The organism is Companilactobacillus metriopterae, from assembly GCF_004117915.1.
In the GTDB taxonomy this organism is placed as follows: Bacteria; Bacillota; Bacilli; order Lactobacillales; family Lactobacillaceae; genus Companilactobacillus; species Companilactobacillus metriopterae.
On sequence record NZ_RSTD01000001.1, the window covers coordinates 459768 to 575110 of the forward strand.

General features: G+C 33.0%; 115 protein-coding genes and 1 riboswitch (2 of these 116 cut by a window edge). Of the genes, 97 read left to right on the plus strand and 18 right to left on the minus strand.

All coding sequences use genetic code 11. The features are described 5' to 3' along the window. The 3 genes from EKN01_RS02335 to EKN01_RS02345 all read left to right on the plus strand — a co-directional run. On the plus strand, positions 1 to 1113 hold the 3' portion of the coding sequence (locus EKN01_RS02335) for an FtsW/RodA/SpoVE family cell cycle protein (protein WP_099974615.1). The gene continues 90 nt to the left of window position 1, outside the view; the window shows 1113 of its 1203 coding nt (coding positions 91-1203); the start codon falls outside the window, past its left edge; its stop codon occupies positions 1111 to 1113. A gap of 9 nt (positions 1114 to 1122) precedes the next feature. Then, positions 1123 to 1413 carry a glycine cleavage system protein H gene (locus EKN01_RS02340; protein WP_129044809.1) on the plus strand — a complete coding sequence of 97 codons (291 nt, stop codon included), beginning with the start codon at positions 1123 to 1125 and terminating at the stop codon, positions 1411 to 1413. A gap of 97 nt (positions 1414 to 1510) precedes the next feature. After that, on the plus strand, positions 1511 to 2371 hold the full coding sequence (locus EKN01_RS02345; protein WP_099974617.1) for a helix-turn-helix domain-containing protein: 861 nt from the start codon (positions 1511 to 1513) through the stop codon (positions 2369 to 2371). A 30-nt stretch (positions 2372 to 2401) separates the two neighbouring features. Here EKN01_RS02345 and EKN01_RS02350 read toward each other — a convergent pair whose 3' ends face one another. From EKN01_RS02350 to rpsD, 4 genes are all read right to left on the minus strand, one after another. Further along, entirely contained in the window at positions 2402 to 2872 is a 471-nt protein-coding gene (locus EKN01_RS02350; RefSeq protein WP_099974618.1) for a universal stress protein, read from the minus strand. 66 nt (positions 2873 to 2938) lie between these two features. Continuing rightward, on the minus strand, positions 2939 to 3220 hold the full coding sequence (locus EKN01_RS07865) for a hypothetical protein (RefSeq protein ID WP_129044810.1): 282 nt from the start codon (positions 3218 to 3220) through the stop codon (positions 2939 to 2941). After that, a complete protein-coding gene (locus EKN01_RS02360; RefSeq protein ID WP_129044811.1) occupies positions 3210 to 4496 on the minus strand; it encodes a replication-associated recombination protein A in 1287 nt (428 codons plus the stop codon). Before EKN01_RS02360 ends, EKN01_RS07865 begins: the two co-directional genes overlap by 11 nt. A gap of 97 nt (positions 4497 to 4593) precedes the next feature. After that, positions 4594 to 5202: a 30S ribosomal protein S4 gene (gene rpsD, locus EKN01_RS02365; protein ID WP_099974621.1), complete on the minus strand. Its 609-nt coding sequence runs from the start codon at positions 5200 to 5202 to the stop codon at positions 4594 to 4596. 315 nt (positions 5203 to 5517) lie between these two features. Here rpsD and EKN01_RS02370 point away from each other — a divergent pair, with 315 nt between their 5' ends. The 12 genes from EKN01_RS02370 (at position 5518) to thiT (ending at position 19269) form a co-directional block, all read left to right on the plus strand. Beyond that, entirely contained in the window at positions 5518 to 7206 is a 1689-nt protein-coding gene (locus tag EKN01_RS02370; RefSeq protein ID WP_129044812.1) for a septation ring formation regulator EzrA, read from the plus strand. A 70-nt stretch (positions 7207 to 7276) separates the two neighbouring features. Further along, a complete protein-coding gene (locus tag EKN01_RS02375) occupies positions 7277 to 8422 on the plus strand; it encodes a cysteine desulfurase family protein (RefSeq protein ID WP_129044813.1) in 1146 nt (381 codons plus the stop codon). Between the two features lie 9 nt (positions 8423 to 8431). Continuing rightward, the gene (gene thiI / locus EKN01_RS02380; protein ID WP_129044814.1) at positions 8432 to 9649 is read left to right on the plus strand and encodes a tRNA uracil 4-sulfurtransferase ThiI; all 1218 of its coding nucleotides are present in this window, start codon (positions 8432 to 8434) and stop codon (positions 9647 to 9649) included. 271 nt (positions 9650 to 9920) lie between these two features. Then, positions 9921 to 12575 carry a valine--tRNA ligase gene (locus tag EKN01_RS02385; protein WP_129044815.1) on the plus strand — a complete coding sequence of 885 codons (2655 nt, stop codon included), beginning with the start codon at positions 9921 to 9923 and terminating at the stop codon, positions 12573 to 12575. A 53-nt stretch (positions 12576 to 12628) separates the two neighbouring features. Continuing rightward, on the plus strand, positions 12629 to 13879 hold the full coding sequence (locus EKN01_RS02390; protein ID WP_129044816.1) for a bifunctional folylpolyglutamate synthase/dihydrofolate synthase: 1251 nt from the start codon (positions 12629 to 12631) through the stop codon (positions 13877 to 13879). A 3-nt stretch (positions 13880 to 13882) separates the two neighbouring features. After that, the gene (gene radC / locus EKN01_RS02395; RefSeq protein WP_129044817.1) at positions 13883 to 14506 is read left to right on the plus strand and encodes a RadC family protein; all 624 of its coding nucleotides are present in this window, start codon (positions 13883 to 13885) and stop codon (positions 14504 to 14506) included. Positions 14507 to 14618: 112 nt separating this feature from the next. Further along, complete coding sequence (locus EKN01_RS02400; RefSeq protein ID WP_099974628.1) at positions 14619 to 15620, plus strand: rod shape-determining protein; 1002 nt, start codon at positions 14619 to 14621, stop codon at positions 15618 to 15620. Between the two features lie 44 nt (positions 15621 to 15664). Continuing rightward, a complete protein-coding gene (gene mreC / locus EKN01_RS02405; protein WP_129044818.1) occupies positions 15665 to 16519 on the plus strand; it encodes a rod shape-determining protein MreC in 855 nt (284 codons plus the stop codon). 2 nt (positions 16520 to 16521) lie between these two features. Beyond that, the gene (gene mreD / locus EKN01_RS02410) at positions 16522 to 17064 is read left to right on the plus strand and encodes a rod shape-determining protein MreD (protein WP_129044819.1); all 543 of its coding nucleotides are present in this window, start codon (positions 16522 to 16524) and stop codon (positions 17062 to 17064) included. Beyond that, positions 17061 to 17690: a septum site-determining protein MinC gene (locus tag EKN01_RS02415; RefSeq protein WP_099974631.1), complete on the plus strand. Its 630-nt coding sequence runs from the start codon at positions 17061 to 17063 to the stop codon at positions 17688 to 17690. Before mreD ends, EKN01_RS02415 begins: the two co-directional genes overlap by 4 nt. Positions 17691 to 17712: 22 nt before the next feature. Then, on the plus strand, positions 17713 to 18513 hold the full coding sequence (gene minD, locus EKN01_RS02420; protein ID WP_129044820.1) for a septum site-determining protein MinD: 801 nt from the start codon (positions 17713 to 17715) through the stop codon (positions 18511 to 18513). 30 nt (positions 18514 to 18543) lie between these two features. Then, a riboswitch (TPP riboswitch) is annotated at positions 18544 to 18644 on the plus strand. Positions 18645 to 18702: 58 nt separating this feature from the next. Next, on the plus strand, positions 18703 to 19269 hold the full coding sequence (gene thiT, locus EKN01_RS02425; protein ID WP_129044821.1) for an energy-coupled thiamine transporter ThiT: 567 nt from the start codon (positions 18703 to 18705) through the stop codon (positions 19267 to 19269). 43 nt (positions 19270 to 19312) lie between these two features. Here the strand turns inward: thiT and EKN01_RS02430 are convergent, their stop codons facing one another. Next, positions 19313 to 19435: a DUF4044 domain-containing protein gene (locus EKN01_RS02430; RefSeq protein WP_099974634.1), complete on the minus strand. Its 123-nt coding sequence runs from the start codon at positions 19433 to 19435 to the stop codon at positions 19313 to 19315. Positions 19436 to 19632: 197 nt separating this feature from the next. Between EKN01_RS02430 and mraZ the strand changes: the two genes are divergently transcribed. From mraZ to recD2, 25 genes are all read left to right on the plus strand, one after another. After that, positions 19633 to 20064: a division/cell wall cluster transcriptional repressor MraZ gene (gene mraZ, locus EKN01_RS02435; protein WP_099974635.1), complete on the plus strand. Its 432-nt coding sequence runs from the start codon at positions 19633 to 19635 to the stop codon at positions 20062 to 20064. Next, on the plus strand, positions 20054 to 21004 hold the full coding sequence (gene rsmH / locus EKN01_RS02440; protein WP_129044822.1) for a 16S rRNA (cytosine(1402)-N(4))-methyltransferase RsmH: 951 nt from the start codon (positions 20054 to 20056) through the stop codon (positions 21002 to 21004). Before mraZ ends, rsmH begins: the two co-directional genes overlap by 11 nt. A gap of 21 nt (positions 21005 to 21025) precedes the next feature. Then, positions 21026 to 21397, plus strand: coding sequence for a cell division protein FtsL (ftsL, locus tag EKN01_RS02445; protein WP_129044823.1), 372 nt, complete (start codon positions 21026 to 21028; stop codon positions 21395 to 21397). Then, entirely contained in the window at positions 21394 to 23580 is a 2187-nt protein-coding gene (locus tag EKN01_RS02450; RefSeq protein WP_129044824.1) for a penicillin-binding transpeptidase domain-containing protein, read from the plus strand. The genes ftsL and EKN01_RS02450 overlap by 4 nt, the downstream gene beginning before the upstream one ends. A 17-nt stretch (positions 23581 to 23597) precedes the next feature. After that, positions 23598 to 24563, plus strand: a complete 966-nt coding sequence (gene mraY, locus EKN01_RS02455; RefSeq protein WP_129044825.1) for a phospho-N-acetylmuramoyl-pentapeptide-transferase — start codon at positions 23598 to 23600, stop codon at positions 24561 to 24563. A gap of 16 nt (positions 24564 to 24579) precedes the next feature. Then, positions 24580 to 25944, plus strand: coding sequence for a UDP-N-acetylmuramoyl-L-alanine--D-glutamate ligase (gene murD / locus EKN01_RS02460; RefSeq protein ID WP_129044826.1), 1365 nt, complete (start codon positions 24580 to 24582; stop codon positions 25942 to 25944). 10 nt (positions 25945 to 25954) lie between these two features. Beyond that, on the plus strand, positions 25955 to 27052 hold the full coding sequence (murG, locus tag EKN01_RS02465; RefSeq protein WP_129045246.1) for an undecaprenyldiphospho-muramoylpentapeptide beta-N-acetylglucosaminyltransferase: 1098 nt from the start codon (positions 25955 to 25957) through the stop codon (positions 27050 to 27052). 18 nt (positions 27053 to 27070) lie between these two features. Further along, positions 27071 to 27769, plus strand: coding sequence for a cell division protein FtsQ/DivIB (locus EKN01_RS02470; RefSeq protein WP_129044827.1), 699 nt, complete (start codon positions 27071 to 27073; stop codon positions 27767 to 27769). A gap of 81 nt (positions 27770 to 27850) precedes the next feature. Continuing rightward, positions 27851 to 29203: a cell division protein FtsA gene (gene ftsA / locus EKN01_RS02475; RefSeq protein ID WP_129044828.1), complete on the plus strand. Its 1353-nt coding sequence runs from the start codon at positions 27851 to 27853 to the stop codon at positions 29201 to 29203. Positions 29204 to 29248: 45 nt separating this feature from the next. After that, the gene (gene ftsZ / locus EKN01_RS02480; protein WP_129045247.1) at positions 29249 to 30487 is read left to right on the plus strand and encodes a cell division protein FtsZ; all 1239 of its coding nucleotides are present in this window, start codon (positions 29249 to 29251) and stop codon (positions 30485 to 30487) included. 18 nt (positions 30488 to 30505) lie between these two features. After that, positions 30506 to 30895, plus strand: coding sequence for a cell division protein SepF (locus EKN01_RS02485; protein WP_099974643.1), 390 nt, complete (start codon positions 30506 to 30508; stop codon positions 30893 to 30895). A gap of 17 nt (positions 30896 to 30912) precedes the next feature. Then, positions 30913 to 31179 carry a YggT family protein gene (locus EKN01_RS02490; protein ID WP_099974644.1) on the plus strand — a complete coding sequence of 89 codons (267 nt, stop codon included), beginning with the start codon at positions 30913 to 30915 and terminating at the stop codon, positions 31177 to 31179. Then, positions 31179 to 31967 (plus strand): YlmH family RNA-binding protein, encoded by a 789-nt coding sequence (locus EKN01_RS02495; protein WP_129044829.1) that lies wholly within the window; start codon positions 31179 to 31181, stop codon positions 31965 to 31967. The genes EKN01_RS02490 and EKN01_RS02495 overlap by 1 nt, the downstream gene beginning before the upstream one ends. 10 nt (positions 31968 to 31977) lie before the next feature. Continuing rightward, on the plus strand, positions 31978 to 32757 hold the full coding sequence (locus EKN01_RS02500; protein ID WP_129044830.1) for a DivIVA domain-containing protein: 780 nt from the start codon (positions 31978 to 31980) through the stop codon (positions 32755 to 32757). Between the two features lie 178 nt (positions 32758 to 32935). Further along, positions 32936 to 35716 carry an isoleucine--tRNA ligase gene (ileS, locus tag EKN01_RS02505; protein WP_129044831.1) on the plus strand — a complete coding sequence of 927 codons (2781 nt, stop codon included), beginning with the start codon at positions 32936 to 32938 and terminating at the stop codon, positions 35714 to 35716. Continuing rightward, a complete protein-coding gene (locus EKN01_RS02510) occupies positions 35716 to 35955 on the plus strand; it encodes a cold-shock protein (protein ID WP_099974648.1) in 240 nt (79 codons plus the stop codon). Before ileS ends, EKN01_RS02510 begins: the two co-directional genes overlap by 1 nt. 97 nt (positions 35956 to 36052) lie before the next feature. Then, complete coding sequence (locus tag EKN01_RS02515) at positions 36053 to 36619, plus strand: NUDIX hydrolase (protein WP_129044832.1); 567 nt, start codon at positions 36053 to 36055, stop codon at positions 36617 to 36619. Then, positions 36609 to 36908 (plus strand): hypothetical protein, encoded by a 300-nt coding sequence (locus tag EKN01_RS02520; protein WP_129044833.1) that lies wholly within the window; start codon positions 36609 to 36611, stop codon positions 36906 to 36908. The genes EKN01_RS02515 and EKN01_RS02520 overlap by 11 nt, the downstream gene beginning before the upstream one ends. A gap of 20 nt (positions 36909 to 36928) precedes the next feature. Beyond that, the gene (locus tag EKN01_RS02525) at positions 36929 to 37618 is read left to right on the plus strand and encodes a 5'-methylthioadenosine/adenosylhomocysteine nucleosidase (protein WP_099974651.1); all 690 of its coding nucleotides are present in this window, start codon (positions 36929 to 36931) and stop codon (positions 37616 to 37618) included. A 22-nt stretch (positions 37619 to 37640) separates the two neighbouring features. Further along, positions 37641 to 38795 carry a cysteine desulfurase family protein gene (locus tag EKN01_RS02530; protein WP_129044834.1) on the plus strand — a complete coding sequence of 385 codons (1155 nt, stop codon included), beginning with the start codon at positions 37641 to 37643 and terminating at the stop codon, positions 38793 to 38795. A gap of 27 nt (positions 38796 to 38822) precedes the next feature. Beyond that, positions 38823 to 39161 (plus strand): hypothetical protein, encoded by a 339-nt coding sequence (locus tag EKN01_RS02535; RefSeq protein ID WP_129044835.1) that lies wholly within the window; start codon positions 38823 to 38825, stop codon positions 39159 to 39161. An 11-nt stretch (positions 39162 to 39172) separates the two neighbouring features. Continuing rightward, positions 39173 to 40294 (plus strand): tRNA 2-thiouridine(34) synthase MnmA, encoded by a 1122-nt coding sequence (gene mnmA, locus EKN01_RS02540; RefSeq protein WP_129044836.1) that lies wholly within the window; start codon positions 39173 to 39175, stop codon positions 40292 to 40294. A 91-nt stretch (positions 40295 to 40385) separates the two neighbouring features. Next, positions 40386 to 41042: a histidine phosphatase family protein gene (locus EKN01_RS02545; protein WP_129044837.1), complete on the plus strand. Its 657-nt coding sequence runs from the start codon at positions 40386 to 40388 to the stop codon at positions 41040 to 41042. 7 nt (positions 41043 to 41049) lie between these two features. Beyond that, complete coding sequence (locus EKN01_RS02550; protein WP_241685230.1) at positions 41050 to 41715, plus strand: tetratricopeptide repeat protein; 666 nt, start codon at positions 41050 to 41052, stop codon at positions 41713 to 41715. Continuing rightward, entirely contained in the window at positions 41708 to 44080 is a 2373-nt protein-coding gene (gene recD2 / locus EKN01_RS02555; RefSeq protein WP_129044838.1) for an SF1B family DNA helicase RecD2, read from the plus strand. The genes EKN01_RS02550 and recD2 overlap by 8 nt, the downstream gene beginning before the upstream one ends. Before the next feature lie 4 nt (positions 44081 to 44084). On the opposite strand, the gene EKN01_RS02560 is transcribed toward recD2, so the two are convergent. The 4 genes from EKN01_RS02560 to def all read right to left on the minus strand — a co-directional run bounded on the left by EKN01_RS02560 (position 44085) and on the right by def (position 47722). After that, the gene (locus tag EKN01_RS02560) at positions 44085 to 45044 is read right to left on the minus strand and encodes a diacylglycerol/lipid kinase family protein (protein ID WP_129044839.1); all 960 of its coding nucleotides are present in this window, start codon (positions 45042 to 45044) and stop codon (positions 44085 to 44087) included. A gap of 66 nt (positions 45045 to 45110) precedes the next feature. Beyond that, entirely contained in the window at positions 45111 to 46802 is a 1692-nt protein-coding gene (gene rnjA, locus EKN01_RS02565; RefSeq protein WP_129044840.1) for a ribonuclease J1, read from the minus strand. 3 nt (positions 46803 to 46805) lie between these two features. Further along, entirely contained in the window at positions 46806 to 47018 is a 213-nt protein-coding gene (locus tag EKN01_RS02570; protein ID WP_099974660.1) for a DNA-directed RNA polymerase subunit epsilon, read from the minus strand. Positions 47019 to 47155: 137 nt separating this feature from the next. After that, entirely contained in the window at positions 47156 to 47722 is a 567-nt protein-coding gene (def, locus tag EKN01_RS02575; protein WP_129044841.1) for a peptide deformylase, read from the minus strand. A 169-nt stretch (positions 47723 to 47891) separates the two neighbouring features. Between def and EKN01_RS02580 the strand changes: the two genes are divergently transcribed. From EKN01_RS02580 to holA, 18 genes are all read left to right on the plus strand, one after another. Next, entirely contained in the window at positions 47892 to 48332 is a 441-nt protein-coding gene (locus tag EKN01_RS02580) for a CidA/LrgA family protein (protein ID WP_164966350.1), read from the plus strand. Then, complete coding sequence (locus tag EKN01_RS02585; protein ID WP_129044843.1) at positions 48316 to 49062, plus strand: LrgB family protein; 747 nt, start codon at positions 48316 to 48318, stop codon at positions 49060 to 49062. Before EKN01_RS02580 ends, EKN01_RS02585 begins: the two co-directional genes overlap by 17 nt. Before the next feature lie 18 nt (positions 49063 to 49080). Then, a complete protein-coding gene (locus EKN01_RS02590; protein WP_129044844.1) occupies positions 49081 to 50073 on the plus strand; it encodes a D-2-hydroxyacid dehydrogenase in 993 nt (330 codons plus the stop codon). Positions 50074 to 50227: 154 nt separating this feature from the next. Then, the gene (gene pdhA / locus EKN01_RS02595; RefSeq protein ID WP_129044845.1) at positions 50228 to 51328 is read left to right on the plus strand and encodes a pyruvate dehydrogenase (acetyl-transferring) E1 component subunit alpha; all 1101 of its coding nucleotides are present in this window, start codon (positions 50228 to 50230) and stop codon (positions 51326 to 51328) included. Between the two features lie 2 nt (positions 51329 to 51330). Then, positions 51331 to 52308, plus strand: a complete 978-nt coding sequence (locus EKN01_RS02600; RefSeq protein ID WP_129044846.1) for an alpha-ketoacid dehydrogenase subunit beta — start codon at positions 51331 to 51333, stop codon at positions 52306 to 52308. Positions 52309 to 52340: 32 nt separating this feature from the next. Then, positions 52341 to 53642 (plus strand): 2-oxo acid dehydrogenase subunit E2, encoded by a 1302-nt coding sequence (locus EKN01_RS02605; RefSeq protein WP_129044847.1) that lies wholly within the window; start codon positions 52341 to 52343, stop codon positions 53640 to 53642. A gap of 7 nt (positions 53643 to 53649) precedes the next feature. Beyond that, positions 53650 to 55077, plus strand: coding sequence for a dihydrolipoyl dehydrogenase (gene lpdA, locus EKN01_RS02610; protein ID WP_129044848.1), 1428 nt, complete (start codon positions 53650 to 53652; stop codon positions 55075 to 55077). 70 nt (positions 55078 to 55147) lie between these two features. Then, complete coding sequence (locus tag EKN01_RS02615; RefSeq protein WP_129044849.1) at positions 55148 to 55426, plus strand: UPF0223 family protein; 279 nt, start codon at positions 55148 to 55150, stop codon at positions 55424 to 55426. Then, the gene (locus EKN01_RS02620) at positions 55426 to 56208 is read left to right on the plus strand and encodes an inositol monophosphatase family protein (RefSeq protein WP_129044850.1); all 783 of its coding nucleotides are present in this window, start codon (positions 55426 to 55428) and stop codon (positions 56206 to 56208) included. Before EKN01_RS02615 ends, EKN01_RS02620 begins: the two co-directional genes overlap by 1 nt. Positions 56209 to 56272: 64 nt before the next feature. Continuing rightward, complete coding sequence (gene typA, locus EKN01_RS02625; RefSeq protein ID WP_099974671.1) at positions 56273 to 58114, plus strand: translational GTPase TypA; 1842 nt, start codon at positions 56273 to 56275, stop codon at positions 58112 to 58114. 102 nt (positions 58115 to 58216) lie between these two features. Next, on the plus strand, positions 58217 to 59383 hold the full coding sequence (locus tag EKN01_RS02630; RefSeq protein ID WP_129044851.1) for an FtsW/RodA/SpoVE family cell cycle protein: 1167 nt from the start codon (positions 58217 to 58219) through the stop codon (positions 59381 to 59383). Between the two features lie 8 nt (positions 59384 to 59391). Further along, the gene (locus tag EKN01_RS02635) at positions 59392 to 59661 is read left to right on the plus strand and encodes a DUF2129 domain-containing protein (RefSeq protein ID WP_129044852.1); all 270 of its coding nucleotides are present in this window, start codon (positions 59392 to 59394) and stop codon (positions 59659 to 59661) included. Positions 59662 to 59663: 2 nt separating this feature from the next. Then, complete coding sequence (gene rsmD / locus EKN01_RS02640; protein ID WP_129044853.1) at positions 59664 to 60215, plus strand: 16S rRNA (guanine(966)-N(2))-methyltransferase RsmD; 552 nt, start codon at positions 59664 to 59666, stop codon at positions 60213 to 60215. 6 nt (positions 60216 to 60221) lie between these two features. Continuing rightward, on the plus strand, positions 60222 to 60725 hold the full coding sequence (gene coaD, locus EKN01_RS02645) for a pantetheine-phosphate adenylyltransferase (RefSeq protein ID WP_129044854.1): 504 nt from the start codon (positions 60222 to 60224) through the stop codon (positions 60723 to 60725). Further along, complete coding sequence (locus tag EKN01_RS02650; RefSeq protein WP_129044855.1) at positions 60715 to 61761, plus strand: SepM family pheromone-processing serine protease; 1047 nt, start codon at positions 60715 to 60717, stop codon at positions 61759 to 61761. Before coaD ends, EKN01_RS02650 begins: the two co-directional genes overlap by 11 nt. Positions 61762 to 61809: 48 nt before the next feature. Then, positions 61810 to 62424, plus strand: coding sequence for a helix-hairpin-helix domain-containing protein (locus tag EKN01_RS02655; protein ID WP_129044856.1), 615 nt, complete (start codon positions 61810 to 61812; stop codon positions 62422 to 62424). Next, a complete protein-coding gene (locus EKN01_RS02660; protein ID WP_129044857.1) occupies positions 62424 to 64652 on the plus strand; it encodes a DNA internalization-related competence protein ComEC/Rec2 in 2229 nt (742 codons plus the stop codon). The genes EKN01_RS02655 and EKN01_RS02660 overlap by 1 nt, the downstream gene beginning before the upstream one ends. 4 nt (positions 64653 to 64656) lie before the next feature. Beyond that, entirely contained in the window at positions 64657 to 65670 is a 1014-nt protein-coding gene (holA, locus tag EKN01_RS02665) for a DNA polymerase III subunit delta (RefSeq protein WP_129044858.1), read from the plus strand. Between the two features lie 69 nt (positions 65671 to 65739). On the opposite strand, the gene rpsT is transcribed toward holA, so the two are convergent. After that, positions 65740 to 65988, minus strand: a complete 249-nt coding sequence (gene rpsT / locus EKN01_RS02670; RefSeq protein WP_099974681.1) for a 30S ribosomal protein S20 — start codon at positions 65986 to 65988, stop codon at positions 65740 to 65742. Between the two features lie 215 nt (positions 65989 to 66203). Between rpsT and rpsO the strand changes: the two genes are divergently transcribed. The 18 genes from rpsO to EKN01_RS02760 all read left to right on the plus strand — a co-directional run bounded on the left by rpsO (position 66204) and on the right by EKN01_RS02760 (position 86724). Continuing rightward, a complete protein-coding gene (gene rpsO, locus EKN01_RS02675) occupies positions 66204 to 66473 on the plus strand; it encodes a 30S ribosomal protein S15 (RefSeq protein ID WP_099974682.1) in 270 nt (89 codons plus the stop codon). Between the two features lie 181 nt (positions 66474 to 66654). After that, entirely contained in the window at positions 66655 to 68352 is a 1698-nt protein-coding gene (locus EKN01_RS02680) for a ribonuclease J (protein WP_129044859.1), read from the plus strand. Positions 68353 to 68374: 22 nt separating this feature from the next. Then, on the plus strand, positions 68375 to 69322 hold the full coding sequence (locus EKN01_RS02685; RefSeq protein WP_129044860.1) for a tetratricopeptide repeat protein: 948 nt from the start codon (positions 68375 to 68377) through the stop codon (positions 69320 to 69322). Between the two features lie 199 nt (positions 69323 to 69521). Further along, positions 69522 to 70712, plus strand: a complete 1191-nt coding sequence (gene tuf / locus EKN01_RS02690; protein ID WP_099974685.1) for an elongation factor Tu — start codon at positions 69522 to 69524, stop codon at positions 70710 to 70712. A gap of 151 nt (positions 70713 to 70863) precedes the next feature. Beyond that, positions 70864 to 72150, plus strand: a complete 1287-nt coding sequence (gene tig, locus EKN01_RS02695; protein ID WP_129044861.1) for a trigger factor — start codon at positions 70864 to 70866, stop codon at positions 72148 to 72150. Positions 72151 to 72259: 109 nt separating this feature from the next. After that, positions 72260 to 73504: an ATP-dependent Clp protease ATP-binding subunit ClpX gene (clpX, locus tag EKN01_RS02700; RefSeq protein WP_129044862.1), complete on the plus strand. Its 1245-nt coding sequence runs from the start codon at positions 72260 to 72262 to the stop codon at positions 73502 to 73504. Between the two features lie 287 nt (positions 73505 to 73791). Next, the gene (locus EKN01_RS02705) at positions 73792 to 74733 is read left to right on the plus strand and encodes an aspartate carbamoyltransferase catalytic subunit (protein ID WP_129044863.1); all 942 of its coding nucleotides are present in this window, start codon (positions 73792 to 73794) and stop codon (positions 74731 to 74733) included. Continuing rightward, positions 74693 to 75910, plus strand: coding sequence for a dihydroorotase (locus tag EKN01_RS02710; RefSeq protein ID WP_129044864.1), 1218 nt, complete (start codon positions 74693 to 74695; stop codon positions 75908 to 75910). Before EKN01_RS02705 ends, EKN01_RS02710 begins: the two co-directional genes overlap by 41 nt. Further along, positions 75903 to 76607: an orotidine-5'-phosphate decarboxylase gene (pyrF, locus tag EKN01_RS02715; protein WP_129044865.1), complete on the plus strand. Its 705-nt coding sequence runs from the start codon at positions 75903 to 75905 to the stop codon at positions 76605 to 76607. The genes EKN01_RS02710 and pyrF overlap by 8 nt, the downstream gene beginning before the upstream one ends. After that, the gene (gene pyrE, locus EKN01_RS02720) at positions 76600 to 77241 is read left to right on the plus strand and encodes an orotate phosphoribosyltransferase (protein WP_129044866.1); all 642 of its coding nucleotides are present in this window, start codon (positions 76600 to 76602) and stop codon (positions 77239 to 77241) included. Before pyrF ends, pyrE begins: the two co-directional genes overlap by 8 nt. After that, complete coding sequence (locus EKN01_RS02725) at positions 77238 to 78236, plus strand: quinone-dependent dihydroorotate dehydrogenase (protein ID WP_129044867.1); 999 nt, start codon at positions 77238 to 77240, stop codon at positions 78234 to 78236. Before pyrE ends, EKN01_RS02725 begins: the two co-directional genes overlap by 4 nt. Positions 78237 to 78293: 57 nt before the next feature. Further along, positions 78294 to 78878: a ribosome biogenesis GTP-binding protein YihA/YsxC gene (gene yihA / locus EKN01_RS02730; RefSeq protein WP_099974693.1), complete on the plus strand. Its 585-nt coding sequence runs from the start codon at positions 78294 to 78296 to the stop codon at positions 78876 to 78878. 292 nt (positions 78879 to 79170) lie between these two features. Beyond that, positions 79171 to 80415 carry a tyrosine--tRNA ligase gene (gene tyrS, locus EKN01_RS02735; RefSeq protein WP_129044868.1) on the plus strand — a complete coding sequence of 415 codons (1245 nt, stop codon included), beginning with the start codon at positions 79171 to 79173 and terminating at the stop codon, positions 80413 to 80415. Between the two features lie 19 nt (positions 80416 to 80434). Next, positions 80435 to 81820 (plus strand): Na+/H+ antiporter NhaC, encoded by a 1386-nt coding sequence (gene nhaC, locus EKN01_RS02740; protein ID WP_129044869.1) that lies wholly within the window; start codon positions 80435 to 80437, stop codon positions 81818 to 81820. Continuing rightward, positions 81813 to 82307 carry an acyl-CoA thioesterase gene (locus EKN01_RS02745; RefSeq protein ID WP_129044870.1) on the plus strand — a complete coding sequence of 165 codons (495 nt, stop codon included), beginning with the start codon at positions 81813 to 81815 and terminating at the stop codon, positions 82305 to 82307. Before nhaC ends, EKN01_RS02745 begins: the two co-directional genes overlap by 8 nt. A gap of 63 nt (positions 82308 to 82370) precedes the next feature. Further along, a complete protein-coding gene (locus EKN01_RS02750; RefSeq protein ID WP_129044871.1) occupies positions 82371 to 83879 on the plus strand; it encodes a YfcC family protein in 1509 nt (502 codons plus the stop codon). 108 nt (positions 83880 to 83987) lie between these two features. Beyond that, on the plus strand, positions 83988 to 85286 hold the full coding sequence (locus tag EKN01_RS02755; protein WP_164966351.1) for a 3-phosphoshikimate 1-carboxyvinyltransferase: 1299 nt from the start codon (positions 83988 to 83990) through the stop codon (positions 85284 to 85286). A 235-nt stretch (positions 85287 to 85521) separates the two neighbouring features. Then, on the plus strand, positions 85522 to 86724 hold the full coding sequence (locus tag EKN01_RS02760) for a NupC/NupG family nucleoside CNT transporter (protein WP_129044873.1): 1203 nt from the start codon (positions 85522 to 85524) through the stop codon (positions 86722 to 86724). 37 nt (positions 86725 to 86761) lie between these two features. On the opposite strand, the gene EKN01_RS02765 is transcribed toward EKN01_RS02760, so the two are convergent. The 3 genes from EKN01_RS02765 to EKN01_RS02775 all read right to left on the minus strand — a co-directional run bounded on the left by EKN01_RS02765 (position 86762) and on the right by EKN01_RS02775 (position 90172). Further along, positions 86762 to 87490, minus strand: a complete 729-nt coding sequence (locus EKN01_RS02765) for an alpha/beta hydrolase (RefSeq protein WP_129044874.1) — start codon at positions 87488 to 87490, stop codon at positions 86762 to 86764. A gap of 75 nt (positions 87491 to 87565) precedes the next feature. Further along, positions 87566 to 88528, minus strand: a complete 963-nt coding sequence (locus EKN01_RS02770; RefSeq protein WP_129044875.1) for an AEC family transporter — start codon at positions 88526 to 88528, stop codon at positions 87566 to 87568. A 21-nt stretch (positions 88529 to 88549) separates the two neighbouring features. Continuing rightward, positions 88550 to 90172, minus strand: a complete 1623-nt coding sequence (locus EKN01_RS02775) for a malolactic enzyme (RefSeq protein WP_129044876.1) — start codon at positions 90170 to 90172, stop codon at positions 88550 to 88552. Positions 90173 to 90270: 98 nt separating this feature from the next. Between EKN01_RS02775 and EKN01_RS02780 the strand changes: the two genes are divergently transcribed. The 3 genes from EKN01_RS02780 (at position 90271) to EKN01_RS02790 (ending at position 91992) form a co-directional block, all read left to right on the plus strand. Continuing rightward, positions 90271 to 91143: a LysR family transcriptional regulator gene (locus EKN01_RS02780; protein WP_099974703.1), complete on the plus strand. Its 873-nt coding sequence runs from the start codon at positions 90271 to 90273 to the stop codon at positions 91141 to 91143. An 89-nt stretch (positions 91144 to 91232) separates the two neighbouring features. Then, on the plus strand, positions 91233 to 91541 hold the full coding sequence (locus EKN01_RS02785; RefSeq protein WP_129044877.1) for a helix-turn-helix domain-containing protein: 309 nt from the start codon (positions 91233 to 91235) through the stop codon (positions 91539 to 91541). A 1-nt stretch (position 91542) separates the two neighbouring features. Further along, entirely contained in the window at positions 91543 to 91992 is a 450-nt protein-coding gene (locus EKN01_RS02790) for a low molecular weight protein-tyrosine-phosphatase (RefSeq protein ID WP_129044878.1), read from the plus strand. Between the two features lie 53 nt (positions 91993 to 92045). Here EKN01_RS02790 and EKN01_RS07795 read toward each other — a convergent pair whose 3' ends face one another. Then, positions 92046 to 92198: an SPJ_0845 family protein gene (locus tag EKN01_RS07795; RefSeq protein ID WP_164966352.1), complete on the minus strand. Its 153-nt coding sequence runs from the start codon at positions 92196 to 92198 to the stop codon at positions 92046 to 92048. Positions 92199 to 92336: 138 nt separating this feature from the next. On the opposite strand from EKN01_RS07795, the gene uvrC reads away from it, so the two are divergent. Both uvrC and EKN01_RS02800 read left to right on the plus strand, forming a co-directional pair. Beyond that, the gene (uvrC, locus tag EKN01_RS02795) at positions 92337 to 94154 is read left to right on the plus strand and encodes an excinuclease ABC subunit UvrC (protein ID WP_099974706.1); all 1818 of its coding nucleotides are present in this window, start codon (positions 92337 to 92339) and stop codon (positions 94152 to 94154) included. 69 nt (positions 94155 to 94223) lie between these two features. After that, complete coding sequence (locus EKN01_RS02800) at positions 94224 to 94697, plus strand: TMEM175 family protein (RefSeq protein WP_277750445.1); 474 nt, start codon at positions 94224 to 94226, stop codon at positions 94695 to 94697. Between the two features lie 29 nt (positions 94698 to 94726). On the opposite strand, the gene EKN01_RS02805 is transcribed toward EKN01_RS02800, so the two are convergent. From EKN01_RS02805 to EKN01_RS02815, 3 genes are read right to left on the minus strand one after another with little or no spacing between them, the layout of a single operon-like run. After that, positions 94727 to 96652 carry a PTS fructose transporter subunit IIABC gene (locus tag EKN01_RS02805; RefSeq protein ID WP_129044880.1) on the minus strand — a complete coding sequence of 642 codons (1926 nt, stop codon included), beginning with the start codon at positions 96650 to 96652 and terminating at the stop codon, positions 94727 to 94729. Between the two features lie 11 nt (positions 96653 to 96663). Then, positions 96664 to 97587 carry a 1-phosphofructokinase gene (pfkB, locus tag EKN01_RS02810; protein WP_129044881.1) on the minus strand — a complete coding sequence of 308 codons (924 nt, stop codon included), beginning with the start codon at positions 97585 to 97587 and terminating at the stop codon, positions 96664 to 96666. 1 nt (position 97588) lies between these two features. After that, positions 97589 to 98341 (minus strand): DeoR/GlpR family DNA-binding transcription regulator, encoded by a 753-nt coding sequence (locus EKN01_RS02815; RefSeq protein WP_129044882.1) that lies wholly within the window; start codon positions 98339 to 98341, stop codon positions 97589 to 97591. Between the two features lie 179 nt (positions 98342 to 98520). Between EKN01_RS02815 and obgE the strand changes: the two genes are divergently transcribed. From obgE to EKN01_RS02850, 7 genes are all read left to right on the plus strand, one after another. Continuing rightward, the gene (gene obgE / locus EKN01_RS02820) at positions 98521 to 99798 is read left to right on the plus strand and encodes a GTPase ObgE (protein WP_129044883.1); all 1278 of its coding nucleotides are present in this window, start codon (positions 98521 to 98523) and stop codon (positions 99796 to 99798) included. Between the two features lie 13 nt (positions 99799 to 99811). Then, positions 99812 to 101725: an acyltransferase family protein gene (locus EKN01_RS02825; protein ID WP_129044884.1), complete on the plus strand. Its 1914-nt coding sequence runs from the start codon at positions 99812 to 99814 to the stop codon at positions 101723 to 101725. A 12-nt stretch (positions 101726 to 101737) separates the two neighbouring features. Beyond that, entirely contained in the window at positions 101738 to 102664 is a 927-nt protein-coding gene (gene rnz / locus EKN01_RS02830) for a ribonuclease Z (RefSeq protein ID WP_129044885.1), read from the plus strand. Positions 102665 to 102673: 9 nt separating this feature from the next. Then, positions 102674 to 103471 (plus strand): SDR family NAD(P)-dependent oxidoreductase, encoded by a 798-nt coding sequence (locus EKN01_RS02835; RefSeq protein WP_129044886.1) that lies wholly within the window; start codon positions 102674 to 102676, stop codon positions 103469 to 103471. Positions 103472 to 103483: 12 nt separating this feature from the next. Next, entirely contained in the window at positions 103484 to 103822 is a 339-nt protein-coding gene (locus tag EKN01_RS02840; RefSeq protein ID WP_129044887.1) for a LapA family protein, read from the plus strand. Positions 103823 to 103926: 104 nt separating this feature from the next. Further along, entirely contained in the window at positions 103927 to 104109 is a 183-nt protein-coding gene (rpmF, locus tag EKN01_RS02845) for a 50S ribosomal protein L32 (protein ID WP_099974716.1), read from the plus strand. Between the two features lie 57 nt (positions 104110 to 104166). Further along, entirely contained in the window at positions 104167 to 104892 is a 726-nt protein-coding gene (locus EKN01_RS02850; protein ID WP_129044888.1) for a hypothetical protein, read from the plus strand. A gap of 27 nt (positions 104893 to 104919) precedes the next feature. Here the strand turns inward: EKN01_RS02850 and EKN01_RS02855 are convergent, their stop codons facing one another. Next, on the minus strand, positions 104920 to 105099 hold the full coding sequence (locus EKN01_RS02855) for a YjzD family protein (protein ID WP_099974718.1): 180 nt from the start codon (positions 105097 to 105099) through the stop codon (positions 104920 to 104922). Positions 105100 to 105207: 108 nt separating this feature from the next. On the opposite strand from EKN01_RS02855, the gene dnaE reads away from it, so the two are divergent. From dnaE to EKN01_RS02900, 9 genes are all read left to right on the plus strand, one after another. Beyond that, a complete protein-coding gene (gene dnaE, locus EKN01_RS02860) occupies positions 105208 to 108537 on the plus strand; it encodes a DNA polymerase III subunit alpha (protein ID WP_129044889.1) in 3330 nt (1109 codons plus the stop codon). A gap of 98 nt (positions 108538 to 108635) precedes the next feature. After that, a complete protein-coding gene (gene pfkA / locus EKN01_RS02865; protein ID WP_099974720.1) occupies positions 108636 to 109595 on the plus strand; it encodes a 6-phosphofructokinase in 960 nt (319 codons plus the stop codon). Positions 109596 to 109625: 30 nt separating this feature from the next. Beyond that, on the plus strand, positions 109626 to 111395 hold the full coding sequence (gene pyk, locus EKN01_RS02870) for a pyruvate kinase (RefSeq protein ID WP_099974721.1): 1770 nt from the start codon (positions 109626 to 109628) through the stop codon (positions 111393 to 111395). Positions 111396 to 111534: 139 nt separating this feature from the next. Further along, on the plus strand, positions 111535 to 112395 hold the full coding sequence (locus EKN01_RS02875) for a CvfB family protein (protein ID WP_129044890.1): 861 nt from the start codon (positions 111535 to 111537) through the stop codon (positions 112393 to 112395). 45 nt (positions 112396 to 112440) lie between these two features. Further along, the gene (gene xerD / locus EKN01_RS02880; RefSeq protein WP_129045249.1) at positions 112441 to 113328 is read left to right on the plus strand and encodes a site-specific tyrosine recombinase XerD; all 888 of its coding nucleotides are present in this window, start codon (positions 112441 to 112443) and stop codon (positions 113326 to 113328) included. Positions 113329 to 113340: 12 nt separating this feature from the next. Beyond that, complete coding sequence (locus EKN01_RS02885; RefSeq protein ID WP_129044891.1) at positions 113341 to 113727, plus strand: RibT protein; 387 nt, start codon at positions 113341 to 113343, stop codon at positions 113725 to 113727. Beyond that, positions 113727 to 114449, plus strand: a complete 723-nt coding sequence (locus EKN01_RS02890; RefSeq protein ID WP_129044892.1) for a segregation and condensation protein A — start codon at positions 113727 to 113729, stop codon at positions 114447 to 114449. Before EKN01_RS02885 ends, EKN01_RS02890 begins: the two co-directional genes overlap by 1 nt. A gap of 2 nt (positions 114450 to 114451) precedes the next feature. Next, entirely contained in the window at positions 114452 to 115009 is a 558-nt protein-coding gene (gene scpB, locus EKN01_RS02895; RefSeq protein WP_129044893.1) for an SMC-Scp complex subunit ScpB, read from the plus strand. After that, a protein-coding gene (locus tag EKN01_RS02900) for a pseudouridine synthase (protein ID WP_129044894.1) crosses the window boundary here: on the plus strand, positions 114996 to 115343 show its start. Its footprint extends 378 nt past the window's final position; 348 of the gene's 726 nt are visible here — the first part of the coding sequence; the start codon lies at positions 114996 to 114998; the stop codon falls past the right edge of the window. Before scpB ends, EKN01_RS02900 begins: the two co-directional genes overlap by 14 nt.

A 115343-nucleotide genomic window follows, 5' to 3' on the forward strand; every position in this document is an offset into this window, starting at 1 on the left:
GGTCTACTATCAATTTATGTTGCTTCTGTACAAGATTCTATTAATCCACTGAGAAATGTAGTTTCTCAACTGGTGTGGTATGTAATAGGTGCTGTTATTATTGTAGTGATAATGCAGTTTGATGCAGAACAATTATGGATGGTTACCGATTATGTATACTACGCTGGACTGGCGCTATTATTTCTCGTTTTGATCTTCTATAGTAGAGAATATGCTGTTCAAACTGGTGCTCGTAGTTGGTTTGCTGTAGGATCGTTTACTTTCCAGCCGTCGGAAATTATGAAACCTGCTTATATTTTGATGATAAGTAAAGTTATAACTACGCATAATACCGAATATAGAAATCATAATGTTCGTAACGATTTATTACTACTAGGTAAATTGTTATTGTGGACACTTCCAGTTGTCGTATTATTGACACTTCAAAATGATTTAGGTACTACTCTAGTATTCTTGGCAATACTTGGTGGTAGTATTCTTGTTTCAGGTATTGACTGGAAAATAATTGGAACATTAGTTCTTATTATAGCTGTAATAGGTGGTTTGGGCATTGCCCTTACTACTACCGATTGGGGACGAAGTATTTTAGCTAATTTTGGTTTCAAGACATACCAATTTTCTCGTATTGACAGTTGGTTGAATCCTTCTCAAGATACTTCGGGTGACGGATACCAAGTTTGGCAAAATATGAAAGCCATCGGTTCGGGACAGCTACTAGGTAAGGGATTCAATGTTTCTAATGTTTACGTTCCGGTACGAGAATCAGATATGATTTTCTCAGTAATCGGAGAGAACTTTGGATTTATAGGTGCATGTGTACTTATTCTTTTGTACTTCTTACTTATCTATCAAATGATACAAGTAACATTTGATACAAAGAATGAGTTTTACGCATATGTATCTACTGGTGTTATCATGATGATACTTTTCCACGTTTTTGAAAATATTGGTATGAGTGTTGGATTATTACCTATGACAGGTATTCCATTACCATTTATATCTCAAGGTGGATCAGCCCTCTTGGGTAATATGATTGGTGTCGGCTTGATAATGTCCATGAGATTCCACAATAGAAGTTATATGTTTGAAAATGGATCATTTACAAGGAGATGATAGACTTTTATGAATGAAAATGAAGATTTGTGGGTTGAGAAAACCGACAATGGATTTTTAGTAGGTTTAAAAGAAGATAATCAAGATACACTGGGTGAAGTAAAGTATGTTGATCTACCTTCCGTTGGACAAAAACTTCAAAAAGGTGACACTGCTGTTGAAGTTGAAGCCCAAAAAGCTGTTATAGAGCTAGAATCTCCAGTAGATGGAGAAGTAATCAGAATAAATGAAGCACTTGCTGATGAACCTCAATTAGTTGTCAACAAGGACAGTTCATGGATGTATGAAGTAAGAATATAAAAAAATTGATTATTTTCAATTAGCATATTTCTTGCAAGTTTTTCATAAAACTGGTTAAATTTAGTCTGAAATTAATAATGAATGGGGATAATTCATAATGAAGATTTTAGGAGACAAGATTCGCTACTACAGAAAATTAAGAGGAATTTCTCAATCGGAATTAGCCGAAGGGATTTGTACTCAAGCTACTGTTTCATTAATTGAAAAGAAAGACAAGATTCCAAGTATGGAAATATTGGTTCGTTTATGTGAGAGACTGGGTATCACAATGAACCTTGTAATCGTCAATGACGATAGTCAAATCTACTCAATAATTAGTGAAATTAAAACATTGTTTTATCATGCTGATTATAAAGCAATTGCTGAAAAGTTAAATAAATTAAGCAATGTTAATGTAAATAATAAGCAAGAAATTAAATTAATTCATTTCTTTAATGGTTTAGTTGAATACGAAGTAAATCACAATTACGATAAAGCCATCTTTGACTTTAATAGGGCCATGAATGTTGATTTAACTAACATTGATATGTACGATATCCTAATTGATATCTATACAGCAAAATCATATGTTAATAAGAAATCAAATGATGAAGCTCAGGTTTACTATGATCAAACAAAATCATTAATTAATTCCAGTGTTGAAAAAATAAATGATGAAAATTATCATGATAGTATTTTAATATATGCTAACATGTCAGAATTATCACTTAACCTAGGTGATAATGATCAAGCATTGAAATTTGCCAAATCAGGTATCTTCATTGCTAAGAAAGAACAATCATTGTTCAAGTTGGATGTCATGTTCTACATTTTGGCACAAGCTAAGATCTTAGTTGATGAAACACCAGATAAGGCTCTTGTTCAAGCTTACGTTATCTCAGATATCAATGATAATCCTAAATTACATGAGCGTGTATTAGTAGAATTAAAGCAAAAGAATTTGAGTTTATTTCAATAAAAAAAAACCGACATTTTATGTCGGCTTTTTTTATTTTGGTGCTTTAATTTCTTTGTTGTCCAAATCTGTTCTTACAACTAATACATCACACTTAGCAGTACGTGTTACGTATTCTGTAACAGATCCAATAAGCAATCTTTCCATTGCATTCAATCCAGTAGCACCAATCATAATCAAATCAATATTGTGTTTTTCTGGAAATTCTGCGGAAATAATTGTTTTAGGTGCACCATATTCAATGCTGTAATCTACGTCTTCTAGACCAGCACTTTTGGCAGTTTCTACATAACCCTTAACAGTTTCTTTTGCTTTTTCAGTAATTTCTTCGACCATTGTAGTGTCGAAACTAGAAACGTTTTGGAAAGCACGAGTATCAATGATATGTAGAATATGAACTGTAGCATTGTTTCTTTTAGCAACTTCTACAGCTTTTTTGAAAGCTAATTCAGCTTCAAATGAACCATCAATTGGTACTAGAATATTTTTATATTGTTGTAGCATGATAATCACCTCAAGTAATTTTTTGTATCTGATTATATTGTAATGTATTCGGAAACATAAATACAGTTATCTACGTATATTCGATAGATAAATTGAGAAAAATCCTGCGATAAAAGCACCTGCTACTAAAATAATTAAGTTAGACTTCACATTTCCCAAAAATAATATTATGATCCCTGCAATCGAATCAAGGCAAAGGAGTCCTGCAGTTATTCTCATAGTTGGTTTCAGTGATGCTATATCTTTTGGATCATAAATTAAAAACTTTTTGTCGCTGTAGTACCAAAGATTATAGGAAAGACCAAGTAAAAATATTATAAAGATAATCATTAAGATATTAACTATCAATGTTTTGCTCCTTTTTCCATTGTTCAATTTGTTGAATTCTAAGTTTTAAAGCTTGTTCATATTTACCAGTTTCGTTAGGTTCATAATATGTTTTATTTGCTAAATTATCTGGAAGATATTGTTGGTTTATAAAAGCATTAGGATAATTATGAGGATATTTGTAGCCAACACCGTGTCCTAATTCTTTTGCACCTGAGTAATGTGCATCTTTCAAATCATCAGGAATTGATGAGGCTTTACCAGAACGAACATCAGAAAGTGCGGAATCAATTGCTTCCATAGCTGAATTTGATTTAGGACATAGACACAATTCTATAACTGCATTTGCTAATGGAATTCTTGCTTCCGGCATTCCCACCATTTGAGCTACTTGAGCAGCTTGTACAGCTCTTGAGCAAGCTTGTGGATTAGCTAAGCCAACATCTTCATAGGCACAAATTAACAATCTTCTTATAGCAATTGTTATTTCACCTGCCTCTAGTAATCTAGCAAGATAGAGTAGGGCAGCATTGACGTCACTACCACGTATGGATTTCTGAAATGCAGAAATGACATCGTAGTGACTGTCGCCGTCTTTATCAGCAGAAATAGCTTTCTTTTGAACTGATTCTTCGATGGTTTTAAGGTCAATATGTATCTTTCCGTCGATCTCATCAGTTGAAAGGACAGATAACTCTAAACCATTAAGAATACTTCTTAGATCGCCATTAGTGGAGCTTACAAGTAAATTGAGAGCATTATCATCTAAATCTACTGGATAATTACCTAAGCCCTTATCTTTATCATCTAATGCTCTTTGGACAGCTATTTTCATATCATCTATGCTCAAAGGCTTAAGTTCGAATATTTGAACACGAGATCTAATAGCAGGACTGATATTTATGTATGGATTTTCAGTTGTAGCACCAATTAATATAATTGAGCCACTTTCTAATAATGGTAGGAGAAAATCTTGTTTGGTCTTATCGAGTCTATGAATTTCATCTAATAATAGAACAACAGTGCCGCTCATTTTTGCTTCTTCTGCTACAATTTGTAAATCTTTTTTGGTATCGGTGGCAGCATTTAACATACGAAATGCGTACTTAGTACTTCCGGCAATAGCACTTGCAATGCTGGTTTTACCAATTCCAGGAGGACCATATAAAATCATCGATGATAGCATTTTTGCTTGTACCATACGACGAATGATTTTATGTTCACCCACAAGGTGTTGTTGCCCAACTATTTCATCAATGTTTGTAGGTCTCATTCGATAGGCTAGTGGTGTCTGCATAATTCCTCCTAATTAGAATTTTGACATAATACTAATTATAACAGTTTAGAATATAAATAAAAAAAACATCCACACAGTGGATGTTTTTTTGTAGATATTAAAGAATTTGGTTGTAGTATTCAACAACTAGTGATTCATCAACATTTGGTTCTAGTTCATCACGTTCTGGCATTCTTACAAGAGAACCAGTAAGTGTGTTTTCATCAAAGTTTACGAAACCAGGACGACCAACAACACTTTCAAGGTTAGCTTTAACAATTGCTAGATCTTTTGATTTTGGTCTTAGTGTGATTTCTTGTCCAATCTTAACTTCGTAAGAAGGAATATCAACACGTTTGCCATCAACAAGGATGTGACCGTGGTTTACAAGTTGACGTGCTTGTGGACGAGTATTAGCTAATCCAAGTCTGTAAACAACATTGTCAAGTCTTGTTTCAAGAAGAAGCATCAAGTTGAAACCATGAATTCCTTCCATCTTACCAGCACGTTTAAACAAGTTACGGAATTGACGTTCGTTAACTTCGTACATGAAACGTAGCTTTTGCTTTTCTGTTAATTGTGTACCATATTCAGAAATCTTACGACGACTGTTTGGTCCATGTTGACCTGGAGCATAGTTACGACGAGCAATTTCTTTACCTGTACCTGATAGGGAAATACCTAAACGACGAGATAATTTCCAACGAGGTCCTGTATATCTAGACATTAATTTGTCCTCCAATAATTTTTTTGGAGTAAAATATTTAACTAAGAGTTCAACATTCGTGCAGGCATCTTTGGAACTTTCACCACATGCAGCCGGGTTACTCGTTTACTTATCTGTTGATGACTGTTGACGTTCTTGTCGCTCTTTGCTGCATACTTTACATAAAGAATAGTTTATCATTATTGATTGCACTCTGTCAAAGTTATTTATTAATCATAAAAGTTAAAAGTTTATTATGAATGCTTGTATATTGATATTTTCATTTTTTGGTCTGATATACTTTTATTCAATAAAGACCATAACAGGGGTGTGCACGTGTTTATATCTATTATAGTAATTATTCTGTTGGTTGTCGCTGTTTTTCTATATATGTGGTTTTTACAACAAAGAAACAGTAGAACAATTGATGAATATAGAAAAAAAATCGCTAATATTAAAGAAGATAAGCTGATTGAAAAAATAGAAGATCTTGAAGAGATGAAGATGACTGGTACTAGTCTGGAGATCTTTGGACAATCAAAATCTGATTTTGAAATGCAATTAGAAGATCGACTACCAAAGGCAGAAAATAGATTGAATCGTATTGCAAACAGTAATACGGAGTTTCGAGTATTTCAAACTTATCGTAGTTTAAGAAACATAAATGAAGAATTAAATTCAATTCAAATCACAATTTCTCAAATCTACGATAGATTGATGAATATCTCAAAGAGTAATGAATCAAATGCTTCACAGAGTCAGGCTCTTAGAAAAGAATTCGAAGTTCTTCGTAAAGAGATTCTTACACAATCATTTAACTTTGGCTCGGCATCGGATAAGCTTTCTGAAGAATTGGCAGAGATATCTAATCTTCTTGATACTGAGGAACAATTGACAAGACAAGGGGACTATATCGAAGCAAGTCAATATATTGACGAAGCAAGTACAAAAATTAAACTTATCAATAATCAACTTGATATCATTGAACCTCTACATAAAGAACTTGATGATGTTTTTCCAGAACAATTAGAAGAAATTCGTTTTGTATATGACAAATTGGAAAAACAACAATTTAAATTCAAAGAGGATATTGAGCAGTTAATTGATTCTGTTGAAACTAATATTGCTAAATCAAATGTCGATTTAGCTGAACTTCAATTTAATGATTCAACATTAAAAAATGATGTTATTCATCAACAAATAGAGGACCTTTACGAGATACTGTCACGTGAAAATGACGCAAAGAGAACTGTTCTTAAACAGCAAAAGCCAGTCATTGACTACTTTAATCACGCAAAGTTTCAACATAACAGACTCGAAGAACGTGTTCAGAATTTAAAAGAAAGCTATGTTATCGACGGAGATATCCTATTATCTGTTAAGAAGCACAATGAAGAATTAAATCGTATCAGAGAAAAATTTGATTATGATATTCAAAAGATAGCTGATAAAGAAGTTGTTTATAGTGAAGTATCTGAAAACTTTAAAGAAACAATTGATAAGTTAGATAAAATTGAACGTGACGAAAAAGTTATAAATGATCAACTTAACGAAATGATTTCAACCGAAGAAGTTGCAATTCAAAGTGTATCAAGATTTTCAAAAAATTTAGATATACAAAAGAGATCACTAGAACAATTTAGAATTAATGGACTTCCTGACGATTATTTAGATTATTTCTATATGGTTTATGATGAAATCAAAAAAATGAATGATGAGCTAAATTCAGAACGTGTTAATGTTGAAGATGTAAGCAAACAATCTATTGTTACTCAAGAAGATTTAGAGAATTTAGTAGAAATGACTAATAAACTAAAATTCGATATTGAGTTATCAGAAAGATTGATGCAATACTCTACAAGATACGCAGATCAAGATGCTACATTAAATGATAGACTTACAACTGCAAGAGAATTATTTGATAATGAGTTTGAGTTTGAAAAATCAGTAAATGTAATTTCTTCTGCCTTAGAAAAGGTTGAACCGGGATCAGTTGAAAGAATAAAAGATTCAATTAGTGCATGATTTTAGAAAATGATGTACATTATAATAATAAAAATTTGGCCGTTAGGCCTTTTTATTTTGGGTGAAAATAATGATATATTTTGATAATAGTGCAACAACAAAGATAGATGATTCAGTTTTAAGTACCTATGAAACGGCAACAAGAAATTTTTGGGGGAATCCATCTAGTTTACATAATCTGGGATTAAACGCTTATGAACTAGTTGAGAGTTCACGTAAACAAATTGCTGACTTGCTAAATTTTAACCCTAGTGAAGTTTATTTCACTAGTGGGGGTACAGAAGGTAATAATTGGATTATTAAGGGAACTGCTTACAAGAAAAGAGAATTTGGTAAACATATAATTACTAGTTCTATTGAGCATCCTTCAGTTACTAATACTATGAAGCAGCTCGAATCATTAGGATTTGAGGTTACTTATTTACCTGTGGACGATACCGGTCATATTAAGATAGCAGATTTAAAGAAGGCAATTCGCAAAGATACTATTTTAGTGTCAATAATGGCTGTAAACAATGAAATAGGGGCTATTCAACCTATCAATGAAATAGCAGATGTGCTAAATGATTATCCAAGTATTTCATTACATGTTGATGCAGTTCAGGCAATAGGTAAAAATCTTGAAGGTAAGTTTATGAACGACAGAGTTGACTTTTATACATTCTCAGGTCATAAATTTCATGCACCTAGAGGAATTGGTTTCATATATATGAAAGATGGTAAGCAACTTGAACCATTACTTGCTGGTGGTGGACAAGAACACAATTTCCGTAGTGGTACAGAAAATACACCTGCTATTGCTGCAATGGCTAAAGCTATTCGTCTTTTAAAAGATGATGAAGAAAAGAAAACCAATAATATTCTAGAATTGAAAACTAAATTACTAGAACACTTAGGAAAACTTGAGAATGTGCATGTTTTTTCTAAATTAGAAGATACTTTTGCGCCACATATTATTTGTTTTACAATAGATGGAGTTCGTGGAGAAACAATTGTCCACACTTTTGAAAAGAAAGAGATTTATATCTCGACAACTAGCGCTTGTTCTTCTAAAAAGGGTCTAGAGTCAAGTACTCTTAAAGCAATGAAAGTACCTGAAAAAATTGCTACCAGCGCAGTTAGAGTGAGCTTAGATGAAAACAATACAGTTTCAGAGATGAATGAATTCATTCAAAATCTGGACGAAATTTATAATCATTTTCAAATTCTAAACTAGGAGAAATTAATGAAATATACTGAAATTATGGTTCGCTATGGTGAACTATCAACAAAGGGAAAAAATCGCAATAGTTTTATTGGGCGTCTGCATGGTAATGTCACTAAAGTTTTAAAAGATTATCCTGAGTTAACTATTCAACCTCATCGTGACCGTTTGCATATCCAATTGAATGGTTTAGATGCAAAACCCATTATGGAAAAATTGAAAAATATCTTTGGTATTCAAACATTCTCTTTGAGTATCAGGGTATCCAAAGATTTTGAAGAAGTTAAAAAGACAGCGATTGATATGATGCACGAAGCATATGAACCTGGTATGACTTTCAAAGTTGGTACAAAACGATCTGATCATGATTATCCACTGGATACTAATCAAATTAATCTTCAATTAGGAGATGCAATTTGTGTAGAATTTCCTGAAATTAAGGTCGATCTTCGTAAACCTGATATTAAAATATCCGTTGAAGTACGTCACGATGGGATATATTTGTCATATTTAACTGTTAAAGGTGCTGGAGGTCTTCCTGTTGGTACTGCAGGTAAAGGGATGTTGATGTTGTCAGGAGGAATTGATTCTCCTGTTGCAGGATATTTTGCATTAAAACGTGGTGTTGAAATAGAGATGGTTCATTTCTTCAGCCCTCCATATACTTCTGAGCAAGCATTGAATAAAGCAAAAGAATTAACAAGTAAATTGACATCATTTGGTGGAAGTATTAAATTTATCGAAGTTCCATTTGCTGAGATTCAAGAAACTATTAAAGCTAATGTTCCTGAAGGATATTTGATGACAATTCAACGTCGTTTTATGTTGAGATTAACAGATATGATTCGTGAACAGCGTGGAGGATTGGCGATTTTCAATGGTGAGGCTGTTGGACAAGTTGCCTCGCAGACTCTTGAAAGTATGGCAGCTATCAATGAGGTGACAACAACCCCAATACTTAGACCTGTTGCTACGATGGATAAAACAGATATTATTCGAGTTGCAGAAAATATTGATACATTTAATTTATCAATTATGCCTTTTGAAGATTGTTGTACAGTATTTGCTCCACCAAGTCCAAAGACTAAACCTAATATGGAAAAGACTATTAAGTTTGAAAGTTCATTGGATATTGATGGCTTAATTCAACGTTCATTAGATAATATTAAGATAACTACTGTTGAACCTGGGGATACATTTATGGATTCAAAACAAGATGAAATTAGCAGTTTGCTTTAATAAATATATTGACGATATTGATGTAATAATTTATCATCAAGTTATCAGCAATGATTAGGAGTATTGATATTAGATATCTTAAGAGAATGGTATGTCAGCTGAGAATTACCTAGATATCGATATTAATTGTTACCTATGAGCTATCTTTTAAAGATCGGGACACCGTTAATTGTAGAGTGAAGAGTTTTTTAAAAACTCTTAATTTAGGTGGCACCGCGAGCATTCGTCCTATTCCATAGGATGGGTGTTTTTTTATTTTAAGGAGAAAAATATGGTTAGAGAAATTGATATGGATACTAAGTATAGTCCCAATGAAGTAGAAGAAGGTCGCTATGATAAATGGCTAGAACAAGGGGTATTTAAGCCTTCAGGAAACGCTGAAGCAAAACCCTATTCGATAGTAATCCCACCTCCAAATGTAACTGGAAAACTACATTTAGGTCATGCTTGGGATACAACAATTCAAGATACATTAATTAGATTCAAGAGAATGCAAGGTTATGATACCTTGTATCTTCCAGGAATGGATCACGCGGGTATAGCTACCCAAGCTAAAGTTGAAGCTAAACTTAGAGAAGAAAAAGGTGTAACTAGATATGAGTTAGGCCGTGAAAAATTTGTTCAAGAGGTTTGGAACTGGAAAGATGAATTTGGTTCAATCATTAAATCTCAATGGGGCAAGTTAGGTCTTTCATTAGATTATGATCGAGAAAGATTTACCCTAGACGAAGGATTATCCAAAGCTGTTCGTAAAGTCTTTGTTGAACTATACAATCAAGGGTTAATTTATCGTGGTGAATATATAATCAACTGGGATCCTGTTCTTCAAACAGCACTTTCTGATATTGAAGTTATTCATAAAGATGATAATGGTGCTTTTTACCATGTTAAGTATCCATACGCTGATGGTTCTGGTTTTATTGAAATTGCAACAACTCGACCAGAAACCATGTTTGGTGATGTAGCTATTGCTGTCAGTCCAGACGATGATAGATATAAAGATATCGTTGGTAAAGAAGTCATTGTTCCTTTAGTAGATAGAAAAATTCCAATTATTGAAGATCATTATGTAGATAAAGAGTTTGGTACAGGTATGGTTAAAATAACACCTGCTCACGATCCTAACGATTTTGCAGTGGGTAATCGCCATAATCTTGAACGTATTAACACAATGAATGCTGATGGAACAATGAACGAACGTGCTGGTAAGTATAATGGCATGGATCGCTTTGATGCTCGTAAGGCAATTCAAAAAGATCTTGAAGACGCTGGATTTATGATTAGAGTTGAAGATTATACTCATAGTATTGGACATTCAGAAAGATCAGATGCGGTAGTTGAACCAAGACTATCAACACAATGGTTTGTTAAAATGCAACCATTAGCTGAAATGGCTTTGAAGAACCAAGAAACAGATAACAAGGTAGATTTTGTTCCAGAACGTTTTGAAAATACCTTTACTCAATGGATGGAAAATGTTCACGATTGGGTTATTTCTAGACAATTATGGTGGGGACATCAAATTCCTGCTTGGTATCATAAAGAAACAGGAGAAATCTATGTAGGTGAAACAGAACCTGCAGATATTGAAAATTGGACTCAAGAAGAAGATGTTCTGGATACTTGGTTCTCTAGTGCATTATGGCCATTTTCAACTATGGGTTGGCCTGATGTTGATAGTGAAGATTATAAGAAATATTTCCCAACAAATACTCTTGTAACTGGTTACGATATCATTTTCTTCTGGGTATCAAGAATGATTTTCCAAAGTTTGAAATTTACTGGAGAACGTCCATTTGAAAATGTTGTTATTCATGGTCTAATTCGTGATGAACAAGGTCGCAAGATGAGTAAATCATTGGGTAATGGTATTGATCCAATGGAAGTTATTGAGAAGTATGGTGCTGATTCATTAAGATGGTTCTTGATGATGGGTTCTACTCCTGGTCAGGATACAAGATTCAGTTACGACAAGATGGATGCAGCATGGAATTTTATAAATAAAATTTGGAATGCTAGTCGTTTTGTTATCATGAATTTGGATGAATCTGCTCAACCAGTAGATAATATAACAATTGATAACTCATTTGATCTTTCTGATAAGTGGATTCTTGCTAAACTAAATCAAACTGTTTCTGATGTTACACGTCTATTTGACAAGTTTGAATTTGGTGAAGCAGGTCGAGCAATGTACAATTTCATCTGGAATGACTTTTGTGATTGGTATATTGAAATGAGTAAAGCAACACTTACTGGTGAAGATGGTGCTTCAAAAGATCATAAACGCATGATACTTACTTATGTTTTAGATCAGATTTTGAAATTAATGCACCCAATTATGCCATTTGTTACCGAAAAAATTTGGTTATCAATGCCTCATACAGGTGAATCAATCTCTACATCAGAATATCCAACTACTCATGCTGAATTTGAAGATTCAGAATCAGTTGAACAAATGGAAATACTAATTGATTTGATCAAAGCAGTAAGAAAAATTCGTGTAGATGCAAATGCACCAATGTCAAAAGAAGTTGATATTCTAATCAAACCTGAAAATGATTCTATAAAAGAAATTTTCTTAGACAACAAAGATTATATAGATCGTTTTGTTCATCCTAAGGATTTACAAGTTTCTGTTGATTTAGAAGCTCCTGATCTTGCTATGACTGCGATTATTAGTGGCACAGAAATTTATGTTCCATTAGCAGAGCTTATCAATATTGATGAAGAAATTACACGTCAAGAAGAGGAAGTTGCAAAGCTAGACAAGGAAATTTCAAGAATTGACAAGAAACTTTCTAATGAAGGATTTGTTAAGAAAGCTCCTGAAAGTGTTGTTGCAGAAGAAAAAGCAAAACTTGCAGATTATCAAGATAAGCAAGATAAAGTAAAACAACGTATCGAACAACTTAAAAATAGTAAATAATAAAAAAGCCATCTATAATGAGAATAGATGGTTTTTTTATTGGGAGAGATTATATGTTTAAAACATCAGATGAAGCAGTAGAGTATATTCATTCATTACCCAAATTTCATGAATCTGATAGTTTGGATTTTATTAAACTAGCGATGCAAAAATTAGGGAATCCTCAAGATAGCTATAAGATAGTGCACATCACTGGAACAAATGGGAAGGGCACTACGACAAATTATTTGGCTAATTTATTGGAAGCATCCAACTTACGTGTAGGGATGTTTATTTCTCCATTTATAAAAATATTTAATGAACGCATTCAAATCAATCATGAATATATTAGTAATGATGATTTGTGCAATTTGAGTAATTATATTGTTGCCCAAACTAAGGGGATTGAATTAACTGAATTTGAATTTGTTACTGCACTGGGATTACTTTACTTTAAGGATAGAGTAGATATTGCGGTTGTTGAGGTAGGTATCGGCGGAAAAAGAGATAAGACAAATATTGTGAAGCCAGTTCTGTCCATTATAACTTCAGTAGGAATGGATCATGAGAATATTATTGGTCCTACGTTGTTAGATATAGCAAGAGAAAAGTCAGGAATAATAAAACAGAATACACCTGTTATATTGGGATTATTAGATGATGATGTCAGTCATCTTATTGAAAAAGTAGCGGATCAAAAAGATAGTTCTGTGTATCAATTCGAAAGGGAATTTAATATAGAAAATTTCCGAGTGAAAGATATTAAAATCAATTTTGATTTTAAAAATGGAGAAACCTATCCTGTTAGTATCTTAGGAATTGAAAAAACTACTGCGATCAATGCAGCAATGGCAATTGAAGCATTCTATCTTCTTAACAAAGAGCATGACTTAACGGATGAGATATCTGAAATTGAAAGTCATCCGATACCTGGAAGAATGCAAGTAGTGAGGAGAGATCCACTAGTTATTTTTGATGGTGCACATAATTTTGCGGCAATTGATAATTTAACAAATTCTTTAACAAAAACATGGCCCAATAAAGATATAATAGTATTGTATTCGGGCATGAAAGATAAAAAGAGAGATGTTATTCTATCAAATTTGTCTAAATATAGTAAAAAAGTCTACATAACTCAGTTAAAAAAATTGCGATCTGCTGGAAAAGAAGATTACGATTTATCCAGTTATTCGAACGTTGAATTTGTGGATGATTATAGAGACTTTTATTCAAGTTTTATTGATGAACAAACGAGTGATCAAATATTTTTAGTTACAGGATCTTTTTACTTAGTGTCTGATTTATTGAATACTTTCGTAATTTAAAGAATGATAAAATTAAGAGAGAAAATTCAGACAAATGGTGTAACATCGTTGTCTAACTTAGAATTATTGGTAGTTTTATTGGGCAATGGCAATAAACATATTAATGTTGCAGAGATAGCTCATTCGATAGTTACTAAGTATCCAAATTTAGATTTTTCATTACAAAATTTATTGGATCAACAGGGTATCGGCTTAGCGCAGGGATGTAAAATAATGGCAGCTACTGAACTGGGTTCCAGAAAACTTGAAAGTGACGTAATGCCTCAAAAATTTAATTCATTATCTGAGATTGCAAAACACGCTAGCAATAAGATAGGTTTTTCTAAACAAGAAAAGCTACTGGCGTTGTTTCTAGATAGTGATAATAATATAATTTTTGAAAAAATAATGTTTATCGGAACTATGGATTCAGCCACAGTTCACCCGCGTGATATTATCCGAGAAGCTCTGTCAATTTCAGCCACTCAAGTTCTTATAGTTCATAATCATTATTCTGGAAGATTAATTCCTTCAGAAAATGATAAAAAACTTACACAAAGAATTGAAGAATGCTGTACAATAATGGGTATTAAATTTATTGATCATCTAATTGTTTCAAAGAATGATTTTATAAAAGTAAATTTATAATGTTTCAATTAAGTTAAGTTTTTTCATTGTATAAAAATTACATTTATATATGATATAATTTTCTTTAGCTTAAAATGTCCGATTTTCAGTCGTTATTAAAGGAGATATAATATTGTTTGGAATTAGTTCAAAAAAAATAGGTATCGATTTAGGTACTGCTAATACTCTAGTTTATGTTGAAGGTAAAGGAATTGTCCTTAACGAACCTTCAGTTGTAGCTAAAAATAATAATACAGGTGAAGTTGTTGCTGTAGGTTCTGATGCCCGTGAAATGATTGGACGTACACCAGGTAGTATTTCAGCAATTCGTCCTATGAAGGATGGAGTTATTGCTGATTACGATACAACAGCTGCCATGATGAAATATTTCATTTCAAAAGCTGCTGGTAACTCAAAACCATCAGTGATGGTTTGTGTACCAAGTGGTGTTACAGAAGTTGAAAAGAGAGCTGTTATCGAAGCTACTCAACATGCTGGTGCTAAAGAAGCTTATGTCATTGAAGAACCATTTGCTGCTGCTATTGGTGCAGGTCTACCTGTTATGGATCCAACTGGTAACATGGTTGTTGATATTGGTGGTGGTACTACTGATGTTGCTACAATTTCATTAGGTGGAATTGTTTCTTCACGTTCAATTAGAGTGGCTGGAGATAAGTTTGATGAATCAATCACTACTTATATCAAGGCACATTTCAATTTACAAATTGGTGAAAGAACTGCTGAAGAAGTTAAAATTCAAGTTGGTTCAGCTTCAGTTGAAAAAGCTACTGAATTAGAAGCAATGCAAATTAGAGGTCGAGATCTTGTTACTGGATTACCTAAAACAATCCAACTAACTGGTGAAGACATTGCTAAAGCAATTCACGAAGATGTTGAAGAAATTATTATTGCTATTAAGGAAACACTAGAAGAAACATCACCAGAAATTGCTGCTGATGTTATCGATCATGGTATCGTTCTTACTGGTGGTGGAGCATTACTACATCACTTACCAGAAGTTATATCAGAAGCAACTGGTGTTCCTGTATTTATTGCGCAAGATCCTTTGGATTGTGTTGCCGCAGGTACTGGTGAATCACTTAAAAATATCGATGTGATCCGTCGTCAAAAGTAAACGGGGTAACCCGTTTTTTTTATTGATTATTGTGGGAGAAAATTATGCAGAAATTTTTTTCAAATAAAAAGTTCATAATTTTTATGATTATTATTATTGTTACATTTGGACTTTTAGCAGTTTCAGTTAACGTTAGGGATAACGATGAAACACCATCATTTGTCCAACAGATAGGGAATGACACATACAGTTTAGTAGGTGGCGTTTTTGCGTATCCCGTAAATGCAGCAAAAAATGTGAACTCACAGTTTGCTAGTTTTTATAATACTTATACTGAAAATCAACGTTTAAAATCTAGAATAGATGAATTAGATAAAAATAAAGCTGATTTAAAAACTGTTCAAGATGAAAACTCCAAATTAAAAAAAGAATTGAAGCTAGATGCTACGTTAACCGACTATGATATCCAGACTGCTTCAGTAGTAACTAGATCACCTAATAATTGGCAAAATTATCTTACAATTAATCGCGGTTCTACCAGCGGTCTTAAGAAAAACATGCCAGTAATGTCTGGAAATGGTCTGATAGGTAGAATTGTTGAAGTTAACAAGATTAGTTCAAAAGTAGAATTGATCTCAACAAATAATGAAGTTAGCGATAAATTTGCTGTTGAAATTCAAGGAACAGATGCAATTGATGGAGTTATTAGTAAATATGATTCATCAACTGGAAAACTAGTTATGGAAAATGTTCAATCTACAGATGGAATCAAAAAAGGTCAAAGAGTTGTAACCTCAGGATTGGGTGGTAGAACTCCTAAGGGTCTTTATGTAGGTAAGGTTTATGGAATTAAAAAGGACAATTACGGAATGACAAATTCTGTTTACATAACTCCGTCTGCAGATTTAAGAGACTTTACTGTTGTTACAGTTATTAAGTCAAAGGTTAGTGGTGATTAAAAATGGAAATTAGAAGACGTAAGATTTCTTTTCAAGTAATTTTTCTTTTTATCACATTCTTCCTTGATGGAATAATCAAATGGTCTTTTTTTGACAACATAAATAAAGGAACATTTTTTGTCGTTCCACAGTTAATGCTGATGGCACTAACTATGCTTTGTTTAAGAATGGATGATACCAGATTGATCATAATATACGGCGTGATTTTTGGTTTGTCATACGATTTTTATTATTCAGGATTAATAGGAATCTATACAGTTTTGATACCAGTTATCCTTTATGGAATTGACCATTACAAATATTTATTTGCAAGCTCAGATTTCATTTATGAAATTTCAGTTTATTTTATTGTACTAGTTGTATTACAAACTTTTGTATATCTGTTAGAAAGATTATTTCAACAGACAACAACAGATTTTTTGGATTATGTAACTTTTACATTAGGACCAACTTTATTATTTAATATTGTAATGTTTTTTATTTTATATGTAATTATGGCAAGGATATGTGATTGGTTAGTGAAATATCGGAGGGAATCACGATGAACAACGTTGTTTTTAAGGGGAATAAAGAAGGTATCGTTGTAACCTTCAATGATGAAGCTAATTTAGAAGATTCGATTAAAGATTTTAAAGAATTAATTTTGCAACAAAATTTGGGTGCAGAAGATAAATCAATAAAATTCTTTGTTAAAACTGGAAGCAGACAGCTCTCTTCTGAAAGATTGCTGGAAATAAAAACTATTCTGTCAAAGTACCCACAAATTGATCTTCAAAGTTTGGAATCAGATGTACTATCAAAAGATGATGTCGAAGAGAAAATTGAAGAGAGTAATATCAATATTGAGACAGGGATTATCAGAAGTGGGCAAAAAAGAGAGTATCAAGGTGATTTAATATTCTTAGGCACTTTACATCCTTCTGCACAAATTTCAGCTACAGGATCTGTGTATATTTTGGGAGAAGTCAGTGGTATTGTCCAAGCAGGTTATCCCGATAATACTTCAGCCAATATTCTTGGAAATTTGGCTAAGGTAGCTCAAGTTAGAATTGCGGATACTTTTGAAATAGTTGCTGACGGAAATTCAGAAAAATATACAGATAATCAATATGCTTATCTAGATGATATACATTCAATTAGTGTAGACGATATTAAAAATTTCAAAAATTAATTTGAGAGGACTTTTTTAGATAATGGGAATTTCAATTGTAGTAACGTCTGGTAAGGGTGGTGTAGGTAAAACTACAACTACTGCAAATATAAGTACAGCTCTAGCAAGTATGAATCAAAAAGTTTGTATGATTGATCTTGATATTGGGTTAAGAAATCTTGACTCCGTATTAGGTTTAACCAATAGGATTGTTTATGATGTTTTGGATGTTGCTAGTCAAAGAGTCGCTATTTCTCAAGCACTAGTTAGAGATCCAAGATTTGACGATAATTTATATTTATTAGCTGCTTCTCAATTTGAAGACAAATATGCTTTAGACAAAGAATCTATTAGTGGCATTGTCGAATATCTAAAATCTAGATTTGATTTTGTTATTATCGATTGTCCTGCTGGTATAGAAGAAGGATTCCAAAATGCTGTCTCAGTTGCAGATGGAGCACTTATTGTAACTAACCCTGAAGTATCATCGATAAGTGACTCAGATCGTGTGGTTGGAATTCTAGAAGAATTAAACATGCCAGTGACACCTCACTTAATTATTAATAGAATTCGCAAAAATATGATTAACAATGGAACTTCAATGAATATAACTGATATTGTGGACCACTTAGGAATTCCTCTTATTGGTGTAGTTATTGATGAAGATGATGTTATCTATGCTTCTAACTCGGGACAAACAATTGTTAACGATCCAAACAGTGAAGCTGGTCGAGGATACAAAAATATAGCTAAACGTATGTTGGGCGAGACAATTCCTTTAGATTTATTTGATGCCGAGGAAAAGAAACAAGGATTTATCGGCAGATTGTTTGGTAGAAGTTAAATTCTGTGATATGGTAACAATAGTTAAATATGTCAACACAGGGGGAGCCGAATGGCTGAGAGTGACAAATATGTCAGACCCTTTAAACCTGTTATGTTAGTACATGCGTAGGAATGTGTTATTAGATGTCTATTTGTTAGACTATTCTAACTCTCTTGTGATGACAAAAAATCATAAGGGAGTTTTTTTATGGAAAAAAAAGATGGGTTAATTATCCTAATAGAAGGAGCAATAATAACAGCTTTAGCTCAGGCATTGAATTATATACCACATTCAGTTGGTGCATCATCTATTGAAGTAGTATATGGGTTGGTTCCTATGGTTATATTTGCCCTGAGAAGGGGTCTCAAACCAGGATTGACGGCTGGATTAGTGTGGGGGATTCTTGATTTAATTTTAAGAGGATTTAGTAGTGGAGGATTTTTAAATCCTTTACAGGGATTTATAGAGTATCCAATCGCCTTTGCAGCAATTGGATTAGCTGGAATAGGAAGTACAAGAGTTAAAGAAAAAATACAAGAAGGAAAAAGTACATTCTTTGTAATCTTGATTTATTCCACAATAGGATTTTTTGCAAAGTATTTCTTACATTTTATTGCTGGTGGAATATATTGGGGATTGTATGCACCAAAAAATATGAATCCATGGATCTATTCTCTAGTCATCAATGGAGGAAGTTTTCTAGCCAACTTAATTATGCTGACGATAATTCTCGTATTTTTAAATAGATTTATAAATAGAATAATTAAAGTCTAAATAAAATAAAAAGAGGTTCTCACTTTTGTGAGAACCTCTTTTTTTAATTTATAAAACTAAAGACGGCTCCTAAAATAACTCCACCTAATGTAACAATGATCATCAACCAAATAATGACTTGTGTAATTCGAGTAATTGCACTTTTTTTCGGTTTTTGATTATTCATTAATCTTCACCACCTGATAATTGATAATTGAATGTTACTTCAAATTAAGAATATTTGCAATAAGTGGGATAATCCCCCACCTAGTTAAAATATTAATTTATCAGGCTTAATAAATAAAAATGATAAAAACTGAATAAAAAGTGGAGGATAGTGGTAGATTGTGGTAAATTTATATATGTGAGAAAGAGGTGATTTGGATGTTCATGGGAGAGTACCATCATACGATTGATGCAAAAGGACGTATTATCGTTCCAGCTAAGTTTCGTAAAGAAATGGAAGATGGATTTGTATTGACTCGTGGAATGGATGGTTGCTTATTCGGATATCCAATGAGCGAGTGGGAGAAGCTGGAACATCAGCTTGATAAACTTCCACTAACTAAGAAAGATGCACGTGCATTTACTAGATTCTTCTATTCAGCTGCTATGGAAGCAGAATTTGATAAGCAAGGAAGAATTAACATTTCAAACCCACTCACAGATTTTGCTAAATTAGAAAAAAATTGTGTCATTGTTGGAGTTTCAGATCGTATTGAAATTTGGGATGAAGACAAATGGACAGAGTTTAGCCAACAAGCAGAAGAAAATTTTGAAGATATATCGGAGAAGATGACTGATTTTGACTTCTAAAAATTTTGATCATACAACAGTTCTACTAAAAGAAACCATCGATGAAGTTAATCCGCGAGATAACTCAGTATTTGTGGATGCAACTTTTGGAAGAGGTGGACATACAACAGAATTGTTAAAAAGAATAAATAACAGTACTGTCTACGCTTTTGATCGTGATGAAGAAGCCATAAAAGTCGGTGAAGATATTCAAAATAATTCTGAAATCGTTGGTACAAATAAATTGATAATGATTCGTGATAACTTTGAAAATATCAAATCGCGATTAAATGAATTAGGTGTTGAGTCAGTTGATGGTGTTGTCTATGACCTTGGTGTTTCATCACCACAATTTGACGATGCAACAAGAGGTTTTAGTTACAAGAAGGAAGCAAGATTAGACATGAGAATGGATCAGCGCCAATCTTTGGACGCTGAAGAGATTGTCAATACATGGTCATTCAATGAATTAGTAAGTATATTTTTCAAATATAGTGATGAGAAATTTGCTAAACAAATAGCCAGATCTATTGAAAGAACTCGAGAAGATCACAGAATTACATCTACATTGGAATTGGCTGATATCGTTAAAAATTCCATTCCTGCAGCAAAAAGAAGAACAGGTGGTCATCCTGCCAAAAGAGTTTTTCAAGCTATTAGAATTGCTGTAAATGATGAATTGGGATCAATTGAAAGATCGCTAGAAGTATCTATAGAGTTATTAGCACCTAAGGGACGTATAAGTGTTATTACATTCCAGTCCAAAGAAGACAGAATTGTAAAAAATATCTTTAAAGTCAATGCTCAAGTTGATGTACCTAGAGGCTTACCAGTTATACCAGATGATTTACAACCTGAGTTGAAATTGATTACAAGAAAGCCGATTCTACCTTCAGAATCAGAGTTAGATCAAAACAACCGCTCGCATAGCGCCAAATTAAGAGTTGTAGAAAAAATTTAATTATTATTATGGAGAATAATTATGAGAGAAAGTACAGCATTTAGAAATCAAGAACAATATCAAACATTAGAACAACCACAACCTTCAGTAGTAAAAGCAACTGAAGTTATTACTAGAAAAGTTCCTATTTCTCCTATGGAAGTTATTTCCATAATAGGTGTTGCTATTGTTACCATGATTCTTACGGTTTCATTGGTTACTTTGCGAGCATCAATGACTACTTCTCAAAATAAATTAAATAAAATTAATACAGAAGCATCACAAACTACAACAAATAATGTAAACTTACAACAAGAGATCTCAGAATTAACAAGTTATGATAAATTATCAGCATTTGCAGCTGAACATAATTTGAAAATGAGTAATGAAAATGTAAGGAATGTTTCAAAATGAATTTTTCAAACTTCAGAAGAATAATAAAAAATAATTTATCAGACAAGAAAAGACGCAATGCTACAATTGTTGGACTAATAATTGGGGCAGTCACTATCTTGTCTTTTTCTGTATTCATAGGACAATTTTCTAGCGTTGCCATTACGAAAAGTAAAGATGGTATAAATCTTTCTGATAGAACAAAATTGAAATATCAAAAGGTTCAAAAGGTTAATGCCAAGCGTGGGGATATTTTTGATAGTACAGGTAATGTAATAGCTGGTGAATCAACTATCTACAACGTTTATGCAGTTTTATCAAAAAAGGCAACTGATGAAAATGGCAAACCTGCTTATGTAAATAACAAAGAAAAGGTCGCTGAAGTCTTAAGTGATAATTTGGCCATCTCAAAAGAACAGGCTTTGAAATTTTTAAATCCATCAGATAAAGGTGCTTACCAAGTTGAATTTGGTTCAGCTGGTCGCGGTATCTCTATTGAAGCTAAGAAAAAAATTGCCTCAAAAAATTTGCAAGGAATTCAGTTTACAGAATTGCCATCACGTTCATATCCAAATGGGGTTTTTGCAACCAATTTAGTGGGAATTACTAAATCCAAGAGTTCAGACACTGGTAGCAATATTTCTGGTGTCATGGGAATTGAAAAGTACTTTAACAAAGTATTATCTGGTAAGGACGGCGAAACCGTATCAAAAGTAGATTCAAATAATAATATTTTGCCAGGTTCACAAACTGTTGGTAAACAATCAGAAAATGGTTCAAATGTGTACTTAACTCTAAATAGTAAAGTCCAACAGTATGTCGAAGTTCTGAGCCAAAATGTTGAAGAAAAGTATGATCCTAAAAATTTACAAGTAATTGTTATGAATGCCAAAACAGGTGCTATTGAGGCAGCTACACAACGTCCTACATTCAATCCGTCAACTGGTAAGGGTCTTGAGAATAGTTGGAGAGATACTTTGGTTGAAGATCAATATGAACCTGGTTCAGTAATGAAAATTTTGACTCTATCAGCTTCAATTGATTCTGGACACTACAATCCAAATGAGTATTTCAATTCTGGATCAGTGGAAATAGGAAGTCGTAAAATTAGTGATTGGGATAAAGCAGGTTGGGGTTCTATACCTTTGTCACAAGCCTTTCCAAGATCATCTAACGTAGGTATGGTTACTCTTGAACAAGAAATGGGTGCCAAAACATGGCTAAAATATATGAAAGATTTTCATATGGGTCAAAAAACTGGCATTGAACTTCCAGGAGAAGTTCCGGGTATGATTTCTTTTGATCACGCCAGTGATCAAGCAATGACATCCTTTGGACAAAGTGTCAACGTCAATGCTATTCAAATGCTTCAGGCAATATCAGCTATAGCTAATAATGGTGTGATGGTTCAACCACAAATAGTAAAAAAGGTTGTTGATCCAACTACAGGAAAAACAACACAGAAATTTAAAACAAACGAAGTTGGGAAACCTATTAAGGCTTCAACTGCAAAACAAGTTAGAAATGCTATGCGTGAAGTTGTAACAGCGGATTATGGTACTGGACGTGTTTATGATGTTCCAGATGTTGAAGTGGGGGTTAAAACTGGTACTGCTCAAATTGCCTCACCTACTGGTGGTTACCTAACTGGATCAAGTAATTATATATTCTCAGTTGCCGGAATGGTTCCTTATAAAGATCCAAAATATATTGTTTATATAACAATGAAACAACCACAGTTAATGACTGAAGGTGCAGAACAAATAATTTCTGAGATATTTAATCCACTTGTAACTAGATTGGTTAATCAAGGTGACACACCTATAGAATCAACTAATGCATCAAGTCAGTACATAACTGTTCCTAATTTACTTAATAAATCAGTAGATGATGCTTCAAAAGAAGTAGAGAAGCTGGGACTTCAAACTGGTATCATAGGTACTGGTAATAAAATTGTTCAACAAATTCCAACTAGTGGCGACAAGGTTATGAGTGGCCAAAGAATTGTATTGTTGACAAATGGAGCAATGACTATGCCTGATTTAACAGGATGGTCCAAGAATGATGTACTTAAATTTGCCGAAATTACAGGTAAAACTGTTCAAACAAAGGGCGATGGATATGTTACAAAACAATCAATTAAAAGTGGTAAAGTTTTAGAAGATAAAACTAAAATAGTAATCACACTAAAAGACGCAAACTAATATTTTGGGGAAAAGATATGATTTTAAGTAAAATAATTATAGATATAGTTAGTACATTTGCTATAGTAGCCATTGCAATGCCTTATTTTATAGGATATTTGATTTCTAGAAATGAAGGTCAGGCCATTCGTGAAGAAGGACCAAAATGGCACGAGAAAAAATCAGGAACACCTACGATGGGAGGCTTAATTATTGTAATTGCGATGACAATTACTAACCTCTGGGTAGGATTATGGATGCATCAACTTACACATGCGTTGTTAATCACAACATTTGTGATTATTTTATATGCTGGTATTGGTTATATTGATGATTCAATTAAAGTATTCAAAAAGAGAAATATGGGATTAACCGCTCTTCAAAAATTATCATTGCAGATTATAGTTGGTCTTATTTTTCTTTCAGTTTACTTCTATGACAAATTGCCCGTTAATTTTACTATTCCTGGCTTATTTTCTATTGATTCATCAATCATCTTTTCAATATTTGTAGTATTCTGGCTTGTTGGATTTTCTAATGCTACTAATCTAACAGATGGTTTAGATGGACTTTTAGGTGGACTGGGTACTATCTCATATGCTACCTATGCATATATTGCTCTAAAGCAGGATAGAATTGATATAACTATTGTTTGTTTATCTGTGGTAGGTGGGTTATTAGCATTTTTAGTTTATAATCATAAGCCGGCCAAAATATTTATGGGTGATGTAGGATCACTAGCATTAGGGGCAGGATTGGCAGTTATCTCAATTTTGCTAGGTAGATATTGGTCTTTACTATTAATAGGATTAGTTTATGTTGTAGAAACTTTGAGTGTAATGATTCAAGTATTTTCTTTCAAAGTATTTAAAAGAAGAGTTTTCAAAATGACACCAATTCACCATCACTTTGAGATGTTAGGTTGGAGTGAATTGCAGGTTGATATTGTATTCTGGATTTGTGGTCTAGTGTGCTCATTGTTATATATCGTGTTCTTTATTTAAAAAAAGGGGTATTTAAATGAATTTAGATAGTATTTATTCCGGTAAAAAGATAATGGTATTGGGATTGGCCAAAAGTGGTTACGCTGTAAGTAATCTATTGGACAAATTGGATGCTAAATTAGTTATTATTGATTCTAATGATTTGGAAGGCAATATTGAGGCCAATAAGCTTATTGAAAGAGGATTTGAGGTGCATACAGGTACCAATAATCCTGATTTAATTGATTCTAGCTTTGACTATTTAGTGAAAAATCCTGGGATAAAATATACTAATTCTATCGTTGAACGTGCCCTCAGCTTAGATATTCCAGTAATAACAGAACCTGAAGTAGCTTATTCCTGTTCAGATGCAACGATGGTAGGAGTTACTGGTTCAAATGGTAAAACAACAGTTACTACCTTAATTAGAGATATGCTAGCTAAATCATCTAAATTTAAGAAGTCTTATTATGCTGGAAATATAGGTATCCCAATATCTGATGTTGTAGAGAAAGCAACTCAAGATGATGTTATTGTGACCGAGTTGTCTAGTTTTCAATTAGAAGGAACAATTAATCTACACCCACACGTTGCAGTACTAAATAACATTTATTCAGCTCATTTAGATTTCCATGGTAATCGTGATAACTATGTAAAAGCAAAGATGAATATCACAAAGAATCAGACAGAAGAAGATTATTTTATTGTAAATTGGAATGATTCAGAGTGGCAAAATTTATCAAAAATATCCAAAGCTAAAGTTATTCCTTTCTCTAATAATAGTGTCTTGGAAAATGGCGCCTACGATAAGGACAGCTCAATTTATTGGAAAAGCGAAAAGGTTTTAGATGAAAATTCTATAAAAGTTCCTGGTGAACATAATGTTCAAAATATATTAGCTGCAGTGACCGTAGCAAAATTATTTAATGTTCAAAATGATGATATTGTGCGAGTTGTAGAAGAATTTAAGGGTGTAAAGCATCGAATACAGTTTGTCGATGAGATAGACAATGTTCGTTATTATAATGATTCTAAAGCAACAAATATTGAAGCAACTACAGTGGCTTTGCAATCGTTCAAGCAACCAATAAATTTGATTGCAGGTGGTCTTGATCGTGGGAATGGTTTTGATGAACTAGTTCCACAATTAAATAATGTAGTAAGTATATATTTGTATGGAGAAACAAAATCAAAAATGAAGGTTGCTGCTGAACAAGCAGGAATAAAAAATATTTTTGTACTGGACACACTTCCTGAAGCAGTAAAATTAGCAAAAGATAATAGTGAGAAGGGTTCAGTAGTTTTATTATCACCTGCGGCAGCTAGTTGGGATCAATTTGATACATTTGAGCAACGTGGGGATTTATTCATTAAAGAAGTTGAAAAACTTAGAGGAGAATAGCATGTCAAAAATGCGAGTAGTTGTTTCTGGTGGAGGAACCGGCGGACACATTTATCCAGCTTTAGCATTAATAAATCGTTTAAAAGAACGTGATTTAATTGATGAGATATTATATGTTGGAACTGAGACAGGACTAGAAGAAAAGATTGTTAAAGAAAATGGAATACCATTCAAGACAATTAAAATTCAAGGTTTTAAAAGAAAGCTATCACTAGAAAATATAAAAACGGTCAATTTATTTATATCTAGTATTAGTAAGTCCAAAAAAATCCTCAAAGAATTTAAACCAGATATTGTCATTGGAACTGGAGGATACGTTTCTAGTGCCATTGTTTACGCTGCTCATTTAATGCATATCCCTACAATAATTCACGAGCAAAATACAATTGCTGGTGTTACAAATAAATTTTTGGGACATTTTGTTAATAATATTGCGATTGCTTTTGAAGAAGCTAGATCTCAATTTTCTGAGAAAAAGAAAATTGTTTTTACTGGAAATCCTCGTGCTCAAGAAGTTGTAAGTATTAAAAAAAATGACCGATTGGAGGATTTTAATCTTAATCCTCAAAAACCAACAGTTTTAGTATTTGGAGGCTCTAGAGGAGCAACTCCAATCAACAATTCATTTGTTCAAGCTTTTGACAAATTTGCTGATGCTAACTATCAAGTATTGTTTGTTACTGGTAATGCTCATTTTGCCAATGTTTCAGAAATATTGGGAGATAAAATAGATAGGTATCCTAATATTTCGGTTGTTCCATATATAGAAAATATGCCTGAAATTTTACCAGATATTCAGCTTATAGTTGGACGCAGTGGTGCCACTAGTATTGCAGAAATTACTGCTCTGGGAATACCTGCAATTTTTATACCTAGTCCATATGTAACACATGATCATCAGACAGTTAATGCTCAATCAGTTGCAAAAAATGGTGCAGCAGTTGTATTGAAAGAACCAGATTTGAATGCTCAAAGCTTGTTTGATTATGTGAACAGAATTATGACTGATGAATCAAAACAAAAAGAAATGTCTGAAAAATCAAAAGAAATCGGTGTACCAGATGCATCAGATAGATTGATTGACTTGATGAAGAAACTTACTGACTAGTCTTTATGGGGAAAATAAATGTCTAATAAAAGAAAGAAACTAATTAGAAATATTTTTGTTCTTGTTGTTGCAATAATCATTGTTTTCTTTGCTTACTTAGGTTCACCATTAAGTAGACTAAAAGAAATAGATGTTAAAGGTGTCAATGACTTAGGTGAACAACAAGTTATTGATGCAACAAAAATTAAAGATAACAGCAATATTTTAGGTATCATTTTTCATGAAAAATCTATAAAGAATGAAACAATAAAAGAATTACCTTCAATAAAGGAACTATCATTTAATTTTTCTCACTTCAATAAACTGACTATCACTGTAAAAGAATCTGAAACATTAGGATTCATTGTAAAAAATGGATATTATTATCGGATAATAACTGATGGGAAAATTGTTGATAAAAAGATGAAGTCACCAATTGGAAATTATCCTTTATACAGTGGATTTCCTAAAGGTGAGTTAAAGGATATTTCTAATAAATATGGAAAATTACCAAAAAGTGTAAAAACAAACATTTCAGAAATACATAAATCAGCCACTAAACTGAACCCTTACCGAATAAAAATTGACATGAATGACGGCAATCGAGTTGTTGCAGATAGTCGAACATTTCAAAAGAAAATGCAATATTATCCGGGTATAGCTTCACAAATGAAAGAAAAAGGTACAGTTGATTTACAAATTGGTGCTTATTCGTATCCATTTGAAGAAAAGAAATAACTTTTATCTATACTTTTTTATGTTAAAATTTTAGGTAAGTGAAATATTTTGTAAACTAGGTAGGAGGAAACGAATAAACTTATGGATGATTCTAAGTTTTTTGTTGGCTTAGATATTGGAACTAACGCTATTAAAGTAGTAGTTGGTGAAGCTATCGGTGATAAGCTAAATGTTGTTGGTGTCGGCAGTGAAAGATCTGAAGGCGTAAGTAAGGGCGTTATTGTTGATATCGATAAGGCCTCAGGTGCAATACAAAAAGCAGTAAAAAAAGCTGAAACTCAAGCCAATATAACTATTAAGGATGTTGTTTTAGGAATTTCGCCTAATATGATTCAAATCGAACAATGTCAGGGAATGTTAGCAATTGACTCTGAATCAAGAGAAATCAATGAGAATGATGTTAGACAAGTTATGTCTTCTGCAATGACTCAAAACTTACCTAGTGAGCGAGAAGTTGTATCATTGGTTCCTTCTAGCTTTTCAGTAGATGGATTCAAGGATATTAAAGATCCACGTGGGATGATTGGTGTTCGCTTAGAGATGGATGGTATTACATATACAGCTCCTAAGACTATTATCCACAATGCCAAGAAAGCAGTAGAACAGGCTGGATTAAATATCAAGCATAAAGTCATTGCTCCAATGGCCTTAAGTAAAGTAGTACTTAACTCAGGAGAATCTGATTTTGGTGCAATAATAGTGGATATGGGTGCAGGTCAGACAAGTGCATCTGTGATTCATGATCGTAAATTAAAACTTTCAACTACAGATTTTGAAGGTGGAGACTTAATCACACATGATATATCAGTGGTTCTCAATACGACAATTGAAAATGCTAGCCAGTTGAAACTATATTACGGAAATGCTGATTCACTGGAAGCATCACTAGATCCTAATATTAGTGTTGATGTGGTAGGTGAAACTACACCACAAAATATTTCTGAAAAAGATTTAGCAGAAATAATCGAAGCAAGAATAGCACAAATTTTTGATCGAATTAAAGCACCTTTAGAAACATCAGGTGCTTTGTCATTACCTGGTGGAATTGTTCTAACAGGAGGAGTTGCTGCTACACCTAATATAGAAAAATTAGCTTCAGAAATTTTTGGTGTTAAAGTAAGAAGTTATGTTCCTGCACAAATGGGTATGAGGTACCCTTCGTACTCATTAGGTCTTGGACTGGTAACTTATGCAGCAGCTTTAAGTGAAGTAGGATTCATCGCTGACAATGTTGTCAATGGTGCGGTAGTTTCCAATATTGATGTCAGAGTTCGTCAAAATGAACCTGAACAACAACCTAAGAAGATGGAAACACCTAAGAAGCAACCTACTAAAAAATCTGCCACTAAAGAGAAAAAATCAAGTGAGAAGAAATCAGATTCTCGTGACCGATTGTCAGGCTTGAAAGACTTTTGGAGTAAATTTTTCGATTAATTAACTAAAACAGATATAAAGATCTTGGAGGATCCTTTAATGACAATGGAATATTCATTAGACTCAAATGCTTCATCTGGAGCAATAATAAAAGTAATTGGTGTTGGTGGAGCCGGTGGAAACGCCGTAAATCGCATGGTGGATGCTGGAATTCAAGGTGTTGAATTTATTGCAGCAAATACTGATTTACAAGCTTTGGACCACTCAAAAGCTCAAACAAAAATTCAATTAGGACCTAAACTTACAAAAGGTCTTGGTGCAGGTTCTACACCAGAAGTAGGCCAAAAAGCTGCACAAGAAAGTGAAGAAACAATTCGTGAAGCACTTGCTGGTGCGGATATGATCTTTATTACTGCTGGAATGGGTGGTGGTACAGGTACAGGTGCTGCACCTGTAATCGCATCTATTGCAAAAGAAAGTGGTTCACTTACAGTTGGTGTTGTAACAAGACCTTTTGTATTTGAAGGACCTAAACGCTCAAAATTTGCTGCAGAAGGAATCGCTAACTTGAAGCAAAATGTTGATACATTGGTATCAATTTCAAACAGTAAGATTCTTGAAATTGTTGACAAGAGCACACCAATGAACGAAGCATTTAGTGTTGCTGATGATGTTCTAAAACAAGGTGTTCAGGGTATTTCTGACCTAATTACTTCAAATGGATTTGTTAATCTTGATTTTGCTGATGTTAAGACAGTTATGTCTGATCAAGGTTCAGCACTTATGGGTGTTGGTTTGGCTAATGGTGAAAACAGAATTTCTGAAGCCACAAATAAAGCAATTTCATCACCACTTCTAGAAGTTTCAATTGATGGTGCAAAGAACGTTCTTCTAAATATCACTGGTGGTTCAGATCTATCACTATTTGAAGCACAAGATGCTGCTCAAATTGTTACAGATCAAGCTACATCAGATGTTAATATCATATTTGGTACTTCTATTGATGAATCACTTGGTGATCAAGTTAAAGTTACAGTTATTGCTACAGGTGTTGATCAAGAACGTCCTTCTAGAAGAAACGCTTCAAGACCTCAACCACAACCACCCGTTTTTGGCGGAACTGGTACTGATTCAATAACTATTGATAGAGGCGATAATCAACCACAATCTAAGTCTAATAATGTTGACCCATTGGCAGACTGGGATATTAATACAGAATCTTCTAATACATCTACATCTGGTGAAAAGAGTGATTTTGAAATTTTCCAAAAACCAGAAACATTTGATACAAACGATGATTCAGATGATTCTACACCACCAATTTTTAGACGTAGAAATAAATAACCAAAGGAGTTTTACATTATGGCATTTGAGAAATTAAATAGCTTTTTTGGAATAAACGACGAAGAAACAACTTCTGAACAATATGAACAAACAGAAACTTTGCCTGAAAATGATAAAGTTGTATCAATGAATACTGAAGTTAGAAATACAGGAGCATCAAAAATCTCTATATTCCAACCTCGTGTTTATTCTGATGCTAAAACTGTAGCTAAACAGTTATTATCAAATAAGGCAGTAGTTGTAAATTTCAATAACATAAATGAAGATCAAGCAAAACGTGTTGTAGATTTCTTAACTGGAACAGTATTTGCAATTGATGGAGAGATAAAACGTGTCGGAGAAAAGATTTTCTTGTGCACACCTCCAAAATTTGAAATTGACGGAAGTATTCCTGATTTAACAGAATAAAATAATGAGGTAATTTTATGGACAGACTAGTTAATGGATTACCTATTTTCTTAGCCAATATTATAAATATATATAGTTTTATAATTCTTATATATTGTGTTCTTTCATTTTTCCCTGCTTTGTACAATTCAGCATTTGGGGTATTTATTAGATCTATGGTACAACCATTTTTGAATTTGATTTCAAGAATAATCCCTACTAGAGTAGGCTTTTTAGATATTTCTCCAGTTATTGCTTTCATTATACTGGAAATAATATCAGGTTTAATTTTAAGATTTCTATAATGGATAATAATGTTGGTGGAGGCTTTTTCCGTTCTGAGGAAAAGCCTTTTATAAACCGCATGAGTGAATTGCTTTTAAATGCTGAAACTACATACTCTCCTCAGATAACAGATTTTTTAAATCAAAGAGAAGTAACAATATTGGACAGTTTGTCTGGACAATATGAAGGAATATATGTTCATTATTTTGGTGGATACAATAATTCAGAACGTGTTAGAGCCATAATAGCACCAGACTACTATCAACCAGAAGATGATGATTTTAAGATTGCACTTTATGAAATTAGATATCCTGAGCGTTTTGCTAATTTGAGCCATGGACAAATATTGGGTTCATTGACGGGAACTGGAATTAAACGTGATAAGATTGGCGATATAATTACCAATGGTAAAAAGTGGCAATTCTTTGTAATTGATAAAATGGGTGAATACCTTAAAGAACAATTAACAAAAGTTGGATCCTTTAAAGTTCACATTCGAGAAAAAAAGTTTGTCGAAATGATTCTTCCAATTAATGAATCTCATGATAAAGTAATCAATGTTCAATCATTAAGAATAGATACAATCATAGCGACTGTATATGATATGTCTCGTCAAAATGCAAAATCTCTTGTGGAACACAATAGAGTCCAGTTAAATTGGACTAGTAATACAAATCCAAGTACATTTGTTGGAATAGGTGATACACTTAGTATTAGAGGTTTTGGAAGAATTAAAATTAATGATTTAATGGGTAAATCGAAAAATAACAAGTTTATTTTATTCGTTAATATTATTCATAATAGTTAGGAGTAATACTATGGTATTATCACCAATTGAAATTCATAATAAATCATTTGACCAAAAATTTAGAGGCTATGACCGTGACCAAGTTGATTCTTTTTTAGATCAAATTGTTAACGATTATGACCTTATTTTGCAACAGAACAATCAACTACAAGGTCAACTAAAAGAAATGAATGACCAATTGCAATACTTCAATGAAGTAAAAGATGCAATGAATCAGTCACTATTAGTTGCCCAAGAAGCGGCTGAAAATGTAAAATTAGGTGCTGAGAATGAAGCACAAATCATGTCTGATGAAGCACAGAAAAAGGCACGTCAGATACTTGATGAATCAACAGTACAGTCAAATCAAATACTTCAAGAAGCATCTGAAAAAGCACAAACTGTTTCTGCAGAAAGTGATCTTTTGAAATCTAATACTGACCGTTTGAGAGCAAATCTACAAGAATTACTTCAACAACAGTTAGATATGATTCAAAGCCCACAGTGGGAAAATCTTACTTCAGAGATTGCTTCGAGCAATTTAAAACAAATGATTAGTCCTTCAGTGCCAGAAATGCTTGCACAAGATGATGGAACATATTATGATAATGATATGTCAGAAAACGACATTAATTATCAAGAAGATAATCAATATTATCAGGAACCAAATACAGACAATGCAGAATATATTGAAGACAATTATTCTGATTCAGAGTATGAAGAACCTGCTAATAACCAAGATTCACAGTATGTTGATAATGAGAATCAAGAATCAACTGATGATCAATCACAAGATACTGAGAATAATTAAAAAAGACGCATTTATAGGTGTGAAATTTAAAGCGAGCTAATGTTGGTGTGAGATTAGTAAATGGATACCTGTAGATATCACTTTTTTTCATAGTTTAATTAATTTTACCAATAGGTGGTACAGCGAGAACTCGTCCTATAATGGGCGGGTTCTTTTTATTTTATAATGGGGTGAAGAGATGAAAGTAAAAGATACATTAAATCTAGGAAAAACTGAATTTCCAATGCGTGGTGGTTTGCCTACCAAAGAAGTAGAGTGGCAAAAAGAATGGGACGATGCTGATTTATATAATCAACGTCAAAAATTAAACGAAGGAAAACCTTCTTTTAATTTTTTGGATGGTCCTCCATTTGCTAATGGTGACATTCACATGGGGCATGCACTAAATAAAATTTCAAAAGATATTATTATTCGGTACAAATCTATGAGTGGATTTAGAGCACCATTTGTACCAGGATGGGATACACATGGTCTACCTATTGAACAACAACTAGCCAAAAAAGGTATCAAACGTAAAGAAATGGGTATGATTGAATACCGTCAATTATGTAAAGATTATGCTGAAGGTGAAATTAAGAAACAACTAGAAGGTTTTAAACGTCTAGGTATTTCAGCTGATTTTGACAATCCTTATATTACTTATCAACCTGAATTTGAAGAACAAGAAGTTAAAATTTTTGGTGAGATGGTAGAAAATGGCTACATTTATCGTGGTAAAAAACCAGTTTATTGGTCACCATCTTCTGAGTCAACATTAGCTGAAGCTGAAATTGAATATAAAGATATTAAGTCACCGTCAATCTTTGTTGCATTTAAGGTAAGAGATGGCAAAGATCTTTTAGAAGACGATACTTCATTTATTATTTGGACAACAACACCTTGGACAATACCTGCCAATTTGGCTATTTGTGTTAATCCTGCATATAACTATGCTCTAATTAATGCAGATGGTAAGAAATATGTCGTTGCTGAAGAACGTATCAACTTCATGACTGAAAAACTTGATTGGAAGCAAGTCGAAACAATCAAGACATTTAAAGGCGCAGAATTAGAAGGGTTAACAGCTACTCATCCACTATATGATAGAGAATCATTATTGATCCTTGGAAATCATGTTACTTTAGATGATGGTACAGGATTGGTTCATACAGCTCCCGGATTTGGTGCAGATGATTACAATGCTGGTATGAAGTATAAATTACCAGTATTCTCACCAATTGATTCACGTGGACGCTTTACAGATGAAGTACCTGAATATGAAGGTGTTTTCTATGATGATGCAAATAAAATGGTTGCTGATCGAATGAAAGAAAATGGTTCACTTTTGAGCTTGTCATTCTTCGAACATAGCTATCCACACGACTGGAGAACTAAAAAACCTGTTATTTTCAGAGCTACACCTCAATGGTTTGCTTCAATTGATAAATTTAGAGATCAAATTCTTGCTGAAATTGAAAAAGTAGAATTCTCTCCTGAATGGGGTAAGACAAGACTTTACAATATGATTAGAGATCGTGGCGACTGGGTTATTTCACGCCAACGTGCCTGGGGTGTACCACTACCAATTTTCTATGCAGAAAATGGTGATCCAATTATGACCAAAGAAACAATTGATCACGTTGCTGAATTATTTGGTAAGTATGGTTCAAATGTTTGGTTTGAAAAAGATGCAAAGGATCTTCTACCAGAAGGCTTTACACATCCAAGTAGTCCAAATGGTGAATTTACCAAAGAAACAGATATCATGGATGTTTGGTTTGATTCAGGTACTGCACATGCAGGTGTTTCACAAGCAAGACCTAATTTAGGATTCCCAGCAGATCTAATTTTGGAAGGATCTGACCAATATCGTGGTTGGTTCAACTCTACATTAGTAACTTCTGTTGCTGCTAATGGAGTGGCGCCTTACAAGAAGATCATCTCTCAAGGATTTACGCTTGATAAAAATGGTGTAAAAATGAGTAAATCTCTAGGTAATGTTATTGCTCCTAGTGATATAGAACGTCAATTTGGTGCAGAAATTATTAGATTATGGGTGGCTTCAATTGATGCCAGTTCAGATGTAGCTGTAACAGTTGATTCATTTAAACAGGTTTCTGAAGCATACCGTAAAATCCGTAATACAATGAGATTTATGCTTGCTAATACAGATGACTTTGATCCATCAAAAGATCGTGTTGAATTTAATGATTTAAGACCAGTTGATCAATATCTAGTAGTTAAATTAAATGAATTAGTAGAAAAAATCACTGCTGATTATGAAAACTATGACTTTGCTGATGTTAATAAATCAGCTTCACTATTTATTGTGAATGAATTGTCATCATTCTATTTAGATTTTGCTAAGGATGTTGTATACATCGACGCTGAAAATTCTCATGCCAGAAGATCAATGCAAACAGTTATTTATGATACCGTGGTTAAATTGTCTAAGCTTCTAACACCAATTCTTCCACATACTATGGAACAAGTATTCAAGTATTTGAAAGAGTCAGAGGATTTTGTACAACTATCAGAAATGCCTGTTGTTGAAAACTTTGAAGGTCAAGACGCTATCAAAGAACAATGGTCTAAATTTATGGACTTTAGAAATGATGTTCAAAAATCATTGGAAATTGCTCGTGAGAATAAGTTGATAGGTAAATCTTTAGAAGCAAAGGTAACTATTTATCCAAGTTCTGAATTATTAGAGCTTTTAAATGGTTTGGATAGTGATTTAGGTCAACTATTAATTGTTTCTGATTTTGAAATCAGTGATCAAGCTGCACCTGATTTAGCAGACAAATATGAAAATTCAAGTGTGCTTATTGAAAAAGCAGATGGAGAAGTATGTTCACGTTGTCGTATGGTTAAAACAGATGTTGGTTCCGATGCTGATTATCCTGAATTCTGTGCAAGATGTGCTAAGATCGTTAGAGAAGAATATCCAGAAACAATTAGTGAAGGATTTGAAGCATAATGGACGAAAATAAATTTGTCGGTAAAATTGTAAGGTTCAATAAAGATCGTGGTTTTGGATTTGTTAAAGCAGATGATGAAGATATCTTCTTCTTTGCAGATTCAGTTTTAAATCGAGATGACTATTTTATTCAAACTAATTTAGATGTTGAATTTGAAGTTGCTCCCGGTTTTAAGGGACCACAGGCTATTAATATTACAATTTTTGAAGAAAATGAAGATGAAGAAAGCACTCTTTAGGAGTGCTTTTTTTGTACTGTTTTTATCTTAAAAATTGCGTGTTACAATATAACGTACAAATATTTTATTTATCGACTATTTTAAAATGGAGATAATTATGAATAAAGAAGATTCTAAGTTTTATGAACAAGTGATTGAAACAAAAGATGTATTTGGCGGAAAAGTAATAGGTGTTCAAGTTGAACAAGTTATTTTACCTAATGGAGTTCCAGCTATCAGAGAAGTAGTAAGACATAATGGTGCAGTTGCTGTATTACCTTTCATTGATGACAAAGTAATGTTTGTTAGACAATATAGGACACCACTAGAACAAGAAACTTTGGAAATCCCTGCTGGTAAAATTAACCCTGATGAAGGTTCTGATCTTTTAGAAGTAATAAAACGAGAAATGAATGAAGAATTAGGATATACTACAGAAGATATTGAAAAAATTATTTCTTTTTTCCCAAGTCCTGGTTATTCCGATGAAAAGCTAACGGTTTTTAAAGCAACTAATCTGGAAAAGTTAGAATTCAAGGATTCACTAGATGATGATGAATTTTTAGATGTGGAAGCTTTGACTTTAGAAGAAGCTAAACAACAAATAGAACTTGGATACATTTGTGACGCAAAAACTATTTTTGCTGTAAATTATTGGGAACTTATGGAGTTAAATGGTGAATAAATTTTTAGATAGTTTTAAAAACTTTTTTGGATTTAGTGACAAAGAAACTCCCACAAGTGGAGCTGCTGTCCCAATTGATCAATTGGAAAAGAAACAAGCTGAAATTAGGAATACTGAACGCTTGCAGGCAGAACGTGAATATAGTCGAAAACATCCGGAAGTTATAAAAAAAGAAATAAATGAAGCAACTGAATACAAAATAAAACGATTAAAGAATAGACTGAATATAGCTATTATTACCGTAATTGGCTTATTGGTTTTAGTAGTTTTGATTCTATTTTATATTTAAATTAAAAGGAGAATATAGTTATGAAAATTGGCGTAATTGTCCCAATGGAAGAAGAAATCAAATTAATTAGAGAATCACTAGAGGACGTAAAAAAAGATACTATTGCTGGTCGTGAGATTACCCAAGGTAAATATAATGGACACGAATTATACTTAGCTCTATGTGGAATAGGTAAAGTCCAAGCAGGTATGACTGCAACTATTATCAATGATAAATTTAATCCAGATGTACTAATAAACACAGGTTCTGCTGGTGGGATTGGTACAGGATTGAGTATTGGTGATGTAGTGATTTCTAGTAAACTAGCTTACCATGATGCTGATGCAACTGCATTTGGATATGCGTTAGGTCAATTACCAGATCAACCACTATATTTCGAAGCAGATGATTCTTACGTTAAAAAGATAGAACAAGCAGCTGTTGCATCAAATCTTAATTACCATACGGGATTGATTGTTACTGGAGATCAATTCATTGACAGCTCAGAAAAAATTGATAAAATTAAAAAAATGTTCCCAGATGTGTTAGCTTCTGAAATGGAAGGTGCTGCTGTAGCTCAAGTATGTACACAGTTTAAAACACCATTTGTAGTTATTAGAGCTATGAGTGACGTTGGTGACGAAAATGCTGATGTAAACTTTGACGAATTTGTTATCCAAGCAGGTAAAAATTCTGTACAAATGTTACTCAACTTTTTAGATAGAGAATAATTAAAGTCAAGAGGCGAGAAAATTGAATTATACTTTTTTAGATAATGCAGCGACAACTCCCATGGATAAAGAAGTAATTGAAGAAATTAATGATAAAATGATTAATGTTTTTGGGAATGCATCATCTACTAATTTTTATGGTAGACAAGCTAAGGGTGTTTTGGAGACATCTCGCCATACCATTGCGCAAAGTATTGGTGCCAAAGATACAGAAATTGTATTTACTAGTGGTGGAACAGAAAGTGATAATACAGCAATTATCTCTACTGCACTTTCTAGATCTGAACAGGGTAAACACATTATAACGACTGCCGTCGAACACGAGGCGGTAATGAAATCAATGGCATATCTTGAAAATCTTGGATTTGATGTGACTTATTTAAAGCCAAATGAAGAAGGATCAATAACTTCAGAACAAGTTCAGTCTTCATTAACTGATGAAACTATTCTTGTTTCAGTGATGTATGGTAATAATGAAACTGGTGCTATAAATCCTATTTCTGAAATTGGCGAATTATTAAAGGATAGTCAGGCCTTATTTCATGTGGATGCTGTTCAAGCATATGGAAATTATGATTTAGACGTTAATGACCTGCATGTGGACTTCTTGTCTACCTCAGCTCATAAAATTAATGGTCCTAAATTTATTGGTTTTCTATATATTAGGGATGGAATCGTAATACCATCTTATTTAAAGGGTGGGGATCAAGAAACCAAACGCCGTGCAGGAACAGAAAATGTACCGGCAATAGCTGGCTTTGCAAAAGCCGTTGAATTGATTTCAGGTGTCGATAAACAAAAGTTACAAGAAAAGTACTTTGGATATAAAAAAATAATTTTTGATATACTTAGACAAAATGATATTAAGTTTGAAGTAAACGGTTCGACAAAAATAGAATCGTTAAATCAAATTTTAAATATTTATTTACCAGGTATTGAACGAGGAATTTTATTAACTAGATTGGATATCGATGGCTATGGTATTTCAGGTGGTTCAGCTTGTACAGCCGGCAGTTTAGAACCATCACATGTTATCTCTGCAATGTTTGGAGAAGAAAGTCCCAGATTAAATGAATCAATTCGTATTAGTTTTGGGAAATACAATAATGAAGAAGAAATAAAAAACTTTTCAGAAGCACTTGTCAAAATCGTTAAAGATTTGGATAATATAAATTAATTTTTAAATGTATTAAGGGGAAGAATTATGGAAAAAAATCAAGCTCAAGTATTAGGTGATAAGGACGTATACGAAATTAGTCCAGAAATTAAAAAATATGCACTTTTAGATGTTGGTTTCAGAGAAACTAAACAAAAGAATTTTAGACTAGAACGTCCTATCTCAGGTGATTCACCATACAATGCCAAATATACATTGAAGGTTAATATTGATAAGGATTTTACTACCTTAAAAATGAATATCACTGACAAAAGTGGTTTACATAATTTAGATATATTCAAAGTGGAAGGTTCAGAACCTGAAATTCAAGATTTCCATTATCAAACAGAATTTATGATTGAGAAAAATATTTTAATTAAGAAGTAGAGGAAAAAAAGATGGATAACTCTAAGAAGAGAGTTGTTGTAGGTATGAGTGGTGGAGTGGATTCTTCAGTAACTGCCTACTTATTAAAGCAGCAAGGATACGACGTCATTGGCGTATTTATGAAAAATTGGGATGACTCTGATGATGAATCAGGTGTATGTACAGCAACAGAAGATTATGAAGATGTAGCAAAGGTTGCTAACAAAATTGGTATACCTTATTACTCTGTTAATTTCCAAAAGGAATATTGGGATCGTGTATTTGAGTACTTTTTAGATGAGTATCGCAAGGGTAGAACTCCAAATCCTGATGTTATGTGTAACAAGGAAGTTAAATTCAAAGCATTCTTAGATTATGCAAATCAGTTGAATGCTGATTATATTGCTATGGGTCACTATGCACAAACATATCGTGATGAAGAGGGTGTAGTTCATTTACTTAGAGGAGGAGATTCTAATAAGGATCAAACATACTTCTTGAGTACTGTACAACAAGAGCAATTACAAAAGGCTCTATTCCCCATTGGTGGTATGCAAAAGTCAGAAGTACGCCAAATTGCTGAAGAGGCAGGATTAGCTACAGCTAAAAAGAAAGATTCAACTGGTGTATGTTTCATTGGTGAAAGAAACTTTAGAAAGTTTCTTGGTGAATTTCTTCCTGCTCAAGGTGGTCAAATGATGACACCTGATGGTGAAATCAAAGGAAATCACATGGGTCTTATGTACTACACAATTGGACAAAGATCTGGTCTAGGTATCGGTGGAGACGGTAAGTCAAATGAGCCTTGGTTTGTAGTTGGTAAGGATATGGATAAAAATATTCTTTACGTAGATCAAGGATTTGATAATCCATTACTTTACGCTGATCAATTAGAAGCAAGTGATCTTTCATTCATTACAGGTTTGGATTATGGTGAAGAATTCCACTGCACAGCTAAGTTTAGATATCGTCAACAAGATACTGGTGTTACTGTTCATATGAAAGAAGACGGCAAGGTTGTAGTTGATTTCGATGAACCAGTGAGAGCAATCACACCAGGTCAAGAAGTTGTTTTCTACAACGGAGACGAGTGTCTAGGTGGAGCAACAATTGATAATGCTTATATGAAGTCAGAAAAGTTACAATATATTTAAAAGTTCACATTAGTGAGCTTTTTTTATTTACTTGAAAATAAGTAGTAAAATCTACATAATTAAGTTTATAAATAAAAAAGAGAGACGTAAGATGGATCTATACTTTGTAAGACACGGAAAAACAGAATGGAACTTAGAAGGCAGATATCAAGGTGGAAGTGGCGACTCACCACTTTTGCCAGAAAGTATTGCTGACATAAAGTTATTAGCTAATAGATTAAGTGATATCGATATCAAACATGTGTATTCAAGTCCCTTAAAACGTGCAAAAATGACTTCTGAGGTTCTTATTGAAGATTTAGGTAAAGATATACCTATTACACTTGTAGACGACCTAAGAGAGTTCAATTTAGGAATTATGGAAGGTCAAAAATTTAGTGACTTAGAAGTTGAAATGCCGGAAGTTGTTCATGCATTTAGATATAGTCCATTGGATTATGACTATAAAAAAATCAAAGGTGAGTCATTTGAAGATGTTGCGGATAGAACAACAAAAGCTATCTATAACATAGTTGCCAATTATGGACCTGATGATAGTTTGGTTATTGTAGGTCATGGTGCTTCGTCTGTAGATATGATTCAGTCGTTGTTAGGAAAATCTATTTCAGAAATTAGAGATTATGGTGGATTATCTAACACAAGTTTGACTCATCTTGATTACGATGTAGAAAATAAGAAATTTAAATTAATTAAATGGAATGAAACTGATTATTTGAATAAGGAATTAGATAAATCAGATACTCTTTGAGGAATTTATGATGAATAAAGAAGCAGAACGCCTTTTTCAAAATGATGATAAAGAACAGGCAGTTCATCTGTTAGTTGAAAGTTTGAATGAGAATTATAATCAATTAGATTTAATTTTACAGTTGTCATCCTACCTAGTTGAGCTTGGTGACGTTGAGCAGGCCGAGGAATTATTGACGAAGGGTCTATCTATATACGAAGATGATTCTAACTTACTCTATAATTTGGGGAATGTTTACTTTACTGCTGGTAAATATGAAAAAGCATCTGAGATCTTTCAAAAATTAATTAACAGTGATTTTGGATTCGAAGCATTTTATATGATATCTAAAACACTTGATGAAATGGACAACACTCAGATGGCTACAGTTTACGCGCTGACGGCACAAGAAATGCAACCTGATGATTTATTGGTTAACGAACTATTGGCTTCTATTTTAATGAAAAGCAGTAATTTTGAAGAAGCAAAAAAATATTATCAAAAGGCTCTTAAAATTAAAGAGAACTCTGCAGATTATTTTAATTTGGCAATTTGTCAGATGAATATAGGTGAAGAATTCAACAATAGTTTGAAGAAGTCACGTGAACTAGATGCAGATTATTTTGACAAACAAGAAAAGAAATTAGCCAATATTCAAAATTATTTAAAGGAAACTGAAGGAAAACATGAGTGAAGATGAACAATTTTTTGTAGGGATCGTCAAAGCAATTTTCTATGAGAACCCTGATAATATGTTCAAAATTTTCACGATCGATATCAAAGAAACTAATACCGATTGGACTGCTACAGATATTGTAGTTACTGGAAGCTTTGGAAATATTGTTGAAGAAGAGGAATATCGTTTTACTGGTCAAATGGTTGATCATCCTAAATACGGTAAACAATTTCAGGCAAAAACATATAAAAGAAGTCGTCCAAATGGTAGAAAAGGTTTGATCAATTTTTTCTCTAGTGAAGAGTTTCCTGGTATAGGAAAGAAAAAAGCTGAAAAAATTGTTGATGAACTTGGCGAAAATGCAATTGATAAAATTTTGAATGATCCTAATTCGCTAGACTTTTTGGATGTTAAAGAAGATAAAAAAGATTTTATAATTGATCAAATCAAGAAAAATCATCAGACTGAACAAATATTATTTCAATTGAATAATTATGGTTTTGGCAATGTTTTAAGTACGAGAATTTTTCAAAAATATGGGCCTAAAACAAATCAAATAATAACTGAAAATCCTTATCAATTAGTATTGGATATAAAGGGTATTGGGTTTCAAAAAGCTGATGAGTTAGCTAAAAAATTAAATATTGAAGATGATGATCCTCGTAGAGTTAAGGGTGCTATTATCCAAATAATGGCTCAAGTTGGTAATTCAACAGGAGATACCTATCTTCTATTAAATGATTTGAAACAGATGGCGCAAAACATCTTAGCTAACGCACAAAATTTGTCTGAGATGAAACAGAAAATTGACGATGCAATTACTGAGTTAGTAAATGAAACTGTTTTGATTGTGGAAGATGACAGGGTATTTCAAGAAAATTTATATAACGCTGAATGGTCAATAGTAGAAACATTGAAGATGATCAATGGTTCTTTCAAGGGAGTTTCTTGGAAAGATAAAGATTTTCAAACAGAAATTACTGAAGTACAGGATAATTTCAAAGTAAAATATGATGATTCACAGTTAGAAGCAATTGAGCAATCTCTAAAAAGTCCAATTTTCATTCTAACCGGTGGTCCAGGAACAGGGAAAACTACCATAATTAATGGGATAGTTGCCACTTATTCTAAATTGAATGATGAAACTTTGGATCCTTCTTCTGACAAATACTCTATAGCCTTAGCTGCTCCTACAGGAAGAGCTGCTAAAAAACTCACTGAATCAACAGGGTTACCGGCAATGACAATTCATAGATTGCTAGGGTTAACTGGAACTGCAGACGATGAATTTGCAGAACCTTCACTTGATTGTAAATTATTAATCATAGACGAAATGTCCATGGTGGATACATTATTATTTAAGACTTTAATTCATGCAGTTCAGCCAGGTACACAAGTGGTTTTGGTAGGGGATATGGACCAGTTGCCTTCTGTTGGAGCTGGTCAAGTATTTACAGACCTTATTGATAGTAAAGGCTTTAAGACCACTAGATTAGAGAACATTCACCGTCAAAATGATGATTCAACAATTATTGAACTTGCTCACGAAATAAATGTTGGTAAGGTGTCTGAAGATATATTTGCTAATCAATCTGATAGATCATTTATTGATTGTAATAGTAGAGATATTCCTGAAGTTGTTTCGCAGATAATTAAACGATCATCTGATCGAGGATTTGATACCACTGATGTGCAGGTTTTGGCTCCAATGTATCGTGGTAATGCTGGAATTGATAACTTAAACGAAACAATCCAAAACGTCTTAAATCCTTTAACACCCAAGAAAAAAGAAGTCAAAATGGGTAATATTAACTACAGAATAGGTGACAAAGTTGTTTATTTAGTTAATACTCCTGATGAAAATGTGTTCAACGGTGAGATAGGTGAGATAAAAGGAATTATTCTTGCTAAAGAAAATGTAGATAAAGTTGATCAATTAGTAATCGATTTTGATGGAAACGAAATAATTCTATCTCGCAAAGATTGGATAAACATTACGCTAGCTTACTGTACTTCAATTCATAAAGCTCAAGGTTCTGAATTTGAGATGGTAATTTTGCCACTTGTTAATGAAGAAGAGCGAATGTTGAAGAGGAATCTACTTTATACAGCTGTTACACGTGCTAAAAGATTATTAGTTATGGTGGGTAATCGTAGTGCATTTGAACGAGCAATTGTTGATCAATCTGCACGTAGAAATACAGCGTTATTAGATAGAATAATAGAAGTATTTAAACTATCCAAAAAATCAAAAACTCAAAAAGAAACACCTGAAATAAAATCAACAGAACTTACTGTAGAAATGGTAATGTCACAATCGATTGATCCTATGATTGGAATGGAAGATATTACACCATATGATTTTCAAAAAAAAGAAGCCTAAATATTTAGGCTTCTTTTTTGATAGGGATCCAGAAATGGTGTGAGCTAACTTCAAATTTTAAATCAAAATTTTTATTACCGAGCTCTTCTCCATCCATTTGTCCGTATTGTTTTTGATTATTTTTCAATGTAAAATTGTTTTCTTGCAATAACCAGACATCTTCGTCATCAAGGTGAGAACCATTAGTTAGGAGTTTTCTAAATAATTTAACAAAAGTTAATCCAGAAATCTTGTTAACAACTACTAAATCCAATTTTTGATCAAAAGGAGAGGCTTTGGGATCAATTGCAATGCCTCCTCCAAAATAAGGATGATTGGTAGCTGTAACTATATAAGCGTTGTTGAACTCGATATCATTGTTATTAGAATCCTTTACTACGATAGAGAAACCTTTTTGATTTTTTAAAACTCTGAGTAAACTAGAAACATAAGCTAAACTACCGATGTTTAACTTGTTAAAAAATGATTTTCTTTTGGAATTGTTTGTATAGAAAACAGTGCGAGCATCAAATCCAATACCAATATTATTCAAGAAGTAGTTTACGCTGTCTTTAGATGAAGCTTTACCGATATCAATTTTTAAAGGATTATCCATTTTAATAATTTGTTTCAGAGCATCGATAGTATCTAAATTTTTAATTTTAATTCCACGACTAAAATCATTACCAGATCCTGCAGGTAGATAGGCTATAGGGGTTTCAGGATTTTTAGAATTTTTCACGCCATTTAGAACTTGATTTAAAGTTCCATCGCCACCTAGTACTAATATTTTTTTATTATCGGTTAGTGAATTTGCTAAATTAGTTGCAATTTTCCTAGCACCAAATTTTTTATCAGTAAGGTGCACGTTGTAATCAACTTTTTCATCCTCTAGATAATCTTTTACTTTTTTCCAATTTTTAATTGATTGGCCATTTCCAGCATGTTTATTTAATATTATTTCTAATGTAATTGAATTATTCATATTACAATTATATCCTTAGAAAACAAAAAAGACAGATTAAATTTAATCTGTCTTTTTTTATTATATTTAAATTGAAGCTGAAATTATCATAGGTAAAATTACAGGATTTCTAGCTGTTCGTTTATATAGGAAGTCTTGTAAATTATCAATTATTAATTTCTTTAGTTCAGCTTCTGTTACTTTGTCGTCTTCTTTATCAAAGGCATTCTTGATAACATGGAATACTCGTTTTTGTGCCTGATTAATCAATTCACCGGATTCTCTCATATAGACGAAACCACGAGATAGTATATCAGGACCAGCAAGAACAATTTTTTTCTTGTAATCAATAGTTGCAACAACAACAACCATTCCTTCTTCAGAAAGTAATCTTCTATCATGGATGACAACGTTGCCGATATCACCAATACCTTTACCGTCAACATAAACGTCACCAGCTGGGAAATGTCCGGCACGTCTAGCAGTCTCAGAAGTAAGAGCTAGTACATCACCGTTTTTCATTACAAATGAATTTTCCATTGGGACGTCACACATTTCAGCAAGTTCAGTGTGTAGTTTAAGCATTCTGTATTCACCGTGGACAGGAACAAAGAATTTAGGCTTCATAAGTCTAAGCATCAATTCTTGTTCAGTTTGACCACCATGACCAGATGCGTGAATGTTATTTACTTTACCATGAATAACTTCTGCACCAGCTTCAGAAAGGTCGTTGATTAGATGATTTACACTGATGGTATTTCCTGGAATAGGGTTACTTGAAAAAATAACTGTATCTCCAGGTTGGATACTTATCTGACGGTGAGTACCATTTGCAATACGACTAAGAGCAGCAAGTGGTTCACCTTGAGAACCAGTACATAAAATCAATGTTTCGTTTGCGGGTAGAGAATTTAATTCACTAGCATCAACGATCATATCATCAGGGATATTCAAATAACCCAATTCGCGACCGTTCACAATAGCAGTTTCCATACTACGACCAAAGACAGCAATTTTTCTGTTTTGTTCTAAAGCAGCGTCGACAGCTTGAGAAACACGATAAATATTTGAAGCAAAGGTAGCAAATATAATACGACCTTCGATAGTTTCAAATATTTGGTGGATAGTCTTACCAACAGATCTTTCAGACTTAGAGAAAGTTGGTATTTCGGCATTAGTACTATCAGATAGTAAACAAAGTACTCCTTCACTACCTAATTTTGCCATTTTTTGAAGATTTGGAGCAGGTAAACCTGCGACGGGTGTTAAATCAAATTTGAAGTCACCTGTAACAACGATAACTCCAGGTTCTGTATGTACTGCAATACCTAATGTATCTGGAATAGAGTGGGTAGTTCTGAAGAAATCAACACTAAGTTCTGGAAATGTAAATTCAGATTCTTCGCTGATTTCTATGATTTTAGTTGTTTTTACTAAACCATGTTCTTCTAATTTACCTTTGATAAGCGCACTAGCAAGTGGACCTGCGTAGATTGTAATATCTGGTAATTGTTGAAGTAGGAAAGGAATACCACCAATGTGATCTTCGTGACCGTGAGTAATAAATAATCCTTTGATTTTTTCTTGGTTTTCTATTAAATAACTGTAATCAGAAATTACGTAGTCAATACCTAGAAGGTCATCTTCAGGGAATTTAATACCTGCATCTACAACCACAATCTCGTCGTGGTATTCAATTCCATACATATTTTTACCGATTTCGCCAAGGCCCCCAATGGCAAAAACAGCAACTTCGTTATCTTTAACGTTAACTGACATTAATTAAAACTCCGTCAACTTGAAATTAGGGCTATTTTTCTCATATTCAAGGTGTTTTTCATCAAGTGCTTGAATATATTCAATGTTGTATTCTGTGTTATTTTCAACTTGTTCTCTAACGTTGATGCTTGAGTCGCTTTCAACGTAGATTGCTTCTGTGTATTCGCGACGGGGGTTATCTTGTTCGCTTTCGTGATATAGGACTTTATAAATCAATATGATATCTCCTCAGTATTTTATTAAAATTTGTACTTTATATTTAATGCTTCCAAAACATTAATTAGTGTGCAATACAGATATTGGTATTTTAACATATTTCATATATATAGTATACAAATCAAAATTTGTGGTTTTTAAGAAATAAGTAGTGTATCTGGATCGATATCGAATGGATTTTCTTTGTTTATTTTATCGTAATATAAATGTCCATTTAAGTGATCTATTTCATGTTGACAAACAATTGCGGGATATCCCTTTAACTTTAGAGTTTTGTGTTCGCCGTCTACATTGTCATACTCAATTGTGACCTTGTTAGAACGAGGCACGTAACCAGGGATATCTTTTGGAACACTTAAGCAACCTTCACCTTCGGAAAGGGCGACTTTTTGTACAGAACTTCGAGTAATTACAGGATTAATAAGCACATCTTTTAAAATGTACTCTTCATTACTTTCTTCGTCATCATTAGGGATCAAGACAGCTGTCATCATTTTTGATTGACCAACTTGTGGAGCAGCTAGTCCAACACCGGCACGTAACTGATATTTTTCAGCAATTTCCTCATCTTGACTATTGATAAGATATTCCATCATTTTTTCAGCAATTTTTTTATCATCATCACTTAATGGAAGGGTAACTTTTTCCCCAACTTTTCTTAGGATAGGGTCTCCATCTTTGACAATATCTTTCATTAAATACATATTTTGCCTCCAGATTTTTATAAGTAACTATATTATAGAATAAATTGCACATAAATATCATAAAAAAGTATTTATAAGTCCATATAAGTATATATTTTACATATTTTTTTGCCTGTGTTAGAGTTTCATTGTAGAAGTGAATACGTTTTCAGAAAGATGGGAGAATATGATGAAAAATGAGAAAGAAAGCCCTAATGTTGAGGCGAAAAAAGAACCATCAAATATATTGGTTCAAATATTTATTTATAGTGGAATATTATTTTTATCAAATATTTTGTCACACTTTATGCCTGCTTCATTCCCAGTACCAGTTCCAGTATGGGGATTAATAATACTTTATGTGTTATTAACAACAAATGTTATAAAGCTGCATCAAGTGGAGCAGACTTCTAAATTTTTGATTGGAATAATGGGATTCCTATTTGTTCCATCAGGTATCCAGATGTATAAGAGTTTAGATTTTTTGGCAAATGATGGTGTGAAATTAATGATTGCCATTATTATTTCCACAATTGTTTTACTTATTGTTATCGCTTTTACAGCTAGAATTTTAATTGCCATAGGTAAGAAAATTCGTAAGGAGGATAGTAACGATGGAGTATCTGAATAATATGTTCTTCGGAATTTTTCTAACTGTTATTGTTTACTTAGTTGGACAATATTTGTTCAAAAAAACTAATAACTTTTTCTTATTCCAACCTCTATTTGTAGGTATGGTTTTAGGAATTGCAGTACTTGTTTTAATCCAACAAGTAACTGGTGCAACTTCTGATGCTGTGTTTAGTGCATATTGGAATGGTGGTAAGGAGAACATGATAGGTGCTAACTTACTGTTCTGGTTCTTATCACCAGCTACAATTGCTTTTGCTGTTCCTTTATATAAGAGAAATGACATTGTTAAGAAATACTGGGTAGAAATTCTGTTATCTTTGATAATTGGATTATTTATTTCATTAACAATAATTTACTTTGTATGTATAGCACTAGGTCTTCCTAAAAATGAAATTGCATCATTGTTGCCACAATCAGCAACAACCGCAATTGCTCTACCACTTTCAGAAAGTATTGGTGGAGTGCCAGCAATTACAGCTATGACAGTAATTTTAAACGCTGTTATTGTAATGGCCTTAGGAGATCAAATAATCAAATTGTTCAGACTAGGATCAGATCCAATTGGTGTTGGACTAGGACTAGGATCATCTGGTCATACAATGGGATCAGTTAAAGCTGTAGAGCTTGGTTCTATTCAAGGAGCCATGGCTTCAATTGCCGTTGTAATCGTTGGTGTAGCAACCAATTTAGTTGTTCCTATTTTTGCTAATATTGTTGGACTTAAATGATATGGGAGGTAGTTTACTATGAAATTAATTGATTATGGAGTTCGTGATGATGAGCGTCCTTATATAGAAGAGTGGTCAAAAGAAAATCAAATAGAAGTTAAAATTATTTCAGATCTACTAACAAAAGATACTATCGAATTAGCCAATGGGTTCGATGGAGTTGTTGCATTTCAACAGTTACCATACGATCCAGAGATATTTGATCGAATGAATGATTTTGGAATTAAGGTTATATCACTTAGAAATGTTGGTGTCGACAACGTTCCTTTTGATTCATTGAAGAAAAATAATATTAAACTTACCAACGTACCTAGTTACTCACCAACTGCAATTGCAGAATATTCAGTAACTGGATTGATGATGTTATTGCGTCAGATGAAGCAAGTTATCAGAAAAGTTGATAAACATGATTTGAGATGGGCACCTGATATTGGTAGAGAATTGAATGGTCTTACAGTAGGAGTTGCAGGAACGGGTAGAATCGGACATGCAGCAATTAAAATCTATCAAGGATTTGGCTGTAAAGTTATTGCTTATGATAAATATCGTAATCCAGATTTAGATCAATCAATATATGTTGATACATTAGATGAACTATTAAAGCAATCTGATGTTGTAACTTTGCATCTTCCAAGCTTGGGCAAAGGTCACACAGTTATTAATAAAGAAACAATATCTGAGATGAAAGACGATGCAATTGTAATAAATACTGGTCGTGGAGATTTGATCAATACACAAGACTTATACGATGCAGTAGAGTCAGGTAAACTTTACGGTGCAGTTATGGATGTTTATGAAAATGAAGTAGGTATTTTCAATACAGATAGAACAGGACAAGATTTACCGGACAAACTTTTAGAAAAAATTATCAATGATCCAAAATTCATTCTATCTCCTCATATTGCCTTCTATACAACCAGAGCAGTCAAGAATATGGCAACAATTTCATTGAATTCTATGCTTGAAGAATTAAAAGACGGTAAGTCACAAAATGAAATTGACCTAGGATAATGCTAAATTATTCACAAATTGTTGTAAATTTTTCTTAGAAACAATAAGTTTTCATCTTGTGTTTTCACAAAAGAATGATAAAATTATTAATGTGAAAGCCCTTACAGTTTTAGCTTGTTTTAGATGTTACTAACAGAAAGGATAGTGTAAAAAAATGGCACAAAAACCAATAGTTGATTTCGGAGCAATTAAGAACGGTTTAGATGAAGTAAAGAAACCAGTTCAAGTTTTGGATGAAAATTCAAAAGTTATAGATAAAGAAATTTTTGATTCTTTCTCTGATGACGAATTATTAAACTTTATGGAGAAGATGGTTTGGGAGCGTGCATTGCACGATCAAACAATGAACTTCTCTCGTCAAGGACGTATGGGATTCTATGCTCCTACATCTGGTGAAGAAGCATCAGAAATGGGTACAGTACTGGCAATGGAAAATAATGATTATCTATTACCAGCTTATCGTGATGTTCCTCAATTGATCCAACATGGAGCTACTGTTACAGAAGCATACCTATGGTCTAGAGGACACGTTGTCGGTAATAAATTTAAGGCAAGATCAATGATGCCTCAAATCATTATCGGTGCAGCCTATGTAGAAACAGCTGGTGTTGCTATGGGGCTTAAGAAGAATAATGAAGATGCTATAGCATTCACATATACAGGTGATGGTGGTACTTCACAAGGTGATAGTTATGAAGGTATGAACTTTGCAGGTGCATTCCAACTTCCAGCATTGTTTATTGTTCAAAATAATGGATTTGCCATTTCAACTCCTCGTAACAAGCAAACTGCTGCTAAGACACTTGCTCAAAAAGCCGTAGCTGCAGGTATTCCAAGTATTCAAGTTGATGGTATGGACGTACTAGCTTGCTATGCTGTAGCCAAAGCTGCGCGTGAATATATTCTTGCTGGAAATGGTCCAGTTATGATTGAAACATTGACATATCGTTATGGTGCTCACTCAAGTGCTGGGGATGATCCTAAACGTTACAGAACTAAGGAAGATGAAGAAGTATGGATTAAGAAAGATCCACTTGTTCGTTTGAGAAAAGTTCTTGAAGACAAAGGACTTTGGAGCGAAGAAAAAGAAGATCAAATGGTTGAAGACTATAAAGCTTCATTCAAGGATGCAATCAAAGAAGCAGATGCAGTTCCTGCAGATAAGGTTTCAGATATGCTACAACGTACATTTGAAATTCCAACTCCAGAAGTTAAGAAACAAATCGAAATATTCAGAGCAAAGGAGTCTAAATAACAATGGCTAAAAAAACATATATTCAAGCAATTACAGATGCTCTTGATATTGTTCTAGAAGACGATCCTAAAACACTTGTTTTTGGTGAAGATGTTGGTAAAAACGGTGGTGTTTTCAGAACAACTCAAGGTCTACAAGACAAATATGGTGAAGATCGTGTATTTGATACACCATTGGCTGAATCTGGAATCATTGGACTTGCTACAGGTCTTGGCTTAACAGGTTGGCGACCAATTCCGGAAATTCAATTTATGGGATTTTCATTTGAAGCTGTTGATCAAATCGTTGGACAACTTGCAAGAATGAGATTTAGATTTGATGGAGAAAAAACAGCTCCAGTAGTTATTCGTACACCTTATGGTGGAGGAACACATACAGCTGAAATGCATGCTGATAACTTGGAAAATTATTTCACAGGTACACCAGGATTACGTGTTGTAATGCCAAGTAATCCTTATGATGCAAAGGGACTACTGATTTCTGCGGTAGAAAATAATGATCCAGTTCTATTTATGGAAAACTTAAAATTATATCGTTCAATGAAAGATGATATTCCTGATACAAAATATACTGTTCCTTTAGATAAAGCTAATGTTGTTCGTGAAGGAACAGATATCACTGTTGTCGCATACGGAGCTGAAGTAAATGAAGCTCTTAAAGTTGCTGACAAATTAGCAGAGAAGAATGTTTCTGTTGAAGTTGTGGATCTACGAACAGTTTCACCAATTGATACAGATACAATTTTCAAATCAATTGAAAAAACACACAAAGTTGTTATTGTACAAGAAGCTCAAAAAATGGCTGGTGTAGGTGCAACAGTTGCCTCAGCAATTTCTGAAAATGCAATTATGTCACTTGACGCTCCAATCGGAAGAGTAGCCGCACCAGATTCAGTATATCCATTCGCTTTAGGTGAAGATATTTGGATTCCAGGAGCAGACGAAATTGAAGAAAAAATTAACGAAATTCTTGGCTACTAAACAATAGGCTATAGAAAGAAAGGGATCTTATAATGGCATATAAATTCAAACTACCTGAACTTGGAGAAGGTATGCACGAAGGTGAAATTGCTAGTTGGCTTGTTAAAGAAGGCGACACAGTTAAAGAAGACGATTCAATTGTTGAAATCCAAAATGATAAGTCAGTTGAAGAATTACCTACACCTGTTTCAGGTACAGTAAAACAAATTGTTGCACAAGAAGGCGAAACAGTAGAAATTGGTCAAACATTGATTGTTATTGATGATGGATCAGCAGACGATGGCGATGATGAAGAAGCCGCATCACCTGCACCTACAGAAGCTGCACCTGCTGCTAAAGCAGAAGCACCAGCTAGTCCAGCAGCTCAAGCACCTGCTGCTGCACCCGCACAATCAACAGGTTCAGCAACAACAAACTATTTGGCTATGCCATCAGTACGTAAATATGCTCGTGATAAGGGCGTAGACCTATCACAAGTAACACCTTCTGGTAAACATGGACAAATTACTAAAGCAGACGTTGATTCATTCGATGGTACTGTGGCACCTGTGGCTGCAGCTAATACAGCTCAACCTGCAGCTTCTCCAACAGAACCTGCATCAGTAACACCTTACAAGTCTTCAACTCCAGAAATGGAAACAAGAGAGCCGCTAAGTCTTACTAGAAAAGCTATCGCTAAGGCAATGGTTAATAGTAAACATACAGCTCCTCACGTAACTAGTTTTGATGAAGTTGAAGTTAGTGCTCTTATGGCAAACCGTAAGAAATATAAGGAAGTTGCGGCAGAACAAGATATCAAGCTAACATTCTTACCATATATTGCTAAAGCTCTTGTTGCAGTATTGAAAGCATATCCTGAATTGAATGCATCAATTGATGACGCAGCTCAAGAAATTGTATACAAACACTATTACAATATTGGTATTGCTACTAATACTGAACATGGACTTTATGTTCCAAATATTAAGAATGTTGATTCTAAGGGTATGTTCCAAATTGCTAAGGAAATATCTGAAAACACTCAAGCTGCTTATGATAACAAAGTATCATCTGACATGATGACAGGTGGTTCAATCACAATCAGTAATGTTGGTTCAATCGGTGGTGGATGGTTCACACCGGTTATAAATCATCCAGAAGTTGCTATTTTGGGTGTTGGTAGAATAGCTAAAGAACCATACGTTGATGAAGAAGGAAACATTCAAGTAGGTAATATGTTGAAACTTTCATTGAGTTATGATCACCGTCTAATCGATGGAGCATTAGCTCAAAATGCACTAAATCTATTGAAGAAATTATTACATGATCCTGACATGTTACTAATGGAGGGCTAATTTTAAAATGACTGAAAATATTGTAGAAAAAGATACAGTTATCATTGGATCTGGACCTGGTGGATATGTTGCAGCAATTCGTGCAGCTGAATTGGGTCAAGATGTGACTGTTATTGAAAAAGAACCCACACTAGGTGGAGTTTGTTTGAACGTTGGTTGTGTACCTTCTAAAGCGCTGATTACAGCAGGACACCGTTTACAAGAATCTATAGATTCTTCAGTTTATGGTATTACTACATCAGATGCAAAAATCGACTTTACAAAAACTCAAGCATGGAAAGATGAAAAAGTTGTTAAACGTATGACTGATGGAGTTAACATGCTTTTTAAGAAACACAAAGTTGAAGTAATTCAAGGTGAAGCATACCTTGATAGTGATACACAACTACGTGTTATGCCTAGTGGACCTCGTCAATTCATGGATAATGGTGGAGGCCAAACTATTAAGTTTAAAAACTTAATTTTGGCAACTGGTAGTCGTCCAATTGAAATACGTGGATTTAAATTCAATGAACGTATTATCGATTCAACTGGTGGTTTAAACCTAACATCAATTCCAAAGGAATTTGTTATTATTGGTGGAGGTTATGTTGGTACAGAATTAGCTGGAGCCTATGCTAATCTAGGATCACATGTAACTATCCTTGAAGGTTCACCAAGTATTATTCCTAACTTTGAAAAAGATATGGTAAGTATTGTTGAAAAGAACCTTAAAGCTAAAGGTGTAACAATTGTTACAAATGCTATGGCTAAAAAAGGTGAAGAATCAGCAGATGGTGTTAAGGTCACTTATGAAGTTGACGGAAAACCTGAAACTATTGATGCAGATTATTGTATGGTTACAGTTGGACGTCGTCCTAATACAGATAATTTTGGATTAGAAATGACTTCTGTTAAATTGTCAGATCATGGTCTTGTAGAAATCGATTCACAAGGTCGTACATCCGTTCCTAATATTTATGCTATTGGTGACATTACTGCAGGTCCTGCTCTTGCACACAAAGCTTCATTTGAGGCTAAAACAGTTGCTGGAGCAATATCTGGTGAAAATACTGCCAATGATTATATTGGAGTTCCTGCTGTTTGTTTTACAGATCCAGAATTAGCTGTTGTCGGATTAACAAAAGACGAAGCTAAAGAAAAAGGTATCGAAACAACAGTTGCTAAGTTCCCATTTGCTGCTAATGCACGTGCAGTTTCTCTAGATTCAGCTGAAGGATTTGTTCGTTTGGTTGCTGATAAGGAAACTGGAACACTACTTGGTGGACAAATTGTTGGACCTGGTGCAAGTGACTTGATTTCAGAACTTAGTGTGGCAGTTAATTGCCAATTAAACTATGAAGATATTGAGTTAACAATTCATCCACATCCAACTCTTGGAGAAACAATCATGGAAGCTTCAGATATTCTATCTGGATTCCCAACAGATATTTAATATTAAAAAGCAATGCAAAGGCATTGCTTTTTTTGTATAGTAAAGAGAAGCAAATAAAGAGGTTAAAACTATGCAAGAAAATTATAATTACCCGTTAGATCCTGAATGGAGCCATAGTGAAATAGCAGAAATCATTTCATTTTATAATGCTGTGGAATTAGCTAATGAATCTGGGATAAATAGGAATGATTTCTTAGAAAAGTACAGACTTTTTCAAAAAATTGTTCCTATGAAGATGGATCAAAAGAATATTGATAGTGAATTTGAACTACAATCAGGTTATTCAATCTACCGAACTTTTAAGGCAATTAGTTCTTTCGATGGAAAGGGTAAATTTAGGATGAAATAATGAATAAAAAAGAAATTGATGATTTTTTAGTCCAAACAATAGATGTTGTTGGTAAAAATTTACGCGAAACGATCAATAATCAAAAAGAAGTTGATACTAAAAATGGTCGTAATGATTTAGTGACTAACTACGATAAAAACACAGAAAAATATATTGTTAGTCAAATAAAAGAACATTATCCAGGAGCACAAATCATTAGTGAAGAGGGTTTTGGTGATGCTCCTAGCAATATGGATGGCTTAGTTTTTTTAGTCGATCCTATTGATGGGACTATGAATTACGTAAAACGTAAGTCAGATTTTGCTTCGATGATAGGTGTTTATTTGGATGGAGAACCTTATGTTGGTGCCATTATTGACGTTATGAATAATAATATTTTTCATGGTGGAAAAGGTATTGGTGTAAGAAAAAACACTGAATTGTTAAAAACTCCTGAGGATAAGCATTTATCTGATGGCTTGGTTAATTTAGCATCTTGGTTAGTTTTGTCTAATTCATACAATGCAATTGAAATAGTTAAAAAAAGTAATGGATTAAGAATATACGGAAGTGCAGGGATTATTTTTTCACATATCCTTGAGGGAAAAGAAATTGTGTATATGTCAAGACTGGCTCCTTGGGATCTTGCAGCAGGGCGAGTACTAATAGAAACACTTGGAATGAGTGTTTGCCGTGTTGACGAAGCACCTCTAAATATGCTAAAATCACAAGTCGTAATAGTTAGTACTTCAAATGCAAAAAATGAAGTGCTAGATACAGTTAAGAGTGCGAAAAAACTGTGATTATGTCACAGCTTTTTTATTGCTTTGAACAATTTTTAGTTCAGATACGGAAGGAAGAAAAATTTTGACAAAAACTAGAGATGATATTAGAAATATCGCTATTATTGCCCACGTTGACCACGGTAAAACTACACTAGTTAACGAATTACTAAAACAATCAGATACACTAGAATCACATTTTGAAATTCAAGATAGAGCTCTTGATTCAAATGATATTGAAAAGGAACGTGGTATTACAATTCTTTCAAAGAATACTGCTGTTCAATATAAAGATACAAAAATTAATATTCTAGATACACCAGGACATGCTGACTTCGGTGGAGAAGTTGAACGTATTATGCGAATGGTTGATGGTGTATTATTAGTTGTTGATGCTTATGAAGGAACAATGCCACAAACTCGTTTTGTTCTTAAGAAAGCTCTAGAACAACATTTAACACCTATCGTTGTTATCAATAAAATTGATAGACCAGGTGCTAGACCAGCTGAAGTTGTTGATGAAGTCTTGGAACTATTCATCGAACTAGGCGCTGATGAAGATCAACTAGAATTCCCAGTTGTATACGCATCAGCAATCAATGGTACTTCAAGTATGAGCGATGATCCTGAAGATCAAGAACATACTATGAAACCAGTATTTGATACTATTATTGATACAATTCCTGCACCAATTGACAATTCTGATGAACCATTGCAATTCCAAGTTGCTATGCTTGATTATAATGATTTCCTTGGTCGTATTGGTATTGGACGTATTTTCCGTGGAAAGATCAAAGTTGGTGATAGTGTTTCTGTTATCAAACTTGATGGATCAGCTAAAAACTTCCGTGTAACTAAGATTTATGGTTTCTTTGGACTTCAAAAAGAAGAGGTCGATGAAGCAAGAGCAGGTGATTTGATTGCCTTGTCAGGTATGGATGATATTTATGTTGGTGAAACAGTAACTCCATCTGATAATCAAGAAGCATTGCCAATTCTACATATTGACGAACCAACACTACAAATGATGTTCTTACAAAATGATTCACCATTTGCTGGTAGAGAAGGTTCAGAAGTTACTGCAAGTAAAATTGACGAACGTCTAAGAAGACAACTACATACAGATGTTTCTCTAAAAGTTGAAGATGGTGAAAAAGCAGGTTCATGGATTGTTTCTGGACGTGGTGAATTGCACCTTTCTATCCTTGTTGAAGAAATGCGTCGTGAAGGATTTGAATTACAACTTTCAAGACCAGAAGTTATTTTCAAAGACGTTGATGGTCAAAAATCAGAACCTTTTGAAGAAGTTATCATCGATACACCTGATGAATATGTTGGATCAATCATTGATTCAATGTCTCAAAGAAAAGGTGATATGCAAAACATGGAAAGTACTGGAAATGGTCAAACAAGACTTACATTCTCAGCACCTTCACGTGGTTTGATTGGATATTCAACTGAATTCCTTTCAATGACTGGTGGTTACGGTATCATGAACCATACTTTTGATACATACAAACCAGTAGTTAAAAATTGGGAACCAGGTAGAAGAAACGGTGCTTTAGTTTCTATCAACCAAGGTCCTACAACAACTTATAGTTTACAATCTGTTGAAGATCGTGGTGTCCTATTCTTAGGTGCCGGTGTTGATGTATACGAAGGTATGATCGTTGGACAAAGTAGTCGTGATGATGATATTGCCGTTAACGTTACAAAGGGTAAGAAACTTACAAATACCCGTGCATCTGGTAAAGATCACTCTGCTGCAATCAAGACACCTCGTGATTTGTCACTTGAACAATCTATCGAGTTCTTGAATGATGATGAATTGTGTGAAGTAACACCAGAAAGCGTACGTTTACGTAAGAAGATTCTTGGAACAAACGAGCGTAAGAAATTCGATAAACAAAAGAAAAATACTAAATAATTTTAAAAAGATCGGTGTATAACAGTACATCGATCTTTTTTTATGCTGAGATTAAATTTCAAGGGTGGTATAATTTGAATATTAGATTCTAGGAGTGGTAAGTTGAGAAAATTTAGTCAAATAGACTGGTGGATAGTTGTTCCATATCTATTACTTTTAGGTATAGGAATAGTAATGGTTTATTCAGCAAGTTTTTATAATATAATGATGGTCGGTGGGACGACTGACTTTTATTTCATAAAACAGCTTATATATGCGGTCATGGGACTTACAATATGTACACTAACTTTTATGATGAAAGCAAAGTTTTTTTGGAGTCAAAGAGTTATCAGCGTACTCATATTTGGAACGATTTTTGCACTATTATTAGTTTTGATAATTGGGATTATAAAACCTTCAACAAAGGTCAATGGTGCAGCAGCCTGGATTAATCTGGGATTTATGAACTTCCAACCTCTAGAATTAGCCAAAGTCTCTCTAGTTTTATATTTGGCAATTGTCCTAACCAATAAAGAAGAACGTTTGATGGACTCTAGTTGGTCTGGAATATACCAGGAAATGAAGACACCTTTTATTATAGTAATTGCCATTATTGGTCTTGTATTTATTGAACCTGATACCGGTGGTGCTTTGATTCTTTTCATTATTACAGCAATAATACTGGCAACTTCTACTATTCCAGGTAGAATAACAGGTTCATTGACTGTTCTTATAGCAGCAGTATTAGGGTCTGCATTGACATTCCTTTTAACAGTAAAACCATTTGGATTTGGTAAAACATACCAATATCAACGATTTTTAGCAATGCAACATCCTTTTAAACTGGAAAGAACATCTGGAGCTCAGTTGTCTAACTCTTATTATGCAATTAGTAATGGTGGATTGTTTGGAGTAGGATTAGGAAATAGTATTCAAAAACGTGGCTATTTACCCGAACCTCAAACTGATTTTATTTTGTCTATAATTAGTGAAGAATTAGGACTTATAGGTGTTGTCTTGGTTCTAGCATTATTACTAATAATCATAATTCGTATTATTAAAATCGGAATCACATCTTCAGAGAATTATGTATCGTTAATTTGTTATGGTATTGCTACAATGTTCTTAACACAGATTGTGCTTAATGTAGGTGGATTATTAGGTCTAGTACCACTAACAGGTGTTACTTTACCATTTATAAGTTATGGTGGATCAAGTATGATGATTCTATCCTTTGCACTCGGGATTGTGCTTAATCTAGATGCAACAGAAAAATTTAGTCGAAAATAGGTGATTAAATGTATCAAAGACCTGAGAGACAAGCCATGTATGTTTGGTTGTACTCAATGAAATGGAAAAAGAGACTTCAAAAGTATGGAACAGTTTATTATGACTCTCCTAAGATGAAGTATGTTCTAATTTATGTAAATAAAGATAAAGCAGCAGAAGTAAAAAATGAGCTACAGAAACAAAAATTTGTCAGACGAATTGCTATGTCATATCGTCAAGATTTAGATGCACATTTTACTTTTAATGCTGAAGAAAAAGAAGAAGAAAAGGTTGATTAAGATTGAAAATAGTATCTGGTAAATTTGGTGGATTAAACTTAAAGGCAGTTCCAGGTAATGATACGCGACCAACTTCTGCCAAAGTCAAAGAAGCAGTATTCAGTATGATAGGGCCATATTTACAATATGGGAACTCATTAGATCTTTTTGCAGGTACCGGTAGTCTTGGTATAGAATCAGTTTCACGCGGTTATGAGAAATCTTATTTAGTAGATAAAGCATATAAGGCAATTAGTACTATAAAAGAAAATGTTGAAAAAACTAATTCTAGAGACCAATTTCAAATCATTAAATCTTCAGCGACTGAAGCATTGAATAAATTACACAGTGATGGTGTAAAATTTGATCTAGTATTTTTAGATCCACCATACAGAATGAAAATAACTGAACAAATTGTTAAAGATATGATTGAACAAGAAATGATCGAAGAAGGTGGAATATTTGTAGTTGAAACAGACTATGAAGTTACCATTGAAGGTATTGAAAAATTAAGATTAATCAAAATGAAGGATTATAAAGATACAAAAGTAGCAATTTATCAATACGGAGGCTAGGAACTGATGACAGATAAAATAGCAATTTATGCTGGTAGTTTTGATCCAGTGACAAATGGTCACATAGAAATAATAAAACGTTCTGCAAAAATGTTTGATAAATTAATTGTTGCTACTATGACAAATACATCCAAAAAATATATGTTCTCTTACGAAGAAAAGAAGTCATTTATTCAAGATGAGATTAAAAATATTTCTAACGTAGAAGTAGTAGACGGTAAGAGCCAACTTACTACAGAGTTAGCCAAAGAATATAAAGCTCAGTTTCTTGTACGCTCAATGCGTAATTCGGATGATTTTGGTTATGAATCTGGTATATCATCAGTGAATAAAATATTGGATCCAGATATTGAAACGGTCTTTTTAATAGCTGATCAAAAATATGCCAACATATCTTCATCAATGATAAAAGAAGTTGCATTGTTTGGGGCAGATATAAGTGAACTTGTTCCAACTAAGGTGGCAGAGCAAATAAAAATAAAATTGGGGGATAAAACCAATGAAATTTAATCGAGCCCGTAATAAGACAATTGGTGGAATCTTTATTTTTATAATGATGGTTGCCTTTGTATTTGGACGTCCAAATTTTTATTTGGAAGGTCCTGGTACAGCTGAACCAACATCAAATTTTGTAAAAGTAGATGGAAAAACAGATAAGAAGAAAGGTAACTTACTTTTAACTACTGTGGCTATAAGACCTGCGACACCATTCTTTTTACTCAAAGCAATGGGAGATGATTTTGAAACTATTACTCCTAAAGAAGAACTGATGGGTAATGAATCCAACGCAGAATACAATCAAATACAACAGTATTATATGCAATCAGCAACCAACGCTGCAGTGGCAGCTGCATATTCCAAAGCAGGAAAACCATACAAGAGTGAGTACTTGGGAGTATACATAATGGAAGTTGCAGAAAATTCTGATTTTAAGAATAAACTTAAAATTGGAGATACAGTAACAGAAGTAAATGGATACCACTTTAACAGTTCTGAAAAGTTCATTAATTACGTAAAAAAACTAGACAAGAATGATAAAGTTACTATCAAATATACTCGAGATGGTAAGAACAAAACAGCTAAGGGTGGTTTAGTGAAGTTAGAGGGTACTAAACGTTATGGAGTAGGAATAACTTTAACGGATAATACAAAAGTTACTGCAACACCTCCTACTAAAATAGACGCTGGAGATATTGGTGGACCATCTGCTGGATTAATGTTCACATTACAAGTATATTCACAAATTGCTAATGTAGACTTGAAGGATGGCAGAACAATTGCCGGAACAGGAACAATTGATAGTGATGGTAACGTTGGTCCAATCGGAGGAATAGATAAAAAGGTATATGCAGCTTCTCATCAAGGTGCAACAATCTTCTTTGCTCCAGATGATCCAGTTACAAAAGAGATTAAGAAGTACGATCCTAACTATGTAAATAACTATAACTTAGCAAAACAAGCAGCAAAAAAATTAAATACTAAGATGAAAATAGTTCCCGTAAAAACTTTAGATGATGCGATTAACTATTTGAATAAGACAAAATAACCTCATATGAGGTTATTTTTTTTTCGTAATTTTTTAAGAGGTGAATAAATGAAGAATGTTGTTGAATTAATCAAAGATAATTTTAAGACTGTTGCAATAGTTACATTAGTGCTTATCTTAGGAGGTACATTTTTATTTAAGGATAATGTTTTGCATAAGAATAGTTCTGTCGCAGTAAGCAGAACTTCACATAACAAGGTAGTCAAACCAAAAAGTACTGGTAATGTACAAAAGGAGTATTTTAATGTTGATATTCAAGGTGCTGTTCAATATCCAGGTGTATATAGATTAAAGAAGGGAGCTATTATCCAACAAGCAGTGAATTTAGCGGGTGGAATGTTGGAAAATGCTGACGTTCACCAAATCAATCAGGCTCAAAGTGTATCAGATCAGATGCAAATATATGTACCTAGGGTTGGCGAGGAGGGGACAGGTAACACTGGATCTTCATCAACAGATAATGGTAATTCAAAAATTGTTAATATAAATAGTGCAACACTGGAAGAATTACAAACTATTTCAGGAATTGGTCCTATGAAAGCTCAAAAGATAATATCTTATCGTGAAGATAAAGGGATGTTTAAGACTGTTGACGAATTGAAAAATGTTTCTGGAATAGGCGACAAAACCTTAGAGTCCTTGAAGGATCAAATTACTGTTTAATGAATAATCACGTTATTTATCTAGCTCTATTAATTGTGATTTTTATAAACGTGTTTAATTCTAGATGGATTTATTTGTTAGTGGTATTAGTAGCGATTTTTCTTTTGTATTTAATAAAAATAAAAAATTACAAAATAATAGTATTAGCATTAGTCCTATTACCTTTGTTCACTGCTAGACTTGTTCAATCTAATAAAGATCAATCAAATCAAATTAGCAACTTGGAAAGTGTTGTCGTTTATCCTGATGATGTCAAAGTAAACGGAGCAAGAATATCAGGCATTGCTGAATCAGATAACAGTAGATTTTTATTCAGTTACTATGTTCACAGTAAGAAAGAACAGAAATATTGGAAAAATATCGATAATCCTGTCAAATTATCAATTGAGGATTATCAAATTGAAAAAATACAAAGAAATAGAAATATTGGTGAATACAATTATCAAAACTATTTTAAATCTAAAAAGATATATCAAAATGTAAAAATAAAGAGTATTAGAAAAATAATTAATTACAAAAGTAATAGCATTTATTTTAAAATAAAAGTTTTACGAATACATATAATAAAATATTTATCTTCTTTGCCGCATTGGTTAAGAATTCACTCAAATAGTCTCCTAATAGGTTACAGTGATATAGATGCTCAAGGGTGGAAAACCTTATTAAGTACCATTGGAGTGATACATTTATTCAGTTTGTCGGGAATGCATGTACTAATTTTAATAAAATTTCTCAAAAAGATTAGTTCAGCTTTATTTATTGAAGTTGAAATCTTAGATTTTATTTTGCTGTTAGTTCTTCCATTTTATGGAATTTTAGCAGGTTTAGGAACAGGAATTCAACGGGCAATATGCTTGGCAATAGTAGGAATTTTATTCAAAAAGTTCAACATGCAGTTGAACAAACTTTACCAGTTTAGCTTGACTGTAATAATATGTTTATTCATTAGTCCATATTCTTTACAAACAATGGGAGGGCAACTAAGTTTTTTAGTATCATTTGCAATATTGTTTATATACGAAGGAGATAATTTTTTAAAAACCATCTTTAGGCTGAATCTTGTATCATCACCTGTAATTACTAGTTACACATATGAATTAAATATATTAGTCTTGGTTTATAATTCTATATTCATACCAATGTTCACTTATTTTATTTTACCAATCACTGTCATTGCAGGACTTACAGCAGGATTACATTGGAAAATATGGAATTCTATAGATAAATTATTTGGATATATATATTATCTTTTTGACAAAATTGCTAGTTTTAAATTTTTAACTATTATTACAGGTAGTATTCCATATTTTGTTGTTTTAATCTTAATATCATTAGCTTTACTTATTGTGGAGTCTAAGATAATATTTTCAAAAAAATTCTATCTGTATTCTTTAATTTTTTCAGGAGTAATTATTTTTAATAAATTTCCTATTTTTGGATCAGTTCATATGATTGATATTGGTCAGGGTGACAGCATAGTAATAACTACACCATTTAAAAGAAAAACATATATGATCGATACGGGAGGGAAGCTTAATTTTAATAACGAAAAATGGCAAGCAGGCGATTACAAATCACGAGTTGAGACTTCTACAATTCCATTTTTAAAATCACAAGGGATATCAAAGGTGGATGCTGTATTTTTATCACATAAAGATGTTGATCATATTGGTGATCTGGATATTTTACTAAGTAAATTCAAAGTTTCTAAAGTTATATATGGTCAGGGGTTGGATGAGAATAAATTAATTAAAAATATAAAGAATAATCACAAAGATACTGAATTTAGATCAGTACTTAAAGGAGGTCGGATTTCCGATTCTAATTTAATGATCGATGTTTTATGGCCGGATAGACCTTCTAAGGGAGAGAATGGAGATTCACTAACACTGAGGACCAAGCTGAATAAAAAAATATGGTTATTCACTGGAGATTTGGATAAAGAACATGAAAAACAATTAAGTATAAATAAAGTAGATTATTTGAAAGTAGGGCATCATGGCTCTAAAACAGCAAGTGACTACGAATTCATAAAGAAAATAAATCCAGAATTATCCTTAATTTCTTCAGGTGTAAATAATCGCTACGGACATCCCAATAAAGAAACAATAGAAACGTTCAATAGCTTGGATATCCCTTTTTTGAATACTGCTGAATGTGGTATGATTAGCTGGTATTATTATCCATTTACGGGTAAAGATTATATAAAAACGTTTATTCAGGAGTAGTTATTTGAAATATTCAGAACTAATAAAAAATTTAAACAAAGATAACATTGCTCCTGTATATTTTGTCAGTGGTGATGAGGAAGCATTTATTCAAGAATTACAGAATAAATTTAAATCTCTATTTGATCCACAAGAACTAGAAATGAACTTTTCTAGTTTCGACTTAGAGAATGAGTCTATAGAAGATCTATTGAATGAAGCAATGTCAGCACCATTCTTTGGTGAAAGAAGATTAATATTTGCATTACATCCATATTTTGTTTCTACTCAGCAGCCAAAGGGATCTATTGATCAAAATACAGATTCATTGGTTAGTTACATAGATAATCCTTCACCGACAACATCTTTAGTCATTTTCGCTGATTATCCAAAATTAGATTCTCGAAAAAAAATTGTAAAAAAATTGAAGAAATTGTCAGTCGAAGTTGATGCATCAAAACTAGATAGCAAATATTTATTTAAGCAAATCAATGAAACTCTTAATGATGATGGATATTCTATCGATAATGGTGCACTTCAACTGTTGTTGAACAAAACTGACAATAATTATTCCAATACTATTAATCAATTAGATAAATTAAAATTGTATGCAATAGATACAAAGAAAATTACAGAAGAATCTGTGAAGTTGTTAGTTCCTAATAATTTAGAAGAGAATGTTTTTGATCTGTCTAATGCAATTCTAAAGAAAGATGTTTTAAGGGCTGATGATTTGTTACAGCAATTTCTACTACAAAAAATCGATCCGATATTTTTAATTGCGATATTAATTGGTCAGATAAGAAGCTTATTACAAGTAAAAATATTGAGCGAACGTGGTTTAACGGAAGGTACAATTCAAAAAGAGTTGAAGTTAAATCCGTATAGATTAAAAATGATATTACAACAAAATAGAGAAATCTCCATGGAGAGACTTAATAAAATGTATTCAGAATTAGTTGATGCAGATTTTCAAATAATGACTGGTCAGAACGATAAAGAAGTTTTATTGGACTTATTTATTTTAAAGAATGCATAAAAAAGAGGACCCCTAATATAGAGGTCCTCTTTTTAAAACAAAAAAACAACCTAAAAGGTTGTTTACTAATTATTTCATTTTTGCAAGTCTTGACTTGTCTCTAGCAGCTTTGTTAGCCTTGATAAGTCCTTTAGATTTAGCCATATCAATTGCGCGAACAGCAGATCTGAACATATCTTCTGTATTGTCAGCGTTTGAAGCAACAGCTTTTTCAAATTTCTTGATTGTTGAACGCATTGCACTCTTTTGAGCAGAGTTACGTTCGTTAGCTGTTTGAGCTGTCTTTACACGTTTAATTGCTGATTTAATTTGTGGCATTGTTTTCACCTCCGAGTACTGTTTGTATCAATAAACTCAATATTTAAAATTATACATAATTTTTCTATGATTGCAATGAATTTCGTATTAATTTCTAACTTGCACATTGATTTAAAATATAGTAAATTAATTACTTGTAGTAACCTTGCTCTGTTTTGCGATTCACCAACGCTTTGCATAGTTAGGCTAAATATAAAAATAAAGGTGGAAATAAAATGGCTATTTCTAAAGCACAAAAAAATGAAATCATTAAGCAATACGCACGTAAAGAAGGGGATACTGGTTCTCCAGAAGTACAAGTTGCTGTATTGACATTTGAAATTAACTCATTAAACGATCACTTGAAAGTTAACAAGAAAGATCACCATTCATATGTTGGTCTTCTAAAGAAAATTGGTCACCGTCGTAATCTTCTTTCTTATCTAAGAAATAAAGATGTTCAACGTTACCGTGAACTTATTCAATCACTTGGTCTACGTCGTTAATACTTTTATAAAGGGAAGCTCATATGAGCTTCCCTTTTTTGTTGCTTTGTTAGTTCTTTTTATTCATTGTTATGTTAAAATATTCGCTAGGTATAACATACGTAGTCTTTGTATTTTTAGAAGACAAAAACATGGAACAATATCGATAGAATTTAACTTAAATTGAAATGAGAGAAAATTAATGAGCAAACAAATTAAAATAGATATTTTAAGCGGGGTACGTGAAAACGGAAAAAACATGTACGCTGTTGAAGTAAATGACGAAATTTATATTTTAGATATAGGATTACAATATCCTGATAATGATTTATACGGAATAGATATGGTTGTTCCAGATATGACTTACATTAAAGAAAATATTGATAAAGTTGTTGGAGTATTTCTTACTCACGGACATTCAGATGCCATCGGTGCATTACCGTATTTGATTAGTGAGTATGATGTTCCAGTGTTTGGATCAGAAATGACTATCGAGCTTGCTAAGATTGTAGTTTCAAATGACAAGCGTAGCAAAAAATTCAGTAATTTTCATGTTATTGATGGAAATACTGAAATTGATTTTGAAGAAGCAACAATTTCATTTTTCAGAACTACACATTCAATCCCTGGATCATTAGGAATTTCAATTAATACAGGCGAAGGACAGATTGTTTATACTGGAGATTTCAAATTTGACCAATCTGCTTTACCTACATATAAAACTGATTACAGCAAAATAGCAAAAATAGGTACTGAAAACGTTATTGCTCTATTGAGTGATTCTGCTAATGCAGAAACAGTTGCAGAAACCTCAAATGAACGTGAAGTATTTGACCATATTTTGGATACTTTTGAATACCACAACGGCAGAATAATAGTAGCCCAAGTAGCTTCAAATATTCAAAGAATGCAAGAAGTTTTGGATGCAGCATATAAGACTGGTAAAAAGGTTTATCTTACAGGTCATGATGCACATAAAATTTTAAAAACAGCTATGAAGTTGGAATATTTACATGTTCCTAGTGATGATTTAATTATTGACAGTTCAAAGCTGAATGAAACTGATGACACTGAACTAGTTATAATTGAAACAGGTCGAATGGGTGAACCTATTAAGTTACTTCAACGTATGGCAGACCCAACAACAAAAACAGAATTTCAAATTAAAGAAGGAGACTTGGTTTTTGTTGCAACTACTCCTTCACATGCCATGGATACAGCTTTTGCTAGAACTAGAGATGCTATCTATAGAGCTGGTGCCGATATCAAAGTACTAGGAGATAAATTAAATCCTTCAGGTCACGCAAATAGAAATGATTTGCAATTGATGATTAATTTACTTAATCCTCAAAATTTAATTCCAGTTCAAGGTGAATATCGTTTACTTGATTCACATTCTAGAATTGCTAATCAAACAGGCATGCCTTACCAGAATATTTTTATTACTAAAAATGGTGACGTTCTTAACTACGAAAATGGTCAATTTTATCGTGGAAAAGGTGTAACAGCTGGCGATACTATGATAGATGGTATTGGCGTGGGCGACATTGGAAGCATTGTTCTTCGTGACCGTGAGTTATTGGCAGAAGATGGTGTTTTTGTTGCGGTAGTTACAATTGATCGTAAAAAGAAAAAAGTTGTTGCCAAGCCCAAAATCACAGCACGTGGTTTCGTATACATGAGAACTAGTCGTGATCTTCTAAACGAAAGTTCAGAGATAATAGAACAAAATATTGTTAACTATTTAGAAAACAGCAAAGAATTTGATTGGTCTGATCTAAAACAAGGTGTTAGAGATAAATTAAGTAAATATCTTTACGATCAAACAAGTAGACACCCAGTAATTCTTCCAGTAATTATGGAAGTAAATCAAAATAGACATAGAAAGGCAAAGAGATAGAAATATTATCTCTCAGTAACTTATGGACGATTCTGAAAATTTAAACCAAATTTTGGAAAAAGCCGAAGATGCCTTAGAAAAAGGAAATTGGGAAGAATCTGCTGATCTATATACACAAGCATATTCTATTGAACAGAATTTTGAAATTAATCAAGGATTAGCCGAAGCTCTTCTGAACCTGAATAGGGCAGATGAAGCTGAGGTTGTAATCCTTGATTTTTTTAATAAATACCTAGGAAGTCCCAATGCATCTAAATTGGCTTTTGACATTATTATAGAGAATAATGATTATCTTTTAGCAAATCAGTCGCTAAATTTTTATAAAAGAAATCCAGCAAATAACATACCTAAAGAACAAATTGAAAAGTTTGAGAACAAAATCCGTATATCTGAGGAAAGACATATCAGAGCGTATAAACCACAATTAGATAGGCTGAAAGATAGAGTTTCATCTATAGTTACTATGCCTATGAATGATCAGATACAGATGCTTCGTGGGCTTCGTGAGTTAGATAAGGGAAATTACATTGAACTATCTAAAGAGTTACTTCAAAATCCACTCCTACATCCGTTATTGAAAAATGAAATTTTAGAGAATGTTTACAAGCTAGGATTAGATGAAGAAATTAATTTCTCTTTTTATGGTGAATATCGAAAGATAAATCCAATCAATTTGTATCCAATACTTGCATCTAAAATATTCGATGATATGGTCAAAGAAGTAGAGAAACAATTATCTGATAGTGGGAATGCTTCTCAAATTGAGAACATCAATTCAGAGTTATCCTTGTATGTTGCACTCGTGTATCCATATGGGGAAGAAATAATTAAAGATCCATCAATGTGGGTCAAAGAAATACTTGCAAATTATGATTTAATATCGGAAGATAAAGTGGTCGGAAATGACGATATTAAGAACATAAATCAGTGGTTAGAAAGATTTGAAAGCTTAATGAGTCAATTTCAGTAATTAAATAGTATTTTTTTCGACTAAAGTATTTACAATCCCACTGTGGATACGTATAATTCGAAGAGTATATTTTTAGTGGTCGATTTGCTCTATTGCTTTGCTTTCGCCTCTGAAAGTAGTATAATTCTTCAGTAAAGAGTCATCTAAAGCAAGTCTTTGGATAATCTTATGAAATGAAATTTTAGGAGGATCCTTTATAATGGCAGAAAAAGAACATTATGAGAGAACAAAACCCCATGTAAATATTGGGACAATTGGTCACGTTGACCACGGTAAAACTACACTCACAGCAGCAATCACAAAAGTTTTGGCTGACCAAGGTCTAGCTAAAGCTGAAGATTACTCTACTATCGATTCAGCTCCAGAAGAAAAAGAACGTGGTATTACAATCAATACTGCCCACGTTGAATATGAAACAAAAGCTCGTCACTATGCTCATATCGACGCTCCAGGACATGCTGATTACGTTAAGAACATGATCACTGGTGCTGCACAAATGGATGGTGCCATCCTTGTTGTTGCCGCAACTGATGGTCCTATGCCACAAACACGCGAACATATCCTACTAGCTCACCAAGTTGGTGTTGATTACATCGTTGTCTTCTTGAACAAGACTGACCTTGTTGATGACCCTGAACTAACAGATCTAGTTGAGATGGAAGTTCGTGAATTACTTTCAGAATACGATTATCCTGGTGATGATATTCCAGTTATTCGTGGTTCAGCTCTTAAAGCACTTGAAGGTGATCCTGAAAATGTTGCAGCTGTTCAAGAATTGCTAGACACAATTGATGAATATATCCCAACTCCAGATCGTGAAAACGACAAGCCATTCTTGATGCCTGTCGAAGACGTATTTACAATCACTGGTCGTGGTACTGTTGCTTCAGGACGTATCGATCGTGGTGTCGTTGAAGTTGGTGACGAAGTTGATATCGTTGGTTTGAAACCAGAAATCGCTAAGTCAACAGTTACAGGACTAGAAATGTTTAGAAAGACTCTTGATAAAGGTGAAGCCGGAGATAACGTTGGTGTTCTTCTTCGTGGTGTTAACCGTGATGAAATCGAACGTGGACAAGTTCTTGCTAAGCCAGGTTCAATCCAAACTCACAACAAATTCAAGGGTGAAGTTTATATCCTTTCTAAAGAAGAAGGTGGACGTCATACTCCATTCTTCTCAAACTATAGACCACAATTCTATTTCCACACAACTGATGTTACAGGTGTTATTGAACTACCATCTGGTGTAGAAATGGTTATGCCTGGTGACCAAGTTACTTTTGAAGTTGACTTGATTGCTCCAGTAGCTATCGAACAAGGTACAAAATTCACTGTTCGTGAAGGTGGACGTACTGTTGGTGCCGGTGTTGTTACTGAAATCTTAGACTAATATCTAAAATTATTAGTTTTAAAGACAAGACTTTTAGTCTTGTCTTTTTTTTTGTAGTTATAAGGATTTATAAAATACATACAATTGTTTACAATATCAGCATTTTAAGGTAATATTTAACGTATGATATTTGAAATACCGGAGGAATATAATGTCTGCTAAGGCTAAATATACAAAAAAAGAAAATAATACAGGTGAACTAAAATTTGAAATTGATCAAGATACTATTAAAAAAGGTCTTGATACTGCATTTAACCGTGTAAGAAAAAATTTGAACGTACCTGGTTTTCGTAAGGGAAAAGTTTCACGTCCAATCTTTGAAAGAATGTACGGAGAAGAAGCACTTTATGAAGATGCTCTAAATGCAATGCTACCATTTTCATATCAACAAGCTGTTGATGAAACAGGTGTAGAACCTATTGATCAACCTCAAATCACAGTTGATTCAATGGAAAAAGGCAAACCTTGGTCTATTACTGCTACAATTTCATTGAAACCAGATGTTGAACTTGGTGATTATAAAGGCCTTACAGTTAAAAAGCAAAAGCGTAATGTAATGAAGACAGATGTTGAAAAACGTCTAGAGAGTATGCAAGCTCAACAAGCTGAACTAGTATTAAAAGATGGTAAAGCTGAAGAAGGCGATACTGTTGTTATCGATTACGTTGGTACTGTTGATGGAGTTGAATTCGATGGTGGAAGTGCACAAAACTATTCACTAGAACTAGGTTCAGGCTCATTCATTCCTGGATTCGAAGACCAACTTGTTGGATCTAAAGCAGGGGACAAAGTTGAAGTTAAGGTAACATTCCCAGAAGAATACCAAGCTGAAGAACTTGCAGGAAAAGATGCTGTATTCTCAACTACTGTTCATGAAGTTAAAACAAAAGAACTTCCAGAATTGGATGATGATTTTGCAAAAGATGTTGATGACTCAGTAGAAACACTTGATGAACTTAAGAAGAAAATTCACGCTGATATTAAAGAAGAAAAACGTCAAACTGCCGAAGAAAACATTCAAGAAGAAGCAATTTCTACAGCTGTTAAGAATGCCAAAATCGATGGTATCCCTGATGTAATGGTGGAAACAGAAGTTTCTAACCAAATGAATCAATATTTAGCTAACTTAAGACGTCAAGGAATTGAACCAGACTTGTACTACCAAATGACTGGTACTTCTGAAGAAGATTTAAGAAATCAATTCAAAAAAGACGCTGAAGAACGTGTTAAAACTGATTTAGTAATTGAAGCTATTGTTGCTAAAGAAGGTTTGAAAGCAACTGAAGCTGAAATTAAAGACGAAATAAAATCATTGGCTGACGAATACAACATGGAAGAAGAAGCTGTTAGAGGAGCTCTTACAGATGACATGCTTTCACATGATATTGCTGCTAAAAAAGCAATTGAATTAGTTGTTGATTCTGCTGAAGAAAAATAATTAATGTAAGAGCCGAAAGGCTCTTTTTTTAATATAAATACTAAATACTTTACTCAAAAAGGGTATAGTGTTATCGTCTATGTACTTAAGCCCTTAAGGAGATTTATATATGTTTGATAGTACAGAAACTACGGGAACAATTAGTTGTTCTTTTTGTGGAAAAACTCAAGATCAAGTTAAAAAAATAGTTGCTGGACCAGGTGTTTACATTTGTAATGAATGTATTGATTTGTGTAAGGAAATTATTGATGAAGAACTTGTATCTTCTGTTGATTTAAACTTGGGTGATATTCCAACACCTATACAAATTAAAGAAATTTTAGATCAGTACGTGATTGGTCAATCAGCTGCAAAACGTGCATTATCTGTTGCAGTTTACAATCACTATAAACGTATTAATAAAATGGAAAACTCTGATGAAGGTGATACTGAACTTCAAAAGAGTAACATTGCTCTAATAGGACCAACTGGTTCTGGTAAGACTTTCCTAGCACAATCACTTGCGCGTATTTTAAAAGTTCCATTTGCAATTGCTGATGCAACAACATTGACTGAAGCAGGTTATGTTGGTGAGGATGTTGAAAATATTCTATTAAAGCTTCTTCAAAATGCTGATTTTGATGTAGAAAAAGCTGAACATGGAATTATCTATATCGATGAAATAGATAAGATTTCTAAAAAAAGTGAAAATGTTTCAATAACTCGAGATGTTTCTGGTGAAGGTGTTCAACAAGCACTTCTAAAAATACTTGAAGGTACTATTGCCTCAGTACCACCACAAGGTGGCAGAAAGCATCCTCAACAAGAACTAATTCAAATAGATACAACTAATATTCTATTTATTGTTGGTGGAGCATTTGATGGTATTGAAACAATTGTCAAGAATCGTCTTGGTGATAAAACAATTGGTTTTGGTTCAGAAAATGAAACAGTTGATGAAACTGAAAGTTTAATGCAAAAAATTATTCCAGAAGATTTAATGAAATTTGGTATTATTCCAGAATTTATCGGTCGTATTCCGATTGTTACAGCGTTGGACAAATTAGATGAAGAAGACCTAGTAAACATATTAACTAAGCCAAAAAATGCGCTAGTAAAACAATATAAGGCACTTCTAGCACTAGATGACGTAGATCTAGAGTTCACAAATGGAGCTCTGAAAGAAATTGCTAAACTAGCAATTGAAAGAAATACAGGGGCTCGTGGTTTGAGATCAATTGTCGAAGAAACAATGTTAGATACTATGTTTGAAATTCCTGGACGTAAAGACGTAAAAACAGTTAAAGTTACAAAAGACGCTGTTAAAAAGGATAAAAAGCCAGAAGTAATTTTGGTTAATGGAGAGGTAGCATAATTTTGCTACCTTTTTTATTTTGTTCTTGACTTTATATGTTAATCCCGCTATTGTTATTAACAATAAAACTTTTAACTAAGTCCAGAGAGGCTTAGAAAGTTATCTAATTATATAGGCGACTATTGGATACTTTCTATTCTTTTTGGGTAGAAAGTTTTTTTATTACAATAAAATAAGGCTTTTTAATTAGATCCAGAGAGATCTGAAAAAGTAATTTTGGAGATATACTCCTTCTTTTTTGGACGCTGGAAAACTAATTTCAGCGTCTTTTTATATGGAGGAAAACAATGCAAAATATTTTATCAATGTCAGATCTTTCAAACGAAGAAGTGTACCAACTGATTAAATCAGCAATGTCTTATAAATCAGGTCAAAAAACTAGTATAGGTAAAGACAAATTTGCAGTTAACTTGTTTTTTGAAAATAGTACAAGAACTAAATCGAGTTTCCAAGTAGCAGAAATGAATGTTGGTATGAAAGAAATAAATTTTGAAGCATCTACATCCTCAATTTCCAAAGGAGAATCACTTTACGATACCGTAAAAACATTAGAAAGTATCGGTGCTAGTGTGGCTGTTATTCGTCATAGTAAAGATAGATATTACGATGAATTAATTAACGATGATATGAACATACATATCATTAATGGGGGAGATGGAACAGGACAACATCCCTCACAGTCACTTTTAGATTTAATGACGATTTATGAAAAATTTGGTAAATTTGAAGGTCTTAAAGTAGGGATAATTGGAGATTTGAGACACTCTCGAGTTGCACATTCCAACGCAGAAATATTGACTAGATTGGGTTCTGAAGTAAGCTTTGGTGGAATAGACGAATGGTATAGCGATGAATTTGCTGAAATTGGAGACCACAAAGATGTGGACCAATTATGCCGTGAAATGGACGTAATTATGTTATTAAGAGTCCAACACGAAAGACTAACAAGTAACGAGAACAAAAAATTTAAAAAAGAAGAATATGCACAAGAGTATGGAATAAATACTAGACGTGTGGAACTGATGAAAGATGAAGCCATCATAATGCATCCAGCTCCTGTAAATAGAGATGTCGAAATAGCTTCAGATGTAGTGGAGTGTGATAAATCAGTTATTTTCCAACAAATGACAAATGGAGTCTATATGAGAATGGCCATGATTGAAGCAGTTTTAGAAGGGGACAAAGTAAATGACCTTATCAATTCTGAATACAAAGTTATTTCAAAATAATAAATTTATACAAACTGACTTCAATGTTGAATCTGAAAAATCTGAAGTTATCAATTTTGATAATACTGCTGTGTTACCTGGTTTGGTGGACATGCATGTTCACTTCCGTGAACCTGGACAAACTCACAAGGAAACTATTAAAACAGGTAGTATGGCATCTGCACATGGAGGATTCACTACAGTAGCTGCAATGCCCAACGTAACTCCAGTTCCTGACACAGTGGAAAAATTTGAAAATCAAATTGAATTGAATCACCATAATTCTCAAATAAATACACTTCAATATGCACCAATTACATTTGATGAAACTTCTTATGAATTGGTGGATATCGAAGGATTATCCAGATCAGGGTCATTTGCATTTTCAAATGATGGTCATGGTGTTATGAATGCTAAAACGATGCTAGACGCTATGAATCAGATTGCACAAATAGATAGCCATCTGTGTGCTCATGTTGAAGATAAGAACTTGATGAACAGCGGATATATCTCAAAAAGTGCAGGATTGCGTTTAGGAATTCCATATATTGAAAGCTGCGCAACATCTTCACAATTAGCTAGAGATTTAATTTTGGCAAAAGAGTCAAATGTACATTATCATGTCTGTCATATTTCTACTAGACAAGAACTTAATCTAATAAGAATAGCTAAAGATGCAGGAATAAATGTAACTTGTGAAGTGACGCCACATCATATTATTTTGAATGAAGAAGATATTCTTAAAGATGATGCGCAATTTAAGATGAATCCTCCACTACGATCCAAATCAGATCAGCAAGCAATGATTGAAGGAATTATTGATGGCACAATTGATATGATTGCCACAGATCATGCACCTCATGCGATATCCGAAAAAAATAAGGGATTCGTTAACAGTGCTTTTGGAATAACTGGTATTGAAACATCATTTTCATTAATGTACACACATCTTGTAGTTAATGAACTTATTACTTTAGAAAAATTAGTCCAGTTAATGTCAGTAAATCCTAGCAGAATTTTTAATATCCAAAGTGATATCTATAAAAATTTTACGGTAATTGACCTATCTACAACTTATAAAATTTCTAAGAAAGATTTTCTTTCAAAGGGTATTAATACTCCGTTTGATGGTGAATTAGTTAACGGACGAGTTTTGAAAACTTACTATAAAGGAGAGGAAGTGTACTCATTTGATTAATCCATTAATATTGGCATTAGATTTTTCAACAGATGAAGAAGCGATATCTTTTATAGATAGTGTAGAAATAGATAAGGATAATACATATTTAAAAATTGGCTTAGAAATGTTTTGTAAGTATGGTTATCCGTTTATACAAAAAATACGGAACTTAGGATATAAGATATTTTTGGATATTAAGTTGCATGATATTCCTAACACTGTTGAAAGAACTTGCAAGATGATTTCAGAATGGAATATTCAGATGATAACGGTCCATGCTACAGGTGGTTCTGAAATGATTCTCGCAGCAAAACGAGGATTGGAAGGCAGTGACACAAAATTACTTGCTGTTACACAATTAACATCGTTAGATAATAAAAATCTATCTGATGAACTACAGGTAAATTTAAACTCCCAAGACTATGTACGTAAGTTAGCCAAGCTAGCATATAAAAATAATGCAGATGGGGTAATATCGTCGGCCCTAGAAGTTCCAATCATAAAAGAGGCGACAAATAATTCCTTTATCTGTATAACACCTGGAATTAGAGTTGAAAATTCTGAGAATGAAGATCAAAAACGTGTTGTTACACCCATGATGGCAAAGGAATTGGGTAGTAATGGCATTGTGGTTGGACGACCAATAACACAATCTGATGACAGGAATAAAGCTTACAAAAAATTCTATGAAAGTTGGGTAAATTCAAATGGATGATAAGAAAATTTCAATGGAAATTGCAAATGATTTACTAGAAATAGGTGCTGTCTCATTGAATGTTCAAGAACCTTATACTTGGGCGAGTGGAATCAAATCACCAATTTATACTGACAATAGAATGACAATTGCATATCCTGAAGTACGACAAAAAATTGTTAGATATTTATCACACAAAATATTTGTTAGATATAGCAATATTGACGTTATTAGTGGAGTTGCCACTGCTGGAATTCCACATGCTACTGGAGTAGCAAATAATTTAAATTTAGCTATGAATTATGTTAGATCTTCAGCAAAAGATCATGGTACTAAATCCTTAATCGAAGGAAGATGTGAATCTGGAGATAGGATAGTTATCATCGATGATTTAATTTCAACCGGTGGCAGTCTTTTAAAAGCAGTTGATAATATCAAAGCAGAGGGTGGGAATGTTATTGGATCGGCCGCCATATTTTCATATTCATTAGAAGTTGGGAATAAGAATTTTGCTGATAAGTCTTTAGAACTAGTTACACTCACCAATTATCAAGATTTGATAACTGTAGCTGAAGAGAAAAAATTAATTAGTTCAGACGATCTATATTTACTGAACGAGTGGCAAAAGAATCCATATGAGTGGGGACAAAAATGAATCTATATAAATTAATCAGACCTGTTATTTTTAGTATGGATCCAGAAACAGACCATCATTTGGTATCATTTCTTCTTAAACTATTTAATAAGAATCCGCAAGTAATTAGGAATATTGTAGCAAGTGAAAAAAATAATACAGAAGTTGCTGGCATAAAGTTTGATAGTCCTATTGGTATTGCAGCTGGATTTGATAAAAATGGACAATTTTATAATAGTCTAGGTGCATTGGGTGCGGGATTTGTTGAGATTGGTAGTGTAACAAGAAGAAAACAAGCAGGTAATCCTAAAAAGAGAATTTTTAGACTGGCACAAGATGAAGCTATTATTAATAGAATGGGATTAAATAATGATGGTTTAAAGACAGTTGTGAAAAGATTGAAGAAGGTAGCTCCAACTACTAAAATTGGACTGAGTATAGCTACAAATCATGATACGCCTGAAGAAGAGATGGTATCTCAAATTATTGAGGACATAAAGTATTCTCAAAATTATTGTGATTATGTTGCTATTAATATGAGTTGCCCAAATCAAGAAGGAATAATGAATCTCCAGTCAAAAGAAAATATCTCAAAACTCACATGGGCATTAGAAAAATATGATTTTTCAGTTCCAATTTTCTGTAAATTAGGTCACGATTTGAGTGAGCAGGAGTTAGTATATATTTGTTCTCAATTGACTAATAAAATTACCGGAGTGATTCTCACTAATACCAGTAATAGCAGAGAAAATTTGACCTCAAAGAACAAATTTGAACACGGTGGATTAAGTGGGCGTCCACTATTCTCAAAATCTTTAAAATTAACAAAATTGATTCATCAAAAGTTTCCAGATAAGAAAATTATCTTTTCAGGCGGAGTTTTCTCGGAATCAGAAGCAGAGCTTGCCTTAAAAAATGGTGCTGATTTAGTTCAGCTGTATACAGGTATTATCTATGAAGGACCATTTTTGATTAGAAAAATTAATAAGTATCTTTATGAAAGCAAGGAGAAATAATCTTGTTTTTTTTATTGTATTGAAATATGTTAAGATGTTATTTATGTGAGGTGCAGTATGCAAGTTAATAACGTTTCTATGAATTTAAGTGCAGTTAGTTCTGCACATTATCCAGATGAAGGATATCCAGAAATTGCTTTATTGGGACGTTCTAATGTGGGTAAATCATCGCTGATTAATACTCTAATTAATCGTAAGAATTTTGCTAGAACTTCCAGTACACCAGGTAAAACACAAACTTTGAATTTTTATAATGTTGAAGATTTGTTGTATCTTGTAGATGTTCCTGGATATGGATTTGCTAAAGTATCTAAAAAACAACGTGAAGAATTTGGAGTTATGATTGAAGAATATCTGACCACACGTAATGTTTTAAAGGGTGCTGTTATTTTGGTGGACGGTCGTCATGCACCAAGTGAAGACGATATTTCAATGTATCAATTCATTAGCTATTACCATATTCCAACATTAATTGTTGCGACTAAGATGGATAAAGTTAAAAAGAATCAATGGAATAAGACAATTAGTCAGGTAAATAGTGCATTGAATATCAACCAAACTGATAGTTTACAATTATTTAGTTCAGAAACTAAATATGGAAAAGATGAAGTTTGGGAATGGATTGAAGACCACATGAAATAAAAATGTTGTAATTTGAAATTTGTTTGTTATCATATCTTTAACAAGTTAAATCTAACCAGAAGTAGTTAGACATCTCAGTGTTCAGAGAATTGGCGGTCGGTGCGAGCCAAGCAGGATGTTTTAACCAAATACTAGATTTTTCTTTTATCGTTTCCTACGATACAGGAGTAAGAGTGGATAGTTATATTTAATTATCTGAACTAGGGTGGTACCGCGCAAAAGAGCGTCCCTGCATTTATGCAGAGATGCTCTTTTTTTGTCTCTTACAATATATTAAAAAAGGAGAAAAGGAATGAATATTTTAGAAGATTTAAAATGGAGAGGTTTAGTTAATCAACAATCAGATGAGGAAGGGTTAACTGAGCTATTATCAGAAAGTAAAATTAGTCTGTATTGTGGAATGGATCCGACTGGAGATTCAATGCATATAGGTCACTTGTTACCATTTATGACACTAAATAGATTTGCTGAAGAAGGTCATCATCCAATAATAGTAATTGGTGGTGCAACTGGGTCAATCGGTGATCCAAGTGGTAAAAATGCAGAAAGACCAATGCAAACAATGGAACAAGTAAATGCTAATGTTAAGGCTCTAAGTAATCAGGCAAGTCGTATTTTCCCTAATTTTGAGTCAGTTAACAACTATGATTGGACATCTCCAATTAGTATTTTGGATTTTTTAAGAGACTATGGAAAATCATTTAGTGTTAATACAATGTTAAATAAAGAAATTGTTTCTAGTCGTCTTGAAAGTGGTATTTCATTTACAGAATTTACATATCAAATTCTTCAATCACTAGATTTCCTAACACTTTACAGAAATAAAAATGTTCAACTTCAAGTTGGTGGAGCTGATCAGTGGGGAAATCTAACTGCAGGTCTAGATTTAATTCATAAAAAAGAAGGTTCTGATGCTAAAGTATATGCTTTGACAATACCTTTACTACTGAAATCAGATGGACAAAAATTTGGTAAAACAGCTGGTGGAGCAATTTGGCTAGATGCTGCAAAAACTTCACCGTATGAATTTTATCAATTCTGGTTCAACCAAGATGACGCTGATGTAGTTAACTTGCTTAAGAAATTTACTTTCCTTTCTCGTGAAGAAATTGCAGATTTAGAAGAAAAGATAAAGACACAACCAGAAAAACGTGAAGCACAAAAAACTCTAGCTGAAGAAGTAACCAAATTTGTCCATGGTAAAGAAGCACTAGAAACAGCTAAAAAAATCACTGATGTACTTTTCTCTGGTGAAATTCAGGAATTAACAACAGATGAAGTTTCTCAAGCATTTAATGGAGTTCCAAGTGCTGAAATTTCTTCTGATGTTATCAATATTGTGGACTTATTAATTGAAGCCAAAGTCGATAGTTCTAAGCGTCAAGCTCGTGAAGATGTACAAAATGGTGCTATTAGAATAAATGGTGAAAAAATAACAGAAACAACCGCTGAAATTGATCCAAAAAGTTCATTTGATGGTAAATATATTGTGATTCGCAGAGGTAAAAAGAAGTATTTCTTAGCAACAATTAAATAAACTGTTGGGGGGAAGTTTTATGGAAAATAAAAAACTTTCATTTGTAGAATCACTAATAATCATAATTTTGATGTTTGTAATATTAGGTTTTATGATTATAAAATTAGAAATAGCGCCACAAATACCCTTATTATTAACTTTTACTTTATTATTAGCGTATGGTAAGTTTCGTAAATTCTCTTGGGATAGTCTCCATGAAGGAATAATTAACGGTATCAAGCCAGGTATTATTCCTATGATCATATTTATTATGATTGGAGTATTAGTAGCATCATGGCTTAGCGCAGGAGTAATCCCAACAATCATGGTTTATGGATTAGAAGTCATGAATCCTAATTTCTTCCTTTTAACAGTCTTTATTAGTTGCTGTTTAGTGGGAATAATTGTCGGTAGTGCGTTTACTACTATTTCGACAATGGGTTTGGTTTTTATAGGAATCAGTCAGGTTATGGGAATAGATTCAGCTATGACTGTTGGTGCTGTAGTATCTGGGGCATTCTTTGGAAATAATATGTCTCCATTATCTGATACAACTAATTTAACAACAGGTATCGCGGGTGTAAAAAATCTTTCTTCTCATATAAAACTGATGTCACATACTTCTCTGATTGCTGCGGGAATAAGTGCAGTAATATTTTTCATAATTGGTCAAAGTAACAAGCAGGTCAATCTTTCAAGTGTTCATCATATCGAAAATATTTTGAAATCTAATTTTGTAGTTTCACCTTTAATGTTATTACCAATTCTTGTTCTATTGATCTTGGCAATTCGTCAAGTACCTGCTATTCCAACATTATTATCTGGTGCAATAACTGCAATAATTATGAATATGATTATTAATGGTGTATCTTTGAAAACTGTTAGTGATGAAATTATGAATGGATTTCATTTTACTAAATCTACACCAGAAATTAATCAAATAGTATCAGGTGGTGGAATCAGTAATATGTTAGGCAGTATTTCACTTATTATCTGTGCTCTAGCTTTAGGCGGAATTTTACTAGAATTGGGTGTAATTGATAGTTTAATTAGCAAAATGGAAACACACGTTAATACTCCAGGTAAGTTGATTTTAGCAACAGGTATTGGTGGTATAGGAGTAAATGTTTTAGTTGGTGAACAATATTTATCAATTATTTTGCCAGGTACAACATTTAAAAAAGACTTTGAGAAATTAAAAATTGCACCTAGATATCTATCTAGAACTCTTGCAACTGCTGGTGCTGATATCAACGCACTGGTTCCATGGAGTGTTAGTGGTGTATTTATTGCAGGTACTTTAGGTGTCAATACAATACATTACTTACCATACACATTTTATACATGGCTTAATCCGATATTAGCAATTCTATTTGGATTTATATTCCAAAATCGTTTGTTTAAGGCGGGAAAGAATATTGAATAAAATCACTTGTTCAGCTACAAAAACAATTTTTGAAGAAATTATTTTTAATAATGAATTAAATGAAAAGAAAACTCTTTTTGGTGGTAGAACTTTAGAGATTTTGGATAAAAATGCAGGATTAGCTGCTTATAAGCTGGTAAATATACCCATTGCGACCGCTGGCTACGATAATCTTTATTTTTTGAAACCGATGAAAGTTGGACAAAGTCTCAAAGCTTTTTCATTTGTCACTGGGACTAAAGGTAGATCTATTGAGGTATTTACAAAATTTATTACTGAAGATTTACAAACTAAAGAAAAAGAATTAGCATTTACTAGTTTTTGTACACTTGTAACATTACCAGGTGATTCTGATTTTGAATTACCTGAGGTAATTGCTGAAACAGAAGAAGAAAAAGCATTAATGGCAGGATTTGAACAAAGATACTTGAGTCGAAAAGAGGAACGTTCAAAGTTACCTGAATTCTTAAAGAATATAGATATTTAAAACAGATTGAAAAATCTGTTTTTTTTTATTGCTATAATGAGTATTGTAAAAGGGGACAAAACTATGGATACTTTAAAGCAAAGAAAAAAATGGTCAATGCCATCTGCATTCACCATCCTGTTTTTTTTAATAATTTTTGTAGCAATATTAACTTGGTTGATTCCTTCGGGACAATATAATACAGATAAAGCGGGCAATATCATCGCTGGAACATATAAGTCTTTACCAGCGCATCCGCAAGGTCTTTGGGATATTTTCAAAGCTCCAATCGAAGGTATGGTTGGAACTGCAACTACTGAAGGGTCAATATCTGTTTCATTATTTATATTAGTTATTGGTGGATTTTTAGGAGTAGTCAATAAAACTAGAGCTTTAGATGACGGTATTAGTACCACTGTCAAAAAATTTGCTGGGAAAGAAATGATAATGATCCCAGTGTTAATGATTTTATTTGCTATCGGTGGTTCTACATATGGTATGGGTGAGGAGACAATTGCATTTTATCCAATTCTTATACCAGTTATGATTAGTGTGGGATTTGATTCTATTACAGCTATTTCCATTGCCTTGATCGGGTCACAAGTTGGATGCTTAGCCTCAACGGTCAATCCTTTTGCTACCGGTGTAGCATCACAGACTTTGAATATCTCACCAGGTGATGGTTTATTATCTCGAGTAGTATTGTTAGTACTGGTTACAGCAATAAGTATTGGTTACGTAATGTATTATGCAAAAAAAGTAAAAAATGATCCTAAAAAATCTTATGTATATGATCGAAGAGAACAAGATATGAAAGAATTTTCAATTTCAGATTCTGAAATTGATGTAAACCTTTCAAAAAATCAAAAATGGGTTTTAGTTCTATTTTTATTATCGTTTGTCATAATGATCGCAGGGTTGATTCCATGGACAAGTTTGAATCCTGGATGGACTGTATTTGAAACAATGACTAAAAATATTTCTAAAGTTCCATTTTTAGGTAATTTTATAGGACATGACTTTGCACCACTTGGAACATGGTATTTTACTGAAATAACAACCTTATTCTTGATAATGTCAGTTGTAATAATGTTTGTTTACCACATGAAAGAAAGCACATTTATTGATGCCTTTATTGGCGGAATGAATGACTTTTTGAGTGTTGCAATAATCGTTGCAGTTGCAAGAGGAATTCAGGTAGTAATGAACAATGGATTTATTACGGCAACAGTTTTACATGCTGGTGAACAAGGATTAAGCCATTTATCATCAGGAATTTTTATAACGTTAACTTATATTTTTTATATTCCAATGTCATTTTTGATTCCTTCAACATCAGGATTGGCAGCAGCAACTATGGGAATAATGGGACCGTTGGGTAAGTTTTCAAATGTTAGTCCTTCACTAGTAGTTACTGCATATCAGGCAGCTTCTGGATGGGTAAATGTAATTACACCTACATCAGGTGTGGTTATGGGAGCTTTAGCCATAGGACATGTAGACATTGTTAAATGGTGGAAATATATTTGGAAATTAATGATAATTTTATTTGTTGTCTCAATTTTATTCTTGGTAATTTGTACATATATTTAGAGCATACTAACAGTAGTATGCTTTTTTTAATGCTTTTAAATAGCCTAGTTTTGCAAAGATAGATATAATTAAGGGTGAACTTATTAAATTGTGAAAGGAGAACTTATTGTGTTTAGTTATAATACACCATCACAGAGGTACAGATTAGTAGGCGAAGTTACACTTCCAGGTGATAAAAGTATTTCACACCGCGCAATAATGTTCGGTTCACAGGCCAAAGGTGTAACTCAAATTACTAATTTTACAATCTCCGATGATCTTTTAACCACTATAGATGTTTTTAAATCTTTGGGTGCAAAAATAAATTTCGAACCATTTTCTAAAGATTTAATAATAAAAGGTACTAATCATCAATTTTTACCAATTGATAAACCACTTAACGTTCGTAATGTAGGGGAACTACAAGGGTTACTATATGGATTCCTAGCATCCATTGATAATCCTTATACAGTTACTGGTGGAGCTTTTTTAGAAAATAGGTTAAGAGATGATGTCTTAGATCCTTTGCAAAAAATGGGTTTAAAAGTAAATTACGTGGGACAGAGCAAGTTACCTGTTGAAATAACAGGAACTGATTCCCTAAAAGGAATCGATTATACTCAAGATATTTCCAATGCACAGGTAAAAAGTAGCTTAGTTTTATCTGGAATATATGGAAATAGTCCTACAAGAATCCATAGAAAATATGTAACTAGAAATCATACAGAGAATTTAGCTAATTATTTTGGTGCGGATATAAAAACAACACCTGATTTGATAACTATTAATCCACTTAAACAAAATTTACAAGGAAAAGACATATTCATACCTGGTGATTTTTCTTCAGCAGCAATTTATATTGTTTGCGCTATTTTATCTAAAGATAGCGAAATTAAAGTAAAAAATATTTGTCTTAATAGCACAAGAACTGGATTGCTTACTGTTCTTGAAAGTATGAACGGAACATATGAATTGGAAAATTTATCTGTAGACAAAGTTGAACCTTATGGAGATTTAATTGTAAAAAGTCAAAAACTCAGTGGAACGGTTATCCCTGGGAAAATTTTGCCACTTATTATTGATGAGTTACCACTAATTGTTTTGATGGCATCTCAAGCTGATGGGGATACAGTTATAGAAGATATTAGTGATGCTATGGTTCAAATACATGAGCGATTAAAAGTTATGAAAGAAGAACTTGAAAAATTAAACATTAAGATAAAAAATGACGGTGATAAAGTTATCATAAAAGGTAATCAAAAAATTACTTTAAAAGGTATTCTAGATAGCCATTACGATCATAGAATAGCAATGATGTTGATAGTAGCTGCTAATTTGATTGATCAATCTCTACAGATTAAAAACATTGAGGTTATCGACGTGTCTTATCCTAATCTTCTAAATGATATTAAAAAAATTATTGTCTGAAGAATCTATTCTTTTATTAGATTCTTTTTTATTTTGCGTAATTTAAACTTAATAGGAAATACAGAATTTTTATTTTATATTTCACAAACTAATTTCTTATATTTACTACTAAATTCCTAACATTGGGAATTTTAAACAGAAAAAGTCAGTAAATTAAATTTTAAAATATCAAAATCAAATGATATTATTTAGTTGTTACGAAAATTGTATATTTGTGAAGGGAATAGGGAGAATAATGTATTTAATAACTAACATTATAGGTTTGGTTGTTTTCTTAGCTATAGGATTTGTGTTTTCCAAGGATAAAAAATCTATCCACTGGAAATCTATAGGAATTATGGTTGTTGTAAACTTGCTACTGGCTTGGTTTTTGACAGGTTCACAAGCAGGTCGTGATATCATATCTGGTGCTGCAACTGGTTTTGACTGGTTGGTCCAAGTTTCATATACTGGTATCGCATTTGCACTTCCAAGTTGGGTTCATGTAAAACAAATGGATTTTGTTACCAGTGCATTGCTCCCCATCCTAATGATTGTTCCTTTGTTCGATATTTTAACTTATATTGGAGTTTTACCATTCATTATCAAATGGATCGGTAAGGGACTTTCATTTATTACAGGACAACCTAAGTTTGAATCATTCTTTGCAGTTGAGATGATGTTCTTAGGAAATACTGAGGCTTTAGCTGTTTCAAGTATCCAACTAAAAGAGATGAGTGCAAAAAGAAACTTGACTCTCGCAATGATGTCGATGAGTTGTGTTACTGCTTCAATTATTGGAGCTTATATACAAATGATGCCAGGTCAGTATATTTTGACAGCTATTCCAATTAATATTATCAATGCTATTATCGTTACAAGTATGCTTAACCCAGTTGATGTTCCAGCTGAAGAGGATACAATTGCAAAAATCAAGGGACAAGGGGAAGGAAAGAAAGAACCATTCTTCTCATTCCTTGGAGATTCTATCTTGGGAGCTGGTAGATTAATTCTTATCATTACAGCTAACGTTATTGCATTTGTTGCCTTAGCTGCTCTTATTGATAAAGTTCTTCAACTAGCTAACCCTTGGTTGACACTAGAACATATTCTTGGTGTTATTATGTATCCATTTGCTTGGTTATTGGGACTTAATAGTCATGACTCATTTCAAATGGCTCAATACATGGGAACTAAGCTTGTAACTAACGAATTTGTTGTTATGGGTAAGGTTACAGGTAGTATCAATAGTTTTGCTCCTCACTTTAAAGCAGTACTTACAGTATTCATTACATCATTTGCCAACTTCTCAACAGTCGGTATGATTATTGGATGTTTCAAGGGTATCGTTGATCGTGAAAAGAATGATTTAATTTCTAAAAATGTTGGATACATGTTACTTTCAGGTGTATTAGTTTCATTGCTATCAGCAGCATTTGTAGGACTTTTCGTTTGGTAATAAAAAAGAGTATCAGTTAATTAACTGATACTCTTTTTTATTTGTTAAAAATCCAGTCAAAAACATAATCGATATTTTGACTCCAAGTCTCCCAAGAATGATCACCAGTTACTTCTTTCCAACTATATTTGGAAGTTTTCTTTTTAAGGAAATTTGCTAGTTCAACATTATCTTCGTACATAAAATCTTGATCACCACAGATGGTTAAAATATCAATGTCAGGTTTATATTCATCGAAAATATTAATTAATTGATTTTCTTTGATTTTATTATTTGTTTTGAATATATTATCGAAAGCTTCTTTTGGCATTGGACATTTCGGATTATTTCTAAATTTCAAAATATCAGCGATAGGTGAGAGCCCAACAACTTTTGAAAATAGAGTACTATTTTTAAATGCAATCTTCAGAGCACCATAACCACCCATGCTAGAACCAACAATATAATTGTTTTCTCTATCTTTAGATATCGGGAAAATATTTTGAATTCTTTTCATATACTCATTAATAAAAAATGAGTAGTAAGGAATGAAATCTGAATCTGTATAAAATGCATTTCTTGTTTCGGGCATTATTATTGCACATTTGTATTCACGAGCAATTTTTTCCAAATTAACATGTCTAACATATGTTGTCTCATCACTTGTATATCCAGCCAATAACCAAACAACAGGATAGTCAGGCTGATAATCATCAGGAATAATGACGACAGAGTTGAAATAAGTGTGCAAATAGTTAGTTCTAAAACTTAAGTTATTCAGTGCCATTAGAAACTCCTCTATAAAAGTAAGAATATTTTGTAAAAAAATAGTCATATACTGACTTCAGTATATGACAAATTTTTAAATAAAGTTAATAACTTGCATTAGAATTGGAACTACAACAACGAACAGAACAGTAGATGTTGTAACAACATTTGTTGCATATTCGACATCCCCATGAGATTGCCCAACCAAGATAGGTAAAACAGCTAGTCCGGGTGCTGCAGCTTGGATAATTAGAGTGCTGCTTTCTAGAGCAGGTAATCCATGTCCTATTGAAGCACCTAAAGTGACAAATCCAATCATAATAGCTGGAGCAAATACAAATCTACCAAGAAGGGCCCAGATTGTGTCATGATCAAATCTGATTGATTTTAATCCAGCATCTGCCAGAATAATACCAATATAGATAAGTGACATTGGAGTAACAATACCACCAACCATGTCTAAAGTTTTATCAATCCATTCTGGAATAGGAATGGCTAGTAGTAGGAATACTAAGGAAACTAAGAAGCCAACAAGTGGAGCTGGTAATAATTTTCTCCAGTTAAAATCTTGTTTTGTACCTTTTTCTTTTGTGGGGTCATCATTTGAAATAAAGAAAACTCCGATTGCCCAAGTAGAAATAGTATTCATAACATAGTAAACAAGGAAGTAAGGTAAACTTTTTGTTCCAAATAGTGCCATGTTAAGTGGCAAACCAATAAAAATAGTATTGGCATTGGCAAACATATTAATAAATGTTCCTCGACGACCTGGTCTAATTTTTAAAACTTTAGTCAAAATCCAAGCTAGTAAATAACTACATGCAAAAGATGCAAAGGCAAAAATCAAACCACCTGAAAGACTTGCCAGTTTATCTCTAGTTAAATACTTTAAAACTGAAACAAAAATTGATGCGGGTAGGGCAATATTCATAATAATAAATGAGATGTTACCTTTAAATGAATCTGCTAAGCGTCCAGAATTTCTTAGCCAAAAACCAAGTGCAATGACAATAACAATTTCTGCAACACTTTCTAATGATGTAATAAAAGCTGCCATAATTTATTCCCTCTTAATATATTAATATTTTGGTTCCCATTTTATTGATTCCACAGCTTTTTTAGCGTCTGTTTCATCTGTAAGTTTTTCATTAATAGCTTCCTGTGCTACACCTGTAGCAACTGTCATACTGAATTCATCTAGTTTAGATACAGGAGGAAGGACAGCCGCACCTGGTTGTGTAGTATCCACAATTCCACCAAGTGAACGTGCAGCTTTGTTAATCATTCCTTCGCTAAGTAATTTTGAATTAACAGCCAATGCGCCTAGTCCCAATCCAGGGTAGACAAGTGCATTGTTAGCTTGTCCAATATGATATGTTGTTCCTTTATAGTCAATTGGTTCAACAGGAATTCCTGTAGCAATCAGAGCTTTTCCATCAGTCCATGCAAGCAAATCTTCAGCTTTAGCTTCAGCAAGTTTAGTAGGATTTGAAAGTGGGAAAATAATTGGTCTTTCTGTGTGGCTTGCCATTTCTTTAATAATACTTTCAGTAAATGTACCAGGTTGGGTTGAAGTTCCTACTAGAATAGTAGGGTGTACTTCTTTTACAACAGCTTCCAAAGTTGTAAGTTCATCAGCATTTGAAAATTCAGATCTTTCTCTTGTAAATGGTTCTTGTTCAGGTGTTAATCCTTCAGTATCTGAGAATAAAAGACCTTGTTTATCAACAAGATAGAAGTGTTTTTTTGCTTCTTCTTCAGAAAGACCTGCTTCAACCATTGCATCGTAGATTCTTCTTACAATACCAGCACCAGCTGTACCTGCACCAAAGGATACATAAATTTGATCTGTCAATTTTTGTTTTGAGATATTAAGAGCACCAAGAATACCAGCAAGTGTGATAATTCCTGTTCCTTGAATATCATCATTAAAGGTTAAAATATCATTTTTATATTTGTTAAGTATGTTTGCTGCATTATCTCTTCCAAAATCTTCAAAATGAAGATACATATTTGGGAAAAGATCTTCTGCAGTTTCAACAAATTGGTCAACAAATTGGTAGTACTTTTCTCCAGTTACACGTTTGTGATGATTACCTATGTATAAATCATCATCAAGTAGTGATTGGTTATTTGTTCCTACATCAAGAACTACAGGGAGAACGGAACTTGGATCAATACCAGCTGCTGCGGTATAAACCATAAGTTTACCAACTGAGATATCAACACCTTGAACGCCCCAGTCGCCAATACCAAGAATTCCTTCACCATCAGTCACAACGATAAGCTTGATGTTACGTCCATCTGCACCGTTTATAAGTGATTGTTTCATAGAATCTGGATCGTCAATTGATAAGTATGTAGCATTTTGAGGATCAATGAATAGACGACTATAGTTTTCAATTGTGTCAGCAATAGTAGGATCATAAACGATTGGCATAAATTCGTTTATGTGTTGACTGAATAGTTTGTAATATAAAACTCTGTTTTCGTTAAAAATTTCCATTAGGAAAATTCTTTTTTCTAGAGAGTTAACTTTTGATTGATATTGAAGGTAAGTCTGTTCTACTTGTTGATCTAGTGTCTGAACAAATGGAGGCAATAAACCTTCAATATTATTTTCTTTTCTTTCTTCCTTTGTAAAGGCAGTACCTTTGTTAAGGTAGGGATTATTTATTAAGTTCAATCCAGAATATGTCATTTTTGGTTCCTCCAATTAATTTATGAAATAATAATAGTTCTCAATAAAATATATAGTCAAATATGGTATCATTGATAAAAAAATATTATAGGTAAATTATGAATATTAAAGACTATCAATACTTTGTAAAATTAAACCAATTTAAAAATTTTTCAGACACAGCTAAATACTTTCATGTGAGTCAACCAACAATAACTTATTCTCTTAAAAGACTTGAAGATGAGTATAATGCAAAACTAATTGAGCGGAAGAGTTATGCTAATTCATTTTATTTAACATTATCTGGATTACAAGTTTTGACACATGCTCAGAGAATTATTTCAGAGAATGAAATTTCGAAGAAAGAGGTGCAAAAGTTAAATTCACAAAAATTTAGAGTAGGTATGCCACCAATAATTACCAATTACTTATTTCCTAAAAAATTTGTTGCTCTAAATGAGAGTGGTATTTTATCAAGAATCATTTCAGTGCAAGATGGATCCAAAGAATTAGTTTATAAGCTTAAAAATGGTGATGTAGATATATCTCTTTTAGGGTATACAAATCAACCGGATGATCCAGATTTAATATATGAAGAAATTGATATTAAGGATTTTAAAGTTATAACTTCTTTTGACAAAAAAATGTCCGATAAGGTATCTATTTCGGACATAAAGGATGAAACATTCATTCTACTAGATGAACAATCAATTCATAATCAAGTTTTTCAAAATATGATAAGACAATATAATTTTTTGCCAAATACTATTTATTCTACAAATGATTACAATTTACTGTTGAACTTAGTTAAGGAGAATAGAGGAATTAGTTTTATAGCAGAAATTGCGTTGGATAATATTGAAGGAGTTCGCTCTATTGATATAACTGACGTGGAAATTCCTAAATTTCATATAGCAATTGCATACAGAAGAACGATGGAAATGACAGATTATATACAAGAATTTATTGATATTTTTCGAAATAATTCCTAATTTTTAAATTGAAGTTAAGTTATGTTTGCAATAATTAATACTGTAAATGCATATGATATACTTAAAATACTTAAAAATTAGGAGATTTTATGAAGTATTCAGAAAAAGAACAAATTGAAATTGTAAAATATACACTTCAAAATGATAGAAACTGTAAATTAGCTGCAGAAAAGTATGCTGTTTCTTATCAACAAGTGGGAGCTTGGGTTCGAAAATTTGAATCAACACTAACTGATGATGGTATGAAGGAGTCTAAAAAATCATCATCGGGAAAAAATATTTCTAAAGAACCAAAAAAACAAGCTGAAGAGCGTAAAACTCTAGACGTTCTCAGCAGAAAAGATCCATTTTTAGAAGCTCAATTAGAAGAAGTAAAGAAAAGACTGGGTTTAATCTAATATGACAAAAATAATTTATGTTTGTTTAGGAAATATCTGTAGATCACCTATGGCAGAGATGATTATGAAAGAAATGGTTGCCAATAGAGGATTAGAAGATAGTTTTGATATAAGTTCTCGGGCTACTTCGACATATGAAATTGGAAACCCACCACATGAAGGTGCTATTGCCGAATTAAAAAGACAATCTATTTCAATTATTTCTCATAAGGCAAAACAAATTACTGAACAAGATATAGACAGTGCAGACTTGGTTATAGGTATGGATTATCAAAATATTGAAGATTTGAAAGAGATATCTTCAGCAGGTAATATAGACAAAATTAAACTTGCCTATAACATGATAGGTGAGGATAAAATTATAGAAGATCCTTGGTATGATCATAAATTTGATAGGACTTATAATCAATTAAGTGAGATAATACCTGCAATTATAGAAGAGTATAAATAAAAAGACACTCACATTCTTTGTGAGTGTCTTTTTACAAGTAATTTTTTTAAATATTACTCTTTATCTTCGGATTTTGATTCTTTCTTTGAAGATTTTTTATCTGCTTCATTTACTCTATCAACGTTCTTTTTTACATCATCTGGCAAAGAAGCAAATTGATCGAATAGACTACCAAAATCACTTTCACGTTTCACTGTTAATCCCATCGGTATCAGCCCCTTTCTAGAGGTATAATATTATTTACTAACTACATTATAGAACGTTTCGGAAGAAAGCGCAATTCTTGCAACTATATAAATAATGTTTAAAATTAATATAGTTAAATTTATTTAAGGAGATATAACTTGGCGACTGAATATTTAGAAAAAAAGTTAATGTTACTACCTGATAAACCGGGTTGTTACATGATGAAAGATATTAATTCCAAGATTATATATGTTGGAAAGGCAAAAAACCTAAAAAATCGTGTTAGGTCTTATTTTAAGAGCTCTCATGAAGGTAAAACAGAAAGACTTGTTTCTGAAATCAGAGATTTTGAAACTATTGTTACTTCAAATGATAAAGAAGCTTTTTTGTTAGAAATAACATTAATTCAAAAACATCAGCCTTACTTTAATATCAAATTAAAGAAGGGAACAGGTTATCCTTATATAAAAATTACTAACGAGCGCGATCCTAAAATGGAAATAACTGGCCAAGTTAAAAATGACAAGGGTTATTATTTTGGACCTTATCCTAATGTCTATGCAGCTCAAAACACATTAAATTTCCTTCAAAAAGCCTATCCTCTGAGAAGATGTCAAGGCCATTTAGGGCGACCATGTCTTTATTACCATATGGGACAATGCTTAGGAGCTTGTTTCAAGGAAGTACCTGAATCTGAATACAATAATCAAATTGACAAGATAAAGAGTTTTTTAGGTGGAAATGTTGCTGAAATAAAACGTGATTTAAATAATAAAATGAAAGAATCAGCTGAAAAAAGAGAATATGAACGCGCAGCTGATTATCGCGATCAAATTCAATATATTGAAGCCACTGTTGAAAAACAAAAAATTATCTCTAATGATGGACTTCCTCGAGATATTTTTAATTTCTACGTTGAAAAAGGTTGGATTTCTATTCAAGTGTTCTTTATACGTCAAGCTAGACTGATGAAGCGTGAAAAGAAAACTTTTGCTTGTATTAATACACCTGAGGAAGAGCTATCAACATATATTTTGCAATTTTATAATAGAAAAAATCAGTTGTTGCCTAAAGAGATACTAGTACCTGAATCACTAGACAAAGAAACACTATCGCAAGTTTTAAATGTGCCATTTAGAACACCTCAGCGTGGACAAAAGCGTGATCTTATGGAAATGGCGGGGGAGAATGCTAAGCTAGTTCTTCAAGAGAAATTTAGATTAATGGAATTAGATAATAGACAAACATTTGGGGCACAAGAACAAATCTTCGATGCCTTAGGGTTACCATACGGTCATATTATTGAATCATTTGATCATTCTCACATTCAAGGAACAAATCCGGTATCAGCGATGATTGTATTCAAAGATGGAAGACCTGAAAAAAGTGAATATCGTAAATATAAAATTAAGGGTGAATTAGAGCATCAAAAAGGTAGTGATGAAGCTGCCAATACCAGAGAGGTTATTTATCGAAGGTATTCTAGATTGCTTAAAGAAAATAAAAGTTTGCCTGACTTAATCCTAATGGATGGTGGAATTATAGAATTACGAGCTGCTATTGATGTTCTTAATAATGAATTAGGGATAGATATTCCTATTGCTGGTATGGTTAAAGATGACCATCATAATACATCACATTTGATTTATGGAGAAAATGGTCAAGTAGTTGACCTAGATCGAAAAAGCCAAGGATTTTATTTATTGCAAAGAATACAAGATGAAGTTCATAGATTTGCAATAACATTCCATCGCAAAACACGAAGCAAGACAGCACTTTCATCACAGTTGGATGGAATCCAAGGGGTAGGTCCCAAAACAAGAAATAAGCTTCTGAAGAAGTTTGGATCTATTAAAAAAATAAAAGAAGCTAGCGTTGATGACTTCATAGATTTAGGAATTTCTAAGACTACTGCTCAGACATTGAAAATCACACTTGCAAGTACTGATTTATCTAAAAAGTATAGAAAGATGTAGAAATTTTATTATGAACAAGAATCGTATAGAAGCGTTCACGGATGCAATTATTGCAGTTCTTATAACATTCTGGTATTAGAATTGCCATCTCCGAAAGGTTTTACAATGGATGCATTGTTTTCTAACTGGAGAATTGTTTTGGTTTATGTAATTACATTTGTAGAGATAGTAGCAATATGGTTTAACCATCATAATTTATTTCAAAAAATAGATAATATAGATAGAATTACATTTTGGTTAAATGCATTGTGGATATTGTCATTAAGTTTTTTGCCATATAAATTATCTTGGGTAGTAGAATATCCATATCACTGGCAGCCAGAATTTGTTTTTATAAGTGTTTACATTATTGCGTCAATCTTTTTTACATTAATGACAAATTATTTGGGACGAATCAATCCACAATTAAATACTCCTCACGTTAAGAGAAGAATTAGTACATATGTTGTATCGCTATTAGGAACAATATTTTTACCAATTTCAGGAATATTTTTCTTGGCAATAATAGTATTATTTTACAGTCTTTACCCTTTAAAACCATAAAAAAAATCCTCGAATTTTCGAGGATTTTTTTATTTTTTTGCTAGAGCTGGTTTCCATATACCGTAGATAACACCAGATACTACAGCACCAATTACAACTGCTGCTAAGTATAGAGCTGGGTGATTTGCTAATGGTAATACGAAAATTCCACCATGAGGAGCAGGGACATTGATTTTCCATAGTTGAGTTAGTCCACCACCAATAGCTGAACCAATAACACAAGAAACAATAACACGTAATGGATCCCCGGCTGCAAATGGAATTGCACCTTCTGTGATGAATGAAAGACCTAGAACGTAGTTGGAAATACCAGCTTGTCTTTCACTTTCTGTAAATTTATTCTTCCAGAAAGTAGTTGCAATAGCAATTGCTAGTGGTGGAACCATACCACCAACCATAACTGCTGCCATTAAAGTACCAGAGTTTGTAGCTGTAAATGAACCAATTGCAAATGTATAGGCAGCTTTATTAAATGGACCACCCATATCGATAGACATCATAGCTCCAAGTAGTGTACCTAAAATAATTGCATTACCGGTACCCATATTGTTAAGGAATGCTGTGATAGCTTTGTTTATAACAGCAAATACAGGATCAATTGCAAAGTACATGATAGCACCAGTTATTAGTAAACCAAGTACAGGATATATCAAAATAGTCTTTAAACCATCAAGTGAGTGAGGTAAAACTTTAAGAACTTTTTTAAGCCAGACAATTACAAGACCAGCGATGAAACCGGCAAGTAAACCACCAAGGAATCCGGCAGGGCTATCAGATTTAACAACAGAGGCTGCTGCTAGACTGGCCATATAACCACCTACAAAACCGGGTAGTAATGCAGGTCGATCACCAATTGATACCGCAATGTAAGCAGCAAGAACAGGGATTAAAAAGCTAAATGCATAATTTCCGACATTGTTAAAGAAAATGAACCATTGTGATTCAGAACCGACAAATCTTTCAACTAAGAAAGAAATAGCCATTAATATACCACCACCAACAACGAAAGGTAGCATATTACTAATACCATTCATTAAGTCAGCATAAATTTTTGATCCAAATGATTTAGTATCACCACTGTCTTCTTCAGTAGCGGCTGAATCTGAATGAAAAATAGGAGCTTTTTGATCAATAGCTAATTGAATCAATTCTTCGGGTTTGTTGATACCATCACTAACGGGTCTATTTACTAGATGTTTACCATCAAATCTTGGCATATCAACTTTTTTATCTGCGGCAACAATAACACCAGCAGCTCGGCTAATTTCATCAGATGTTAGTAGGTGTTTAACACCTTCAGATCCATTAGTTTCAACCTTGATATCAACGCCCATTTTTTCTGCAGTTTCTTTCAGAGCTGCCTCTGCCATATAGGTATGTGCTATACCAGTAGGGCAGGCAGTAACTGCAACAATATAAGGTTTGTCTGAATTGTTCTCAGAAGCACTATCTTTCTTAGCTTGTTCTTTCTCTTCTTCCAAACGTTCTTTTTCTTCTTTATCCTTCATAGCTGAATCAAATAAATTTTGAACTTCATCTGGAGTTTGAGCTTTTTTAAGATTTTCTACTAATGTAGGGTTAATTAGTAGGGAAGAAAGACTAGCAAGAGCTTGAAGATGTAAATTATCAGCACCATCCGGAGCAGCAATCATAAAGAATAGGTAAGCTGGTTGACCGTCTAATGAATCGTAGTCGATACCTTTTTCACTCTTTGCAAAAAGGACAGTTGCACGTTGTACAGCTTTGTCACGAGCATGGGGCATAGCAATTCCGTCGCCAATACCAGTACTAGACTGTGCTTCTCTTTTTAGAATGTCTTCTTTATAAATTTCCTTATCATTGATAACTCCAACTTCGTAGTACTTGTTGATCATTTCATCAATAGCTTCTTCTTTGTTAGTAGCTTTTAAGTCCATGATCATGGCATCTTTGAATAATAATTGTTTAAGATCCATAATACATTCTCCTAATCTATGTTTGTGATTGTTATATTTTTGTACACTTGATCAATTTTTTCTTTAGCAGCTATATCTTGACTAAATGCAGTCGCAGAACCACAAGCAGCCCCAATATGGAAACTTTCGATAGGATCACCAGTTTCCATAAAAGTTCCAACAAATCCTGCAATCATTGAATCTCCAGCACCAACAGAATTGATAACTGTACCTTTAGGTGCGTTGGCTTTATATGCATGATCTTTGCTAACCAATAAAGCACCATCACCGGCCATAGAAATCATGACATGTTTAGCACCTAAGTCTAATAATTTACGTGCATATTCAACAATTTCTGATTCATTTTTGAATTCTACGTCGAATAGTTCGGCAAGTTCATGATGATTAGGTTTAACCACCAAAGGGTGAGAGCTCAATGTATCAAGTAAAGCCTGACCGGTTGTATCAATTACGAATTCGGCACCTTGTTTTTGAATTGTCTTGGCAATATCTAGGTAGAAAGTGTCAGGTAATTGTTTGGGTAGGCTACCAGCCATTATAATGACATCTCCATCGCCAACAACCCTAAGTTGATTCATAAAACTATCTTTTTCTTCTGAAGATATACTTGGGCCGGTTCCGTTAACCTCAGTTTCAATATCTTGCTTAACTGCGTTTATTTTTACATTGATACGTGTATCATCTTTAACATTTGTAAATGAAGTTTTTAGGTTATGAGTTGCTAAAAGATTTTTGAACATCTCTCCTGTAGCTCCACCAACAAAACCTAGAGAAGTTGTATCAATAGAAAGTTCTTTCAAAATTCTAGATACATTTATTCCTTTACCTCCAGGTAATTTAACATCATTAGTAGAGCGATTCACTTCTCCAGTTTTTAATTGATCTAGTTGTAAAACATAATCAATTGAGGGATTAGCGGTAATTGTATAAATCAAATTAATTTGCCTCCAATATATTAGTTTCTTTTTTAATTAGATTGATATCAGCTGTATTTAAACCGCTTGATATAATTGAGCAATCATTGATAGTTCCAAATTGGCAGAAGCTTCTTTTTTTATATTTGCTGTTATCGGCTAATACGTAAGCTTCTTTGGATTTCTGAATTGCCAACCGTTTGATTGAGGATTCCTCAGGGTCAGGGGTTGTAAAGCCAGAGTCGATGTCGAATCCATTTGTACCGATAAACGATTTATCAAAATTATATTTTTTTATTTCATTTATCGTTGAGGATCCAATTAATGCATGAGTCGATATCTTCAATTGTCCACCAATTACAAACGTTTCGATATTACCATCTGAAAGTAACATTGCATTATCAATACTATTTGTAACCACTAAAATCTCATTTTTATCCCTAAGAAAGGGAATCATAGATTTGACTGTTGTCCCAGCGTCTAAGAAAAGAACATCATTGTCATGTACAGTTTCGGCTGCTGCTTTACCAATTAATGTTTTTTTATCAACATTAATATTTTCCTTCTGAAAAACTGCCTCTTCGGATTTAAGAGAATTGAATGCTTTTGCGCCACCGTGAATTCTAACTAGCAAGTTTTGATTTTCCAAATCTTGCATATCTCTTCTAAGAGTCGAAGTAGATGAATGTGTTATAGAAACTAAATCTTTAATTTTAACAATTCCATGTTTTTTTAATTGATCTAAAATAATTTGATATCTCTCTTCGGTAAGCACTTACATTCACCTCCTGACTTATATAATAATCTATATTCGATCAAAATCAACCACTTTTTGTCAAAAAAGTTCAAAACCGTTCAAATTTTCTGAAAAATAAAATTGCTAAATCATATAATTCAAGTGATTTTATGATAAACTTTAATAACGATTATAAATTGGGAAAGTGGGGATAATTTATGTTTGTTGATAACGTAAAAATCACCGTAAAGTCTGGAAAAGGTGGCGATGGCGCTGTTTCTTTTAGACATGAAAAATATGTTCCATTAGGAGGTCCCGCTGGTGGTGATGGAGGTCGTGGTGGCGACGTCATTTTGAAAGCTGACGAGGGCATGAATACCCTAATGGATTTTAGATATAAGAGAATTTTTAAAGCAAAACCTGGACAAAACGGTCAAATTAAGGGTATGTATGGAAGAAAAGCTGAACCGGTATATATAGCAGTTCCTGCTGGTACATCGGTTTTTGACGCCAACTCTAATAAACTAATCGGGGATTTAGTCGAAGATGGTCAAGAGTTAGTAGTTGCTAAAGGTGGAGCAGGTGGACGAGGAAACATTCATTTTGCCAGTTCCAAAAATAGAGCTCCAGAAATTGCTGAAAATGGTGAACCTGGTCAAGAATTAGAAATAAAATTGGAATTGCGCGTTATTGCTGATGTTGGTTTAGTTGGATTCCCATCTGTTGGTAAATCAACACTATTATCAGTAGCTACATCTGCCAGACCTAAAATTGCAGAATATCAATTTACAACTTTGGCACCTAATCTAGGTATGGTACAACTAGATAATGGTCAAGATTTTGCTATTGCCGATTTGCCAGGACTTATCGAAGGCGCTTCAACTGGTATCGGATTAGGGATACAATTTTTACGACACGTAGAGCGTACAAGAGTATTACTACATCTTGTTGATATGGATCCTAATAATGGACGTGATCCTTATGAGGACTATATTTCTATTCGAAAAGAACTTGGAAATTATGATGAAAAAATTCTTTCAAGGCCTGAAATAATTGTTCCATCAAAACTGGACATTGAAGGTTCTGACGAAAGATTAGCAGAGTTTAAAAAGAAATTAGATTCCAATGTAGATATTTATCCCATTTCAAGTATTAGTCACAAAGGTGTAAAAGATCTAATGAACCACACAAGTGAAGTACTTTCTAAAACGGAACCTATTCATTTTGAAACAGAAGTTCAAGATGAGACTAAAGAGTATAACTTTGAGTCTAATGAGAAGAAATTTGAAATTGTTAGAGAAGATGAACATAGCTTTATAATAACTGGTGAAGCAGTTGAAAGACTCTTTGCGAGAAGTAACTTGGATCATCAAGATGGAGTTATGCGATTTGCAAGACAACTTAAGGGTATGGGAATTGATGACGCACTTATTGATGCAGGAGCAGAATCAGGTGATTCTGTAACTATTTCAGACTTTACATTTGAATTTATCTAGGGGCATAAAGGATATGGATAAGCAAAAAAGACGATATATTACTGGATTTGATGGATTAAGAACACTGGCAGTTATTGGTGTTATTATGTACCATCTAAATCCGAATTCTTTTTCTGGTGGATATTTAGGAGTATTAATTTTCTTCACTATATCAGGATATCTGATAACTGATCACTTTTTTAATAACCAGGAAAGTGGTAAGGGATTTGATTTAGGAAACTTCTACTGGAAGAGGATTAAGCGAATATACCCGGGAATGATATTTGTTATTTTGGGGTCAGGAGCATACATTTTCTTCTTCTTGAAGGATCTACTATATAACCTAAACCAGATATTTATTACAAATATTTTAAATGTCTATAATTGGTGGCAAATTTCAAATGGTCAATCTTATTTTGAAAGATTTGCTAACAATGAATCACCATTCACGCATTTGTGGACACTTTCAATTGAAGGACAATTTTATATATTTTGGCCACTAATTTTATTACTGCTTCTTAGATTAGGTTGGAATAAAGGTAAAATTTTTATCTTCACGATTTCTCTAGCGTTGATATCTGCTGTTTGGATGGCAATACTGTTTAAACCAGGAGTAGACCCAAGTAGAATATATTATGGTACAGATACAAGAATGTTTGGTATTTTATTAGGTTGTGCATTAGCAATGATCTGGCCAGCTGAACGATTGAGGACCGGCATTGCAAAGGGTGATAGAAATAGATTAAATATACTAGGTCTTTTCTTATTTGCAGGTATGATCTACATGATTTTCTCTATTAAGGATAATGATCCTTTCCTATATAGAGGTGGAATGTTCTTATTCACATTAATAACTACTATATTTGTCGGTGTTATAGCACATCCAGACTCTGTGTGGAATAGAGTATTAAGTAACAGGGTATTCAGTTATATTGGAAGTAGAAGTTACGGATTATACTTATATCAATTTCCAGTTATGATCTTTTTTGAAGCTAAATTCAAAAATATTGCAGATCATCCGATACTTTATCCCATCATTGAAGTAATAATTATCGTCCTAATATCTGAATTTTCATATAGATTTGTTGAACAACCTATAGCTAAAGCAAAATGGTCAGATTTAAAATCATTTTTCACAGTATCAAAGATGTATCAAAAAGTTATTGCAACAGTTATTGCTGCAATTTTAGTTATGGGATCAGTCAGTGTGGTTCAAGCAGTTAATGCTCCTAAACCGGCTGCTAACCATAATCAATTAGCTAATAATATTAACAAGAATGAAAAGAAAGCTAGTTCTGATAAAAAAGAAGCTATAAAGAATTTTAAGAAAAACCCTAGTTCAACAAGCAAATTAACAAGTGCAGAAATAGCTAAATACAAAAAAGCTGCCAAAGAAAAACCAGTAAATAAAGAATTTGAAAAATATGGTTTGACACAATTTGACCTACAAAGACTACAAGATATTCAGTTAACTGGAGTTGGAGATTCAGTTATGGCAGATGGCTATGATAATTTTATGAAGTTATTCAATAGTAAAAATGCTTTAATCGATGCAGCTGTTAGTCGTCAATTAGAAGCATCAGTTAATATCTTAAATGGTTATAAGGATAAAGGAATATTAGCACCTAATATCCTAATTGGATTAGGTACTAATGGACCAATTTCTTCCGATCAAGTTGATCAAATTATGCAAATCGCTGGTAAAAATCGTCAAGTATTCTGGATCAATGTCCATGTTCCTACAAGACCGTGGGAAAAAACGGTTAATAGTGTTTTAGCAACTTCAGACAAGAAATATAAGAATTTGACAGTTATTGACTGGTATGATTATTCTGAAGGACATCAAGATTGGTTCTATGATGACAATGTTCATCCTAATCCTGATGGTTCTATGTACTACACATCTTTTGTTGCTAAGGAAATTTTAAAAGATTTAGATAAAAAGTAAGGTTGATAATATATGGAACTAGAGTTTTTAGGGACAGGTGCAGGAGTGCCTTCCAAATCAAGAAATGTATCAAGTATTGCTTTAAAAATGCTTGATGAACGGAATGAAGTTTGGTTATTTGATGTAGGAGAAGCAACACAACATCAAATTTTAAAAACGAATATTCGTCCAAGGAAAATAACAAAAATATTTATTTCTCATTTACATGGAGACCATATTTTTGGATTACCAGGGTTATTATCTACAAGAGCAAATCAGGGCGGAGAGTCTACTGTAGAAATATATGGGCCTAAAGGTATCGAGGATTTTGTAGAAACATCATTGAGAGTTACAGGGAGTAAATTAAATTATTCTATTGAATATATTGAGCTCAATGAAACTACAAAAATTTTTGAAGACAAAACCTATGAAGTTTACGCTGGTAAATTAAATCATCGAATAGAATGCTTTGGTTTTAGGGTAGTTGAAAAACCTCGAGTAGGTGAGCTATTAGTAGATGAATTAAAGCAATATAATATTCCAAATGGACCTATATTCGGTCAACTTAAGGCAGGAAAAACTATTACTCTAGATGACGGGACTGTCATTGATGGTAATGATTTTATTGGCCCAGAGAAGCCTGCCACAATTGTTACTTTTATTCTTGATACTAAGTACACTCGTGAGATAGATGTGCTTGCTAAGGATGCCGATGTGTTAGTGCATGAATCTACTTTCTCTAGTACTGAAAAGAGAATGGCAGTAAACTATTTCCATTCCACATCTACACAAGCTGCTGAAGTAGCTAGATCAAATAATGTAAAAGGTTTATTATTAACACATATTTCATCTAGATTTATTGGTAAAAGTGCCAAGCAACTTGAAAATGAAGCAAAGTCAATTTTCCCTAATACACATTTAGTAAGGGATTTTGATATATATACAATTCCGTTTAATTGAGGTTAAAATATGAAAAATTTATCTGGACAGACTGTCTTAATTACAGGAGCATCATCAGGAATTGGACAACAAATTGCTATTAATGCCGCAATTGCTGGAGCTAATTTAATTTTAGTAGCAAGAAATGAAGACAGATTAATTGAAGTGAAAAATGAATGTAGCCGATTAGGGCATGAAAATTCTTTTAATCAACATTATATTGTCGACGTTAGTGACTACTCTTCAATTGATAAATTAGTTGACGATTTGGAATCAAATAATGAAACAATAGATATTTTAGTAAACGCAGCTGGATTTGGTGATTTTTCACTGTTTGTTGACAATGACATGGCTATAATTGAGTCTATGTTCAAAGTGAATGTTTTCGGTTTGATGTATTTAACAAGATCTATTGCTAGTTCAATGATTAACAACCATAAAGGTCACATTATTAACTTGGGATCTATGGCAGGTAAGATACCTACACCTAAGAGTGCTGCATATTCAGCCACTAAAGCAGCAGTTATAGCATTTTCAGATTCTTTAAGAATGGAATTAAAACCTCTTGGTGTTAAGGTGACTACAGTTAATCCAGGACCTGTTGATACTAATTTCTTTGAAATTGCAGATCATGATGGAAGTTATCAAAAGAGCGTTCAATTATTGATGTTAAAACCAGATAAACTTGCAAAAGATATAGTAAAAAGTTTTAATGGAAATAAGCGTGAGATCAATAGACCACGTTTTATGAATGTAGTGTCTATTTTATATAAGACTTCTCCTAAGTTGGGAGATATTCTAACATCTTCATTAGGAAATAAAAAATAGGGGTTTCTAACAATGAAAGAAAAAAATAATAATCAAGTGAAATTTATTATTGGTTTAATTATCACATTGATAGTTGTAATCTTCGCAGTTTTGAATGTTGAACCAGTTACAATTAGTTTTGGCTTTACACATATCAAATTACCATTGATTGTTTTGATTATTGTTACTTTGTTATTGGGATCAGTTATTACTGTTCTACTAGCAAGTATGGGTAAGTCATCACGAAAAGATGTTACTTTTAACAAAGGTGCAAAAAAGCAACTTTCTGAAGTTAAAATGGCAGATGACAATCAAATAGCAAATGCACTTAAGAATAATCAAAGTAATGCTAATAATAAAGAAACAAAATAACAAATATGCTTGATATTATTGGTTCGCGATAGTATCATATATACGTTATAGTTTTTTAATTAATAAGAATTATTAAATAATATATTTTAAAGGAGTTTTTACTTATGGCAGTTCCAGCAAGAAAAACATCAAAACAAAAAAAGCGTCAAAGACGTGGACACATCAAACTTACTGCTCCTAACATGCAATTCGATGTTACAACTGGTGAATACCGTTTAAGTCACCATGTTTCACCATCAGGTATGTACAAGGGTGAACAAGTTATCGAAGACAAAAAAGAAGCATAATTAAAGTCAAGAATGTTCTTGGCTTTTTTTTTATAAAATTAATGAGGAAATCTATTCATGAAGAATAAAATCAAGTATCTATTGTTTATTCCATTTTTATTTCTTTTTTTAGCCGGTTGTAGTAGTAAAAATATTACAACTACAAAAAATGAGTATTCTGCTGACGGTCTTGTTGCTGTTGTTAAAGGAAATGCGAAAGGATATTCCAAAGTTAGTTATACTCAAAATGGTAAAACAAAGTCTACTAAGGTTACATCTAATAAATTTGTTTTTTCTGTTCCCGTATCAAGTAATGACCAAACGGTAAAAATAACTGCAAAAGATGGAAGTAATACTAGTTCTACTTCAGTAACTGTAAAAAAGGCTAAACCGATGACAGATTACACTACCTATGCACAAAGTTATAACTATATGTTACTTCAAAGTGGTAGTGAGAATTCACAACTTCCATTGATTTTTTCAGATGGTATACATAAGGTTAATTACAATGACGGATTAACCTATAGATTTAATGTTCAAAATGGTTCACTAATGGGTATTTCTATTAAAGTACCTATGAAAACATTGAAGAGTAAAGATGGAGCAAAGAATTTTGCACAAGAACTAGCTATCTCATCTCAACTGGTTGGTTCCGATGGACAGAAGGTTCTTAAAAAATTAAGTAAAGAATTTAAAGATGTTCAAGATGGAAATACAACTACCATCGATGCTGTGAAATCAAAAGGCATCATTTATAATGTTAACTATTCTACAAGTGGAATATATATCTATATTACAAAATAAAAAGAGACTACCTAAAGTAGTCTCTTTTTATTTTGTACTTTTCTTATCTTTTAATAACAATGGAACAAAAGTGAAGATAACGGCAAAAATTAAACTAACATAAATTGTTTGATTAAAGTTGTATGTTTGTTGATTAAGTGCACCACCGATAAATCCAGCAATTTGTCCTAATATTATAGCCCAAAAGAATACGGCAACATATCTCATATTTTCCATCTCACTTTCTTGGTTAGTTTATCATAAAATAGAAATTTACCCAATAAAGTTTTGCTATAATAATTTATATAAGTAAATACATTTAGGAGGGAATCAAATATGAAGACACAACTTCAAGTTATTAGCAGTTATAGCTTGTTACACAGCCCTCTTAAAATTAATGAATTAGTTGCATCAGCTAAGGAATATGGATATACATCATTAGCTTTAACAGATATCAATAATCTTTACGGATCCATTGACTTTTATAATGCTTCAAAAAAAGCAGGTATCAAACCAATCATTGGTGTAACTATAGAAATAAAAGGGCTAATTAATGATTCTGAAAATTACCCCTTTGTAATTTTGGCAAAAAATAATATTGGATATCAAAATTTGTTGAAAGTCACAAGTATTGTCAATTCAGGTAAAGATGATTATTCAATAGATGATATTCAAAACTTTTTATCAGATTTATTTGTTATTTCTACAGTAGAAAAAAATGAACTGTTGGATATCGATGAGGTTAATTTATATTTAAACAAAATTCAAAACTATCTTGATGAAAAATCATTTTTTATAGGTGTAACCAGCAATCCAGATGAACTTGATAGTTCTAGCAGATTAAGTAAGGTATCTCAGCAAACTAGAATTCCTACAGTAGCTTTAGGTGATGTTAGATATTTAAACAAAGAAGACTATCCAGCTTACAAGACATTACAGCTTTTACAGAGTGGAGAAAAAAGCAATTCAGTATCTGATTTACAATCTGCAATTGGTGAAAATTATTTAAAAACACCTAAAGAAATAGCTGACGAATTCAAAAAATACGATTTTGGATCAGCACTCATTAACGCTGATCTTATAGCAGGTCAGTGCAATGTTGAAATTGAATTTAAACAACCACAGCTACCTAAATATAAAACTCCTGACAATGTTTCATCTACAGAATTTTTGTCTGTACTTGCGCATAGAGGACTTGAAAAGAGATGCAATTCCAATGTTACAAAGGAATATGCTGAAAGACTGAATTATGAATTAGAAGTAATTGATAAAATGGGATTTGCTGATTACTTTTTAATTATTTGGGACGTTATTAAATATTCTCATAGTGTGAATATTAAGACAGGTCCAGGTCGTGGGTCAGCCGCTGGTTCGTTAGTATCCTACTCATTAGGAATAACACAAGTAGATCCAATTAAATATGATTTACTATTTGAAAGATTTTTAAATCCTCAAAGAGTTAATATGCCTGATATTGATTTGGATATTCCTGATAATAGACGTGACGAATTGGTGCGTTATATGCATGATAAATATGGAACTGACCATATGGCCCAAATAATTACATACGGAACTATGGCAGCCAAAATGTCACTGAGAGATGTATCAAGAACTTTCAATCAAACTACACATCAACAAAGTAGATGGTCATCGGCTATACCACGTATACCGCAAGTTATAAATGTTAGCCTATCCGAAGCACTTGAAAAATCTTCAGATTTAAGAGATTTAATCGATGAGACACCAGAAAATAAATTAATTTTTAAGATTGCACATAGGTTAGAAGGTATTCCCAGACATTATTCTAAGCACGCAGCCGGTATAGTTCTTAGTCAAGATCCACTTGAAGAAACTGTCTCTGTTCAACTTGAAGAAGATGGAATTAATTTAACTCAGCAGAGCAAGAATAATGTTGAAAAATTGGGATTGCTTAAAATGGATTTTCTTGGATTAAGGAATTTATCCATTCTAGATAGTGCAACAAGTATTATTAGACAAGAATTTGATTCAGAATTCCGTGTTGAAGATGTTGATCTAAACGATCCTTCAACATTAGAACTTTTTCAAAGAGGTGATACAAGTGGAGTATTCCAATTTGAAAGTGATGGAATTAGAGCAGTACTTAGACGATTAAAGCCGACATCATTTGATGATATTGTTGCCACAAATGCCTTATACCGTCCGGGTCCAATGGATAATATACAATCTTTTATCGATAGAAAACACGGAAAAGAACAGATAGTTTATCCCGATTCTAAATTAGAGAACATTTTAAAAAGTACATATGGAATAATCGTTTATCAAGAGCAAGTAATGCAAGTTTCTTCTGAAATGGCAGGATATTCATTAGCAGATGCTGACTTGTTACGTCGAGCAATCAGTAAGAAAAATGAAAAATTGATGAATGAGAATAGGATTAAATTTGTTAATGGTGCTATAGAGAAGGGAAGTTCTCGAGAAAATGCAGAGAAGGTATTTGATTATATTCAAACATTTGGTAATTATGGATTCAATAAATCCCATTCTGTAGCTTATTCTATGTTGGCTTTTTGGTTAGCATATATGAAAGTTCACTTCCCAGCAGCATTTTATACTTGCTTACTAAATAGTGTTAAAAATGATTCTGTAAAAATCCCAGCCTTTGTTAGTGAGGCTAAAAAAAGGAAAGTTATAGTCAATAAACCTGATATTAATAAAAGTGAAGCAGAATTTTCTATTATAGATGGAAATATTTATTTTGGATTGCTTGATATAAAGGGTGTTAGAAAAGATTTGGCAAATAACATTATAGAAAATAGAGCAGAGGAACCTTATCAAAACATTTCTCAACTGTTAAAACGAATAGAACCTAGATATTTAAAGAATGAATATATTGAACCACTGGTATTTTCTGGTGCATTGGATAATTTTAATCCCAATAGACGTGAATTATTACTAGATATTAGGGATCAGATTGAAAGTATAGGATTAGCTGGAACCAACTTGTTTTTAAACGATTTATTAGACCCTAAACAAAATCAAGTAGATGACTTTACTTTGGTTGAAAGATTGAATCAAGAAAAGGAATATTTAGGAACTTTTGTTAGTGGTCATCCAGTAGCAAAATACCGAGAAAATATTGCAGAGAATTTCACGTTGATTAATGAGTTAGAAGCTAATCTTAATAATAATGTCACTGTCTTTGGTCAAGTATCTTCGCAAAGAGTTATTAGAACCAAAAAAGGTCAACAGATGGAATTTTTAACTTTGACAGATGAAACAGGTGAGATATCAGTAACAGTATTTCCACAACTTTACAGTAAACTTTCAAATATGGATCTTTTAAATAAGATGATTATCATTAAGGGAAAATTGCAGAAGAGTCAACGAGGAAGTTTGGAAATAATCGCCGATATTATTGATAATGATCTAAGTAAAAAAACAGTTTCTAAACAAAATCTTTACATAAGATTAGATAATAAAATTGATTTGAAATTTGCTTATTCAAAAATTGAACAAATTATCAAAGATAATCCTGGAAATGTTCCTGTAATCATTGTAAATGAGCAAAATCACACAAATTATGAATTGGAAAACGATCAGAGAGTTAAAATAACTGACGAATTACAAAAAAATCTTCAAGATTTAGTAGGTAAAAGCAACATTATAGTAAAAAATAGAGAATAATTTTTTGTAAAACGTTTTCAATGCTACAAAGTATCCTTTAAAAATGTTATATTTTATAAGGTATTTATTTTGAACAAATAATTATGGAGTGTGGACAAATGAAGCGTATAGGTATTTTAACTAGTGGTGGAGATGCCCCTGGTATGAATGCTGCTATTAGAGCAGTCACACGTAGAGCCCTTGATAAAGGGCTTGAGGTATACGGAATTAACTATGGTTATGCAGGACTAGTTGCAGGAGATATTTTCCCTATGACAGCATCAGATGTTTCTGACCGTATACAGCGCGGTGGAACATTCTTGTATTCTGCAAGATATCCAGAGTTTGCCCAAGTAGAAGGACAACTTAAAGGTATCGAACAACTTAAGAAATTTGGAATTGATGCACTAGTTGTTATTGGTGGAGATGGCTCTTATCACGGAGCTTTGCGTTTAACTGAACATGGTTATAATGCAGTTGGTTTACCAGGAACAATTGATAATGATATTCCATACACTGATTTTACAATTGGTTTTGATACTGCTGTTACAACAGCATTAGATGCTATTGATAAAATTAGAGATACTGCTACTTCTCACGAGAGAACTTTCGTTGTTGAAGTAATGGGACGTGGAGCTGGTGATATTGCTCTATGGTCTGGTGTTGCAGGTGGTGCTGAGGAAATTATCATCCCTGAACATGAATTTGACATTGCTCAAGTTGCAGACAGAGTTAAGAGAGCTCGCGAAAAAGGTAAGAAGCATATTATTATTGTTCTTGCTGAAGGTGTTATGTCAGCTACAGAGTTTGCAGATGAGCTTAATGCATATGGTGATTTCCAAGTTAGAGCTTCTATCTTGGGTCATATGCAACGTGGTGGATCACCTACTGCTAGAGATAGAGTTATGGCTAGCCAAATGGGAGCTTACGCTGTTGACCTTCTTCTTGAAGGGAAGGGTGGAGTTGCTGTTGGTATTCAAGATAACAAGTTAACTCATCATGACATGTTAGATTTATTTGATGGCAAACATCAAGCTGATCTTTCACTATATGATTTGAACCAATCACTAAGTAGATAATTTTTTAAAAAATGAAATGAGGAATTTTTAATGAAAAGAACTAAAATTGTAAGTACACTAGGACCTGCCAGTAATGATATTGATACAATTGTTAAATTAATTGAAGCTGGTGCTAACGTATTCCGTTTTAACTTCTCACATGGTGACCATGAAGAACACCAATCACGTATGGATATGGTTCGTGAAGCTGAAAAAATCACTGGTAAGACAGTAGGTATCGTTCTTGATACAAAGGGTGCTGAAATCCGTACAACTGATCAAGAAGGTGGAAAATTCATCGCCAAGATCGGTGATGTTATTCGTATCTCAATGGATTCTAATCTTGTAGGTAACCCATCTAAGATTGCTGTTACATACCCAGGACTATTTGATGATACTCACGTTGGTGGACATGTTTTAATTGATGATGGTCTTGTTGATCTTAAGATTACAGAAAAAGATGATGCTAACCGTGAACTAGTTACTGAAGTTCAAAACGAAGGTAAGATTGGTTCTAAGAAGGGTGTTAATGCACCTGGTGTTGAAATCCGCCTACCAGGTATCACAGAAAAAGATGCTGATGATATCCGTTTTGGTTGTGATAATAAAGTTAATTTTATTTCAGCTTCATTTGTTCGTAAAGCTCAAGATGTTCTTGATATTCGTGAAATCCTTGAAGAAAAGGGTGCAGATAACATCCAAATCTTCCCTAAGATTGAATCACAAGAAGGTATCGACAATATCGATTCTATTATGAAAGTTTCTGATGGACTTATGATTGCTCGTGGTGACATGGGTGTTGAAATTCCATTTGAAAACGTTCCATTTGTTCAAAAATCACTTATTAAAAAATGTAATGCACTTGGTAAGCCAGTAATTACTGCTACACAAATGCTAGATTCAATGCAAGAAAACCCACGTCCTACACGTGCCGAAGTTACTGACGTTGCTAACTCTGTTCTTGATGGTACAGATGCAACAATGCTTTCTGGTGAAAGTGCTAATGGTGACTATCCAGTTGAATCAGTTGCTGCTATGGCAACAATTGACCAACGTACAGAACGTGCTCTTCAAGAAAGTAATCAACTTTCTCTACAACGTTTTGAAGATTACAAGGGTTCAAATGTTACAGAATCGATCGGTGAATCAGTTGTTAGAACTGCTGAAGAACTAAACATCAGTACAATTGTTACTGCTACTAAATCAGGTTATACAGCTCGTATGATTTCTAAATATCGTCCAAGTGCTGATATTCTAGCAATTACATTTGATGAAGAAGTTCAACGCTCATTAACAGTTAACTGGGGTGTTCAACCAATTATCGCTGAAAAACCAGGTAACACTGATGAAATGTTTGAATTAGCTGCTAAAAAAGCTGAAGAATTAGGATTTGCTAAAGAAGGTGAACTAATTCTTGTTGTTGCTGGTGTTCCAGTTGGTGAATCAGGAACAACTAACGTTATGAAATTACAACTTATCGGTTCAAGACTTGTTAAGGGTCAAGGTGTCGGTGAAGAATCAGTTATTGGTAATGCTGTTGTTGCTAACTCAGCTGCTGAAGCTAACGAAAAAGTTCAAGCAGGTGACATCCTTGTTACAGCTACAACTGACAAAGATTACATGCCAGCTCTTGAAAAAGCTAGTGCTGTAATCGTTGAAAATGGTGGATTAACATCACATGCCGCTGTTGTTGGTATTGCAATGGGTCTACCAGTTGTTGTTGGCGCTGAAGATGCTACAAAACTAATTGGAAATGGTGAAACAATCACTGTTGATTCAAGACGTGGTGTAGTATACAAAGGTGCTTCACGCTCAATCTAATTTTTAATTTTAAAAGCTAACCTTTTAGGTTAGCTTTTTTATTATTCTAAATTAAGATTACATAAAATAGCTTAAAATCATGAAAAGATAGTGTTTAACTGGTAAAATTAGAGAGAAAATAATTATTTCAGGAGAAAAAATGGAATTAGAAGACGTTTATGGTCATGTAGTATCTGGTACAGTGACTGATTTAAATCAAACAGAAGTTTTTGTTCAGGTAGATGGTATAACTTTTGCCATGGAACTAGAAGAATTTGAAGAAACACCAGAACTAGGTGATGAAGTATCTGGATTTGCATATGAAAATAGAAATCACAAAAATAAGATGACACTCAATATTCCTTCAGTCATGGAGGGTGTCTGGGGTTATGTCAAAGTTATCGATTCTCGTACCGATCTGGGGGTATTTGTAGATATAGGTATAACTGATAAGGATATTGTAATTTCACTTGACGATTTGCCATTGGAACATAGTGAATGGCCTAAAAAAGATGATCAATTATTAGTAAAATTAAAAATTGATCATAAAGGTCGTTTATGGGCAGATATGGCAGATATAAATGTGTATACACAACTGGCTAGAAGTGCTAATGATGATTTAAAAAATAAGAATATAACTGGTAATGTTATAGCTATCAGAAATTCGGGAGCTTTTATTTTTACAACCGAATATTATTTAGCATTTTTACACAAAGAAGAACAAGTTGAACCATTGCATATCGGACAAAAAGTCGAAGCACGAGCAATAGGATCTAGTCATAGACGTTTAAATATATCTATGAAACCTCGTGCCTTTGAAGAAATAACACCCGATGCACAGATGATTATGGCTGTTTTAGAACATGCTAGAGAAAATAAAATGCCTTATACGGATAAGAGTGATCCAGATGATATCCGTGAATATTTTGGTATCAGTAAGGCAAGTTTTAAGCGTGCTTTAGGTAATCTAATGAAGCAAGGTAAGATTGAGCAAAAAGATGGATACACATTTTTGAAATAAGTAGGTGATTTTTTGCCAGAAAAAATTGTTATAAAAAATCAGATGATGATTGATACTATTGAAGATTATGGAAGATATCTTAAATTAGATAGAGGATTATCAAGAAATACAATAATTTCCTATCAGCAAGATTTGATGGAATACAGTTATTATTTAGAAGAAAATAATACAAATGAATATCCTTTAGATACTTTTCAGATAACAAATTTTTTTGCTAATCAAGATAAAAAGGGAAAATCTAAAAATTCAGAGATAAGAATGTTTTCATCGATGAGAAAATTTTATCAATGGCAAGAAATAATAGGAAAAATTCAGTTTAATCCTATGGATGAGATGGATTCTCCCAAAAAAGGTAGTCATTTACCAGTTGTTTTGTCTAGCAAAGAAATAGATAGATTAATTGAAACACCTGATACTTCAACACCTTTAGGTGTTAGAGATAGAGCAATATTTGAAGTGATGTATGCCACAGGATTGCGTGTTAGTGAATTAGTAAATTTAAAAATGGAAGATCTTCATTTGGAATTGAGTTTAATAAAAACTCTTGGAAAGGGAGATAAAGAAAGACTTCTGCCTATTGGAGATACAGCAATAACATGTTTGAGAAAATATTTTGAGGAAACTAGAAATAAACTGGTATCCAAATATGGCAACTCAAAAGAAGTTTTTCTAAATTTTCGAGGTCAGAAACTCACTAGACAGTCTATATGGCGGATGATTAAAAAATATATCCAGCAGGCTGGTATCAAGAAAGACGTGACTCCACATACATTGCGTCATTCGTTTGCAACTAGTCTATTGGAAAATGGAGCAGATTTGAGAGTGGTTCAAGAGTTGCTAGGTCATTCAGATATAACTACAACTCAAATTTACACACATATTAATCAAACAAGAATGAAACAAGTCTATGATAATGCTCATCCAAGAGCATAGAAGGGATAGAAGATGCTAATTAAATATAGTAATGATAATAGAAAAGTAGCAATGGGATTTTTATCATATATTTCTGATTTAAAAGAACTCTCCAATCTTGAAAGAGAAATTGATCTTTTTGAGAATGATGACACTAGACAACTGTATTTATGGAAAAGTGAATTTGCAGACTATGCAGGAGTTGTTGCAATTTCTATAGAGTCAAACTGTATTTATATTGAGTATTTTTCATTAAATCCTTCGTTTAGATCGCAGAGTAATGAATTCTTGATTTATGATGAATTAAAAGCAATATATCCTGATAAGATTATTCTTGGTAATAGAAAATTAGTTAATTCTATTAGAGATTGGGAAAAGCAAAAATTATTGATAGATAATGAAGAAGTAGAGACTGATTAATGGAAAAATTAAAATTAGTGTTGACTGACTTTGAAGGTCCTATTGATTTGCTACTTCATTTAATTAGAGAATCGAAAATAGATATATATAATATTCCAATTGCACAAATTGCAGAACAGTATATTGATTACTTGAACAGTATGAAAGTACTAGAATTAGATATTGCTGGTGATTATCTGGTTATGGCTGCTACTTTAATGTCGATAAAAAGTAGAAGGTTGTTACCTAAATCTCCAGTAGAAGACGAAGATGATGATTTTGAAAATCCTGAAGAAGAATTAGTTTCTCAAATTTTAACTTATCAAGCATTTAAAGAGGCAGCAGCTTATTTTGAAAGTAAAGAGACTGATCGTAGGACTTTTCACGATAAAGATATGAGCTTGCCTAAAGATGAAATTGCACAATTCTTAGAACCTGGAACAGTTGTTGCATCTGATTTGTCCAAGGCATTTAGCGAACTGCTAAAAAGACATAAAGATTCTAGGATACCTTCTGAGATTATTGAACAAGAAACTATATCAATTGAAGATGCAAAAACAAGTATTTTAGACAAGTTATACACTGCAGGAAAAAGTTCATTTAAATCATTGTTAACTTTTAATTCTAATATTGAGGAAATTGTCACTAATTTTATGGCAATTTTAGAGTTAATAAGTAAGCAGGAAATAGTTGTACAACAAAAATCTTATAATGAAGATATATACATTGAATTGAGGAATTAAAATTGTATCAAGCAGAAATTACAGCGTTACTTTTTGTTGCTGGTGATCAAGGAATTAGTGAAAAGGAACTTTTGAGTTTATTAGATATCGACAAGAAAACTCTCAAATATCTATTATCTGAATTAGAAATCAGTTTTGATAGTGATGAAAGATTGGGTTTTAGATTAGCTAAATTCAATTCCACCTACAAATTAGTAACAAAGAGTGAGTATAGTGATATTTTAAATAGCTTTTTTGAAAGTGGCTTGGGAACTAAGTTAAGTCAGGCGGCTCTGGAAGTTCTTTCTATCGTTGCATACCGACAACCTATAACAAGAGTTGAAGTAGATGAGATTAGAGGTGTTCAAAGCTCAGGAAGTATGAATACTTTGATAGCAAGAGATTTAATAAAAGAAAAGGGTAAAAAAGACGTTCCAGGTCATCCTAATTTATATGTAGTAACTGAACATTTTTTTGATTATTTTGGAATTAGAGATATAAAGGAATTACCAGATTTTGAGAGTTTTGAAAATATAGATATTTATGAAAATGAGGAAAATTTAGCTGATGGAGAAAATTAGATTGCAAAAAGCTATGGCAGATGCTGGTGTAGCCTCACGAAGAAAATCTGAAGAATTAATAGCTAATGGCCACGTCACTGTTAATGGTAAAACAGTTCGTGAAATGGGAATTAAAGTAGATTCATCTGATAACATCGAAGTAGACGGAATGCCTCTTCAAGGTGAAAAAAAGAGATATATCTTGATGTATAAACCTAGAGGTGTGATTTCTGCTGCAAAAGACGATAAAAATCGAAAAGTAGTTACGGATCTTTTAGATGACGAAAAAATATCAGAAAGATTATATCCGATTGGACGACTTGATTACGATACTTCAGGATTATTACTTTTAACA

Coding starts and splice junctions, on each gene's coding strand:
- EKN01_RS02340 (WP_129044809.1), top strand. CDS start 1,123: ATGAATGAAAATGAAGATTTGTGGGTTGAGAAAACCGACAATGGATTT.
- EKN01_RS02345 (WP_099974617.1), top strand. CDS start 1,511: ATGAAGATTTTAGGAGACAAGATTCGCTACTACAGAAAATTAAGAGGA.
- EKN01_RS02350 (WP_099974618.1), bottom strand. CDS start 2,872: ATGCTACAACAATATAAAAATATTCTAGTACCAATTGATGGTTCATTT.
- EKN01_RS02360 (WP_129044811.1), bottom strand. CDS start 4,496: ATGCAGACACCACTAGCCTATCGAATGAGACCTACAAACATTGATGAA.
- rpsD (WP_099974621.1), bottom strand. CDS start 5,202: ATGTCTAGATATACAGGACCTCGTTGGAAATTATCTCGTCGTTTAGGT.
- EKN01_RS02375 (WP_129044813.1), top strand. CDS start 7,277: ATGATATATTTTGATAATAGTGCAACAACAAAGATAGATGATTCAGTT.
- thiI (WP_129044814.1), top strand. CDS start 8,432: ATGAAATATACTGAAATTATGGTTCGCTATGGTGAACTATCAACAAAG.
- EKN01_RS02385 (WP_129044815.1), top strand. CDS start 9,921: ATGGTTAGAGAAATTGATATGGATACTAAGTATAGTCCCAATGAAGTA.
- EKN01_RS02390 (WP_129044816.1), top strand. CDS start 12,629: ATGTTTAAAACATCAGATGAAGCAGTAGAGTATATTCATTCATTACCC.
- radC (WP_129044817.1), top strand. CDS start 13,883: ATGATAAAATTAAGAGAGAAAATTCAGACAAATGGTGTAACATCGTTG.
- mreC (WP_129044818.1), top strand. CDS start 15,665: ATGCAGAAATTTTTTTCAAATAAAAAGTTCATAATTTTTATGATTATT.
- mreD (WP_129044819.1), top strand. CDS start 16,522: ATGGAAATTAGAAGACGTAAGATTTCTTTTCAAGTAATTTTTCTTTTT.
- EKN01_RS02415 (WP_099974631.1), top strand. CDS start 17,061: ATGAACAACGTTGTTTTTAAGGGGAATAAAGAAGGTATCGTTGTAACC.
- minD (WP_129044820.1), top strand. CDS start 17,713: ATGGGAATTTCAATTGTAGTAACGTCTGGTAAGGGTGGTGTAGGTAAA.
- thiT (WP_129044821.1), top strand. CDS start 18,703: ATGGAAAAAAAAGATGGGTTAATTATCCTAATAGAAGGAGCAATAATA.
- EKN01_RS02430 (WP_099974634.1), bottom strand. CDS start 19,435: ATGAATAATCAAAAACCGAAAAAAAGTGCAATTACTCGAATTACACAA.
- mraZ (WP_099974635.1), top strand. CDS start 19,633: ATGTTCATGGGAGAGTACCATCATACGATTGATGCAAAAGGACGTATT.
- ftsL (WP_129044823.1), top strand. CDS start 21,026: ATGAGAGAAAGTACAGCATTTAGAAATCAAGAACAATATCAAACATTA.
- EKN01_RS02450 (WP_129044824.1), top strand. CDS start 21,394: ATGAATTTTTCAAACTTCAGAAGAATAATAAAAAATAATTTATCAGAC.
- mraY (WP_129044825.1), top strand. CDS start 23,598: ATGATTTTAAGTAAAATAATTATAGATATAGTTAGTACATTTGCTATA.
- murD (WP_129044826.1), top strand. CDS start 24,580: ATGAATTTAGATAGTATTTATTCCGGTAAAAAGATAATGGTATTGGGA.
- murG (WP_129045246.1), top strand. CDS start 25,955: ATGCGAGTAGTTGTTTCTGGTGGAGGAACCGGCGGACACATTTATCCA.
- EKN01_RS02470 (WP_129044827.1), top strand. CDS start 27,071: ATGTCTAATAAAAGAAAGAAACTAATTAGAAATATTTTTGTTCTTGTT.
- ftsA (WP_129044828.1), top strand. CDS start 27,851: ATGGATGATTCTAAGTTTTTTGTTGGCTTAGATATTGGAACTAACGCT.
- ftsZ (WP_129045247.1), top strand. CDS start 29,249: ATGGAATATTCATTAGACTCAAATGCTTCATCTGGAGCAATAATAAAA.
- EKN01_RS02485 (WP_099974643.1), top strand. CDS start 30,506: ATGGCATTTGAGAAATTAAATAGCTTTTTTGGAATAAACGACGAAGAA.
- EKN01_RS02490 (WP_099974644.1), top strand. CDS start 30,913: ATGGACAGACTAGTTAATGGATTACCTATTTTCTTAGCCAATATTATA.
- EKN01_RS02495 (WP_129044829.1), top strand. CDS start 31,179: ATGGATAATAATGTTGGTGGAGGCTTTTTCCGTTCTGAGGAAAAGCCT.
- EKN01_RS02500 (WP_129044830.1), top strand. CDS start 31,978: ATGGTATTATCACCAATTGAAATTCATAATAAATCATTTGACCAAAAA.
- ileS (WP_129044831.1), top strand. CDS start 32,936: ATGAAAGTAAAAGATACATTAAATCTAGGAAAAACTGAATTTCCAATG.
- EKN01_RS02510 (WP_099974648.1), top strand. CDS start 35,716: ATGGACGAAAATAAATTTGTCGGTAAAATTGTAAGGTTCAATAAAGAT.
- EKN01_RS02515 (WP_129044832.1), top strand. CDS start 36,053: ATGAATAAAGAAGATTCTAAGTTTTATGAACAAGTGATTGAAACAAAA.
- EKN01_RS02520 (WP_129044833.1), top strand. CDS start 36,609: ATGGTGAATAAATTTTTAGATAGTTTTAAAAACTTTTTTGGATTTAGT.
- EKN01_RS02525 (WP_099974651.1), top strand. CDS start 36,929: ATGAAAATTGGCGTAATTGTCCCAATGGAAGAAGAAATCAAATTAATT.
- EKN01_RS02535 (WP_129044835.1), top strand. CDS start 38,823: ATGGAAAAAAATCAAGCTCAAGTATTAGGTGATAAGGACGTATACGAA.
- mnmA (WP_129044836.1), top strand. CDS start 39,173: ATGGATAACTCTAAGAAGAGAGTTGTTGTAGGTATGAGTGGTGGAGTG.
- EKN01_RS02545 (WP_129044837.1), top strand. CDS start 40,386: ATGGATCTATACTTTGTAAGACACGGAAAAACAGAATGGAACTTAGAA.
- EKN01_RS02550 (WP_241685230.1), top strand. CDS start 41,050: ATGATGAATAAAGAAGCAGAACGCCTTTTTCAAAATGATGATAAAGAA.
- recD2 (WP_129044838.1), top strand. CDS start 41,708: ATGAGTGAAGATGAACAATTTTTTGTAGGGATCGTCAAAGCAATTTTC.
- EKN01_RS02560 (WP_129044839.1), bottom strand. CDS start 45,044: ATGAATAATTCAATTACATTAGAAATAATATTAAATAAACATGCTGGA.
- rnjA (WP_129044840.1), bottom strand. CDS start 46,802: ATGTCAGTTAACGTTAAAGATAACGAAGTTGCTGTTTTTGCCATTGGG.
- def (WP_129044841.1), bottom strand. CDS start 47,722: ATGTATTTAATGAAAGATATTGTCAAAGATGGAGACCCTATCCTAAGA.
- EKN01_RS02580 (WP_164966350.1), top strand. CDS start 47,892: ATGAAAAATGAGAAAGAAAGCCCTAATGTTGAGGCGAAAAAAGAACCA.
- EKN01_RS02585 (WP_129044843.1), top strand. CDS start 48,316: ATGGAGTATCTGAATAATATGTTCTTCGGAATTTTTCTAACTGTTATT.
- EKN01_RS02590 (WP_129044844.1), top strand. CDS start 49,081: ATGAAATTAATTGATTATGGAGTTCGTGATGATGAGCGTCCTTATATA.
- pdhA (WP_129044845.1), top strand. CDS start 50,228: ATGGCACAAAAACCAATAGTTGATTTCGGAGCAATTAAGAACGGTTTA.
- EKN01_RS02600 (WP_129044846.1), top strand. CDS start 51,331: ATGGCTAAAAAAACATATATTCAAGCAATTACAGATGCTCTTGATATT.
- EKN01_RS02605 (WP_129044847.1), top strand. CDS start 52,341: ATGGCATATAAATTCAAACTACCTGAACTTGGAGAAGGTATGCACGAA.
- lpdA (WP_129044848.1), top strand. CDS start 53,650: ATGACTGAAAATATTGTAGAAAAAGATACAGTTATCATTGGATCTGGA.
- EKN01_RS02615 (WP_129044849.1), top strand. CDS start 55,148: ATGCAAGAAAATTATAATTACCCGTTAGATCCTGAATGGAGCCATAGT.
- EKN01_RS02620 (WP_129044850.1), top strand. CDS start 55,426: ATGAATAAAAAAGAAATTGATGATTTTTTAGTCCAAACAATAGATGTT.
- EKN01_RS02635 (WP_129044852.1), top strand. CDS start 59,392: ATGTATCAAAGACCTGAGAGACAAGCCATGTATGTTTGGTTGTACTCA.
- coaD (WP_129044854.1), top strand. CDS start 60,222: ATGACAGATAAAATAGCAATTTATGCTGGTAGTTTTGATCCAGTGACA.
- EKN01_RS02650 (WP_129044855.1), top strand. CDS start 60,715: ATGAAATTTAATCGAGCCCGTAATAAGACAATTGGTGGAATCTTTATT.
- EKN01_RS02655 (WP_129044856.1), top strand. CDS start 61,810: ATGAAGAATGTTGTTGAATTAATCAAAGATAATTTTAAGACTGTTGCA.
- EKN01_RS02660 (WP_129044857.1), top strand. CDS start 62,424: ATGAATAATCACGTTATTTATCTAGCTCTATTAATTGTGATTTTTATA.
- rpsT (WP_099974681.1), bottom strand. CDS start 65,988: ATGCCACAAATTAAATCAGCAATTAAACGTGTAAAGACAGCTCAAACA.
- rpsO (WP_099974682.1), top strand. CDS start 66,204: ATGGCTATTTCTAAAGCACAAAAAAATGAAATCATTAAGCAATACGCA.
- EKN01_RS02680 (WP_129044859.1), top strand. CDS start 66,655: ATGAGCAAACAAATTAAAATAGATATTTTAAGCGGGGTACGTGAAAAC.
- EKN01_RS02685 (WP_129044860.1), top strand. CDS start 68,375: ATGGACGATTCTGAAAATTTAAACCAAATTTTGGAAAAAGCCGAAGAT.
- tuf (WP_099974685.1), top strand. CDS start 69,522: ATGGCAGAAAAAGAACATTATGAGAGAACAAAACCCCATGTAAATATT.
- tig (WP_129044861.1), top strand. CDS start 70,864: ATGTCTGCTAAGGCTAAATATACAAAAAAAGAAAATAATACAGGTGAA.
- clpX (WP_129044862.1), top strand. CDS start 72,260: ATGTTTGATAGTACAGAAACTACGGGAACAATTAGTTGTTCTTTTTGT.
- EKN01_RS02705 (WP_129044863.1), top strand. CDS start 73,792: ATGCAAAATATTTTATCAATGTCAGATCTTTCAAACGAAGAAGTGTAC.
- EKN01_RS02710 (WP_129044864.1), top strand. CDS start 74,693: ATGACCTTATCAATTCTGAATACAAAGTTATTTCAAAATAATAAATTT.
- pyrE (WP_129044866.1), top strand. CDS start 76,600: ATGGATGATAAGAAAATTTCAATGGAAATTGCAAATGATTTACTAGAA.
- EKN01_RS02725 (WP_129044867.1), top strand. CDS start 77,238: ATGAATCTATATAAATTAATCAGACCTGTTATTTTTAGTATGGATCCA.
- yihA (WP_099974693.1), top strand. CDS start 78,294: ATGCAAGTTAATAACGTTTCTATGAATTTAAGTGCAGTTAGTTCTGCA.
- tyrS (WP_129044868.1), top strand. CDS start 79,171: ATGAATATTTTAGAAGATTTAAAATGGAGAGGTTTAGTTAATCAACAA.
- nhaC (WP_129044869.1), top strand. CDS start 80,435: ATGGAAAATAAAAAACTTTCATTTGTAGAATCACTAATAATCATAATT.
- EKN01_RS02750 (WP_129044871.1), top strand. CDS start 82,371: ATGGATACTTTAAAGCAAAGAAAAAAATGGTCAATGCCATCTGCATTC.
- EKN01_RS02760 (WP_129044873.1), top strand. CDS start 85,522: ATGTATTTAATAACTAACATTATAGGTTTGGTTGTTTTCTTAGCTATA.
- EKN01_RS02765 (WP_129044874.1), bottom strand. CDS start 87,490: ATGGCACTGAATAACTTAAGTTTTAGAACTAACTATTTGCACACTTAT.
- EKN01_RS02770 (WP_129044875.1), bottom strand. CDS start 88,528: ATGGCAGCTTTTATTACATCATTAGAAAGTGTTGCAGAAATTGTTATT.
- EKN01_RS02775 (WP_129044876.1), bottom strand. CDS start 90,172: ATGACATATTCTGGATTGAACTTAATAAATAATCCCTACCTTAACAAA.
- EKN01_RS02780 (WP_099974703.1), top strand. CDS start 90,271: ATGAATATTAAAGACTATCAATACTTTGTAAAATTAAACCAATTTAAA.
- EKN01_RS02785 (WP_129044877.1), top strand. CDS start 91,233: ATGAAGTATTCAGAAAAAGAACAAATTGAAATTGTAAAATATACACTT.
- EKN01_RS02790 (WP_129044878.1), top strand. CDS start 91,543: ATGACAAAAATAATTTATGTTTGTTTAGGAAATATCTGTAGATCACCT.
- EKN01_RS07795 (WP_164966352.1), bottom strand. CDS start 92,198: ATGGGATTAACAGTGAAACGTGAAAGTGATTTTGGTAGTCTATTCGAT.
- EKN01_RS02805 (WP_129044880.1), bottom strand. CDS start 96,652: ATGGATCTTAAACAATTATTATTCAAAGATGCCATGATCATGGACTTA.
- obgE (WP_129044883.1), top strand. CDS start 98,521: ATGTTTGTTGATAACGTAAAAATCACCGTAAAGTCTGGAAAAGGTGGC.
- EKN01_RS02825 (WP_129044884.1), top strand. CDS start 99,812: ATGGATAAGCAAAAAAGACGATATATTACTGGATTTGATGGATTAAGA.
- rnz (WP_129044885.1), top strand. CDS start 101,738: ATGGAACTAGAGTTTTTAGGGACAGGTGCAGGAGTGCCTTCCAAATCA.
- EKN01_RS02835 (WP_129044886.1), top strand. CDS start 102,674: ATGAAAAATTTATCTGGACAGACTGTCTTAATTACAGGAGCATCATCA.
- EKN01_RS02840 (WP_129044887.1), top strand. CDS start 103,484: ATGAAAGAAAAAAATAATAATCAAGTGAAATTTATTATTGGTTTAATT.
- rpmF (WP_099974716.1), top strand. CDS start 103,927: ATGGCAGTTCCAGCAAGAAAAACATCAAAACAAAAAAAGCGTCAAAGA.
- EKN01_RS02850 (WP_129044888.1), top strand. CDS start 104,167: ATGAAGAATAAAATCAAGTATCTATTGTTTATTCCATTTTTATTTCTT.
- EKN01_RS02855 (WP_099974718.1), bottom strand. CDS start 105,099: ATGAGATATGTTGCCGTATTCTTTTGGGCTATAATATTAGGACAAATT.
- dnaE (WP_129044889.1), top strand. CDS start 105,208: ATGAAGACACAACTTCAAGTTATTAGCAGTTATAGCTTGTTACACAGC.
- pfkA (WP_099974720.1), top strand. CDS start 108,636: ATGAAGCGTATAGGTATTTTAACTAGTGGTGGAGATGCCCCTGGTATG.
- pyk (WP_099974721.1), top strand. CDS start 109,626: ATGAAAAGAACTAAAATTGTAAGTACACTAGGACCTGCCAGTAATGAT.
- EKN01_RS02875 (WP_129044890.1), top strand. CDS start 111,535: ATGGAATTAGAAGACGTTTATGGTCATGTAGTATCTGGTACAGTGACT.
- xerD (WP_129045249.1), top strand. CDS start 112,441: ATGATTGATACTATTGAAGATTATGGAAGATATCTTAAATTAGATAGA.
- EKN01_RS02885 (WP_129044891.1), top strand. CDS start 113,341: ATGCTAATTAAATATAGTAATGATAATAGAAAAGTAGCAATGGGATTT.
- EKN01_RS02890 (WP_129044892.1), top strand. CDS start 113,727: ATGGAAAAATTAAAATTAGTGTTGACTGACTTTGAAGGTCCTATTGAT.